Origin of the sequence: Micromonospora sp. NPDC047527, assembly GCF_040643015.1 — a bacterium.
Lineage (GTDB): Bacteria > Actinomycetota > Actinomycetes > Mycobacteriales > Micromonosporaceae > Micromonospora.
Window position 1 is genome coordinate 1 of the sequence record NZ_JBEYTK010000009.1, and the last position, 112901, is coordinate 112901.

At 72.0% G+C, this 112901-nt stretch carries 105 protein-coding genes, 2 tRNA genes, 4 pseudogenes and 1 riboswitch (1 of these 112 running past the window's edge); of the genes and pseudogenes, 63 read left to right on the forward strand and 48 right to left on the reverse strand.

Annotated features, from left to right (window positions below; genetic code table 11):
• Positions 1–302: 302 nt before the first annotated feature.
• Positions 303–2045, reverse strand: coding sequence for a family 20 glycosylhydrolase (locus tag ABZ808_RS26775; RefSeq protein ID WP_357011623.1), 1743 nt, complete (start codon positions 2043–2045; stop codon positions 303–305).
• A 311-nt stretch (positions 2046–2356) separates the two neighbouring features.
• Between ABZ808_RS26775 and ppdK the strand changes: the two genes are divergently transcribed.
• Entirely contained in the window at positions 2357–5065 is a 2709-nt protein-coding gene (gene ppdK, locus ABZ808_RS26780; RefSeq protein ID WP_357011625.1) for a pyruvate, phosphate dikinase, read from the forward strand.
• Between the two features lie 51 nt (positions 5066–5116).
• Here ppdK and ABZ808_RS26785 read toward each other — a convergent pair whose 3' ends face one another.
• Complete coding sequence (locus ABZ808_RS26785; protein ID WP_357011627.1) at positions 5117–5620, reverse strand: roadblock/LC7 domain-containing protein; 504 nt, start codon at positions 5618–5620, stop codon at positions 5117–5119.
• 242 nt (positions 5621–5862) lie between these two features.
• On the opposite strand from ABZ808_RS26785, the gene ABZ808_RS26790 reads away from it, so the two are divergent.
• From ABZ808_RS26790 to ABZ808_RS26800, 3 genes are all read left to right on the forward strand, one after another.
• Positions 5863–6216, forward strand: a complete 354-nt coding sequence (locus ABZ808_RS26790) for a VOC family protein (protein ID WP_357011629.1) — start codon at positions 5863–5865, stop codon at positions 6214–6216.
• A 63-nt stretch (positions 6217–6279) separates the two neighbouring features.
• Positions 6280–7536, forward strand: a complete 1257-nt coding sequence (locus ABZ808_RS26795; RefSeq protein WP_357012002.1) for a deoxyguanosinetriphosphate triphosphohydrolase — start codon at positions 6280–6282, stop codon at positions 7534–7536.
• Between the two features lie 14 nt (positions 7537–7550).
• On the forward strand, positions 7551–8381 hold the full coding sequence (locus ABZ808_RS26800) for a siderophore-interacting protein (protein ID WP_357011631.1): 831 nt from the start codon (positions 7551–7553) through the stop codon (positions 8379–8381).
• Between the two features lie 7 nt (positions 8382–8388).
• Here ABZ808_RS26800 and ABZ808_RS26805 read toward each other — a convergent pair whose 3' ends face one another.
• The gene (locus tag ABZ808_RS26805) at positions 8389–9597 is read right to left on the reverse strand and encodes a low temperature requirement protein A (RefSeq protein WP_357011633.1); all 1209 of its coding nucleotides are present in this window, start codon (positions 9595–9597) and stop codon (positions 8389–8391) included.
• 113 nt (positions 9598–9710) lie between these two features.
• Between ABZ808_RS26805 and dnaG the strand changes: the two are divergent.
• The 3 genes and pseudogenes from dnaG (at position 9711) to ABZ808_RS26820 (ending at position 13288) form a co-directional block, all read left to right on the forward strand.
• Positions 9711–11613: pseudogene (dnaG, locus tag ABZ808_RS26810) on the forward strand (DNA primase).
• Positions 11614–12150: a hypothetical protein gene (locus tag ABZ808_RS26815; RefSeq protein ID WP_357011635.1), complete on the forward strand. Its 537-nt coding sequence runs from the start codon at positions 11614–11616 to the stop codon at positions 12148–12150. It abuts the pseudogene before it with no gap.
• A gap of 205 nt (positions 12151–12355) precedes the next feature.
• Positions 12356–13288, forward strand: a complete 933-nt coding sequence (locus ABZ808_RS26820) for an ABC transporter ATP-binding protein (protein ID WP_357011637.1) — start codon at positions 12356–12358, stop codon at positions 13286–13288.
• Positions 13289–13367: 79 nt separating this feature from the next.
• Here the strand turns inward: ABZ808_RS26820 and ABZ808_RS26825 are convergent, their stop codons facing one another.
• Complete coding sequence (locus ABZ808_RS26825; protein ID WP_357011639.1) at positions 13368–13595, reverse strand: flavin reductase; 228 nt, start codon at positions 13593–13595, stop codon at positions 13368–13370.
• A gap of 432 nt (positions 13596–14027) precedes the next feature.
• Here ABZ808_RS26825 and ABZ808_RS26830 point away from each other — a divergent pair, with 432 nt between their 5' ends.
• The 22 genes from ABZ808_RS26830 (at position 14028) to ABZ808_RS26935 (ending at position 40732) form a co-directional block, all read left to right on the forward strand.
• Complete coding sequence (locus tag ABZ808_RS26830) at positions 14028–14816, forward strand: helix-turn-helix transcriptional regulator (protein WP_357011641.1); 789 nt, start codon at positions 14028–14030, stop codon at positions 14814–14816.
• Positions 14807–15001 carry a DUF397 domain-containing protein gene (locus ABZ808_RS26835; protein ID WP_357011643.1) on the forward strand — a complete coding sequence of 65 codons (195 nt, stop codon included), beginning with the start codon at positions 14807–14809 and terminating at the stop codon, positions 14999–15001. The genes ABZ808_RS26830 and ABZ808_RS26835 overlap by 10 nt, the downstream gene beginning before the upstream one ends.
• A gap of 227 nt (positions 15002–15228) precedes the next feature.
• A complete protein-coding gene (locus tag ABZ808_RS26840; RefSeq protein ID WP_357012004.1) occupies positions 15229–16029 on the forward strand; it encodes an ABC transporter permease in 801 nt (266 codons plus the stop codon).
• Positions 16030–16038: 9 nt separating this feature from the next.
• The gene (locus ABZ808_RS26845) at positions 16039–16848 is read left to right on the forward strand and encodes an ABC transporter permease (RefSeq protein ID WP_357011644.1); all 810 of its coding nucleotides are present in this window, start codon (positions 16039–16041) and stop codon (positions 16846–16848) included.
• Between the two features lie 63 nt (positions 16849–16911).
• Positions 16912–17937 (forward strand): YihY/virulence factor BrkB family protein, encoded by a 1026-nt coding sequence (locus ABZ808_RS26850; protein WP_357011646.1) that lies wholly within the window; start codon positions 16912–16914, stop codon positions 17935–17937.
• Between the two features lie 256 nt (positions 17938–18193).
• Positions 18194–19372 carry an ROK family protein gene (locus ABZ808_RS26855; RefSeq protein WP_357011648.1) on the forward strand — a complete coding sequence of 393 codons (1179 nt, stop codon included), beginning with the start codon at positions 18194–18196 and terminating at the stop codon, positions 19370–19372.
• A 193-nt stretch (positions 19373–19565) separates the two neighbouring features.
• Positions 19566–21074, forward strand: coding sequence for a sugar ABC transporter ATP-binding protein (locus ABZ808_RS26860; RefSeq protein ID WP_357012007.1), 1509 nt, complete (start codon positions 19566–19568; stop codon positions 21072–21074).
• Positions 21071–22198 (forward strand): ABC transporter permease, encoded by a 1128-nt coding sequence (locus tag ABZ808_RS26865; protein WP_357011650.1) that lies wholly within the window; start codon positions 21071–21073, stop codon positions 22196–22198. Before ABZ808_RS26860 ends, ABZ808_RS26865 begins: the two co-directional genes overlap by 4 nt.
• Before the next feature lie 98 nt (positions 22199–22296).
• Positions 22297–23349, forward strand: a complete 1053-nt coding sequence (locus ABZ808_RS26870) for a substrate-binding domain-containing protein (RefSeq protein WP_357011652.1) — start codon at positions 22297–22299, stop codon at positions 23347–23349.
• 21 nt (positions 23350–23370) lie between these two features.
• Positions 23371–24597 carry a Gfo/Idh/MocA family oxidoreductase gene (locus ABZ808_RS26875; protein ID WP_357011655.1) on the forward strand — a complete coding sequence of 409 codons (1227 nt, stop codon included), beginning with the start codon at positions 23371–23373 and terminating at the stop codon, positions 24595–24597.
• A gap of 536 nt (positions 24598–25133) precedes the next feature.
• Entirely contained in the window at positions 25134–26300 is a 1167-nt protein-coding gene (locus ABZ808_RS26880; protein WP_357011657.1) for an inositol-3-phosphate synthase, read from the forward strand.
• Positions 26284–27243: an SCO3242 family prenyltransferase gene (locus ABZ808_RS26885; protein WP_357011659.1), complete on the forward strand. Its 960-nt coding sequence runs from the start codon at positions 26284–26286 to the stop codon at positions 27241–27243. Before ABZ808_RS26880 ends, ABZ808_RS26885 begins: the two co-directional genes overlap by 17 nt.
• Positions 27240–28190, forward strand: coding sequence for a sugar phosphate isomerase/epimerase family protein (locus ABZ808_RS26890; RefSeq protein WP_357011661.1), 951 nt, complete (start codon positions 27240–27242; stop codon positions 28188–28190). The genes ABZ808_RS26885 and ABZ808_RS26890 overlap by 4 nt, the downstream gene beginning before the upstream one ends.
• 54 nt (positions 28191–28244) lie before the next feature.
• Complete coding sequence (locus ABZ808_RS26895; RefSeq protein WP_357011663.1) at positions 28245–28883, forward strand: EboA domain-containing protein; 639 nt, start codon at positions 28245–28247, stop codon at positions 28881–28883.
• Positions 28883–29740, forward strand: coding sequence for a TatD family hydrolase (locus tag ABZ808_RS26900; RefSeq protein ID WP_357011665.1), 858 nt, complete (start codon positions 28883–28885; stop codon positions 29738–29740). The genes ABZ808_RS26895 and ABZ808_RS26900 overlap by 1 nt, the downstream gene beginning before the upstream one ends.
• Positions 29740–30939, forward strand: a complete 1200-nt coding sequence (eboE, locus tag ABZ808_RS26905) for a metabolite traffic protein EboE (protein WP_357011667.1) — start codon at positions 29740–29742, stop codon at positions 30937–30939. The genes ABZ808_RS26900 and eboE overlap by 1 nt, the downstream gene beginning before the upstream one ends.
• A complete protein-coding gene (locus ABZ808_RS26910) occupies positions 30936–32357 on the forward strand; it encodes a nucleotide pyrophosphatase/phosphodiesterase family protein (RefSeq protein WP_357011669.1) in 1422 nt (473 codons plus the stop codon). Before eboE ends, ABZ808_RS26910 begins: the two co-directional genes overlap by 4 nt.
• Positions 32354–33421 (forward strand): polyprenyl synthetase family protein, encoded by a 1068-nt coding sequence (locus ABZ808_RS26915; RefSeq protein ID WP_357011671.1) that lies wholly within the window; start codon positions 32354–32356, stop codon positions 33419–33421. Before ABZ808_RS26910 ends, ABZ808_RS26915 begins: the two co-directional genes overlap by 4 nt.
• 220 nt (positions 33422–33641) lie before the next feature.
• Entirely contained in the window at positions 33642–36494 is a 2853-nt protein-coding gene (locus ABZ808_RS26920) for a PQQ-dependent sugar dehydrogenase (RefSeq protein WP_357011673.1), read from the forward strand.
• A complete protein-coding gene (locus ABZ808_RS26925; RefSeq protein WP_357011675.1) occupies positions 36491–38602 on the forward strand; it encodes a ThuA domain-containing protein in 2112 nt (703 codons plus the stop codon). The genes ABZ808_RS26920 and ABZ808_RS26925 overlap by 4 nt, the downstream gene beginning before the upstream one ends.
• A gap of 270 nt (positions 38603–38872) precedes the next feature.
• Positions 38873–39454, forward strand: coding sequence for an ATP-binding protein (locus tag ABZ808_RS26930; RefSeq protein WP_357011677.1), 582 nt, complete (start codon positions 38873–38875; stop codon positions 39452–39454).
• Positions 39455–39724: 270 nt separating this feature from the next.
• Complete coding sequence (locus tag ABZ808_RS26935) at positions 39725–40732, forward strand: sugar phosphate isomerase/epimerase family protein (protein WP_357011679.1); 1008 nt, start codon at positions 39725–39727, stop codon at positions 40730–40732.
• Positions 40733–40834: 102 nt separating this feature from the next.
• On the opposite strand, the gene ABZ808_RS26940 is transcribed toward ABZ808_RS26935, so the two are convergent.
• Entirely contained in the window at positions 40835–41254 is a 420-nt protein-coding gene (locus ABZ808_RS26940; RefSeq protein WP_357011681.1) for a hypothetical protein, read from the reverse strand.
• Between the two features lie 293 nt (positions 41255–41547).
• On the opposite strand from ABZ808_RS26940, the gene ABZ808_RS26945 reads away from it, so the two are divergent.
• From ABZ808_RS26945 to ABZ808_RS26970, 6 genes are all read left to right on the forward strand, one after another.
• Positions 41548–41620, forward strand: a tRNA-Asn gene (locus ABZ808_RS26945).
• Between the two features lie 175 nt (positions 41621–41795).
• On the forward strand, positions 41796–43919 hold the full coding sequence (locus tag ABZ808_RS26950; RefSeq protein ID WP_357011683.1) for an MMPL family transporter: 2124 nt from the start codon (positions 41796–41798) through the stop codon (positions 43917–43919).
• Positions 43909–45147 (forward strand): FAD-dependent oxidoreductase, encoded by a 1239-nt coding sequence (locus ABZ808_RS26955; RefSeq protein WP_357011685.1) that lies wholly within the window; start codon positions 43909–43911, stop codon positions 45145–45147. Before ABZ808_RS26950 ends, ABZ808_RS26955 begins: the two co-directional genes overlap by 11 nt.
• A gap of 66 nt (positions 45148–45213) precedes the next feature.
• Positions 45214–46161 (forward strand): hypothetical protein, encoded by a 948-nt coding sequence (locus ABZ808_RS26960; protein ID WP_357011687.1) that lies wholly within the window; start codon positions 45214–45216, stop codon positions 46159–46161.
• Positions 46158–47843, forward strand: a complete 1686-nt coding sequence (locus ABZ808_RS26965) for an insulinase family protein (protein ID WP_357011689.1) — start codon at positions 46158–46160, stop codon at positions 47841–47843. The genes ABZ808_RS26960 and ABZ808_RS26965 overlap by 4 nt, the downstream gene beginning before the upstream one ends.
• 63 nt (positions 47844–47906) lie before the next feature.
• Positions 47907–47980 (forward strand) — tRNA-Ile (locus tag ABZ808_RS26970).
• Between the two features lie 87 nt (positions 47981–48067).
• Here the strand turns inward: ABZ808_RS26970 and ABZ808_RS26975 are convergent.
• Positions 48068–48388 (reverse strand): tyrosine-type recombinase/integrase, encoded by a 321-nt coding sequence (locus tag ABZ808_RS26975; RefSeq protein WP_357011691.1) that lies wholly within the window; start codon positions 48386–48388, stop codon positions 48068–48070.
• 52 nt (positions 48389–48440) lie between these two features.
• On the opposite strand from ABZ808_RS26975, the gene ABZ808_RS26980 reads away from it, so the two are divergent.
• Positions 48441–48635, forward strand: a complete 195-nt coding sequence (locus ABZ808_RS26980) for a hypothetical protein (protein WP_357011694.1) — start codon at positions 48441–48443, stop codon at positions 48633–48635.
• Between the two features lie 161 nt (positions 48636–48796).
• Here ABZ808_RS26980 and ABZ808_RS26985 read toward each other — a convergent pair whose 3' ends face one another.
• The 4 genes from ABZ808_RS26985 to ABZ808_RS27000 form a co-directional block, all read right to left on the reverse strand.
• Positions 48797–49309 (reverse strand): FxLYD domain-containing protein, encoded by a 513-nt coding sequence (locus ABZ808_RS26985; protein ID WP_357011696.1) that lies wholly within the window; start codon positions 49307–49309, stop codon positions 48797–48799.
• Positions 49310–49552: 243 nt separating this feature from the next.
• Entirely contained in the window at positions 49553–49978 is a 426-nt protein-coding gene (locus ABZ808_RS26990; RefSeq protein ID WP_357011698.1) for a hypothetical protein, read from the reverse strand.
• A gap of 86 nt (positions 49979–50064) precedes the next feature.
• Positions 50065–50343 (reverse strand): hypothetical protein, encoded by a 279-nt coding sequence (locus ABZ808_RS26995; protein WP_357011700.1) that lies wholly within the window; start codon positions 50341–50343, stop codon positions 50065–50067.
• Positions 50340–50654, reverse strand: coding sequence for a hypothetical protein (locus tag ABZ808_RS27000; RefSeq protein ID WP_357011702.1), 315 nt, complete (start codon positions 50652–50654; stop codon positions 50340–50342). Before ABZ808_RS27000 ends, ABZ808_RS26995 begins: the two co-directional genes overlap by 4 nt.
• 232 nt (positions 50655–50886) lie before the next feature.
• On the opposite strand from ABZ808_RS27000, the gene ABZ808_RS27005 reads away from it, so the two are divergent.
• Complete coding sequence (locus ABZ808_RS27005; RefSeq protein WP_357011704.1) at positions 50887–51636, forward strand: GntR family transcriptional regulator; 750 nt, start codon at positions 50887–50889, stop codon at positions 51634–51636.
• Positions 51637–51927: 291 nt separating this feature from the next.
• A pseudogene (locus tag ABZ808_RS27010) lies at positions 51928–52436 on the forward strand (tyrosine-type recombinase/integrase); the annotation flags it as partial.
• 100 nt (positions 52437–52536) lie between these two features.
• Here ABZ808_RS27010 and ABZ808_RS27015 read toward each other — a convergent pair.
• The 3 genes and pseudogenes from ABZ808_RS27015 to ABZ808_RS27025 form a co-directional block, all read right to left on the reverse strand.
• Entirely contained in the window at positions 52537–52695 is a 159-nt protein-coding gene (locus ABZ808_RS27015) for a hypothetical protein (RefSeq protein WP_357011706.1), read from the reverse strand.
• Positions 52696–52967: 272 nt separating this feature from the next.
• Positions 52968–53192 (reverse strand): annotated as a pseudogene (locus ABZ808_RS27020) (IS5/IS1182 family transposase); the annotation flags it as partial.
• Between the two features lie 164 nt (positions 53193–53356).
• The gene (locus ABZ808_RS27025; RefSeq protein ID WP_357011708.1) at positions 53357–53761 is read right to left on the reverse strand and encodes a hypothetical protein; all 405 of its coding nucleotides are present in this window, start codon (positions 53759–53761) and stop codon (positions 53357–53359) included.
• 515 nt (positions 53762–54276) lie between these two features.
• On the opposite strand from ABZ808_RS27025, the pseudogene ABZ808_RS27030 reads away from it, so the two are divergent.
• From ABZ808_RS27030 to ABZ808_RS27040, 3 genes and pseudogenes are all read left to right on the forward strand, one after another.
• Positions 54277–54754, forward strand: a pseudogene (locus tag ABZ808_RS27030) (transposase family protein); the annotation flags it as partial.
• Between the two features lie 69 nt (positions 54755–54823).
• Positions 54824–55279 (forward strand): MarR family transcriptional regulator, encoded by a 456-nt coding sequence (locus ABZ808_RS27035; RefSeq protein WP_357011710.1) that lies wholly within the window; start codon positions 54824–54826, stop codon positions 55277–55279.
• Complete coding sequence (locus tag ABZ808_RS27040; RefSeq protein ID WP_357011712.1) at positions 55276–55647, forward strand: hypothetical protein; 372 nt, start codon at positions 55276–55278, stop codon at positions 55645–55647. The genes ABZ808_RS27035 and ABZ808_RS27040 overlap by 4 nt, the downstream gene beginning before the upstream one ends.
• A 196-nt stretch (positions 55648–55843) precedes the next feature.
• Here ABZ808_RS27040 and ABZ808_RS27045 read toward each other — a convergent pair whose 3' ends face one another.
• The 3 genes from ABZ808_RS27045 to ABZ808_RS27055 form a co-directional block, all read right to left on the reverse strand.
• A complete protein-coding gene (locus ABZ808_RS27045) occupies positions 55844–56266 on the reverse strand; it encodes a hypothetical protein (protein WP_357011714.1) in 423 nt (140 codons plus the stop codon).
• Positions 56263–57141 carry a hypothetical protein gene (locus ABZ808_RS27050; protein WP_357011716.1) on the reverse strand — a complete coding sequence of 293 codons (879 nt, stop codon included), beginning with the start codon at positions 57139–57141 and terminating at the stop codon, positions 56263–56265. The genes ABZ808_RS27045 and ABZ808_RS27050 overlap by 4 nt, the downstream gene beginning before the upstream one ends.
• 410 nt (positions 57142–57551) lie before the next feature.
• Complete coding sequence (locus ABZ808_RS27055) at positions 57552–58133, reverse strand: hypothetical protein (protein ID WP_357011718.1); 582 nt, start codon at positions 58131–58133, stop codon at positions 57552–57554.
• Between the two features lie 218 nt (positions 58134–58351).
• Here ABZ808_RS27055 and ABZ808_RS27060 point away from each other — a divergent pair, with 218 nt between their 5' ends.
• The gene (locus ABZ808_RS27060) at positions 58352–59074 is read left to right on the forward strand and encodes a hypothetical protein (protein WP_357011720.1); all 723 of its coding nucleotides are present in this window, start codon (positions 58352–58354) and stop codon (positions 59072–59074) included.
• 28 nt (positions 59075–59102) lie between these two features.
• Here the strand turns inward: ABZ808_RS27060 and ABZ808_RS27065 are convergent, their stop codons facing one another.
• The 5 genes from ABZ808_RS27065 to ABZ808_RS27085 are packed head-to-tail and all read right to left on the reverse strand — an operon-like array spanning position 59103 to position 63169.
• Positions 59103–59675, reverse strand: a complete 573-nt coding sequence (locus tag ABZ808_RS27065) for a hypothetical protein (protein ID WP_357011722.1) — start codon at positions 59673–59675, stop codon at positions 59103–59105.
• Positions 59672–61006: a hypothetical protein gene (locus ABZ808_RS27070; RefSeq protein WP_357011724.1), complete on the reverse strand. Its 1335-nt coding sequence runs from the start codon at positions 61004–61006 to the stop codon at positions 59672–59674. The genes ABZ808_RS27065 and ABZ808_RS27070 overlap by 4 nt, the downstream gene beginning before the upstream one ends.
• On the reverse strand, positions 61003–61803 hold the full coding sequence (locus ABZ808_RS27075) for an ATP-binding cassette domain-containing protein (protein WP_357011726.1): 801 nt from the start codon (positions 61801–61803) through the stop codon (positions 61003–61005). Before ABZ808_RS27075 ends, ABZ808_RS27070 begins: the two co-directional genes overlap by 4 nt.
• An 11-nt stretch (positions 61804–61814) precedes the next feature.
• The gene (locus ABZ808_RS27080; RefSeq protein ID WP_357011728.1) at positions 61815–62621 is read right to left on the reverse strand and encodes a hypothetical protein; all 807 of its coding nucleotides are present in this window, start codon (positions 62619–62621) and stop codon (positions 61815–61817) included.
• Positions 62618–63169, reverse strand: coding sequence for a sigma-70 family RNA polymerase sigma factor (locus ABZ808_RS27085; RefSeq protein ID WP_357011730.1), 552 nt, complete (start codon positions 63167–63169; stop codon positions 62618–62620). Before ABZ808_RS27085 ends, ABZ808_RS27080 begins: the two co-directional genes overlap by 4 nt.
• Before the next feature lie 220 nt (positions 63170–63389).
• On the opposite strand from ABZ808_RS27085, the gene ABZ808_RS27090 reads away from it, so the two are divergent.
• Together ABZ808_RS27090 and ABZ808_RS27095 are read left to right on the forward strand one after the other, a co-directional pair.
• The gene (locus ABZ808_RS27090) at positions 63390–63770 is read left to right on the forward strand and encodes a YciI family protein (RefSeq protein WP_357011733.1); all 381 of its coding nucleotides are present in this window, start codon (positions 63390–63392) and stop codon (positions 63768–63770) included.
• Positions 63767–65035 carry a DUF6596 domain-containing protein gene (locus tag ABZ808_RS27095; RefSeq protein WP_357011735.1) on the forward strand — a complete coding sequence of 423 codons (1269 nt, stop codon included), beginning with the start codon at positions 63767–63769 and terminating at the stop codon, positions 65033–65035. Before ABZ808_RS27090 ends, ABZ808_RS27095 begins: the two co-directional genes overlap by 4 nt.
• Here the strand turns inward: ABZ808_RS27095 and ABZ808_RS27100 are convergent.
• A complete protein-coding gene (locus ABZ808_RS27100) occupies positions 65004–65924 on the reverse strand; it encodes a helix-turn-helix transcriptional regulator (protein WP_357011737.1) in 921 nt (306 codons plus the stop codon). The genes ABZ808_RS27095 and ABZ808_RS27100 overlap by 32 nt on opposite strands.
• A 130-nt stretch (positions 65925–66054) precedes the next feature.
• Between ABZ808_RS27100 and ABZ808_RS27105 the strand changes: the two genes are divergently transcribed.
• On the forward strand, positions 66055–66960 hold the full coding sequence (locus ABZ808_RS27105) for an oxidoreductase (protein ID WP_357011739.1): 906 nt from the start codon (positions 66055–66057) through the stop codon (positions 66958–66960).
• A gap of 4 nt (positions 66961–66964) precedes the next feature.
• On the opposite strand, the gene ABZ808_RS27110 is transcribed toward ABZ808_RS27105, so the two are convergent.
• Positions 66965–67159, reverse strand: coding sequence for a hypothetical protein (locus ABZ808_RS27110; RefSeq protein ID WP_357011741.1), 195 nt, complete (start codon positions 67157–67159; stop codon positions 66965–66967).
• A 349-nt stretch (positions 67160–67508) separates the two neighbouring features.
• Between ABZ808_RS27110 and ABZ808_RS27115 the strand changes: the two genes are divergently transcribed.
• The 3 genes from ABZ808_RS27115 to ABZ808_RS27125 all read left to right on the forward strand — a co-directional run bounded on the left by ABZ808_RS27115 (position 67509) and on the right by ABZ808_RS27125 (position 69918).
• Complete coding sequence (locus tag ABZ808_RS27115; RefSeq protein WP_357011743.1) at positions 67509–67778, forward strand: hypothetical protein; 270 nt, start codon at positions 67509–67511, stop codon at positions 67776–67778.
• A complete protein-coding gene (locus ABZ808_RS27120) occupies positions 67778–68815 on the forward strand; it encodes a hypothetical protein (RefSeq protein ID WP_357011745.1) in 1038 nt (345 codons plus the stop codon). Before ABZ808_RS27115 ends, ABZ808_RS27120 begins: the two co-directional genes overlap by 1 nt.
• A gap of 173 nt (positions 68816–68988) precedes the next feature.
• Positions 68989–69918, forward strand: a complete 930-nt coding sequence (locus ABZ808_RS27125) for an LLM class F420-dependent oxidoreductase (protein ID WP_357011748.1) — start codon at positions 68989–68991, stop codon at positions 69916–69918.
• A 15-nt stretch (positions 69919–69933) separates the two neighbouring features.
• Here the strand turns inward: ABZ808_RS27125 and ABZ808_RS27130 are convergent, their stop codons facing one another.
• Positions 69934–70155, reverse strand: a complete 222-nt coding sequence (locus ABZ808_RS27130) for a hypothetical protein (protein WP_357011750.1) — start codon at positions 70153–70155, stop codon at positions 69934–69936.
• A gap of 119 nt (positions 70156–70274) precedes the next feature.
• On the opposite strand from ABZ808_RS27130, the gene ABZ808_RS27135 reads away from it, so the two are divergent.
• From ABZ808_RS27135 to ABZ808_RS27145, 3 genes are all read left to right on the forward strand, one after another.
• Entirely contained in the window at positions 70275–71027 is a 753-nt protein-coding gene (locus ABZ808_RS27135) for a hypothetical protein (protein WP_357011752.1), read from the forward strand.
• On the forward strand, positions 71024–72298 hold the full coding sequence (locus ABZ808_RS27140; protein WP_357011753.1) for an FAD-binding protein: 1275 nt from the start codon (positions 71024–71026) through the stop codon (positions 72296–72298). Before ABZ808_RS27135 ends, ABZ808_RS27140 begins: the two co-directional genes overlap by 4 nt.
• A gap of 126 nt (positions 72299–72424) precedes the next feature.
• Complete coding sequence (locus tag ABZ808_RS27145; protein WP_357011755.1) at positions 72425–73393, forward strand: alpha/beta hydrolase; 969 nt, start codon at positions 72425–72427, stop codon at positions 73391–73393.
• Between the two features lie 144 nt (positions 73394–73537).
• On the opposite strand, the gene ABZ808_RS27150 is transcribed toward ABZ808_RS27145, so the two are convergent.
• The 4 genes from ABZ808_RS27150 to ABZ808_RS27165 all read right to left on the reverse strand — a co-directional run bounded on the left by ABZ808_RS27150 (position 73538) and on the right by ABZ808_RS27165 (position 78330).
• Positions 73538–74677 carry a site-2 protease family protein gene (locus tag ABZ808_RS27150; protein WP_357011757.1) on the reverse strand — a complete coding sequence of 380 codons (1140 nt, stop codon included), beginning with the start codon at positions 74675–74677 and terminating at the stop codon, positions 73538–73540.
• Between the two features lie 121 nt (positions 74678–74798).
• Positions 74799–75680, reverse strand: a complete 882-nt coding sequence (locus tag ABZ808_RS27155) for an alpha/beta fold hydrolase (RefSeq protein ID WP_357011759.1) — start codon at positions 75678–75680, stop codon at positions 74799–74801.
• A 213-nt stretch (positions 75681–75893) separates the two neighbouring features.
• Complete coding sequence (locus ABZ808_RS27160) at positions 75894–76805, reverse strand: L,D-transpeptidase family protein (protein WP_357011761.1); 912 nt, start codon at positions 76803–76805, stop codon at positions 75894–75896.
• A gap of 79 nt (positions 76806–76884) precedes the next feature.
• Entirely contained in the window at positions 76885–78330 is a 1446-nt protein-coding gene (locus ABZ808_RS27165) for an alpha-amylase family protein (RefSeq protein WP_357011763.1), read from the reverse strand.
• Between the two features lie 276 nt (positions 78331–78606).
• Between ABZ808_RS27165 and ABZ808_RS27170 the strand changes: the two genes are divergently transcribed.
• From ABZ808_RS27170 to ABZ808_RS27185, 4 genes are read left to right on the forward strand one after another with little or no spacing between them, the layout of a single operon-like run.
• Positions 78607–80289 (forward strand): hypothetical protein, encoded by a 1683-nt coding sequence (locus ABZ808_RS27170; protein WP_357011765.1) that lies wholly within the window; start codon positions 78607–78609, stop codon positions 80287–80289.
• Entirely contained in the window at positions 80289–81752 is a 1464-nt protein-coding gene (locus ABZ808_RS27175; RefSeq protein WP_357011767.1) for an NADH-ubiquinone oxidoreductase-F iron-sulfur binding region domain-containing protein, read from the forward strand. Before ABZ808_RS27170 ends, ABZ808_RS27175 begins: the two co-directional genes overlap by 1 nt.
• Before the next feature lie 51 nt (positions 81753–81803).
• Positions 81804–82421, forward strand: coding sequence for a thioredoxin-like domain-containing protein (locus ABZ808_RS27180; protein WP_357011769.1), 618 nt, complete (start codon positions 81804–81806; stop codon positions 82419–82421).
• Positions 82418–83359 carry a cytochrome c biogenesis CcdA family protein gene (locus ABZ808_RS27185; RefSeq protein WP_357011771.1) on the forward strand — a complete coding sequence of 314 codons (942 nt, stop codon included), beginning with the start codon at positions 82418–82420 and terminating at the stop codon, positions 83357–83359. Before ABZ808_RS27180 ends, ABZ808_RS27185 begins: the two co-directional genes overlap by 4 nt.
• On the opposite strand, the gene serS is transcribed toward ABZ808_RS27185, so the two are convergent.
• The 5 genes from serS to ABZ808_RS27210 all read right to left on the reverse strand — a co-directional run bounded on the left by serS (position 83356) and on the right by ABZ808_RS27210 (position 88731).
• A complete protein-coding gene (gene serS / locus ABZ808_RS27190) occupies positions 83356–84645 on the reverse strand; it encodes a serine--tRNA ligase (protein ID WP_357012010.1) in 1290 nt (429 codons plus the stop codon). The two genes, ABZ808_RS27185 and serS, sit on opposite strands and share 4 nt — an antisense overlap.
• 92 nt (positions 84646–84737) lie before the next feature.
• Entirely contained in the window at positions 84738–85862 is a 1125-nt protein-coding gene (locus ABZ808_RS27195) for a MerR family transcriptional regulator (RefSeq protein ID WP_357011773.1), read from the reverse strand.
• 25 nt (positions 85863–85887) lie between these two features.
• Positions 85888–87102, reverse strand: a complete 1215-nt coding sequence (locus ABZ808_RS27200) for a saccharopine dehydrogenase NADP-binding domain-containing protein (protein ID WP_357011775.1) — start codon at positions 87100–87102, stop codon at positions 85888–85890.
• Between the two features lie 43 nt (positions 87103–87145).
• Positions 87146–88294 carry an alcohol dehydrogenase catalytic domain-containing protein gene (locus tag ABZ808_RS27205; protein ID WP_357011777.1) on the reverse strand — a complete coding sequence of 383 codons (1149 nt, stop codon included), beginning with the start codon at positions 88292–88294 and terminating at the stop codon, positions 87146–87148.
• The gene (locus tag ABZ808_RS27210) at positions 88291–88731 is read right to left on the reverse strand and encodes a hypothetical protein (RefSeq protein WP_357011779.1); all 441 of its coding nucleotides are present in this window, start codon (positions 88729–88731) and stop codon (positions 88291–88293) included. Before ABZ808_RS27210 ends, ABZ808_RS27205 begins: the two co-directional genes overlap by 4 nt.
• A gap of 146 nt (positions 88732–88877) precedes the next feature.
• Between ABZ808_RS27210 and ABZ808_RS27215 the strand changes: the two genes are divergently transcribed.
• A complete protein-coding gene (locus ABZ808_RS27215) occupies positions 88878–91724 on the forward strand; it encodes a LuxR C-terminal-related transcriptional regulator (protein ID WP_357011781.1) in 2847 nt (948 codons plus the stop codon).
• 22 nt (positions 91725–91746) lie between these two features.
• Here the strand turns inward: ABZ808_RS27215 and ABZ808_RS27220 are convergent, their stop codons facing one another.
• The 3 genes from ABZ808_RS27220 to ABZ808_RS27230 form a co-directional block, all read right to left on the reverse strand.
• Entirely contained in the window at positions 91747–92295 is a 549-nt protein-coding gene (locus ABZ808_RS27220; RefSeq protein ID WP_357011783.1) for a thioredoxin domain-containing protein, read from the reverse strand.
• Positions 92292–92789, reverse strand: a complete 498-nt coding sequence (locus tag ABZ808_RS27225; protein ID WP_357011785.1) for a redoxin domain-containing protein — start codon at positions 92787–92789, stop codon at positions 92292–92294. The genes ABZ808_RS27220 and ABZ808_RS27225 overlap by 4 nt, the downstream gene beginning before the upstream one ends.
• 66 nt (positions 92790–92855) lie before the next feature.
• On the reverse strand, positions 92856–93542 hold the full coding sequence (locus ABZ808_RS27230; RefSeq protein ID WP_357011787.1) for a BON domain-containing protein: 687 nt from the start codon (positions 93540–93542) through the stop codon (positions 92856–92858).
• A gap of 340 nt (positions 93543–93882) precedes the next feature.
• Here ABZ808_RS27230 and ABZ808_RS27235 point away from each other — a divergent pair, with 340 nt between their 5' ends.
• Positions 93883–96612, forward strand: coding sequence for a cellulose binding domain-containing protein (locus tag ABZ808_RS27235; protein ID WP_357011789.1), 2730 nt, complete (start codon positions 93883–93885; stop codon positions 96610–96612).
• Positions 96613–96766: 154 nt separating this feature from the next.
• On the opposite strand, the gene ABZ808_RS27240 is transcribed toward ABZ808_RS27235, so the two are convergent.
• Both ABZ808_RS27240 and ABZ808_RS27245 read right to left on the reverse strand, forming a co-directional pair.
• Positions 96767–97174, reverse strand: a complete 408-nt coding sequence (locus tag ABZ808_RS27240; protein ID WP_357011791.1) for a hypothetical protein — start codon at positions 97172–97174, stop codon at positions 96767–96769.
• 136 nt (positions 97175–97310) lie between these two features.
• Positions 97311–97445, reverse strand: coding sequence for a hypothetical protein (locus ABZ808_RS27245; protein WP_357011793.1), 135 nt, complete (start codon positions 97443–97445; stop codon positions 97311–97313).
• 389 nt (positions 97446–97834) lie between these two features.
• On the opposite strand from ABZ808_RS27245, the gene ABZ808_RS27250 reads away from it, so the two are divergent.
• Entirely contained in the window at positions 97835–98197 is a 363-nt protein-coding gene (locus tag ABZ808_RS27250) for an STAS domain-containing protein (protein ID WP_357011795.1), read from the forward strand.
• Positions 98198–98216: 19 nt separating this feature from the next.
• Here ABZ808_RS27250 and ABZ808_RS27255 read toward each other — a convergent pair whose 3' ends face one another.
• Both ABZ808_RS27255 and ABZ808_RS27260 read right to left on the reverse strand, forming a co-directional pair.
• Positions 98217–99044: a 5'/3'-nucleotidase SurE gene (locus ABZ808_RS27255; RefSeq protein ID WP_357011797.1), complete on the reverse strand. Its 828-nt coding sequence runs from the start codon at positions 99042–99044 to the stop codon at positions 98217–98219.
• Positions 99041–100018: a PfkB family carbohydrate kinase gene (locus ABZ808_RS27260; RefSeq protein ID WP_357011799.1), complete on the reverse strand. Its 978-nt coding sequence runs from the start codon at positions 100016–100018 to the stop codon at positions 99041–99043. The genes ABZ808_RS27255 and ABZ808_RS27260 overlap by 4 nt, the downstream gene beginning before the upstream one ends.
• 171 nt (positions 100019–100189) lie before the next feature.
• Between ABZ808_RS27260 and ABZ808_RS27265 the strand changes: the two genes are divergently transcribed.
• Complete coding sequence (locus ABZ808_RS27265; RefSeq protein ID WP_357011801.1) at positions 100190–100657, forward strand: SRPBCC family protein; 468 nt, start codon at positions 100190–100192, stop codon at positions 100655–100657.
• Between the two features lie 292 nt (positions 100658–100949).
• Here ABZ808_RS27265 and ABZ808_RS27270 read toward each other — a convergent pair whose 3' ends face one another.
• From ABZ808_RS27270 to ABZ808_RS27285, 4 genes are all read right to left on the reverse strand, one after another.
• Positions 100950–101969 (reverse strand): hypothetical protein, encoded by a 1020-nt coding sequence (locus ABZ808_RS27270; RefSeq protein ID WP_357012012.1) that lies wholly within the window; start codon positions 101967–101969, stop codon positions 100950–100952.
• A gap of 53 nt (positions 101970–102022) precedes the next feature.
• Positions 102023–102154: riboswitch (cyclic di-AMP (ydaO/yuaA leader) on the reverse strand.
• 140 nt (positions 102155–102294) lie between these two features.
• Positions 102295–103212: a cation diffusion facilitator family transporter gene (locus tag ABZ808_RS27275; protein ID WP_357011803.1), complete on the reverse strand. Its 918-nt coding sequence runs from the start codon at positions 103210–103212 to the stop codon at positions 102295–102297.
• A gap of 105 nt (positions 103213–103317) precedes the next feature.
• Complete coding sequence (locus ABZ808_RS27280) at positions 103318–105441, reverse strand: AAA family ATPase (protein WP_357011805.1); 2124 nt, start codon at positions 105439–105441, stop codon at positions 103318–103320.
• A gap of 107 nt (positions 105442–105548) precedes the next feature.
• Complete coding sequence (locus tag ABZ808_RS27285) at positions 105549–106493, reverse strand: alpha/beta hydrolase (protein WP_357011807.1); 945 nt, start codon at positions 106491–106493, stop codon at positions 105549–105551.
• 192 nt (positions 106494–106685) lie between these two features.
• Here ABZ808_RS27285 and ABZ808_RS27290 point away from each other — a divergent pair, with 192 nt between their 5' ends.
• Positions 106686–107297 carry a carbonic anhydrase gene (locus ABZ808_RS27290; protein WP_357011809.1) on the forward strand — a complete coding sequence of 204 codons (612 nt, stop codon included), beginning with the start codon at positions 106686–106688 and terminating at the stop codon, positions 107295–107297.
• A 98-nt stretch (positions 107298–107395) separates the two neighbouring features.
• Here the strand turns inward: ABZ808_RS27290 and ABZ808_RS27295 are convergent, their stop codons facing one another.
• A complete protein-coding gene (locus ABZ808_RS27295) occupies positions 107396–107725 on the reverse strand; it encodes a hypothetical protein (RefSeq protein ID WP_099856326.1) in 330 nt (109 codons plus the stop codon).
• 307 nt (positions 107726–108032) lie between these two features.
• Between ABZ808_RS27295 and ABZ808_RS27300 the strand changes: the two genes are divergently transcribed.
• The 3 genes from ABZ808_RS27300 to ABZ808_RS27310 all read left to right on the forward strand — a co-directional run bounded on the left by ABZ808_RS27300 (position 108033) and on the right by ABZ808_RS27310 (position 110681).
• Entirely contained in the window at positions 108033–108524 is a 492-nt protein-coding gene (locus tag ABZ808_RS27300; RefSeq protein ID WP_357011811.1) for a DUF3145 domain-containing protein, read from the forward strand.
• A gap of 85 nt (positions 108525–108609) precedes the next feature.
• Positions 108610–110343, forward strand: a complete 1734-nt coding sequence (locus ABZ808_RS27305; protein ID WP_357011813.1) for a glycoside hydrolase family 3 N-terminal domain-containing protein — start codon at positions 108610–108612, stop codon at positions 110341–110343.
• 119 nt (positions 110344–110462) lie between these two features.
• On the forward strand, positions 110463–110681 hold the full coding sequence (locus tag ABZ808_RS27310) for a hypothetical protein (protein ID WP_357011815.1): 219 nt from the start codon (positions 110463–110465) through the stop codon (positions 110679–110681).
• Positions 110682–110763: 82 nt separating this feature from the next.
• On the opposite strand, the gene fabF is transcribed toward ABZ808_RS27310, so the two are convergent.
• The 3 genes from fabF to ABZ808_RS27325 all read right to left on the reverse strand — a co-directional run.
• Positions 110764–111990: a beta-ketoacyl-ACP synthase II gene (fabF, locus tag ABZ808_RS27315; protein WP_357011817.1), complete on the reverse strand. Its 1227-nt coding sequence runs from the start codon at positions 111988–111990 to the stop codon at positions 110764–110766.
• 2 nt (positions 111991–111992) lie between these two features.
• Complete coding sequence (locus ABZ808_RS27320; RefSeq protein WP_030330276.1) at positions 111993–112232, reverse strand: acyl carrier protein; 240 nt, start codon at positions 112230–112232, stop codon at positions 111993–111995.
• An 84-nt stretch (positions 112233–112316) separates the two neighbouring features.
• Positions 112317–112901, reverse strand: the 3' portion of a protein-coding gene (locus tag ABZ808_RS27325; RefSeq protein ID WP_357011819.1) for a beta-ketoacyl-ACP synthase III. It continues 360 nt past the right edge of the window; the window shows 585 of its 945 coding nt (coding positions 361–945); the start codon falls outside the window, past its right edge; the stop codon is at positions 112317–112319.

Consider the following 112901-nt stretch of genomic DNA (forward strand, 5'->3'; position numbering starts at 1 on the left):
GGGATCTCACCGGCGGCCCGGGGGGCCTGCTCGGGTGGTCCAGGGGATGTAACCGTCGGGGCCGGCGACTCATTCCACCGCACTCCGGGGGATCTGCCCGGCCTGCCTGGGAGGCTGCTCGGGTGGTCCAGGGGGATGTAACCGGGCCGGTCGGGTGGATGTTCCCGGGCGGCCAACGCCGGTCGGGCCGGGGGCCGCGGCTGTCGTGGTTACCCCCTGTACAACCAGCCGGCCCGGCCCATCATTCCGCCGCCAGCGTGCCGCCGACCACGTTGCGAACGCGCTGAAACCGGATATTCACCTCATCGGGGGCTTGTCGGGTCAGATTGGGTCGCTTCGTGTTGACGGGGGATGGCTGGGACTGCCGGCCAGGGGATCTCGGGCGTGCGGTGGAAGGTGATGCCGGCGGTGGCCCAGCGTGGCCCGTGCCCGGCCAGGCGCTCACGGAACCCGGCCCAGTCGTGCGCCGCCCGGGGTGACCAGCCCAGCTCGGCGATGGCCGGGAGCCGGGGGAGCAGCAGGTACTCGATCTCGGCCAGCGAGGTGACCGATTCGGTCCAGAGCGGCGCCTCCACGCCGAGCACCGCCTCCGCGGGTACGCCGGTGAGGTGTGTGCCCGGATCCCAGTCGTAGGCGGTGCGTACGTCGATCAGGCCGGCCCAGTCGTGCCCGATCGGGGTGTCCGGCGCGTACTTCATGTCCAGGTAGGCGTGGTTGCCGGGGGAGAGGATCAGCCGGGCGCCGCGACGGACCGCGTCGCCGGTGGTGGGGTCTTCGGCGTTCGTGCCCCACCACTGGAGGACCCGCCCGTCGACGTGGGCGGCCGGTGCGAGCTGGTGCCAGCCGACGACGGTCTTGCCGAGGCCGGCGACGATGCGTTGGACCCGCTCCACGAAACCGGTGTAAACCTCGCCCTTGACCTTGAATGCCTCGTCACCGCCGATGTGCAGCCACGGCCCGGGGGTGAGGGCGGCGAGTTCTCCGAGCACGTCGGCGACGAAGTCGTACGTCCGCTCGTCGGCGGGGTCGACGTAGCTGAAGCCGACCTCGGTGCCGGTGTACTGCGGTGGCGCGACCTTGTCCGGTGCCAGTTCGGGGTACGCGACGAGCGCCGAGTTGGTGTGGCCGGGCAGGTCGATCTCCGGCACGACGGTGATGTGCCGGGTGGCGGCGTACTCGACGATCTTTTGGTAGTCGGTCTTCGTGTAGTGCCCGCCGGGGCCGCCGCCCACCTCGGTCGTCCCGCCCAGCGTGGTCAACTTCGGCCAGGAGCCGACGGCGATGCGCCAGCCCTGGTCGTCGGTGAGGTGCAGGTGCAGGTGGTTGAGCTTGTAGCGGGCCAGGTGGTCGATCACCCGCAGCACGTCCTCGACGGCGAAGAAGTGCCGTGCCACGTCGAGCATCGCGCCCCGGTAGGCGAAGCGTGGGCGGTCCACGATGCTGCCGCCGGGCAGCGCCCAGCGTGCGTCGACCGGCGTGGGGCTCTCCACGGCGGCGGGGAGGAGTTGGCGCAGGGTCTGCACGCCGTGGAACAGGCCGGCGGCGGTCTCGGCGGTGATGCGGACCTCGGTGGTGGTCACGTCGAGCCGGTAGCCCTCCGCCCCGAGAGTGGTGGCCGGAGCCGGAGCCGGGGCCGGGGCCGGGGCCGGGGTGGCGGGCGTGTGGGCCAGGGTGAGCGTCAGGTCGCCGGCGGACGCGACCTCGACGCTGTCGGCGACCGGCAGGGGGAACCCGGTCACGGGCCGGAGCAGTTCGGCGAGGTGTTCGGCGACCGCGCGAGCGCCCGGGTGGGCGGTGACCCGGATGGCCGTGTCCCCGGTGAGCAGGAAGGTCGTCGTCGGGTCGGCTTCGACCCGCTCGGGTGCCGGTACGACGGCGTCGAGGCGTACCGGCGGCGGGGTGAGCAGGTTGCTGGCCGCGCGTGTGGCGAGCATGGCCAGGTCGGCGGCGGCCGGCTCGTGCGTGGGCAGCACGGCGGGGTCGGCGGCGGCGGGGACCGTGGGGCTCGGCTCGGGGCCGGTGGCGGCGGATGAGGGGGACGGCACGACGACGCCTCCGGGGGTTATTCGCGTCGGATATGGCAAAAGTGAACTTCAACAGAACCAGTGCCGTCAAGAATACGAGGACCGGTGCGATGCGTGATCGTGCGCGTGGAAGCGTTCCCAATAACCCGTACGAACGCGGATAGTCGTGATGGCTGTGCCTATTGTCACCGAACGGTCCCAGGCCACCCGATGTTCGCTTAACCTTCGCCCACCGATTGACGTCGACGCCGGGATTACCGGCGGTCCGTCCCGGGGTATCAGAAAACTGAACCTTCGTTAAGTGTCCATTCCGGCGCGCGTGGGAGGCTCTGGTGGCAGCGCAAGAGAACGTCGATCACAAGTACGTCTACGACTTCTCCGAGGGAAACAAGGACCTCAAGGACCTGCTCGGCGGCAAGGGCGCCAACCTCGCCGAGATGACGAACCTCGGGCTGCCGGTGCCTCCCGGCTTCACCATCACGACCGAGGCATGTCAGGCGTACCTGGCGACCGGCCAGGAGCCGGACGGCCTCGCCGGGCAGATCGAGCGGCACCTGGAGTCGTTGGAGCGCGCGATGGGCAAGCGCCTCGGCGACCCGCAGGACCCGCTGCTGGTGTCCGTCCGCTCCGGCGCCAAGTTCTCCATGCCGGGCATGATGGAGACCGTCCTGAACGTCGGCCTCAACGACCAGAGCGTCGTCGGTCTCTCCGCCCAGGCGGGGGGCAACGACAGGTTCGCGTGGGACTCCTACCGGCGACTGATCCAGATGTTCGGCAAGACCGTCTGCGAGGTGCCGGGCGAGGAGTTCGAGCACGCGCTGGACGAGGCGAAGAACGCCAAGGGTACGCAGAACGACCTGGACCTGGACGCCGACGACCTGCGTGGGTTGGTCGACGCGTACAAGAAGATCTTCTTGAAGCACACCGGCCGGGACTTCCCGCAGCAGCCCCGCGAACAGCTCGACCTCGCCATCCGGGCGGTCTTCGAGTCGTGGAACGCCGAGCGCGCGGTGCTCTACCGTCGCCAGGAGCGCATCCCGGCCGACCTCGGCACCGCGGTCAACGTGGTGACCATGGTCTTCGGCAATCTCGGCCCCGACTCCGGCACCGGTGTCGCGTTCACCCGCGACCCCGGTAGCGGCGCGCAGGGCATCTACGGCGACTACCTGGCCAACGCCCAGGGCGAGGACGTCGTGGCCGGCATCCGCAACACCGTGCCGTTGCAGGAGTTGGAGCAGCTCGACAAGTCGTCCTACGACGAGCTGCTCTCGATCATGGCGCGGCTGGAGGAGCACTACAAGGACCTCTGCGATATCGAGTTCACCATCGAGCGCGGCAAGCTGTGGATGTTGCAGACCCGGGTCGGCAAGCGCACCGCCGCCGCCGCGTTCGTCATCGCCGGCCAACTCGTCGACGAGGGCCTGATCGACCTGGACGAGGCGCTGCACCGGGTCAACGGCGCGCAGCTCGCGCAGCTCATGTTCCCCCGCTTCCAGCTCGACCACGAGTTCGAGCCGGTCGCCAAGGGCATCGGCGCCTCACCCGGCGCGGCCTCTGGCAAGGTCGTCTTCACCTCCGCGCGGGCCGTCGAGCTGGCCGCCGAGGGGGTGTCGGTGATCCTGGTCCGTCGGGAGACCAACCCGGACGACCTGAACGGCATGATCGCCGCCAAGGGCATTCTCACCTCGCGCGGCGGCAAGACCAGCCACGCCGCCGTGGTGGCCCGGGGGATGGGCAAGACCTGCGTCTCCGGCGCCGACGAGATCGACGTGAACGTGCCCGCGAAGCGGTTCACCGTTGCCGGGCAGACCGTCAACGAGGGCGACGTCGTCTCCATCGACGGCACCACCGGCAAGGTGTACCTCGGCGAGGTGCCGGTCATGCCGTCGGAGGTGGTGCAGTACTTCGAGGGCAGCCTCGACCCCGAGCACATCGACAACGCGCTGGTCCGGGCCGTACACCGGATCATGACGCACGCCGACGGCAAGCGGCGGCTGGCGGTCCGCACGAACGCCGACACCGGCGCGGACGCCGCCCGTGCCCGGCGCTTCGGCGCCGAGGGCATCGGGTTGTGCCGCACCGAGCACATGTTCCTCGGCGACCGGCGGGAGCTGGTCGAGCGGCTGATCCTGGCCCGGGCCGAGGGCGAGCGGGAGGCGGCGCTGGCGGCGCTGCTGCCGTTGCAGCGGGCCGACTTCGAGGAGATCTTCCGCGAGATGGACGGCCTGCCGGTCACCGTCCGGCTGATCGACCCGCCGCTGCACGAGTTCCTGCCGCCGCTGGAGCAGCTCGCCGTGAACGTCGCGGTCGCGCAGGAGCGCGGCGAGGACGTCGCCAAGGAGGAGGCGCTGCTCGCCGCCGTCCGGCGGATGCACGAGGAGAACCCGATGCTCGGGCTGCGGGGCGTACGCCTGGGCCTGGTCATTCCCGGGCTCTTCGCGATGCAGGTCCGGGCCATCGCCGAGGCGGCCGTCACCTCCGCCCGGGAGGGCAGGGTCGCCAAGCCGGAGATCATGGTGCCGCTGGTCGGGGCCGTGCAGGAGCTGGAGACGGTCCGCGCCGAGGCCGAGAAGATCATCGCCGAGGTGGTCGGCGACAGCGGCGTCGAGGTGCTGATCGGCACGATGATCGAGGTGCCCCGGGCGGCGCTGACCGCCGGCCAGATCGCCGAGGCGGCCGAGTTCTTCTCCTTCGGCACCAACGACCTGACCCAAATGGCCTGGGGCTTCTCCCGCGACGACGTCGAGGGCGCGTTCTTCTGGCGCTACCTGGAGCTGGGCATCTTCGGCATCTCACCGTTCGAGTCGATCGACCGCGACGGCGTCGGCCGGTTGGTGCGGATCGCCGCCGAGGAGGGCCGGGCCGCCCGACCCGGGCTGAAGCTCGGCGTCTGCGGTGAGCACGGCGGCGACCCCGACTCGGTGCACTTCTTCCACGAGGTCGGTCTGGACTACGTGTCCTGCTCGCCGTTCCGGGTGCCGGTGGCGCGACTGGAAGCCGGCCGGGCGGTCGTGGAGACCGACGGCTCGGACAGCCGCTGACGCGAGGGCCGGCGGCCGACCCGGGGGACCGGGCCGCCGCCGGCCCGACACTCAGATCGGTGGGCGACGCCAGGTGGGTCGGGCCGAGCGGCGTAGTTGCGTGGGCAGGGTGGCCATCGGGGTACGTACGGCCAGCGGCGCGTGCGCGTCGGGCATCGGCGTGGCCCCGATCCCGCCGCCGCCACAGTTGTCGAGCACCCGGCCGGCCCGGTGGGCCACCGCCCGAGCCTCCTCGTGCAGCCCCCGGAGATCCTCCGCCGACGACACGGTGACCAGGGTCAGCAGGGCGGCGCGCCCGGCCGGATAGGTGACCACGCAACCGGCGGTGGTGCACACCACCGACTCGCGGAAGTCACCCCGCCGGACCGTGTCGGCGACCCGGTTCCCGAGCCCGAAGCTGGCCGCGGCGAGGGCTGCGAGGTGGGTGGCGTCGGTGCTGGGCAGGTCGCTGGAGATGAGCAGCCCGTCGGTGCCGGCCAGCACGGTCCCGGCGATGTCGGGCCGGCGCCGGCGTAGTCCGCGAAGTTCCGTCCCCACCACCGTGTCTGCGTCCACGAACGTCTCCCCTTACCGGTCGGGCTCTGGCTGGTCACGTTCCGCGCTGGGAACGCTACCGGTGGCGACTTCCGGCCGCGAGTGCGTAACCCAGGGCAATCGGGTCACAACTGTCAGCCAATCGGCCGTTGTGGACCTGCCGTCGCTGCGTCGTGGGCGCGTCGAGCGGCATCGGCGGGCGTAATCTTGGCTCGCTCACGCGCAGCCGATTGCGTGCGCCGCCGACGGGGAAAGGTGACTGCATGACCAGCGTCTGGGAGAGCCTGACCATCGATGCCCGCGATCCGGCCCGGCTGGCCCGCTGGTGGGCGGAGGCCCTCGGCTATCAGGTCGTCGCCGAGAAACCGGACGAGGTGGAGATCCGACAGGCCGCCGACCGTCTCCCCGGCCTGGTCTTCGTGCCGGACGCCGACGGCAAGCAACGCAAGAACCGGCTGCACCTCGACCTGCGCCCCGCCGACCGGGAGGCCGAGGTCGAGCGCCTGGTCGACATGGGCGCCCGGCACGTCGACATCGGCCAGGGCGATGTCGATTGGACGGTGCTGGCCGACCCGGAGGGCAACGAGTTCTGCGTCCTCCGCGAGCGCGAGGAGTGAGCCGGGTTTGCGAGCCCCGCAGTCGCGAGCATCAGCGAATCAGTGAGCGCGCGGAGTGACCGGTTGACCGCTCCGGCGGACGCTCGACTGGTCGAGGAGCCGCCCAAGGACACCGGTCACCGACGGTCGCCGTACGAGCGTGACCGTGCCCGGGTGCTGCACTCCGCGGCGTTCCGGCGTCTGGCCACCAAGACCCAGGTGCACACCGCCGGCACTGACGACTTCCTGCGTACCCGGTTGACCCATTCGCTGGAGGTGGCCCAGATCGCCCGGGAGATGGGTGCCCGGCTGGGCTGTGACCCGGACGTGGTGGATGTCGCCGGGCTGGCCCACGACCTCGGGCATCCGCCGTTCGGGCACAACGGTGAGGCGGCGCTGGACCTGCTCGCCACGCCCTGCGGTGGCTTCGAGGGCAACGCGCAGACGCTGCGGGTGCTGACCCGGTTGGAGGCGAAGGTGCTCGCCCCGGACGGCTCGTCCGCCGGGCTGAACCTGACCCGGGCGTCGCTCGACGCGATCGGCAAGTACCCCTGGCTGCGCCGTCCCGGGCAGCGCAAGTTCGGGGTGTACGCCGACGACGCGGTGGTCTTCGAGTGGCTCCGCCTCGGTGCTCCGGGCGACCGGCGTTGCCTGGAGGCGCAGGTGATGGACTGGGCCGACGACGTCGCGTACTCGGTGCACGACGTGGAGGACGGCATCCACGGCGGCTACGTCACGTTGCGCCCGCTGCTCGCCGATGCCGACGAGCGGGCCGCGCTCTGCGCCGACGTGGTCGCCGCCTATTCCGGGGAGTCGGCGGACGACCTGGCCGGGGTGCTGGTCGACCTGCTGGCTGACCCGCTGCTCGCCCCGCTCGCCGGGTATGACGGCAGTCATCGTGCACAGGTCGCGCTGAAGACCACCACCAGCGGTCTGACCGGCCGGTTCGTGTCCGCGGCGGTGACCGCCACCGAGGAGCGGTTCGGCCCCGGCCCGCATCGTCGCTACGCCGCCGATCTGGTGGTGCCGAGGCGTGTTCGCGCCCAGTGTGCACTGCTGAAGGGCATCGCGCTGCGCTACGTGATGCGTCGTAGCGGCTTCCGGGGCCGCTACGAGCGGCAGCGGACGATGCTGGCGGAGTTGGTGGCCGCGCTGGTCCGGCGGGCGCCGGACGGGCTCGACCCGGTCTTCGCCCCGCTGTGGCGGGCCGCCCCCGACGACGCCGCCCGGCTGCGCGTGGTGATCGACCAGGTCGCCTCGCTCACCGACCCGGCGGCGGTGACCTGGCACACCCGCCTGGTCGGCGATCGCATACCTCCGGTGGACACCACGGCGACTTAGGTTAGCCTAAGCACATGACGGAACGCCCCAGGAACGTCACCTCGGCCCGGGTACTGCGCACCGAGCGGCCCACCCCGCACCTGATCCGGCTCGTTCTCGGCGGGGAGGAGTTGGCTGGCCTTCCGGTCGGCGAGTTCACCGACCACTACGTCAAGCTGGTCATCCCGCAGCCCGGCGTGACGTACCCGCAGCCGCTGGACCTCGCCGCGATCCGCCGAGACCTGCCCCAGCAGCAGTGGCCCCGGCAGCGCGCGTACACCGTGCGGCGCTGGGACGCCCTCGCCGGGGAGATGACCATCGACGTGGTGCACCACGGCGACGTGGGGCTGGCGGGCCCGTGGGTCGCCGCGCTGCGACCGGGCGACCCGGTGCACTTCCTCGGCCCCGGCGGGGCGTACGCGCCGAGCCCGAGCGCGGACTGGCACCTTCTGGTCGGCGACGAGAGCGCGCTGCCGGCCATCGGCGCGGCGCTGGAGCGGCTGCCGCTGGGCGCCCCGGCGAAGGTCTTCGTCGAGATCGCCGACGCGGCCGACGAGCAGGAGCTGCTCAGCCCCGGCGCGGTCGAGCTGAGCTGGCTGCACCGGGGCGACCGCCCGGTGGGCGAGGCGCTGGTGGCGGCGGTGCGGGAGCTGGAGTTCCCCCCGGGTCAGGTGCACGCCTTCGTGCACGGCGAGGCCACCTTCGTCCGGGAGTTGCGTCGACTGCTGCGGGTCGAGCGCGGGGTGACCGCCGACCAGTTGTCCATCTCCGGCTACTGGCGGCGCGGCATGGACGACGAGGGCTGGCGCTCCACGAAGGCCGACTGGAACCGGCAGGTCGAGGCCGAGGAGCCGGCCGTCGCCTGAGGGCACGTCAGCCCTCGGCCACGTCCTGCGACTCCCGGCCAGCCCTGTTCAGGCGGCGGGTGAGCAGGACGGCGTACCCGACGATCGCCGCCGCGAGCAGGAACAGCAGCAGGCGTGGCTCGCGTACCGTCACGGCGATCAGGCTGACCGAGGCCACCCCGTAGCCGGTGATCGCCAGCCGGAGGGCGTTCGGAGGGCTCCACAGCCAGTACAGGGCCAGCCCGCAGAGCATCCAGACGACCACCGAACCAGCCATCAGCAGCCGTAACTCGGGCGGCACCCGACCCGCGTCGTCGTCGACGAGCCGGACCACCTGCCCGAGCGCCCAGCCGAGCACCAGCAGCGCCCCGTCGAGCGGGACGTGCAGGTAGCTGTACGCCTGCCCGCCCCGCAGTCGACTCGCCACCAGGTGGGTGGTGACGAACGTGGTGTAGATCCACCAGATCGCGGCCGGCACCAGGAAAGCGATTCCGGCGGTGAGGATCATGTGCGGCCGGGGGTGGTCCGGCACCGCGAAGAGCAGGCTCGCCAGCGCGCTGCCCAGCACGATGATGGTGAACTGCCCGATCCGCTCCGGAAGGTGCCGGTTGTCCACCGGCCACTTGTCGAGCCGACGCCTGCCGATCCACGGCGCGGCGAGTTCGATGATCATGGCGACGATCCACAGCGCGGGCCGGTGGCGGGCGGGCACCACCAGCGAGGCCGACCAGATCAGCCAGCCCGCCCCGAAGCCAGTCAGATAGACGGTGGTCACCGTGCGGGCCTGCGGGCTGGTCGGCCGCGCCCGAAGGTAGAGCACGAGCAGCACACCCCGGACGATCAGGTACCCGACGGGCAGGAGCACGCTCTCCGGCACCTCGTCCACGCCGAGCGTCATGGTGCCGGCACCGACCAGGGCGACCAGCACCAGCACCCGGTGCGGCGCGTCGTCCGGGTCGAAGCGGGTGTCGTAGTAGACCTGCCCCACCCACGCCCACTGGATGACCACGAAGAGTCCGCCGACGGCGGCCACCGCGCTCGGCGCCGGGGTCGGGTCGTTACCCAGCCGGGCCGTCACCGCCGCGAGCGCGTACACGAAGATGACGTCGAGGAAGAGTTCCAGCCAGGTGGCGTGCCGGTGGCCCGCCTCGTCCGACTGGGGTCCGATGTCGCGCAGGCCCAGCCGGCCGGCCACCCGTCCGGGCCGGAAGACGAGGTCGGTCCGTACCCTGCGCATCTGGTCATGGTCCCCGCGCGGGCCCGGCGGCGGGGTCGGAACCGGCGACCCGATGGCGGCCGCCGCCACACCGGCGTCCCCCGCCCGGCGCGTCGTCGGTCCCGCAGGGCAGGATGTACGCGGAGGGGGTGGCGAATGGCTGGGCGGATCCGGGACGAGGACATCGCACTGGTCCGGGAACGCACCTCGATCGGGGATGTGATCTCCGAGACCGTCACCCTGAAGTCCGCTGGCGGCGGCAACCTCAAGGGCCTGTGCCCGTTCCACGACGAGAAGAGCCCGTCGTTCAACGTGTCGCCGGCCCGCAACGTCTGGTACTGCTTCGGCTGCGGCGCGGGCGGCGACGCGATCAAGTTCCTGATGGACGCCGAGCACCTCAGCTTCGTCGAATCCGTCGAGCGGCTGGCCGGCCGCGCCGGCATCCAACTGCGCTACGTCCAGGACGACGGGAACACGCCGCGCCCCCGCCCCCAGCAGGGTCAGCGTCAGCGTCTGGTCGCCGCGCACGCCGCCGCGGTCGAGTTCTACCGGGCGCAGCTCAGCACCGCCGGTGCCCGGCCGGCGCGGGAGTTCCTGGCCCAACGGGGCTTCGACCGGGCCGCCGCCGAGCGCTACGGCTGCGGCTTCGCGCCCGAGGGCTGGGACCTGCTCACCAAGCACCTGCGTCAGCAGGGCTTCACGCACCAGGAGTTGGTCACCGCCGGGCTGTCCCGCGAGTCGCGCTCCGGCACGCTTATCGACCGGTTCCGCCGCCGGCTGCTCTGGCCGATCCGTGACCTCGCCGGCGACGTGATCGGCTTTGGCGCGCGCAAGCTCTTCGACGACGACGACGGCCCGAAATACCTCAACACCCCCGAGACGCCGATCTACAAGAAGTCGCACGTGCTCTACGGCATCGACCAGGCCAAGCGGGAGATCGCCAAGCAGGGCCGGGCGGTGATCGTCGAGGGCTACACCGACGTGATGGCCTGCCACCTCGCCGGGGTGACCACGGCCGTCGCGACCTGCGGCACCGCTTTCGCCGCGGACCACATCTCTGTTCTGCGTCGGCTCCTGTTCGACAGCGACGAGGTGGCCGGGGAGATCATCTTCACCTTCGACGGTGATGCCGCCGGCCAGAAGGCCGCGCTGCGCGCCTTCGAAGATGACCAGCGCTTCGTCGGGCGCACGTTCATCGCGGTCAGCCCCGACAACATGGACCCGTGCGATCTGCGGCTGGCCAAGGGCGACCTGGCCGTGCGGGACCTGGTCGCCCGCCGCGAGCCGCTCGTCGACTTCGCGCTGCGCCACGTGATCAGCCGCTTCGACCTGGACACCGTCGATGGCCGGGTCGAGGCGATGCGCCACGCCGCGCCGCTGGTCGCGCAACTCAAGGACCGGGAGAAACGCCCGGAGTACGTCCGCAAGCTCGCCATGGACCTCGGCATGGAGATCGAGCCGGTGCAGCGGGCGGTGCTGGCCGCCGCCAACGCCCCGCAGCCCGGTGCCCGGGACTCGGCGCCTCCGGCCCGCCCCGCACAGGGCCGCCCCGAGCCGGCGATGGACAGCCCGCAGTCGATGGTCGAGCGGGAGGCGTTGAAGCTCGCCCTCCAGCAGCCCGTGCTGGCCGGGCCGATGTTCGACGCGGTCGAGGCGACCGAATACCGGCACCCGGTGCACGTCGCCGTGCGGACGGCCATCGCGGCGGCCGGTGGGGTCGTGTCGGCGACCGGCGGCGCGGTCTGGATCGAGTCGGTCCGCGACGCGTGCGACGACCTGGCGTCGGCGGCGCTGGTCGGCGAGTTGGCGGTGGAGCCGCTGCGGATCGACGGCGAGCCCGACCCCCGCTACGTGTCGATCACCATGGCCCGGGTGCAGTTCGGGTCGGTCACGGCCCGGATCCGGGACCTCAAGTCACGGATCCAGCGGATCAACCCGGTCAACAACAAGGACGAGTACTTCGCCGCTTTCGGCGAACTGCTGTCGCTCGAGCAACACGCCCGGGCGCTGCGCGAGCAGGCCGCGGGAGGGCTGTAGATGGGACTGTTCAGCCGCAAACCCAAGCTGCCTCCGGCCGACCGGCCGCCCCTGGCCCGCGACGAGCGGGTGCTCGCGTGGGCGGCGGCGGGCAACGGCGAGGGCGACGGAGTGGTGGTGGCCAGCAACCTCGGGTTGTGGCTGCCCGGTCGGGGGCACCGCCTCGGCTGGCACGACATCCTCAAGGCGGTCTGGTCCGGCCGACAGTTGACCGTCACGCCCGCCGAGCCGGTCGTCGAGCGCGACGGCTACACGGTGGTCGTCGACGGCCCGGCCGAGACGTACCTGCTGCTCGACCCGGGTGACCTGCCGCATCAGGTGCGGGCCCGGGTGACCCGGTCGGTCGCGTACACCGAGCACCACCCGGCGCCCGGCGGCGCGGTCCGGGTCGCGGCCCGGCGCACGGCCGGCGTGGACGGTCTGACCTGGACAGTCCGCCTCGACCCGGGCACCCCACCCGACGACGCGGCCCTGCACGCCGAGACGGACCGCCTGGTCACCGCAGCCCGCGCGGCGACAGCGCCAACCGACGCGTAGCCCTCCGCGCCCCCGCGCCCTCGCGCCCCCCGCGCCCCCGCCCCCGCCCGCCCCGCGATCTTGCACTTCCTGTCTCGACATAAGGGAAAATTCGGCACGAATCAGCGACCAAAAGTGCAAGATCGGCGGGGCTTGGGGGCGGGGCTTGGGGCGGGGGCCTGGAATTTGCGTGGAGGGTGTCGGAGCTCGGCGTTAGGGTCGGGCGGTGACTTCGGGGCGATCGCTGATTCAGGCTCGGGGGCTGGTGAAGCGGTTCGGCGACTTCACCGCCGTGGACGGCATCGACGTCGACGTGCGCTCGGGTGAGGCGTTCGGCTTCCTCGGGCCCAACGGCGCCGGCAAGTCCTCCACCATGCGGATGATCGGCTGCACCTCCCCGCCGAGCGGCGGTGACCTGCGCATCCTCGACCTGGATCCGGTCCGCGACGGGCCGGCGATCCGGGCGCGGCTCGGCGTGTGCCCACAGATGGACAATCTCGACCCGGAGCTGACGGTCCGGGAAAACCTCACCGTCTACGCCCGCTACTTCGGCATCTCGCGCCGGGCGGCCCGGGAGCGGGCCGCCGAGCTGCTCGATTTCGTCCAGCTCACCGAGCGGGCCGACAGCAAGGTCGAGCCGCTCTCCGGCGGGATGAAACGCCGGCTCACCATCGCCCGCGCCCTGGTGAACGACCCGGCGATCGTGCTGCTCGACGAGCCGACCACCGGGCTCGACCCACAGGCCCGGCACCTGGTGTGGGAGCGGCTGTTCCGGCTCAAGCAGCAGGGCGTCACGCTGGTGCTCACCACGCACTACATGGACGAGGCCGAGCAGCTCTGCGACCGACTGGTCGTGATGGACGGCGGGCGGATCGTCGCCGAGGGCTCACCCCGGGCGTTGATCGAGCAGCACTCCACCCGTGAGGTGGTCGAGTTGCGCTTCGCCGCCGAGTCGCAGGAGCCGTTCGCGGGCAAGCTCGCCGGGCTGGGGGAGCGGGTCGAGGTGCTGCCCGACCGGGTTCTGCTCTACGTGCCCGACGGCGACGCGGCGGTCACCGAGGTCTCCGCGTTGGGGCTCAACCCGGCCAACGTGTTGGTGCGCCGCAGCGGCCTGGAAGACGTCTTCCTGCACCTGACCGGCCGCACCCTGGTCGACTGACGGGCTGCCCGCCGATCGTCGGCAGCCCAGCAGGAGTCCTCGCGACGTCTCGTCCTGCTGAGCTGCCAACGACCATGATTCAGCGGGCTCTGGCCCAGGTGAGGAAGCGGTCGGTCAGCCGGTCCTGTCCCGCGAGGTCGCCGGTCGCCTCGTTGAGCAGCGTGGCGAGGTAGATGAGCAGGCCGGTCCGGTTCTCGCGATACTCGCCGAGCAGCGCCAGACGAGCGGGCGAGCAGGGCCATGCGGCGCCGCAGACCCGGCACCGCCAGGACGGGCGTGCCGCCACGTGCGGCTCGTAGCGAGGCATCAGTGCGCGTCCCGACCCGGAGTCGACCCACGACCTCCGTTCGCCCGCCACTGCTGCGCCCGGGTCAGCCGGCCCGGGCGACCCGGCCCGTCGAGCGGGAAGACCTCGGTCGGGGCGGTCGCCCAGCTCGGAAGCTCTGTGGGCGTACGTCGGGGAAGCGCGGCGGGTGGGGACGGGCGGTGGCATCGCCAGAACCGGAGTCGCACGAGGGAACCTCCATCGGATGAGTGGGAGCGCCCCGGACCATGTGGTCACGGGACGCTCCCGGCCTGGTTCCGCCCGCCGTCCGATCCCGTGAGCGGTTCCGCTGCGTGACAGTCTGGTGAGGACCCGACTACGGTGGGAGGTTCCGCACGCCGACGACCAGCGCGTACGACGATCGGCCCGGCGCGGTACGAGGATGTACGGAGGCTGTCCGTGGAGAGTTCGTCCATGCTGGAGCACTTCGCGGAGGAGTTGCGGCTGGCGCGGGCCGCAGGTGGCATGTCACAGGCGGCGCTGGCCGAGGCGTTGAGCTATTCGGGTGCGTTGGTCGCCAAGGTGGAGACGTCCGAGCGCCGGCCGAGTCTGGACTTCGCGCGTCGGTGTGACGTCGTGTTCGCCACCGACGGCCGGTTCGAGCGCATCCAGCGGCGGATCAGCCGGGAGGCCGTGGTGCCCTGGTTCCGCGACTGGGCCGGCATCGAGCAGGAAACGACGGCCCTGCGCTCGTTCGAGCCGCTGTGTGTGCCAGGTCTGTTGCAGACCGAGGGGTACGCTCGCGCACTACTGACCGGTGGCGGGTTGTTCGCGCCGGACGAAGTCGAGCAACAGGTGGCAACCCGACTGGACCGTCAGGGACTGCTCACCCGCGACCGGCCTCCGCTGCTCACTGCCGTAATCGACGAGTACGTGCTGCGCCGCACTGTCGGCGGGCCGGGGGTCATGCGCGAGCAAATTCAGCACCTCGTAAAACTCGCCTCGGCGTTCCCCCGGGTTCGAATCCAGGTAGTGCCAACCCCTGCCGGTGCTTACGCTGGCCTCGGGGGACCATTTGTGATCGCTAGCTCGTCGCAGGGGGATGATCTTGTCTACCTCGCTGGCCAGCGCCACGGACAGGTCATTGACCGTGCCGAGTACGTCCGTCAGATGGTCGAGGTGTGGGAGTCCATCCGCGGTGAGGCACTATCGCACAGGCAGTCCCTCGATCTAATGGCGGAAGTGGCGGAGACATGGATTTGACCGGCGCCAGGTGGCGCAAGAGCATCCGTAGCGGCCCGGATGGCGGCAACTGTGTGGAGGTGGCCGACAACCTCCCGGGCGTGGTGGCCGTCCGCGACTCGAAGGACCCGGGTGGCCCGGCGCTGGTCTTCACGCCCGACGCCTGGCGCGCGTTCGTCGGGTCTGCCGCCGTCCGCGCGGCCTGATCGACTCCAGGTCGCCGACACGGGGGTGTCCGGGCGGCGGGATGGCGCCACATCGCCGATGTGGAGTGGATCATCGCGCTGACCCGCCGCGAGCACGTGGTGCCGCCACCCGAAACCCGAGCGACACGCCGCCGGGGTCGTCGTAGGGTGACCGGCGGTCTGTCGTACCCCGGAGGTAGACAGATCGTGGCGGTCGGCATGGCGGGGGCGGGGTGGTCGTGGTGGGCGTGGCGGGATCGACGCGGGAGCGCGTTCGGCCGGGGTTGCCACGGGTGGCGGCGTTCGCCGTGTTCGAGCACTACCTGGTGGGTCTGCGACGCACCTGGCGGGCGGGGGTGTTCTCCTCGTTCCTGCTGCCGGTGCTCACCGTGCTCGGGTTCGGGCTCGGCGTCGGCGCCTACATCGACCAGGGCGTCGGTGGGGTGCGTTACCTCGACTGGCTGGTCCCCGGGCTGATCGCCTCGACCGCGTTGCAGGGGACCGTCGGCGACTCGACATGGCCGGTGTTCAGCAACTTCCAGTGGGTCAAGACCTATTTCGCGCAGAGCGCCTCGCCGCTGCGGGTGGGCGACATCCTGGCCGGGCACCTGGCCTTCGTGCTGTTCCGGGTGCTCACCACGATCGTGGCGTTTCTGCTGGTCACCGGGTTGTTCGGGGCGTTGCGGTCGCCGTGGGCGGTGGTGACCCTGCCGGTGGTGGCGCTGCTCGCGCTGGCCGTGGCCGGGCCGACCTTCGCGTTCACCGCGTCGGTGTCCACCGACAGTTGGCTGGCGATGCTGTTCCGGTTCGCGGTCATCCCGATGACGCTCTTCGCCGGGGTGTTCTTCCCGGTCGAGTCGCTGCCCGACGCGCTGCGCTGGCTGGCGTACGTGACGCCGCTGTGGCACGCCGTCGACCTGTGCCGCGCGGCCACGCTCGGCGTCGCCCCACAGTGGTCGGTCGTCGGGCACCTGCTCTACCTGGGGGCGTGGTCGCTCGCCGGTTGGCTGCTGGCGCTGCGGGCGTTCCGCCGCAAGCTCGTCGTCTAGGGAGGCTTCGTGATCACGCTGGTTCTGCCCCGGCTGGTCGACGTCTCGGCCGCGTCCCGGCGGTCGGGCTCAGTGGTCGAGCGCAATGTGGCGGCGCTGAAGTCGGTCTACTGGCTGCTGCTGCTCTCGGGCTTTCTGGAGCCGCTGCTCTACCTGCTCTCCATCGGGGTGGGTGTCGGGTCACTGGTCGGCGACCTGCCGTTGCCCGACGGGCGGCTGGTGTCGTACGCCGAGTTCGTGGCGCCGGCGATGCTGGCCGCCTCCGCGATGACCGGGGCGCTCGCGGAGACCACCTTCAATTTCTTCGGCAAGATGAAGTACATGAAGCTGTACGACGGGATGATCGCCACCCCGGTACGGCCGTTCGAGATCGCCCTGGGTGAGCTGAGCTGGGCGATGTTGCGGGGCAGCGCCTACTCGGCGGCGTTCCTCGCGGTGATGGTCGCGCTGGATCTGACCACCGTCGCCCGTGCGCTGACCGCCCTTCCGGCCGCGGTGCTGGTCGGGTTCGCGTTCGGCGGGCTCGGCATGGCGCTGTCCACGTTCATGCGCAGCTGGCAGGATTTCGACCTGATGGCCTCGGGCCAGTTCACGCTGTTTCTCTTCTCGGGCACGTTCGTGCCGGCGCAGGCGTACCCGACCCTGCTGCACTGGCTGATCGAGATCACGCCGCTGTACCGGGCGGTGCACCTGATCCGCGGTGTCACGCTCGGCGTCGGCGGCTGGTCCTGGCTGCTCGACGTGCTCTACCTGCTGGTGATGCTGGCGATCGGCCTGCTGGTGGCCTCGCGCCGGATGGGCAGGTTCCTCTACCGGTAGGGGTTATCCGCCGCCGTCCACGGGGCATGTCGGAGGCGACACCACCGACGATGAGGAGGGGCGATGGCCTCGGACGAGTCTTCCGCCCACCGGGAGCAGGAGCGTGATTCCGGCAGCGGGCCGGTCGGCCCTGACGCGGGCCCGGACAGCCCCACCGACCTGCCCGGCAGCGGCTGGAAGGCGGCACTGCGCCGGACGGTCAGCGAGTTCCAGGACGACAGCCTGACCGACTGGGCGGCGGCGCTGACCTACTACGGCGTGCTGTCCATCTTCCCGGGGCTGCTGGTGCTGATCTCCCTCCTCGGTCTGCTCGGCGAAAGTGCCACCGACGGCGTCCGGGACACCGTCGACCAGGCGGTGCCGAACGACAGCATCCAGAAGATCATCAACGACGCGATCGGCACCGCGCAGGACAACGGCGGCCTGGCCAGCCTCGCGGCGATCATCGGTCTGGTGGCCGCGTTCTGGTCCGCGTCCGGTTACATCGGCGCGTTCATGCGCGCCTCGAACACCATTTACGACGTGCCCGAGGGGCGGCCGATCTGGAAGACGCTGCCGATCCGGCTGGGCGTGACCGCGGTGATCGGGGTGCTGCTGCTGGCCAGCGCGGTGATCGTGGTCTTCACCGGCCGTCTCGCCGAGGCGGTCGGGGATGTGGTCGGCCTCGGCTCGACAGCGGTCACGGTGTGGGACATCGCCAAGTGGCCGGTGCTGCTGATCCTGGTCAGCCTGATATTCGCGATCCTCTACTGGGCCTCGCCGAACGCCCGGCACGGCGGGTTCCGCTGGGTCAGCCCGGGTGGCGTGCTGGCCGTGGTGATCTGGCTGGTGATCTCCGGGCTGTTCGCGCTCTATGTGAGCAACTTCGGCTCGTACAACAAGACGTACGGGGCGCTGGCCGGCGTGATCATCTTTTTGGTCTGGCTCTGGCTGAGCAACATCGCGATCCTGCTGGGCGCCGAGTTCGATGCCGAGTTGGAGCGTGGTCGGGCCATCGAGGCGGGCCACCCCGCCGACGACGAGCCGTACGTCGAGCTGCGCGACGACCGCAAGCTTCGCAAGAAGCGGAACGCGGCCGGCAGTCACTGACCTGCCCGCTATCGCCCCACCACCCGCAGATCGGGTGGTGGGGCGGTTTTCTGCCCGGCGCCGGGTGCGGACCGCGAGCGGACAAGAACTTTCGGTCATCCTTTCCTTGATCGACTAGTAGCTTTTGTTCCTTCGGACAGAAGTTGGGGACCAGATCGGCCGAAGCTCTGGACACGCGGTACGGAACGCTCCTACTGTGTCGGACACAACACCTCGACGTTGCGTCGATGTGAACGAGGTCGAAGAGGTGAGTCCGGTGCGGACCGTCGAGCCCCTGCACGTCCGACTGTTGCGGTTGCTCCGCGACGAGGGGGCCGTGTCCCGCGCCGAGTTGGGCGACCGGCTCCAGATGCCCCGCCCCCGGCTCCTGGCCGAGTTGGATCGCCTGGTGGCCCTGGGTTACGTCGCCGAGGCCGGCCTCGCCGCGTCGCGCGGCGGGCGTCGATCCACCCTGGTCGAGCTGAACCCGAAGCTGCGCTTCGCGGGCGTCGACCTGGGCGCCAGCTCGATCGACATCGAGGTGGTCAACGGCCGCCTCGAACCGGTGGCCCACTACGCCGAGGCGGCCGACATCCGCAACGGACCCAAGGTGACCCTGCAACGGGTCAACGAGCTGCTGCACAAGGCCCGGGTCGACGGCGCGTACGAGCGGCTGGACGCGGTGGGCATCGGGGTGCCGGGGCCGGTCAGCTTCCGCGACGGCGTACCGGTCTCGCCGCCCATCATGCCCGGCTGGGACCGCTTCCCGGTGCGCGAGTTGCTCAGCCGGGAGCACGGCTGCCCGGCGGTGGTCGACAACGACGTCAACATCATGGCGATCGGCGAGCGTCACGGCGGGGTGGCCCACTCGGTGGACGACTTCCTCTTCGTGAAGATCGGCACCGGCATCGGGTGCGGCATCTACCTCACCGGCGAGGTCTACCGGGGCACCGACGGCTGCGCCGGGGACATCGGCCACATCCAGGTCGACGCCCACGGGCCGATGTGCTCCTGCGGCAACGTCGGTTGCCTGGAAGCCCTGTTCAGCGGTGCCGCGCTGGCCAAGGACGCCGCCGCCGCCGCACGCAGCGGGGCGTCGCCGGCGCTGGCCGAGCGTCTGGGTCTGCGGGGTGCGGTGACCGCACTGGACGTCGCCGAGGGCGCCGTCGAGGGGGACACGACCTGCATCCAACTGATCCGTGACGGCGGGCGGCGGGTCGGCGGAGTGCTCGCCGGCCTGGTCAGCTTCACCAACCCGTCGATGATCGTCATCGGCGGCGGGTTGGCCCAGCTCGGGCACATCCTGCTCGCCGAGATCCGCAGCGTGGTCTACCGCCGGTCGCTGCCCCTGGCCACCGGCAACCTGCCCGTCGTGCTGTCCGAGCTTGGCGGCCGGGCGGGTGTCGCCGGCGCGGCCGTGCTCGCCAGCGATGTCGCATTCGGGGAAGCATCGTGAGCGCGAGGAGCGAGCCGGGTTTGCGAGCCCCGCAGTCGCGAGCAGCAGCGGATCAGCGAGCGCGAGGAGCGAGCCGGTGAGCGAGGAGGAGCCTGTGGTCCATCCTGATGAGTCCGTCGCCGGCACCGGGTCGGCGGACGCCGACGCCGAGGCGCCGCTGGTGGAGGCACCCGCCGACACCGTCGTGGGCGAGGTGGTCCTGCGCCTCACCGATGTGGTCAAGACCTTCCCGGGGGTACGCGCCCTGGACGGCGTGCAGTTGGAGGTGCGGGCCGGCGAGGTGCACTGCCTGCTCGGCCAGAACGGCGCCGGCAAGTCCACTCTCATCAAGGTTCTCTCCGGAGTCCATCGACCGGATTCGGGGTTGGTCGAATGGCGCGGTGAGCCGGCGACGTTCGCCAACCCGCAGGCCGCGATGCGCGCCGGCATCGCCACCATCTATCAGGAGCTCGACCTGGTCGAGGATCTGTCGGTGGCGGAGAACGCCTTCCTCGGCCACGAGCACCGCAGCTTCGGCTTCGTGCGGCGCGGCCGGATGGCCCGGCACACCCGGCAGATTCTCGGTCGGCTCGGCCACGGCGAGATCCCGCCGGGGCGGATGGTCCGGTCGTTGCCGGCCGCCGGCAAGCAGATCGTCAGCATGGCGCGGGCGCTGTCGCACGAGGCTCGACTGATCATCATGGACGAGCCGAGCGCGGTGCTGGCCCATGACGAGGTCGGCAACCTGTTCCGGATCATCCGCGAGCTGACCGCGCAGGGCATCGCGGTCATCTACATCTCCCACCGGCTGGAGGAGATCCGCGAGATCGGCGACCGGGTCACCGTACTCAAGGATGGTCGGACCACGGCGGCGAACCTGCCGGCGCGCGACACACCGACCCGCGATCTGGTGAGCCGGATGACCGGCCGCACCATCGAGTACGTCTTCCCGGACCGGCCGACGGACGACACGCTCGGCGCGGAGTTGCTCCAGGTGGAGGGCCTGACCCGTCCCGGTGAGTTCGCCGACGTCTCGCTGACCGTGCGTGCGGGCGAGATCGTCGGCGTCGCCGGCCTGGTGGGTTCGGGTCGTTCGGAGCTGTTGGAGACGATCTACGGTGCCCGCCTCGCGGAGGCCGGCACGGTGCGGATGGAGGGGCGGGCGCTGCGTCCCGGTGTCGGCGCGGCGGTCCGGGCCGGCATGGGAATGGCCCCGGAGGAGCGCAAGAGCCAGGCACTGCTGCTCGGCGAACCGATCTTCCGCAACGTCACGCTGGCCACCTTCAGCCGGTACGCGCGGCTCGGCTTCACCGACGCCAGCAGGGAACGCGCCGAGGCCAATCGGATCGCCGAGAGCCTGGAACTGCGGCCCCGGGACGTCAACCGGCCGGTGCGGACGCTCTCCGGCGGCAACCAGCAGAAGGTGGTGGTCGGGCGCTGGCTGCTCGGCGGCACCAAGCTGCTGCTGCTCGACGAGCCCACCCGGGGCGTGGACGTGGGCGCACGGGCGGAGCTCTACCAGGTCATCCGGGCGTTGGCGGCGCAGGGCGTCGGGGTGTTGCTGGTCTCCAGTGAGGTGCCCGAGGTGCTCGGTCTGGCCGACCGGGTGCTGGTTATGCGGGAGGGGCGGGTCGTCCGCGAGGCCCCGGCCGGCGAACTCGACGAGAACACTGTGCTCGACCTCGTGATGGCGGGGTCCCTGATGGAAGGCGCACCGGCATGAGCGACGCGACTCCCACTCCCACCGCGACACCGGAGCGCCCGCAGCTTCCGGCGCAGTCGCCGCCGGTGGACCCGGCGGAGACGGCGGTGGCCAGCGACAAGGCAGGATCCGCGGGTCGGCTCTCCTGGTGGCGGGGGGACGGCGGCGACGGCGCCAAGCGCAACCTCGGTCTGATCGGGGTGCTGGCCGCGCTCATCGTGGTCGGTGTGGTCACCAAGCCGGACCTGTACGGCGATCCGACCTGGGTCTGGAACAACATCCTGGCCATCCTCCAGCTCGCCTCGGTCGTCGGCGTGGTGACGGTCGGCATGACCTTCGTGATCATCGGTGGAGGGATCGACCTGTCGGTCGGTGCGATCGTCGCGCTGGCCGGCGTCTGGTGCACCACGGTCGCCACCCAGAGCTACGGCGCCGGCGGCATGATCTTCACCGCCATCGTGGTCGGCATCTGCGTCGGCCTGGTCAACGGCGTGCTCATCTCGTACGGGCGGTTGGTGCCCTTCATCGCGACGCTCGCGATGCTGGTCGCCGCACGTGGGCTCGCGGCGTCGATCTCCAACAAGCAGACCCAGGTGTCGAGCAGCACGTTCATCAACGACATCGCGGCGCGCAAGGTGCTCGGCATCCCGATCCTCGTCTACATCCTCGGCGCGGTGGTGCTGGCCGGGTGGATCCTGCTCAACCGGACGACCTTCGGCCGGCGGACCATCGCCGTCGGCGGCAACCCGGAGGCGGCCCGGCTCGCCGGCATCAACGTCCGCCGCCACACCATGCTGCTCTACGCGCTCTCCGGTCTCTGCTGCGGCATCGCCGCCATCATGCTCACCTCCCAGGCCACCTCGGCCCAGGCGGCGATGGCCAACCTCTACGAGCTGGACGCGATCGCCGCCGCGATCATCGGCGGCACGCTGCTCAGCGGTGGCCGGGGCACGATCGTCGGCTCGCTGCTCGGCGTCATCATCTTCGCCACGATCACGAATCTCTTCGCCATCAACGGCCTCTCCATCGAGGCGCAGAACATGGTCAAGGGCGGCATCATCGTCGCGGCCGTCCTGGTCCAGCAGTTCCAGTACAAGTCCTTCACTCGGCTCCTCGCGCGGAACAGGGTCACCACCGCAACCTGACGCACCGCACCGTTTGTCCCGGGCGACGTCGATCCATTTCGACAGTGGCCGGGCCCCGCACACCCTTCACCACTCAAAACCGCTCCCAGGAGGTCGTCATGACCCAGCACAGCCGCGACCTGTCGCGCCGCCGGCTGCTCTTCGGTGGGGCCGCCGTCGGCGCCGCCACACTGCTCACCGCCTGCACCAGCAACGAGACCCCGGCGGCCAGCACCCAGACCAAGGCCGCCGGTGACGGCGCCGGCAACAACGCCCCGGGCAAGAAGGTCGTCATCGGCTTCTCGGCTCCCGCCGCCGACCACGGTTGGATGGGCGCGATCCACGCCAACGCCAAGGCTCAGGCCGCGGCCTACTCGGACGTGGAGTTCAAGGAGGTCGACGGTGGGTCGAACTCCGAGGCCCAGCGCTCCACGCTCGGCACGCTGATCGCCCAGAAGCCGGACATCATCGTCGTGCTGCCGCACGACGGCAAGGAGGTCAACGCCGTTGCCCTCCAGGCGATGCAGGCGGGCATCCCGATCGTGAACCTCGACCGGGCCTTCCCCGACGCGCTGGCCTCGCGGCTGGTGATCAAGGGCGACAACTACGGCATGGGCGTCTCGGCCGGGCACTTCATCGGCAAGCAGCTCAAGGACAAGGGCGTCGCCAACCCGATCATCGGTGAGATCGCCGGTCTGGAGATCCCGCTGACCGTCGAGCGCAGCGAGGGCTTCAAGGCGGCCCTGGCGACCTACGGGTTCAAGGTGAGCAACCGGCGCTCGGCCGAGTTCACCTCGGACAGCGGTCAGCGCGAGGCGTCCCAGCTGCTCCAGGCGCTGCCGAAGATCGACGCGATCTGGAACCACGACGACGACCAGGGCATCGGTGTGCTCGCCGCCATCAAGCAGGCCAACCGCTCCGAGTTTTTCATGGTCGGCGGCGCTGGCTCCAAGCTTGCGATCGACGCCATCAAGGCCGACAACACCGTGCTCAAGGCCACTGTCACCTACAACCCGTCGATGGCTTCGTCGGCGATCTCCCTGGCGCGGCTCATCGCGCAGGGCCGGGGTATGGGCGACCTGACGGAGCTGCAGGTTCCCAAGGACGTGACCCTCGCCTCCGAGACGATCACCAAGGAGAACGCGAGCAGCTACGACAAGCTCGGGTTCTGACATACCGGGGGGAGACCCACCTTGTCCACGACAGACAAAGAACTGCGGGTCGGCATGGTCGGCTACGCGTTCATGGGCGCCGCGCACTCACAGGCGTGGCGCACCGTGAACCGCGTGTACGACCTGCCGGCGCGGGCCAGGATGGCGCTGATCTGCGGCCGGGACTCCGGGCAGGTGGCGGATGCCGCCAACCGGCTCGGCTGGGACGCGTACACGACAGACTGGCGTGACCTGATCAACCGGGACGACATCGACGTGGTCGATATCTGCACCCCGGGCGACAGCCATGCCGAGATCGCCCTCGCCGCGTTGGCTGCCGGCAAGCACGTCCTGTGCGAGAAGCCGTTGGCCAACACGGTGGCCGAGGCACGGGCGATGACCGCTGCGGCGGCCACAGCCCGGGCCGCGGGGGCGAGGTCGATGTGCGGGTTCAACTACCGTCGGGTGCCGGCGGTCACGATGATGCGTCAGATGGTCGCCGACGGACGACTCGGGGTGATTCGGCACGTCCGAGCGACGTACCTGCAGGACTGGATCGTGGACCCGCAGTTCCCGCTGGTCTGGCGGTTGCAGAAGGACCGTGCGGGCTCCGGCGCGCTCGGTGACATCGGTGCGCACATCATCGACCTGACGCAGTTCGTCACCGGCCAGCGGATCACCGGCGTCAGCGCGGTCACCGAGACCTTCATCAAGGAGCGACCGCTGCCGGCCGCGTCGAGTGGGTTGGCGGCCACAGTGGACGGCAGCGGATCGGCCGACGCCAACGGCTCGCCCACCGGGCCGGTCACCGTCGACGACGCCGCGATCTTCGTGGCCCGGCTCGACGGTGGCGCCCTGGCGACGTACGAGGCGAGCCGGTTCGCCACCGGTCGGAAAAACGCGCTGCGTGTCGAGATCAACGGCTCGCTGGGCAGTGTGGTCTTCGACCTGGAACGGCTCAACGAGTTGGAGTACTACGACGCCACCCGGCCCGCCCTGGAGCAGGGCTTCAGCCGGATTCTGGTGACCGAGGGCGAGCACCCGTACATGTCGGCGTGGTGGCCGCCCGGCCACATCATCGGCTACGAGCACTCCTTCACCCACCAGATGCGCGACTTCATCGAGGCGATCGCCACGGGCGCCGACCCGGCTCCGTCCTTCGCCGACGCGTTGCAGGTTCAGCTGGTGCTGGACGCGGTGACACGTTCGGCGGAGGTTGGATCCACCTGGACAGAGGTGGAGCCGGCGCTGACCGCGGCGGCCGTCTGACCCCTGACCATCCGCGACGGCGGTGTTCGCGCCGCCGTCGCCCTACCGGCTTTCCGGAGCCGACCGGCGAGGGACCGGCCGCGGTTTGCGCCCCGCGGCCGGGACGAGGTCGACACCGGAGAGTGTGCGGCCGGGCCTGACGGCCCGGTGGCGCACGAGCAGGACGGTTGTCTGGTGTGGCCGGACCGGGATTCCCCGGCCACACCGGAGGACCGCCACCACACCGGCGAGCCGGAGAACGGCTTCGTCGGCCTGAGACGTCCGGTCGGGGCGCGCCAACGCCCCGGCCGGCCGGATGCGGGGGAGGCAGGGTCGAGACGCCGACCCGACCCTGCCTGCCAGCCCCGTCTGCCCGTACCTGTGTCGGGAGCCGGTCCGTCGTCGTCGCCGCCGACGCCGACGCCGGAATCCGGCGTCGTTTCCGGTGCGGGACGGGTGGGCGGGGCCCATCCATCAAGCCGTATCTTTTCCAAAAATATTCTGATATTCCTATATTTGATTGCACCGACGGTTCCTCCTGGACGGGAAGGAGCACCATGCGAACAGGTGTCTGGCTGGTAGGAGCGCGCGGTTCGGTCGCGACCACCAGCATCGTCGGAGGGCTCGCGCTGCGGGCCGGCCTGGCCGGGCCCACCGGCTGCGTCACCGAGCTGCCGGAGCTGCGCGGCCCCGCCCTGCCGTCCTTCGCCGACCTGGTCTTCGGCGGGCACGACCTGGCGACCACGCCGCTGTGCAAGCGCGCCGAGGCGCTGGCCGAGAGCGGCGTGATACCGGGTCGGTTGGTCGCGGCGCTCGGCGACGAGATGGCCGCCGTCGAGCAGGAGCTGCGCCCGGCCCCGACCGGCGTCACCCAGGCAGACCGGGTCGCCGCCGTGGTCCGTGACCTCACCGACTTCCGCGCGCGGCACCGGCTGGACCGGGTGGTGATGGTCAACGTCTCGGCCACCGAGCCGGCACCCCCACCGCACCCCGGGCACGCCGACCCGGCCGCGCTGAGCGCCGCCGTCGCCGGCCCGGACGACGTGCTGCCACCCAGTTCCCTCTACGGGTACGCAGCGCTGCTGGCCGGCTGCCCGTACGTCGACTTCACCCCGTCGACCGGGCTGCGGCTGCCGGCGCTGACCGCGCTGGCCGAGCAGGCCCGGCTGCCGTACGCCGGGCACGACGGCAAGACCGGGGAGACGCTTGTCAAGTCGGTGCTCGCGCCGATGTTCGCGATGCGAAACCTGGCGGTGCGCTCCTGGTCTGGGATGAATCTGCTGGGTGGTGGCGACGGCGCCACCCTCGCCGACCCGGCCGCCAACGCGGCCAAGGTGCAGAGCAAGCAGCGGGTGCTCGGCGAGACGCTGGGCTACCTGCCGCAGGGCGGCACCCGGATCGAGTACGTCGAGGAGTTGGGCGACTTCAAGACCGCCTGGGATCTGATCACGTTCGCCGGTTTCCTCGGCACCGGGATGCGGATGGAGTTCACCTGGCACGGCTGTGACTCCGCGCTGGCCGCGCCGCTGGTGCTCGACCTGGCCCGGCTCACCGCGGCCGCGCACGCCGCCGGGCACGTCGGGCCGCTGGCCGATCTGGGCTTCTTCTTCAAGGATCCGCTCGGTGCGCCCACCCACTCGCTGGCCGAGCAGTGGGCCCGGCTGACCGACTTCACGCAGCGACTGCACGCCGGCCTGGACGGTTCCCATGACCACGCTCGCTGATCTGGCCGAACTGGTCCGGGCGCCGGCCGCGCTCTCGGTTCCCGGGGATGTGGTCGCCGGAGCGGCGGCGGCCGGCGCGTTGAGCCCGCGTACCCCGGCCCTGGCCGGCGCGTCGGTGCTGCTCTACTGGGCCGGCATGGCCGCCAACGACTGGGCGGACCGGCGGCTGGACGCCGTCGAACGGCCCGAGCGGCCGATCCCCAGTGGCCGCGTCACCCCGGCCGCCGCGGTCGGTCTCGCCGCCGGCCTCACCGCCGCCGGGGTGGGCCTGGCCGCCGCCGTGGGCGGTCGCCGCGCCGCCGCGCTCGCCGTGCCGCTGGCCGCCACCATCTGGGGGTACGACCTGCTGGCCAAGAACACGGCCGCCGGCCCCGCCGTGATGGCCGCCTGCCGAGGGCTGGACGTGCTGCTCGGCGCGTCCGGCGGCCGGGTGACCCGGGCGTTGCCGGCGGCGGCGACCGTCGCCGCGCACACCTGGACGGTCACCGCGCTGTCCCGCCGGGAGGTCACCGGCGCCGACGCCGCCCTTCCGATGCGTACGCTGGCCGGCACCGCCCTGGTCGCCGCCAGCGCCGCCGTCGCCGGTCCCGGCATCCGGCGCGCAGCCACCCGAACCGCCGACCGGGCCCGAACCCCCGACCAGGACCGGACCGCCGACCAGGCCGGTTTGCGCGCGAGCCGGACCGGGTTGCCCGGGATCGCGGCCGTGCTGCCCGCCGTGCTGGCCGGGTGGTACGCGGCCCGCTACGGCGCGGCCCAGGTCGAGGTGGTCCGGGACCCGTCGGCCGGGAAGGTCCGCGCCGCCGTTGGCGCCGGGATCACCGGCCTGCCCGCCCTACAGGGAGCGCTCACCGCACGCGGCGGTGCCGGTCTGCTCGGGTTGGCCGTCGCGGCGGCGGCGCCGCTGGGTCGCCGGTTGGCCCGGAAGGTGTCCCCGACATGACCGTTCCCCAGGCCCGACCCGCTCCACCGAGCGACGCGACGACCCTGCGCCTCGGGTACGGCACGAACGGCTTCGCCAACCACCGGCTCGACGACGCGCTCGCCGTCATCGCCGACCTCGGGTACGACGGGGTGGCGCTCACCCTGGACCACGACCACCTCGACCCGTTCGCGCCGGGGCTGACCCGCCGCGTCGCCGCGCTCGGCCGGAGGCTGAGCGCGCTCGGCCTCGGGCTGGTGATCGAGACCGGTGCCCGTTACCTGCTCGACCCGTGGCACAAGCACGCCCCGACGCTGCTGCACGACGACCCGACCCAGCGGATCGAGTTCCTGCGGCGGGCCGTCCGGATCGGTGCCGATCTCGGCGCGGAGGCGGTCTCCTTCTGGGCCGGCGTACGCCCCGAGGCGGTGTCGCAGCAGTGCGCCTGGGACCGGCTGGTCGCCGGGTGCGCCACCGTCGTCGACGCCGCCGACGCCGCCGGCATCACCCTGGGTTTCGAACCGGAGCCCGGAATGCTGGTGCAGGACATCGCGGACTGGCGTCGCCTCCGCGCCGCGCTCGGCTCACCGGCCCGCTTCGGCATCACCCTCGACATCGGACACTGCCGCTGCCTGGAGCCGTGGCCGGTGCCGCAGTGCGTCGCCGAGGTGGCCGAGCACCTGGTCAACGTGCAGATCGACGATATGCGCCGGGGCGTGCACGAGCACCTGGAGTTCGGCACCGGTGAGATCGACTTCCCGCCGGTGCTGGCCGCCCTGGCGCAGGCCGGCTACGGCGGGCTGGTGGCCGTGGAGCTACCCCGGGACTCGCACGCCGCGCCGGCCGTGGCCGCCCGGTCCATCGAATTCCTGCGCGCCGCCGCCGCTACCGATTGCGACCCTGCCCGCACCCTTTGCTCTGCACCCGCCAAGGCGACACCCGCCAAAGAGGCCCCGGTGCAGATATAGGTGCAGAGCAAAGGCTGGCGGGGCACCGGGAGCAGCACAAGGGGAGGAGACGGGATGACACCGGATTCATTACGGGCCGCGCTGCGGGGCGTACCCGATCCCGAATGGCTGGAGGCGGCGCTGCGCCGGGTCGCGGCCGAGCCCACGGCGATCAGCCGGCTCTTCCCGGCTGCCGGCCGGCGTTGCGGCCGGGCCGACCTGCCCGACGCCCCCGGCTGGACCGCCGACGACGCGGCCCGGGTGCTGCTGCTCACCGCCCTGCCCGGCGAGCACGCGGCCTACGCCGACGCCCTCTACCAGCACGGCGACGCGGCCGAGCGGCGGGCCGTGCTGCGGGCCCTGCCACTGCTGCCGATCGGCGCTGAGGGGGTGCCGCTGCTGCACGACGCGATCCGCACCAACGACACCCGGCTGGTCGCCGCGGCCCTCGGCCCGTACGCCCGGCACCTCGACCCGGCTGCCTGGCGGCAGGCGGTGCTCAAGTGCGTGTTCAGCGGGGTGCCGCTGGCCGTCGTCGCCGACCTGGACAGCCGCGCCGACGGGGAACTCGCCGCGATGCTTGCCGCGCTCGCCGCCGAGCGGCACGCCGCCGGCCGGGAGTTGCCCGCCGACGCCACCGCCCTGCTCGACCGGCTCACCGCGCACAGCGGCGGGACCGGCACCGTCGACCGGCCCACCCCCACGGAGGCGTGATGCGTATCTTCGACCCCCACATCCACATGACCTCGCGTACCACGGACGACTACGAACGGATGGCCGCCGCCGGCGTCCGCGCGGTGGTGGAGCCGGCGTTCTGGATGGGTCAACCGCGCACCAGTGCCGCCTCGTTCGTCGACTACTTCGACTCGCTGATCGGTTGGGAGCCGTTCCGGGCCGGGCAGTTCGGGGTGCGGCACCACGCCACCATCGCGTTGAACCCCAAGGAGGCCAACGACCCGCGCTGCCGGCCGGTGCTCGATCTACTGCCCCGCTACCTGGACAAGGACGCGGTGGTGGCGGTCGGGGAGATCGGGTACGACTCGATGACGCCGGAGGAGGACGAGGCGTTCACCGCGCAACTCGCCCTCGCTGTGGCGCACGACCTGCCGGCGCTGGTGCACACCCCGCACCGGGACAAGGCGCGCGGCGTCGAGCGGACCCTCGCCGTGGTCGCCGAATCCGGCATCGACCCGGGTCGGGTGGTCGTCGACCACCTCAACGAGGTGACCGTCAAGCTGGTCCGGGACACCGGCTGCTGGCTGGGCTTCTCGATCTACCCGGACACCAAGATGACCCCGCTGCGGATGGTCGAGCTGCTGCGGGAGTACGGCACGGAACGGATGCTGGTCAACTCGGCGGCCGACTGGGGGCGCTCGGATCCGCTGCTGACCCGGGCGACCGGCGAGGCGATGCTGGCCGCCGGGTTCGGCGACGACGACGTCGACCGGGTGCTGTGGCGCAACCCGGTGGAGTTCTACGGGCAGTCCGGTCGGCTCGACCTGACCGACCTGGAGGACCCCGCTGCCGTGGACCCGCAGACCGGCAACTCGATCCTGCGTGGTGGTAGCTGATGCGGCTGCGACACACCGGCGGCGACACCGTCCACCTCGGCTACTGCACCAACGTGCACCCCGCCGAGGATCTCGCCGGCATCCTCGGTCAACTGGACACCTACGCCGTGCCGGTCCGCGCGGCGCTCGGCAGCGACCTGCTCGGGCTCGGCCTGTGGCTGGCCGCCCCGGTCGCCGCCGAGTTGGCCGCCGACCCGGCGCTGCGCCGCCGGCTGCGCGCGGAACTGGACGCGCGTGGGCTGGAGGTGGTCACCCTCAACGGCTTCCCGTACGCGGCCTTCCAGGCGCCGGTGGTCAAACACGACGTGTACTACCCCGACTGGACCACCGAGCAGCGGCTGACGTACACCCTGAATCTGGCCCGGGTGCTCGCCGACCTGCTGCCCGACGACGCCGCCCGGGGCTCGATCTCCACCCTGCCGCTGGCCTGGCGGCAGCCCTGGGGCACCGAACGGGCCGACGCCGCGCGACGCCGGCTGGACCAACTCGCCGCCGGACTGGCCGCCGTGCAGCGGGACACCGGCCGCGAGGTGCGGGTCGGCTTCGAGCCCGAACCGGGCTGTGTGGTGGAGAGCACCGGCCAGGCCGCCGCGCTACTGTCCGGTATGGACACTGAGCGGTTGGGCGTCTGCCTGGACCTCGCCCACCTCGCCTGCGCGTGGGAGGAGCCGGCGGCGGCGCTGGACCGGCTGCGCTCGGCAGGTCTGCCCGTGGTGAAGGTGCAGGTCTCCGCCGCCGTCGAGGCCGCCGACCCGGCCGGCGACGCGGAGGCGCTGCGCCGCTGGGTGGAGCCCCGCTTCCTGCACCAGACCCGGGGCGCCGGCTGCGTGGGCGCGGCCGACCCGGCCGACCCGACGTACGCCGCCGACGACCTCGACGCGGCACTGGACGCGGCGCTGCCCGGCCCGTGGCGGGTGCACTACCACGTACCCCTGCACGCCCCACCCGAGGAACCGCTCGGCTCCACCCTGCCGGTGCTGCGCGCGGCCCTGAGAGCGCTCTTCGACGGCCCGACCGCCGGCTGCGACCACCTCGACGTCGAGACGTACACCTGGGGGGTGCTGCCGGCGGCCCGGCGGCCCGGCACCGACGCGGAGCTGGCCGTCGGCATCGCCGCGGAACTGGCCTTCGCCCGGGACGAACTGGTCGGCCTCGGCCTGACCGCAGAGCGATCCGCGAGCATGGGAGTGACGCGATGAGCCGGCGACTGGTGGTCCTCGACGTGGTGGGGTTGACGCCCCGACTACTGGCCCACATGCCTCGACTGCGGGGTGTCGCCGACGGTGGTTTCCGGGCCGAGCTGGGCACCGTGCTGCCCGCCGTGACCTGCTCGGTGCAGTCCACCTTCCTCACCGGTGAACCGCCCAGCGGGCACGGCATCGTCGGCAACGGGTGGTATTTCCGGGAGCTGGGCGAGGTGCTGCTGTGGCGGCAGCACAACGCGCTGGTCGGCGGGGACAAGCTCTGGCAGGCGGCCCGCCGGGCCGAGCCGGGCTACACCGTGGCCAACGTCTGCTGGTGGTACGCGATGGGCGCGGACGTCGACTGGACGGTCACCCCACGCCCCGTCTACTACGCCGACGGCCGCAAGGAACCGGACTGCTACACCGACCCGCCGGAGCTGCACGACGCGCTGACCGGGCGGCTGGGCACCTTCCCGCTGTTCACCTACTGGGGGCCGACGGCCGGGCTGCCCTCGTCGCGGTGGATCTGCCAGGCGGCCGAGCAGATCCTCGCCGACGTGTCACCCGACCTCACCCTGGTCTACGTCCCGCACCTGGACTACGACCTGCAACGCTTCGGCCCGTCGTCGGTCCAGGCCGCCGCCGCGGCGGCCGAGCTGGACACCGTGCTCGGGCCACTGCTGGACGCCGCCCGCGACCGCGACGCCACGGTGGTGGTGCTGTCGGAGTACGGCATCACCGATGTGTCCCGGCCGGTCGACGTCAACCGGCTGCTGCGCGCCGAGGGGCTGCTGCGGGTGCACACCCAGGCCGATATGGAGTACCTCGACCCGTGGACGTCGCGGGCGTTCGCGGTCGCCGACCACCAGGTCGCGCACGTCTACGTCCGGGACCCGGCCGACGTGCCCACGGTGGCGAAGCTCTGCGCCGGGCTGCCCGGTGTGGCCGAGGTGCTCGACGCCGACGGCAAGGCCGCGCACGGGCTGGACCATCCGCGCGCCGGTGAGCTGGTGCTGGTGGCCGAGCCGGACTCCTGGTTCACCTACTACTACTGGCTCGACGACGCTCGTGCGCCGGACTTCGCCCGGCTGGTCGAGATCCACCGCAAACCCGGGTACGACCCGGCGGAGCTGTTCTTCGACCCGGCCGCGCCGCTCGCGGCCAAGCGTCGGGCCGGGGTGGCCCTGGCCCGTAAGAAGCTCGGCATGCGCTACCTGATGAGCGCCGTCGGCCTGGACGCCGGCGCGCGGGCGGTACGCGGCTCACACGGCCGACTGCCCACCGACCCGGCGGACGCCCCGGTGCTGCTCTGCTCCGACCCGGCGCCCGCCCGGGACCGGATCGAGGCCACGGAGGTCAAGGCGCTGCTGTTGGAACTCGCCGGGCTGAGCGCCGGCGACGGGGCAGCGGAGCGGCCGGGGGAGGGGTCGTGACGGTAACCGTGACCCCGACCGACGCGAGTGGGCTGCGGGCGCGCTTCGACGCGGAGTTGGCCGCGTTTCTCGACCGGCAGGGCCTGGAATGGCCGGACGGCGCACCGCGTGGGGTGTTCACCGCGCTGCAACGGTTCGTGCTGGCCGGCGGGAAACGGCTGCGCCCGCTCTTCTGCTACTGGGGTTGGCGTGGCGCGGGGGCGGCCGACGGCACCCCGATCGTGGTGGCCGCGGCGGCGCTGGAGCTGTTCCACGCGTTCGCGCTGATCCACGACGACATCCTGGACGGCAGTGACCGTCGCCGGGGGGAGCCGTCGGTGCACCGTCTCTTCGCGGACCTGCACGCCCGCTCGTCGTGGCGCGGCGACCCCGAGGCGTACGGGCGCAACACCGCGCTGCTCTGCGGAGATCTCTGCGCGGCGTGGTCGGATCAGATGTTCCACGAGTGCGGCCTGAACACCGAGCAGGTGCACCAGGGGTACGGCGTGTTCGCGTTGATGCGGACCGAGGTGATCGCGGGGGAGTACCTGGATCTGGTGTCCGGGGTGGGCGACGGCTCGGTGGCCAGCGCGCTCACCGTGATCCGGATGAAGGCGGCCCGGTACACGGTGACCCGGCCGCTGCAGATCGGCGCGGCCCTGGCCGGTGCGGGGTCGGAGCTGATCGCCGCGCTGGGCGAGTTCGGCGACCCGTTGGGTGACGCGTTCCAGTTGCGCGACGACGTGCTCGGTGTCTTCGGTGACCCGGCGGTCACCGGCAAGTCGGTCCTGGACGACCTGCGTGAGGGCAAGCCGACGGTGATGATGGCGTTGGCGCGCAGCGCCGCCGACCGGTCGCAGACCGCCCGACTGCGGGAGTTGTTCGGTAACCCCTCCCTGGACGCCGACGGCGCGGCTGAGCTGCGCGAGATCATCGAGGCCACGGGTGCGCGGGAGCGGATCGAGCAGATGATCCGGGTCCGGACGGCGGCGGCGCTGGCCGCGTTGCGCAGCGCGGTGCTGACCGAGGAGGCCCGGGTCGCGCTTGTCGCGCTGGCCGGGCAGGCGATCGATCGCCGGGCCTGACCAGTCAACTTTTGATCAGATCGACGAAAGTTGATGGTGGATCGCCGGAAGCTATGGACACATTGACACTTGCAACTTAGTGTCGTGCCCAACACGGCATTGTTTCGTCGAGGTGAACCGGCGGCGCGGTAACCCACGACCCCCACCACCACCGCTACGGCATCCGGCGCGACGGCGCGCGCCCGGCCTGGCAGTCACTCGTCAGGAAGGGACGGCACAGATGTCTATGAAGAACGCTCGCACACATCGGTCCCGACGATGGTTCTCCGCCGGATCGGCACTGCTCCTGGTGGCCGCGGCCGGCACCGTCGCGCTCGGCGGCCCCACCCCGGCCCAGGCGCACACGATCAACGCCACCGACTTCCAGCAGGTCGAGCTGGCCCGCGGTGTCGCCGAAATGGGCGAGCCGATGTCGCTGGCCGTGCTGCCGGACCGCTCCGTCCTGCACACCGCGCGCAACGGCACACTGCGCCGCACCGACGCGGGCGGCACCACCACCGTGATCGGGACCCTGTCGGTCTACACCCACGACGAGGAGGGGTTGCAGGGCGTCGGGGTCGACCCGGGCTTCGCCAGCAACCGGCAGATCTTCCTCTACTACGCCCCGCCGCTGTCCACCCCCACCGGCGACGCGCCCGCCACCGGCACCAACTGGTCGGCCTGGCAGGGGGTGAACCGCCTCTCCCGGTTCACCCTCAACGCCGACTTCACACTCAACCAGGCCAGCAAGGTCGACGTGCTCGACGTGCCGGCCGATCGCGGCCTGTGCTGCCACGTCGGCGGTGACATCGACTTCGACGCCAGCGGCAACCTCTACCTGTCCACCGGCGACGACACCAACCCGTTCGAGTCCGCCGGCTACTCGCCGCTGGACGAGCGGACCAACCGCAATCCGGGGTACGACGCCCAGCGCAGCGCCGGCAACACCAACGACCTGCGCGGCAAGATCCTGCGGATCAAGGTGAACGCGAACGGGACGTACTCCATCCCGTCGGGCAACCTGTTCGCGCCCGGCACGGCCAGGACCCGGCCGGAGATCTACGCCATGGGGTTCCGCAACCCGTTCCGGATCAGCGTCGACAAGGCCACCGGCGTCGTCTACGTCGGTGACTACGGGCCGGACGCCGGCTCCACCAGCTCCACCCGTGGGCCGTCCGGTCAGGTGGAGTTCAACCGGGTCGCCGCGCCGGGCAACTACGGCTGGCCGTACTGCACCGGCACCAACACCACCACCGAGACGTACAACGAGTGGGACTTCGCCAGCAACAGCACCGGGGCGAAGTTCAACTGCACCGGCGGGCCGACCAACAACTCGTTCCGCAACACCGGCCTGGCCACCCTGCCGCCCGCACAACCGGCCTGGATCCGGTACGCCGGCGACGCCGGCACCCCCACCGAGTTCGGCGGCGGCTCCGAGTCGCCGATGGGTGGCCCGGTCTACCGCTACAACGCCTCGTCGACCTCCACCACGAAGTTCCCGCAGTCGTTCGACGGGCAGTTCTTCGCCACCGAGTTCGGCCGGGGCTGGATCAAGCCGATCCACGTCAACGCCGACGGCTCCCGGGGCACCATCGACACCTTCCCGTGGGTCGGCAAGCAGGTGATGGACTCGGCGTTCGGCCCGGACGGCGCGTACTACGTGCTCGACTACGGCACCGGCTACTTCAACGGTGACGCCAACTCGGCGCTCTACCGCTTCGACTACGTAGGCGGTGGCAACCGGGCGCCCACCGCCTCGGCCAGCGCGAACAGGACCTCCGGCGCGGCGCCGCTGACGGTGGTGTTCTCCTCGGCCGGCTCGTCCGACCCCGAGGGTGGGGCGCTGACCTACTCGTGGGCCTTCGGCGACGGCACCACCTCCACGGCGGCCAACCCGACGAAGACCTACAACACCAACGGCACCTACACCGCCACCCTGACGGTACGGGACCCGCAGGGTGCCACCGGCAGCAGCAGCGTGCAGATCAGCGTGGGCAACACCGCGCCCACGGTGACCATCAACAACCCCGGCAACGGTCAGCTGTTCAGCTTCGGAGACACGGTGCCCTACAGCATCACGGTCACCGACCCGGAGGACGGCACGATCGACTGCACGAAGGTCAAGATGACCTACGTGCTCGGGCACGACCAGCACGGGCACCAGATCACCTCGGCGACCGGCTGCTCCGGCACGATCACGATCCCGGTCGACGGTGAGCACGACGACGCGGCGAACATCTTCGCGATCTTCGACGCCGAGTACACCGACGCCGGTGGTCTGACCACGCACACCCAGCACACGCTGCCGCCGCGACACCGGCAGGCCGAGTTCTTCGGCACCTCGTCCGGCGTCAACGTGTTCAGCAAGACCCCGGCCGAGGGTGGCAAGACCGTCGGCGACATCAACAACGGCGACTGGATCGCGTTCCAGCCGTACCGGTTGGGCAACGTGACCTCGTTCAGCGCCCGGGTCTCCTCGGCGGGCGCCGGCGGCACCCTCCAGGTCCGGGCAGGCTCGGCCACGGGAACGGTCCTCGGCTCGGCCACCGTTCCGGTGACCGGCGGCTGGGAAACCTTCACCACGGTCACCGGGGCGATCACCAACCCGCCGACCGCCACCACCACGCTCTACCTGACGTTCGCGGGGACGGGCACCGGGGCGCTCTACGACGTGGACGCGTTCACTCTCACCACCGGGACGCCGTCCACCGGCGGGGTCGGCCCGGTCAAGGGTCTGGCCGGCAAGTGCCTGGACGTGCGCAACGCGGCGACCGCCGACGGCACTCAGGTCCAGCTCTACACCTGCAACGGCAGTGCGGCGCAGACCTGGACGGTGACGCCGAACTCGACGATCAAGGCGTTGGGCAAGTGCCTCGACGTCTCCGGTGCCGCCACCGCCGACGGCACCAAGATCCAGCTCTGGACCTGCAACGGCACGGGCGCGCAGAACTGGGCCGCCCAGGCCGACGGCACGGTACGCAACCCGGCGTCCGGCAAGTGCCTCGACGTCTCCGGCAACAACTCCGCGGACAGCACCCCCGTGCACCTGTGGACCTGCAACGCCGCCGCCAACCAGAAGTGGACCCTGCCATGAGACTCCTGCGACCCGTCCTCGGCGCGGCCACCGCCGTCCTCGCCGTCATCGCCTGCACCACCCCGGCCAGCCCGGCCAGCGCCGCCGACGCCCCGTACGACGTGCTGGTGTTCTCCAAGACCGCCGGCTTCCGCCACGACGCGATCCCGGTCGGCATCCAGACCATCCGTGACCTGGGCGCGGCGAACAACTTCACCGTCACCGCCACCGAGGACGCCGCCGCGTTCACCACCGGCAACCTCGCCCAGTACGAGGCGGTCGTCTTCCTCAACACCACCGGCGACGTGCTCAACGCCAGCCAGCAGACGGCTTTCGAGTCGTACATCGGCTCCGGCCGTGGGTACGTGGGTGTGCACGCCGCCGCCGACACCGAGTACGACTGGCCGTTCTACGGCAACCTGGTCGGCGCGTGGTTCGCCTCGCACCCGGCCATCCAGCAGGCCAACGTCAAGGTGGAGGATCGCGGGCACGCGGCGACGGGCCACCTGCCGCAGACCTGGACCCGCACCGACGAGTGGTACAACTACCGGACCAACGCCCGGTCCACCGCCCACGTGCTGGCCACCCTGGACGAGTCGTCGTACTCCGGTGGCGGGATGGGCGCCGACCACCCGCACTCCTGGTGCAAGAGCTACAGCGGCGGCCGGTCCTTCTACACCGGCGGTGGGCACACCCAGGCGTCGTACGCCGAGCCCGCGTTCCGCAACCACCTGCTCGGCGGCATCCGGTACGCGGCCGGTCGGAGCAAGGCCGACTGCCGGCCCGAGACCGGCTACACCCCGCTCTACAACGGCTCGACGACCGGCTGGTCGCAGGCCGGCCCGGGTAACTTCACCAACTCCGACGCCACCCTCACCTCGGTGGGCGGCATGGGGCTGTACTGGTACAACGCCAAGCAGTTCACCAACTACTCGTTGAAGCTGGACTGGAAGCTCGCCGGCGACGACAACTCTGGCGTGTTCATCGGCTTCCCGCCGTCGGGTGACCCGTGGTCGGCGGTGGACAACGGTTACGAGATCCAGATCGACGCCACCGACGCGGCCGACCGCACCACCGGATCGGTCTACACCTTCAAGTCCGCGGACATCGCGGCCCGCGACGCGGCGCTCAACGCGCCGGGGGAGTGGAACACCTACGAGCTGCTGGTCGAGGGCGAACGGCTCCAGATCTTCCTCAACGGGGTGAAGATCAATGACTTCACCAACACCAATCCGGTACGGTCGCTGGCCGGCCACATCGGCATCCAAAACCACGGCACCGGCGACGACGCCTCGTTCCGCAACATTCGGATCAAGGAGTTGGGCACCACGCCGACGCCCGGGAACGTCACCGTCCAGGCCGAGGCGTTCAGCTCCGCCAACGGGGTCTCCGCGTTCACCAAGGCGGGCGCCAACGGCGGTCAGACCATCGGCTACATCGACCCGGGCGACTGGGCCGCGTACAACGGCGTCGACCTGACCGGCGTCACCTCGTTCACGTCCCGGGTCGTGTCCGGCGGCGCGGGCGGCACCATCCAGGTGCGTACCGGCTCGGCCACCGGCCCGGTACTTGGCTCGGTCGCGGTGCCGAACACCGGCAGTTGGACGACGTTCGCCAACGTCAGCACGGCGCTGTCCGGCGTGCCGTCCGGCACCCAGAACCTCTATCTCACGTTCGGCGGCAGCGGCACGGGGCTCTTCGACGTGGACGACTTCACCCTCGTCAAGGGCGGTGGCAGCGGCACCCCCGGCGTCGGCCCGATCAAGGGTCTGGCCGGCAAGTGCCTGGACGTGCGCAACGCGGCGACCGCCGACGGCACGCAGATCCAGCTCTACACCTGCAACGGCAGTACGGCGCAGAGCTGGACGGTGACGCCGAACTCGACGATCAAGGCGTTGGGTAAGTGCCTCGACGTCTCCGGCGGCGCCTCGGCCGATGGCACCAAGATCCAGCTCTGGACCTGCAACGGCACGGGCGCGCAGAACTGGGCCGCCCAGACCAACGGCAGTCTCCGCAACCCCACGTCGGGCAAGTGCCTCGACGTCTCCGGCAACAACTCGGCGGACAGCACCGTCGTGCACCTCTGGACCTGCAACGGCGCGGCCAACCAGAGGTGGACCCTGCCCTGACCGCCTGACCCGGCCAACTGAGCCAGGAGGGGCCGTCGGCCACGGGCGACGGCCCCTCCTGCTCGTGCCCCGCCCTGGCAGGCGTCGCGGTATTCCGTGGGTCGCGCTACGTCTTCCCCCACCCGCGTGCCTCCTGACCGAGACGGTGCGACGACCACCTGGAATTAGCCGATATACCTGTGAGTCATATCTATGACTCACAGGTATATCCCTCGCAACCATCCCCGCCGGGGCGCCGGGCTCACAGTTGGCTGCCGTACCTTGACCGGCATGGGGCGTTTCGCGCGGTGGCGCCGGACGGTGCGGGCGCAGGGGCACCGGCTGCGCGGAGCGCTGCGCCCGGGCGACAAGCCCGACCCGTTGACTGAGCCCTCCGAGCTGACTGAGCCCTCCGAGCTGACGGGGTCTGACGAGTTGGCTGGGCCGGCGCCGAGCCTGAACCGCCTCGACGCGTTGGTGGAGGGCTTCGCCGCCGGCCAGCCGGTGCGTTGGAGCCTGGCCGGGCCGCCCCGGCCGTTGTCCGGGGCGGTCGACGCGGCGGCGTACCGGATCATCGAGGAGTCGCTGACCAACGCGCGCCGGCACGCGCCGGGCGCGCGGGTCGCGGTCCGCCTGCGCTACGACGTCGAGGGCATCACCATCGAGGTACGCGACGAGGGCGCCGAGCCAGAGCAACCCGCACCTGTGGGGGAGACCGGGCCTGTGGGGGAGACCGGGCCTGCCGGACGTGGCCTGCTCGCCGTACGCCGGCGTGCCGAGCGGGTCGGCGGCACCTTCTCCGCTGGCCCGCGCCCGGACGGTGGCTTCGCCGTTCGGGTGTTCCTGCCCGCGCCCGAAGAGTTGGCCGAGTGATCTGACCCCGATTGTCACCACAGGGGGTGCGATCGGCGCTCTGCCGATGGTCCCGGCCGACAGTGGGGCTTCCGCGATGGGTGCGGCGGAAATAGGCTGTAGGCGGCGACCGTGACGGTGGCCGGTGACCCGGTGGGAGGCGCAACCCGCCGGGCTCAGGTGCGCTCGGCACCCACCGGCGTTCCGCCTCGGTGCCGCGTACCGGTCTGACCGGTCACCCTCGCCTCGGTCCGCACGACGGAATCCCCATCACAACAGGGGAGAAGGACAATGGCGCGACCCATCACGCTCTTCACCGGCCAGTGGGCCGACCTTCCGTTCGAGGAGGTCTGCCGGCTCGCCTCCGAGTGGGGCTACGACGGTCTGGAGATCGCCTGCTGGGGCGACCACTTCGAGGTCGACAAGGCGCTCGCCGACGACTCGTACGTCGATCGCAAGCGGGAGACGCTCGCGAAGCACAACCTTCAGGTCTTCACGATCTCCAACCACCTGGTCGGTCAGGCGGTCTGTGACCACCCGATCGACGAGCGGCACCAGGACATCCTGCCCGGCCGGATCTGGGGCGACGGTGAGCCGGAGGGGGTCCGCCAGCGGGCCGCCGAGGAGATCAAGGACACCGCGCGGGCGGCGGCGAAGCTCGGCGTCAAGACGGTCGTCGGCTTCACCGGGTCGTCGATCTGGCACACCCTGGCGATGTTCCCGCCGGTGCCGCCGTCGATGATCGAGCGCGGCTATCAGGACTTCGCCGACCGGTGGAACCCGATCCTCGACGTGTTCGACGAGGTCGGGGTGCGGTTCGCGCACGAGGTGCACCCCAGCGAGATCGCGTACGACTACTGGACGACGAAGCGGACGTTGGAGGCGATCGGCAACCGGCCCGCGTTCGGGCTGAACTGGGACCCGTCGCACTTCGTCTGGCAGGAGCTGGACCCGGTGAACTTCATCTTCGACTTCGCCGACCGGATCTACCACGTCGACTGCAAGGACGCGAAGGTGCGTACCGGCGATGGTCGGCGCGGCCGGCTCGCCTCCCACCTGCCCTGGGCGGATCTGCGCCGTGGCTGGGACTTCGTCTCCACCGGGCACGGCGACGTGCCCTGGGAGGACTGCTTCCGGGCGTTGAACGCGATCGGCTACACCGGCCCGATCTCCGTCGAGTGGGAGGACGCCGGGATGGACCGCCTGGTGGGTGCTCCGGAGGCGTTGCAGTTCGTCCGCCGGCTCGCCTTCGACGCACCGAGCGCGGCCTTCGACGCGGCGTTCAGCAGCAAGGACTGACCGGCGGGAAGGGCTGATCCGCGCCGACGCGCGGTCAGCCGTACCCCGGACAGACCACGGGCCGGTCGCCCTGCGGCGACCGGCCCGTCGACGTGCTGATGGTCAGAGCGTGCTGCCGTTGGTGCCCGAGCCGGACGGCTTGGAGCGGGGGGTCGTGGCCGACGGCGACCCGGAGGTCGTGCCGACCGTGCTGCTGGTGCCCGACGAGCCGGAGCCCGCCTTGGCGCCCACCGTGGCGGGCGTGCCGGCGAACGCGTCGTCGGCGGCGGTCAGCCCCTGGCTGCCGTTGCCGTTGCCGGTGCCCAGCTTCTCGCCCAGCTTGGTCTGGCCGAGCTTGTCCTTGCCCTCGCTGTAGAGCTTGTTGGCCTGAGCCTGCGCCACCCCGGCCGCCTCCTGGACGGTCGGGTGGTCGAGCACCTTGCGGCCCCGGACCACGAGCTCTTCGTACTTCTCCCGGCCGGCACGGGCGCCCAGGACGAATCCCGCAGCCAGCCCGCCAAGAAACATGATCTTTCCGCGCATGGCGGCTCCTTCCGTACCTGACGCGCCGTCGCCCCGGCGGGTTGCCCTGTCGGGAGCGACCAGTTCGCGCCTGCGTCCTCTGTCCGCAGCTAACTACCCATCCTGCTCCCCGCTCACGCATACTTGTGTCGGGATGGCGATTTGCCCTGATTGTGAAAGAGCCGTGTCGCGTGACCTGCCGGATCTGATCATGGCGAGCGCGGGTGCAACCCACTGGACCATCACCGGGGGATGTCCTGTACTCTTGTCCCGTCGCACGGCACCGGCGAGATCCGGGTCCGGGCGGTGCACGATCCCCTGTAGCTCAATTGGCAGAGCAGCCGGCTGTTAACCGGCAGGTTATTGGTTCGAGTCCAATCGGGGGAGCTTCGCTTCACCCAACGCCCGTCGGCCCGGTGCCGACGGGCGTTTCTGCGTCCGTCGAAGGTCCGGTATGGGTGGTTTGCCCCTCCCCGGGCATGCTTGGCCGGCAGGATGGTCGATGTCGACCCAGGCTTCTCGCTGCGTCGATTGACGCGTCGAATTCTTGGGATGGGTGCGGATGTCCGGACGAGGAGGCTTCGGCCGGGCCACGCTGATCGCGGTGGCCGTCGTGCTGGCCTGGCTGGTGGTCGGTGGCGTGGCCGGGCCGTACGCCGGGCGATTGAGCGAGGTCTCCACCAACGACAACGCCGCCTTCCTGCCCACCGACGCCGAGGCGACCCGCGCCCAGGACCTCGCGGCCGGCTTCGTCGACCGCGAGACCGTCCCGGCGCTTGTCGTCTACGAGCGAACCTCGGGCATCACCGACGCGGACCGGCAGCGGGTGAGCGCCGACGTCGCCCGGTTCGCCCAGGTGCCCGGCGTGGTCAGCCCGTTGCCCCCGCCGATCCCCAGCGAGGATGGGCAGGCACTCCAGGTCGTCGTGCCGGTGGACGACGCCGAGGGCGAGGAGATCGGCACGGTCGTCGAGCGGTTACGCGACATCGCCGGCGGCGACCGGGACGGGCTCAGCGTGGACGTCGCCGGCCCGGCCGGGCTGCTCGCCGACCTGATCGAGGTCTTCTCCGCCATCGACGGGCCACTGCTGCTGGTCACCCTCGTGGTGGTGCTGATCATCCTGCTGGTCGTCTACCGCAGCCCGGTGCTCTGGATCTTTCCGCTGCTGGCCGCCGGCATGTCGTACGCCCTCGCCTCGGTCTTCGTCTACCTGCTCGCCGACGCCGACATCGTCAAGCTCAACGGGCAGGCGCAGGGCATCCTCACCGTGCTGGTCTTCGGCGCCGGCACCGACTACGCGCTGCTGCTGATCGCCCGCTACCGCGAGGAGCTGCACCGCCACGACAGCCCCTGGGACGCCATGCGGGCGGCGTGGAAGGGTGCCGCCCCGGCCATCATCGCCTCCGGCGGCACGGTCATCGTCAGCCTGCTCTGCCTGCTGCTGTCCAGCCTCAACTCCAACCGTGCACTCGGCCCGGTCGCCGCCATCGGCATCGCCGCCACCCTGCTGGTGATGCTCACTTTCCTGCCCGCGCTGCTGGTGCTCGGCGGCCGTTGGGCGTTCTGGCCCCGCCGGCCAGAGGAGGACCAGGCCGATCCGCGCGCCGAGCACGGCATCTGGAGCCGCATCGCCGGCTTCGTGGCCCGGCACGCCCGACCGATCTGGCTGAGCACCGCCGTCGTGCTGGCCCTCCTCACGCTCGGCCTCACACAGCTCGGCGCCACCACCCTCGGCCAGTCCGACCTGTTCACCCAGCGCACCGACTCAGTGGACGGCCAGGGGGTCATCTCCCGGCACTACCCGGCCGGCACCGGCAGCCCGGCCACCATCTTCACCACCGAGCAGACCGCCCAGCGGGTGGCCCAGGTGGCGCAGAGTGTGCCGGGCGTCGCGGCGGTCCGCCCCCTCACCAGTGGCCCGCAGACCGGCATGCCCAACCCGAACGCGACACCGAAGGTCGTCGACGGGCGGGTGCAGTTGGAGGCGACGCTGGCCGACGAGCCGGACAGCGACGGCGCCGAGCGGACCATCCGCGACCTGCGGGTGGCCGTACACCAGGTGCCCGACGCGGACGCGGTGGTCGGCGGCTTCACCGCGATCAACGTGGACACCTCGGACGCCGCCAAACGCGACCAGAGCGTCATCATCCCCGTGGTGCTGGTGGTCATCGCGGTCATCCTGGCCCTGCTGCTCCGCGCCCTGCTCGCCCCGCTGCTGCTGATCGCCACCGTCCTGCTCAGCTTCGGGGCGACCCTCGGCCTCTGCGCGCTGCTGTTCCGCCACGTCTTCGACTTTCCCGGCGTCGACTCGTCGTTCCCGCTGTTCGCGTTCGTCTTCCTGGTCGCCCTCGGCATCGACTACAACATCTTCCTGATGAGCCGGGTCCGCGAGGAGTCGGTCAAGCGCGGCACCCGGGCCGGTGTGCTCGCCGGTCTCGCCGTCACCGGCGGTGTGATCACCTCCGCCGGCATCGTGCTCGCCGCGACGTTCTCCGCCCTGGCCGTCCTGCCACTGGTGGTGCTGGTCGAGTTGGGCACCGCGGTCGCGGTCGGCGTACTCATCGACACGATCGTGGTCCGGTCGCTGCTGGTGCCCGCGCTCGCGTACGACATCGGGCCGAAAGTCTGGTGGCCGGGCCGGTTGTCCCGGGCGAACGGTGAGCGGGAGGCGCGCGATGCTGGCTGAGACCGATGTGGTCATCGTCGGCGGCGGCCTGGCCGGCCTCGCCGCCGCCCGCCGACTGCACCGTGCCGGCGTGCCCTGGCGGCTGCTGGAGGCCGGGAGCCGGCTCGGCGGCCGGGTCGCCACCGACCTCGTCGACGGATACCTGATCGACCGGGGTTTCCAGGTGCTCAACACCGCCTACCCCCGGCTCGGCACGCTGCTCGACACCGAGCGGCTGAACCTCGGCTACTTCACCTCCGGGGTGCTGGTGCGCAAGGGCGACGACCTGCTGCGGCTGGTCAACCCGGTGCGGGAACCGACCGGCGGGCCACGCACCGCGCTGGCCGGCGTCGGCTCGCTGGTCGACCGGCTGCGCTTCGCCGCGCTCGCCACCGGCTGCGCCACGCTGCCCGTGGCCCGGCTGCTCACCGCGCCCGAGACCAGCGCCGAGACGGCCCTGCGCCGGGCCGGCCTCTCCGACGCCATCATCGAGGAGCTGCTACGGCCGTTCCTGTCCGGTGTGTTCATCGAGCGGGAGCTGGCGACGTCCAGCCACGTGCTGGCGATGGTGCTGCGCTCGTTCGCCCGCGGCCGGATCGGCCTGCCCGCCGAGGGGATGGCCGCGCTGCCCCGGGCCGTCGCCGACCCGCTGCCCGCCGACCTGCTCGACCTGGACACCCCGGTCGCGCAGGTCGCGCCCCGCCTGGTCCGCACACAGGCCGGCGAGATCCGCTGCCGGGCCGTCGTGGTCGCCGTCGACCCGCCCGCCGCGGCCGCGCTGCTGCCGGCCCTGGCGAGGGTACGCATGCACAGCTACACCACGTACTACCACAGCACGCCCGAGCCGCCGCTGGCCGAACCGATCCTGCTCGTCGACGGCGACCGACGGGAGATCGTCGCCAACACGGTGGTGCTCAGCAACGCGGCCCCGACGTACGCGCCGGACGGCCGGCACCTGGTGGCCACCTCGGTCGTCGGCCCGACGGCCCCGCCCGAGCCGACCGTACGGGCCGAGCTGACCCGGCTGTACGGCCGATCCACCGCCGACTGGACCCACCTCACCACCGTGGCCGTCCCGGACGCGCTGCCCGCCGCGCCGCCACCGCAGGGGCGGCTGCGTAAACCGGTCGCGCTGGGGGAGGGGCTGTTCGTGGCCGGCGACCACCGCGACAGCCCGTCCATCCAGGGTGCGCTCGCCAGCGGATGGCGCGCCGCCGGGGCTGTTCTGGAGGAGTTGCGCGCGGCGTAGCCCGGCGCTGGAGGACCAGAAAAAGCGGGACATCGCCGCCGTAGTTGATCACCTATGCTTCCCGCCATGCCCGCACCTCTCCCGGCTCCGAACTTCGATGCCGGTGCCGCGTACCCCGAGGTAAACGACCTGCGTAAGGCGCTCCGCGCCGCCGATTGGCCCGCCGTTCGCGCGTTCGTCGCCGACCGGGATCCGGACGCCCGAACGATGCTGGTCGGGGCCGTCGCGGACTGGGCGGGGATCGAGGCGTTCCTCCAGCGGGCGTACGACGACAACCCCGAGGATCCGCACGCCGGCACCCTGCTCGGCGCGTATCTGATCCGGGCCGGCTGGCGGATCCGCAGCTCCTACCGGGCCGAGCACGTCAGCCGCGAACAGTTCGCCAAGTTCCACGACCACCTGCGTCGCTCCGAGCGGGTGCTCATCGACGTCACCGCCCGACACCCGGACGACGCGACCGCCTGGACCCACCGGATCACCAACAACCGCGGCCTCCAACTGGGACAGGCCGAAGCGCGTCGCCGCTACGACCGCCTCGCCCAGCACCACCCCCACCACGTTCCCGCCCAGTCGAGCCTGCTCCAACAGTTCTGCCCGAAGTGGAGCGGAGACTGGGACCGCGCTTTCGGCTTCGCCCGGGAGTGCGCCGAGGCCGCGCCGCCCGGCGCACCGAACGCCGTCCTCATCGCCGAGGCGCACCTCGAACGCTGGCTGGAGTTCGACACCGACCGGGAGCGCATCACGTACCTGCGCAGCAGCGCGGTGGTGGACGAGATCATGCGGGCCGGCCAGCGGTCCGTGCTGCACCCCGACTTCGTCGACCGGCCCGGCTGGGTCTCGGTCCGCTCGGCGTTCGCGCTGATATTCAGCCTCACCGAGCAGTGGGGTCCCGCCGCCAGCCAGTTCACCGCCCTCGGCGGTCTGGGCACCGACTACCCCTGGGACTACGTCGACGGGCCCCCCGGCTTCACGAAGTACCGCGCCAAGGCGTACGCGAAGGGTGGACAGTCGTGATCCAGCACCTGGACGTGGACGGAGTGCCCACGCTGCTCGCCGCCACCGGCGGGCCCATGCACGCCGGGCTCACCTTCCGGGTCGGCACCGCCGACGAGACGCTCAGCCGGTCCGGCATCACCCACCTGATCGAGCACCTCGCGCTCGCGCCACTCGGCCTGGCCGACTACCACGTCAACGGCGCGACCGCCCAGGCGTTCACCACGTTCCACACCCAGGGCTCCGAGACGGACATCGCGGCCTTCCTCACCGCCGTCTCCGGGCACCTGCGGGAACTGCCGGTGGCGAGACTCGACGTCGAGAAGGAGATCCTGCGAACCGAGTGGAGCAGTCGGGGCGCCGCCGCGGTCGACGACATCCCGCTGTGGCGCCACGGTGCCCGGGACTACGGGCTGACCAGCTACCCGGAGTGGGGCCTCGGCGCGCTCACCGCCGACGACCTGCGCGAGTGGGCCGCCCGCTGGTTCACCCGGGAGAACGCCGTGCTCTGGATCGCCGGTGACCGGGTGCCCGCCGGACTGCGGCTGCCCCTGCCCACCGGGACCCGCCAGCCCGTGCCGGTTGCCTCGTCGGCGCTGCCGCAGATGCCCGCGTACTTCGTCAACGGCTCCCGGGCCGTCGTGCTCGACTCGGTGGTGCGACGCCGCGTCGCCGCCACCGTCTTCGCCGGTGTGCTGGAGCGGGAGATGTACCGCTCCCTACGCCAGGACACCGGCCTGTCCTACACCACCACCACGGGGTACGAGCCGCGCGGCGACGGGTACGCCACGCTGCGGGCACTCGCCGACGCGCTGCCGGAGAAGCAGGACGCCGTGCTGGGCGGGTTCATCGACGTACTGGCAAAAATGCGGGTCGGGCGCATCGAACAGGCGGACCTGGACGCCACCATCGCCAAGCGGGAAGACTTCCTCGGCATCGCCGAGGTGGACGCGGCGCGGCTGTCGTCGTACGCGCTCAACGTCCTCACCGGGGAGCCGAACCTCAGCGTCGACGAGCACCGGGCCGAACTGAAGGCCGTCGACCTCGACGACCTGCACGAGGTGACCGAGGAGGTGATGGCGTCGGCGCTGCTCATGGTGCCCGGCGGTCTCAGCGCCGACTGGGCCGGCTTCGTCGCGGCGCCCACCCGCTCGACCGAGATCCTCCAGGGCACCACGTACCAGTCGAAGGAAGGCAACGCCGCGCTCCGGGTCGGCGTCGACGGAGTGACCCTCCTGCAGAGCGACAACCCGCTGACCGTCCGGTACGACGACTGCTCCGCCATGCTGGTCTGGCCAGACGGCGCGCGGCAGCTCATCGGCTCGGACGCCATCGTGCTGCACATCGAACCCACCCTGTTCGACCTGCACCCGGCTGTGCTCCCGGCCATCGACGCCAAAGTGCCGGACGACCGGCAGGTCGCCATGCCGACCCGCGCGCCAGACGCGATCCCACAACCTGCTGCCGTACGACAGCCCGCACAACCCGCCACCAGCACGTGGTGGGAGATCCCGGCGTTGGTGCTCAGCGGGATGGGCATCGCGTTGGTGGGCGGGCTGAGCGTGCTGCTGACCCTCGCCATGCTTCTCACCGAGACCGAGCCCGGCGAGGAACAGCTCTGGGGCGCCGTCGTGGCGCTCTGGCTGCTCACTGTTATTCTCGCGTTGCCCATCGTGAAGCTGTGGCGACGGCGGCGTCGATGAGGTGGGGCCGGATCGCTGCTGGCCCGTGATCCACCGGGCGGGATAAGATCCGGCGCGGTGTCAGGGGCGGTAGCTCAGCCGGTTAGAGCAGGGGACTCATAATCCCTCGGTCGCGGGTTCGAGTCCCGCCCGCCCCACCCGAGATAAACATGCGGCCCCACCTGCGGAAACACTCGCGGGTGGGGCCTCGTTCTCGTTGCTCGATCAAAGATCGAGGGTGTACTTCAGGGTGTACTCGGCCTCCGGAGCAGCGCCGCACCCATACGGTTCGTAGCCTTCTTCGCCAACTCCGACGCCACGTGCACGTAGCCGCGGGTCACCTGAATCGCCGAGTGTCGCAGCACCTCCTGCACCACCTCGATCGGCACGCCCTGAGCGATCATCAGCGACGCCGCGGTGTGCCGGGCATCGTGCACCCGGACAGTCGACACCCCGGCGGCCTTGCACAGGGCCTTCCACTCTGCCCAGTCCCGCGCCGGGTCGATAGGTGAGCCGTCGAGGTCGGCGAACACCAGGTCGTGCGCGGCGTACGCGCCCTCGGCCATGACCTTGTACGTACTCCTGCACCACCCATCGACCGTACCCAGGGAGGTACACATGTTCGAGTCCCGCTCCGCGCCGGCGTCGTCCCGGCCGATCGAGTCCAAGGTGAAGGCGGCGACGGTCGGCGCCGGCGGTAGCGCCGCGATCATCACTCCGGCCGTGCTGTGGGTCGTCGACGAGTTGTGGTTCAACGGCCGGCCGCGCCGGACGTGCCGCTGCCGCTCGTCGGCCTCGTTGGCCTGGTCGTGACGGGCGTGTGCGCTTTCGTCGCCGGCTACTGGGCGAAGCACACCAACCGGCCGGACCTGCGCCAGGCCTGACTATCTCGGCTACACAACTGCGGCCCCCCTCCTCCGCGTGGGGGGCCGCAGTTGTGCTGTCCAGGGACGGCGGATCGCTGCGTCGTCCGGTCAGGACACCCCGACGACCTTGCACGTGATCGTCGAGGACGTGGCATTCAGGATGGTCGACTCCTCGCCCCGGACGGTGTCGCCGGCGGGCACGCTGCCCACGTAGGCGGTATCGGTGTCGAGGCGGGCGCCGGTCGCGTCCCGGTACTCCAGTTTGAGGGTGACGCGTCGCGCCTGGCTGCCGTTGTTCGTCACCGTATAGCCGACTTTCGCGACCGAGCCGGTGCCGCCGCAGGAGGTGAGCTGGACGTCGATTTGCTTCGCGGCGTTGCTGTCGCTGATGCGGCCGACCAGGACGAGCCCGCCGCAGATCACCCCGAGGATCGCGATCGAGCCGAAGATGATGAGCAGGATCCCGACGGATGATCCCCAGAAGCTCCCCTTCTTCGGGGGCGGGGTGGGCGGTGGGTAGTAGCCGCCGGGAGCGGGCGGGTAGTGCGGCGGGTATTGGTCGGGCGGTCGGTGCTGCGGCTGTTGCGGGTACCCGGGCGGCTGGTTCGCGGGAAGGGTCATGCCGGCACCGTACGTGCCGTGGCCAACGACTCACGTCGTCTGATCGGGCCATCTGGCCTGGACTGTCCAGACCGGTTGGAAACGCCTCCGCACACGAGGTGAGCGGAGGCGTTTCGCTGTGCGGTCGGGTGGCTCATACTGGCCGCATGACTGGTGGCTGGAGATTGAATCCCCCGGAGCCGGTGCTGGCGCTCAGCTGGTGGCAGCGGCTCCGCCTGGCCTGGTCGCGGGTGGCGCGTCAGCTCACCGCTGGGTCGTAAGGCTGCACTGGACCTGCCCGGCCGCGCGCTCGCGGACCCGGTGCTCCCCGTCGGTGATCTCGCACCTGAAGATGTCCGAGCGGTGGCCGGTCACGGTGATGGTGATTTCGATGCGGAGCCCGGACGTGTAGTCCAGGGTTTGCCGGTAGGTGCCGCCGGCGCGCTTGTCGCGGGTGTGGTCGCCCTGGGCCTGGCCGGCCTTCGCGGCGCGTACCCACACGTCGTAGGGCCCGGTGGCCTCGGTGACCTCGATCGTGACGACCCGCTCGGCGCGGGGGTCGACCTGCCGGTCGGCGGCGGGTCGGTCGCTCTTCACGCCGCCCTCGCCCTCGCAGGCGAGCGCCGCGACCAGGGCGATGCCGCACGCGAAGACCTTGACGCCGTGGCGTGTTCGGTGAGGATGGTGCATGGGTCAGACCTCCAGTGTCTGATCAAGGCCCCGGGCTGGCGCTTCCATCGCCGTGTCCGGGGCCGTCCAAATGTGGGGGTGGCGGTTCAGGTGCGCGTGCGCGCCCGGGCCGCCGGCCGGGCCGGCCCGGGGACGGTGGCGCGGGGCGGCGCGATGACGCGTAGGCCGGTGTGCCGGACGTACAGCTCCCGCCGGGCGATCGCGTCGCCGGTCGGGCCGAGGACGTAGCCGGTGATCCAGATCCATCCGGGGTAGGTGGGCCGGTCGTCGACGCTGACGACGCGCACGCGCAGGTGCCGGCCGCCGCTGAACTGCACGCTGCACTCGGGCCCGATGTGCACGACGTCGCCGGGCCGGGGTGTCATCGGATCCAGCCGACGATCCGGTCGTACAGCTCGGCCTTGTCGTCGTCGGGCCGCTCCTGAACGGCGACGTAGTAGAGCGCGCCGACGTGCATCGACAGTCCGACCCGGTCGCGGCGGTACAGCTCGGCCAGGCGCACCTGTGCCGGCGGGCACGGCCAGGAGGTGCCGGGCTCGCAGGTGCGGCACTCCCACTCGGGGCGGCGCGGCACGTGCTCGTCGGCCAGTCGTGCCTCCAGAGCGGCGATCTCCCGGAGTGCCGTCTCGTGCCGGTCGGCCTGGGCCGCCTGCACGGTGGTGGGCTCTTCGCTCATCGACATCCCTTCCGGATGGATGGGGCCGCGGCGGGGCGGGGTGTTGTCGGTGACGCGGCGTCTGAGACTTCCCGCTACCGCCGGCGTTGGTTGCTGACCGGAGCCTGGCGGTAGCGGGGAGCCACCCCCGAAAGCTAGTACACTAGGTTCGGTCGGGCAAGGGTGACGCCGAAACTTGGCACACCAGGTTGTCTGTGATCGACTGGGTGGGCTGACCGGAGGTTGTTCCCATATGGCTAAGACGCCCGCCTATTTGGCGATCGCCGCCGAGCTGCGCGCCCAGATCCAATCGGGTACGCTGCCCGCCGGCGCGAAGCTGCCCAGCGAGACCAAGCTCATGCAGCAGTACGGCGTGAGTCGCACCGTCGCGAAGTGGGCGATCAGCGTCCTGAAGGCCGAGCAACTCGTCGACGGCAGAGCCGGGTCCGGCGTCTACGTCCGGTCGACCCGCCATCTGGTCCGCCAGGCCCACGGCCGCGATCTGCGCGCCGCGCCTGGACCGACGTCGCCGTTCGCCCGGGACGCAGCCCGCGCGGGTCAGCGGGGGACGTGGGAGCACGACAGCCGCCACGACGTGGCCGACGAGCAGATCGCCGTCCGGCTCGGTATCGAGCCCGGTGAGCCGGTCATGCAGACGAGCTACCGGTTCCTGTCCGACGGCGAGCCGATCCAGCTGTCGACGTCGTACGAGCCGCTGAGCATCACCGGCGGCACGCCGGTGGAGTGGCCGGAAGCTGGGGCGGCGGTCGGCGTGGTGGCCCGGATGGACACGATCGGCGTACGTATCGACGAGTTCGTGGAGCGCGTCACCTCGCGGCCGGCGCTGGACGCCGAGGCTGAGGCGCTGGAGCTGCCGGGCCGCCCGGCGGACGTGTACGAGATCGAACGGACGTACTACGCGGACGGGGTGCCGGTCGAGACGGCGACCATCGTGCTGCCGCGCGGGCGGTATGAGCTGGTCTATCGAGTCCCGGTGCTCTGAGGGCTGGCGGTAGTCAGCGGGGTGTGGCCGCCGGGGTGGCCCGCAGTCGGTCCATCTCGCGTGGCCTATCGGTCACGCTGAGCGGCCGTTCGGCGTGGGGCGCTACTCCGATCGTGACGGGTTGACTGTTAACTAAGCAACTTTCATGATCTGCCACATGCGACTGACCGTTGCCTCACCATGGGTCCCACTCATGAGACTCCCACGATGGTAAATACGTGGGGACCTCAAAGCTCTGATTCACCAACGGCGCACTGAGTACGGCTTTCTGATCCTCGGCGTGGTGGCCTATGGTCCGCCGTCGACCTGGACGGGGCCGTACTAACGCTGCGGAGCGCCTTGTACGTGGACGACGCGGGGAAGTTGCGGGAGAAGGACACCAAGACGCACCAGCAGCGGCGCGTCGCCCTGGACGCGGAGACGGTAGAAGTGCTGCGCGACCAGTTGGCGCGCTGTGAGGAACGCGCGTCGGCCCTCGGGTTGTCGCTGCCCGATGGTGGCTATGTGTTCTCGCCGGACCCGGACAGCAGCATGCCCTTGGTGCCGGACACCGCTACCCAGCGATGCAGCCGGATGGCTGCGCGACTCGGCATCGTCACTAACCTCCACGCCCTGCGGCACTACTCCGCCACACAACTGATAGCGGCGGGCGTCGACGTTCGTACAGTCGCCGGCCGGCTCGGTCACGGTGGGGAGGCGCGACGACCCTTCGTGTCTACGCTGCTTGGCTTGCGGAGTCAGATCAGCGCGCAGCCGTGAGCCTAACTGCGCGCATGCCGAAGCGCCCGGATCGAAGCTGAAGGAGCATTCAGTTCCTCGCCGACTCTTCAGGGCTGGGCGCAGACGTCCGCAGATATAGAGAAGTATGATTTTGCGTCATGGGTCGAGGGTTAGGAGAGTCTAGCGTTGGATGGATTCGATATTGCATGACTTACCGACCTTGACTTCGCGGCCGTTTGCAAGGACGTCTTCCAAGGGTCGTTGGCGTTGGATCTTGAGTTGTTTGCGCCCGGCAAGGACGACGGAATAGGCCTGCGCGGATTTGTTGGCGATGGTCAAAGTGTGATCATCCAGTGTAAGCATTGGATCCGCTCATCACGCCAGTCGCTGATTAAATGCATGGAACGGGTTGAAGCACCGAAAGTCGCCAAGCTTGCGCCAGCGCGATATCTGTTTGCAACTTCTGCAGACCTTGCGCCGGAGTCGAAGCGAAAGTTGCGGCTTGCGCTCGCGCCGCATATTCGCTCTGAGCAGGATATCTACGGACTGCGCGAAATCGAAAGCGAGTTGCGAAAGCGACCCCACATTGTTCGTAGGCATCTCAGGCTATGGTACGCGTACCCCGTCGACCTGCTGATCGTGTTGTCGCTGGCGAGTTGCGAGATGCGGGTGCCGTCGATCAGCCAGCGGATCACCAGGACAGCCTGTTTGAAGCAGCCCAACGACCGGGTCCCGGCGCGGGTGCCGAGCCGTTGCCGTTCGGCGTGTAGGAGGCCGGACAGAAACGACACGGCCACCTCGCGTACGGGCAGGATGGCGGCATACGTGACACTCATAGCGACGCAGAACCTCGATGACGGTGATCCCGGGAAGGGCCACCTTCATGCCGGGGCTCTGCGTCTTCTCGTTGCACCGCAACTGATCCGGGCGCGTCCGGACCGCCGATCGAGCCAGCTACTCCGAGTCATTTACCCCTTGCTCGGAAAGGCTCAGCGGAGGATCAGCAGGGGGTCAGCTGCCAAGTCACCTTCGTCACGTTGACCGGTATATACAGGTCGCCCCCGGTCCCGCCGGCAGGAGCGCAGTTCTTGAAGGGGATCGACGAGCCGAAAGTGAAACCGGATATTACGGCATCGCGGCCTGTGCCATTGTAGAAGTTGAATCCCTGGATGCTGCCGGTCCACTCGCTGTTGGTCGTCAGAGACGGCGTCTCCACGGGACCCTGCGGCGGGTGATTCCAGTTGGGCCAGATGCAGAGCATGCCCTGCGGGCAGTTCCCGGACCCCCAGCCTTGTATCGACACTCCGGGTGCTGCCGCCGAGGCGGCGGGGGCGGTGGCCAGCACGCCTGCGACGGACGCGGCGATGGCGATGGCGATGGCGATGGCGATGGATTTCAACTGCACGGTTCACCTGCTCTTAGATAGACGCTTGTAGTTGCGAATTTAAACTACCGGCGGAAAATTGACAGGTCAAGCACCTGAAACGATGTAGTCCGGGCGGGTCACTCGGGAGCTGGCGTCCACCTGAGTCTGATGACGATTGAGGTAGTTTCAGGGTGGTATCTGTCGGATGGCACCACGGCCTGCCAGCATCCGATCACCGCCCACGGTGGAGCCGACCGTGCTCTCACCCGACGGCGCCACTGTGGAAACGACGGCCGACACCGTCCGGGCCGGCCGGCGACCTCGGAGCAGACGCACGGGTCGAGGTCGTGAGGCACGACCTGCGCTCACCCCTGCGGCACCACCAGGACCGGCCGTCGGGAGGGCGGCCCCGCGGCCGATCCTGGTGGCGACATCCACCCGGCGAACGAGGCCGAGGCGGTCGGGCCTCAGGCGGACGGCGACCCGCGACACCGTCACTTACCAGCAACTGACTACGGCCATGACCCGGATCCGTCGGCTGGCCTACGCGACCCCTCGACGGCGCCCTGGTCCCGATCGACCGCGTCGCCGATCAGAAGCCGTACCACTCCGGAAACATAAGCGGCACGGCGTCGACGTGCAGGTCATCGCCGACCCCGCCGGACGCCTGGTCTGGGCCTCACCGGCCCTGCCCGGCGCCGTCCACGACCTGACCGCCGCCCGCACCCACGACATCGTCAACGCACTGACCAGCGCGCAAGTGCTGCGTTCGCCGACCGCGGCTACCAAGGCGCCGGCGGCACTATCCGGACACCCTTCCAACGGCACCGCCGCCGCCAGCGACTCTCACGTCGGGAGAGAGCGGTGGACCGGTCCCACGCCCGCATCCGCGCACTCGGCGAACGCGCCATCGCCACCCTCACGACCTGGCGGCTGCTGAGCAGACTGCGCTGCTGCCCACGCCGCGCCACCGCGATCGTGCAGGCCATCCTGGCCCTGAATCACATCGAGAACCCCGTCCAGGGCAGGTGAAAGCGCTTCCTGAAGCGACAGCCTGGGCCGGTTGACGCCCCACCTCATTTTTGGTAAGACCTTAACATTATGGATGTCGCCGCACTCTCGGCACAACGCCTCGTACTCACGCTTCACCGCGCCACCACGCTCGTCGACCGCGTCGCTGACACGCACCTGCGGAACATGCACGACGTGACCCTTTCGATGTTCGCCGCGCTGGTGACGATCCACGAAATCGGCCCTGCGCGACAGAGCAAGATCGCCCAAGCCCTCGACGTGTCCAGAGCGGCTGTGACGCAGCGCCTGGTCGAGCTCGTCGCGCGCGGGCTCGTCGAGGTCACTCCGGATGCCACCGACCAGCGCGCGAATCGCGTCGCCGTCACGAGAAAGGGTCGGGAACTCCTCGACGCGGCGTGGAAAGGGCTCGCGGAGAGCGACGACGGCATCGAGGACGGTATCGATCTCGAAGCGCTGCAGAGCGCGCTGGACACGCTTGTCGCCAACGCCGCACGCTATCTCGCCGGTCAGGAGGTGACGGCATGAGCGTCGCCGCCATCGTGGCCACCCTCGTACTCGCCGCACTCGCTGTGCTCCAGGTGCTCGTCGCGGCCGGCCGGCCGTACGGGCGGCTGGTATGGGGTGGGCAGCACGAGACACTGCCGCGGCGATTCCGAGTCGGCAGCGCAGTGTCGGTCGTCGTCTACGCCGCCATAGCCTGGGTGCTGCTCGCGCGCGCCGAAATCTTCGGGCCTTCCAGGCCGTTCGTCGGCATCGCGACGTGGGTGCTCTTCGGGTACTTCGCAATCGGGATCGCGCTCAACGCAATCTCGCGAAGCCGCGCCGAACGCCTGGTGATGACGCCAACGTGCGTGGTCTTGGCGGCGTGCTCGCTCACCGTCGCGCTCAGCTGAACCCGAGCCCCTTGACCAGCGGCTAGGAGTTGCGCGCCGCCGGGATGAGTTGGCTACCGAACCGATTGGTGGGGTGTGGGCGAGCGACCATTTCGGGGTGCTCGCGGACCTGCGCCTTCCGCCGCACCCGCCGGGTACCTGGGGAGATTCGCTAGCGGTCCGCGTTCAGTGACAGACTCGGGGCGGCCGGGTGCGCCTAGAGTTCGATCACCCGGCCGCTCTGCAGGAATTCCTGGACGACGAGGGCGGGGCTCTTCAGGTCCTTGAACGGGCTAGTTTTGGCGAGGTCAGTGATCGTGCCGAGGAGGTCGGACACCTGGGCAGCGGCGTCCTCCCGATCTGAGGCCAGAGCTCTGTCCAACTGATCGAAAAGCCGCCGGAAGTTTTCCCGCCGCTCGTCGAAGGTCTTGTCCAGGGCGGTGAGAAGGAAGTCCCGCTGGACCTGGATGATCTCGAGCTGGGTTTCTTTCCACGCGAGGGTCTCCGCGCGCCGGGTCTCCTCCTGCGCCGTTACCGTATGCCACTCCTGGGCCGAGGCCATGACGAGCCGGAAGGCGTCAACGACCATGGCCGGGCTCGGCTTGGGGATCAGCGTGGCGACCTTGCTGGACGCGCTCATGCGTACTTCTCCATGATCTTGATCGAGGCCTCGGTGAGTTCCCCGGACTGGGGGTCGAGGACCGGTGTGTTCAGGATTTCCTTGACCGCGGTGACCAGCTGAAGCGCCCGCAGGAACTTGGCCGCGTGGACTTCCGGGTCGAAATTGACCGCTTCGAGCGCTTCAAGCGTGTGAGTCGCCCGCTCGGTCATGCGGCTGAGCAGGTCGCGGAGTTCATCGATGCGCCGCTCGACGGCGTGGAGCAACTCGTGGGTGAGGAACAGTTGCTTGATCTCGACGTCAACCGTGGCGGCGAAGCCTTCCAGCTTGGTCCTGGTGCGAGCGCCCACGATGCCCACGGTCAGGCCGCCGATGAGGAGACCGGGGACGACCGTCACGGCGCCGAGGACGACGCTTCCGGCCGCCACCCCGCCGCCGCCGGTCGCCAGTGAACCGCCGCCGAGCCAGGCCAGCACCGCGTTCTGGGCGGCAGCGCCGGACAGCGAGGAGATCGCCGTGCCGGTGCTCGCGGACGCGAACGTGGAAACGCCCCACAGCGCCGCAGCCTGGGCCGAGGCGCCGGCGCCGACCGCACCGATCAGGCCGCTGATCCCGGTGGTGACGTCCTCGACGCCGGCCGCGTAGGTCGGAGCGCTCGGGACTTCGATGCGTACGCCGTCGATCCTCTTGAAGTTGATGCGTTTGACCAGGTGCTCGTTCCGTTCGAGCCAGTCGGCCAGGCGGGCGACCGTCTCTTTGTGAACACGAATCTGAAATTCGCCGTACTCGCGACAAACTCGTTGAGTGTTCATCCTGGTCGCCTCACATTCGGCGACCGCAGCCTCGTGGCGCTTCAGGGCGTCGTTCCGGGTGTTGTTTCCCTTGACCAGGTCCACAGCACCTTTCACCCCCGCTCCAACAGCGAGGGCAGTGCCCGCGCCGAGCGGAATCAGCAATTTCCACCCAGCCTGGGTGATTTTAGGGATCACCTAGTCTTCAGCCTCCTCGGCGTGACGCTATCCCTGATAGGGAGGGTGGCAGGAAGCGTAGCGAAGATCCTTCAAGACTTGTATCAGGAGTACGTCGGCGACGGGCGATTCCGTACATAAGAGAAGGAATTCCCCAATTGCTGACGCGGTGCCGATGTCAAATATAGTTATCTGCGGCTCTCACTCCGGAAAGCGTGCTTTTGTCCGACCGAGGGGATCTCCAGGTAGTCGCCGTTGAGGGCGGTGAGCCCGCCTCGCTGACCGAAACCTGTGCCCGTTACTCGCGACCGTGCCGTCACCTCAGGGCGTCGGCCTCGTCACATCGCCTCAACCGCGGCCTGGACCTTCTTCGCCAGCGACGGCTTCACCTTTCCCGACACCCGCACCAACACCCGACCACCATCAGCGCGGTAGTGGTACTCGGTGCCCAGGATTGGCAGGCTCTTCAGCGACTCTTGGATGTACTTGGACCGGCGGTCCCCATCCTCAACGCTGGGGAAGACCTCGATGACAAGCCCTCGGTCGATGCCGTACTTGTCTGCGTCTTTGTCCCCGCCGGGCAGGTCAGCGGACGCCCGCGACAGGTATCCGTTGGGCCGCCCGAGCAGGTCGTTGGGGTCGGTGTCCTCATCTTGGGCAGCACCAGCGGTGAGGCCGAGTTTCGCCGCAGTCAGGTTCGCGAGCACCTGCTCAGCGGTGAGCGGCGCGGCTGCCGCCGTGACCGGTGCTGCGGCGGGTGTAACCGGGGCGGGCGGCGGCACGCTGCCCGGGTTGTTGGTGGTGTCGGTGCCGCACCCGCCGACGAGGATTGCTGCGGCGGTGAGGATGACTGCTCCGTGGCGAAGACGCATCGGATGATCATGGTGCAGCAGGCGCGCTGGCGTCGCCCCCTGACCCACCGGCGGCCTGTCCGGTAGGCGACACCGCCACGTCCTACCGCCAGGTCGCCCCAACTGCTGTTCCAAGGCTTCCGCCGTCGGCCACGCTGAGTTTCGCGGCAGCCTCCTGGGAGGCCTTCACCAGCAGCATCACACTGCCCCACTGACCTGGCGCGGTGCGCGGCCACACGATCGGCTCGCCGAAGTCGTACCTGGACGCTGTCGTTCACCATGACGGCATGGGTAGATGGCAGCGTCCGTACTCACTCGATGCCGCGACCGGGTTCGCGATGCTGGGGCTGGTCGGGGTGGTTGGTTTCGCCACGTTCCTCGCGATCGTGTACGTGCGCGAGCGCCCGGTTCCCGCGCCGGTTGTGATCCTTTTCGGGGCGTGGTTGGTCGTCTGTGCCGCCGTCGCCCTACGGCAGGCGATGCTCGGTGTCTACGTCAGCGCGTGCGGCATCCGGTCCCGAACCCTTCTCCACACGACCACGGTGCCCTGGGAATCGGTGGCGGCCGTCCAGAGCGGCATCGCCACCATCGCGGGTCTGGACATGGGCCGCTCCGCGATCATCATCGAGCGCACAGACGGGGCCCCGGTCCAGACCGCGCTCCAGCGCGGTGACCTGCTCCGGCCGTTCACGTTCCGGCCGGAACTGGGCCGGCTGGCCACCTGGCCGGAGCACTACGACGAGATCCTGGCGACACTGCGGGCACACCACCGCGACGCGCAGCCCCGGTACACCGGCCAGACCGGTGGGCCAGCGCGGCCCGGCACCGGCGGTGCCGGGACGACGCGCCCATCCGCCGGAGTCGGCCGAACGGGCGTCACCCGTGGTGGCCCAACCGCTGACCAGCGGCGGGACCTCCACGCGCTGACCCGGCAGCACCAGCGTGGCGCGCTCACCGACGCCGAGTTCGCCGCGGCGCTGGCGAAGATCCAGAGCACAAGGGAGGGTTAGCCCTTCCGTAGCGCGGCCAGCGTCGAGGTCACTCGCGCCGGGCGGCTCCGATGATGGCGTACGTCAGCAGGCCCGTGACCGCCAGGACGGCGGCGACCACCGCCGCGGGCCGGCTGGTGTGGGGTTGGCCCTGCCACGTGGCGAGGGCGCCCCACGTGCCCGATTGCGGGAACATGGCGGCGACGACCGTCCAGCCCAGCGGGAGGAACCAGGCGCGGGTCGCGCCGACGACGCTCGCGCACAGGGCGGTCAGGCCCAGCACGCCGGCGGCGTCGCGGAGCACCAGCGCCGCCGGGCCGAACCGGGCGTCGGTGGGCAGGGTGGCGAGGAGCACGACGAGGACGAGCGCCAGCGCGGCCAGCAGGTGCAGGGCCCGGCGCCAGGGCCAGCGCAGTGAGGCAGTGCGTTCCAGGTCCTCGTCCGGGGCGGCCAGTGTGGTCGACAGGACCGACACCATCAGCACGATCGTCAGCACGACGACGAGGACGATGGCGTCGCGGTCCTCGGAGAAGGCCAGCCACAGGGCCCAGATCAGGGCTGCGGCGCCGACCGACGCGGCCAGGGCCATGGGTACGCGTCTCGCGCGCAGGTGGAGGGTCATCGCGACAGCACTCCGGTGCTGTCCCGGCAGGCCACGATCGCGTCGCGCACCGCCGCCACGCGGGACAGCGCTTCCGCCGGGGGCAGCTCCCGCAGGCCCTGCCACAGCGTGACCGCCTCGGCGTTGAACTCCGGCTCCTCGGAGATCATGTCGGGGACCACACCGACGTCGGAGACCGGCTCGCGGTCGAGCAGGTAGTAGGCGGCGGCCCGTTCGACCGGGCCGTTGCGCGGACAGACCATGGTGCCGGTGTTGGCGCCCAGCCCGAAGACGATCGCGGGAACCACTGCGGCGGGATGGGCCAGGCCGCCGCGGTCGTCGATTCGCACGTCGATCGTGACGATGTCCCTGTCGGGTGGGGCCGCCTCCGTGGAGAAGCCCGAGGAGAAGAACAACCGGGCGTCCTCGTGGACCTGCGTGGGGGCGTCCGGCAGTTTCGCGAGAACGGCGAGCCCTTCGCGGGCGAGGGGGGTCAGCGTGTCCAGCACGTTGGCGTTGACCCGGGTGACGCAGACCTTCGGCGCGTCGTCGGTGCAGACGAGTTCGCGGGCGACCGGGTCGATCGGCGCGATGAGGGCGGCCTCGTCGCGGGGGACGATCGCCGCCGCGGCGCCGAAGCCGAGCAGCACCGGCAGCACGGCCGCGACTCGGGCGCGTGGACTGCGGGTGACCAGCAGCAGCACGCCGGTCACGGCGAGCGCGCCCATCCAGATCGCGAGCGCGCCGGTGACGCGGGAGTCGATGGTCTGGAACGGATAGAAGGAGTTGCTGCCGTAGGCGGGGGACAGCGTCGCGCTCATCCAGTCCGGCCGCATGATCGCGGTGAAGAACACCAGCAGGACGCCGGCCACGGCGAGCGCGGGAGCGGTCACCAGGGCGGGCAGCAGCCGTCCGATGCCCAGGCCGAGCCAGGCCGCCGCGACCAGGGAGAGCGCGCCGACCAGCACGATGGCGACGACGTCCGGCGGGAAGTAGGCGGCGGTCGAGGCGATCCGTACGGCGCCCGCGACGACCACGAGCAGGTAGGCGAGCCCGAGCGTGGCCCCCATCGCGACGAGGACCGGCAGCATCCGGCGAGCGGGTGAGCGGGGTGTGGTGTCGAACAGTTCGCCGACCTTGGCCCGGTGCTCGCGGCGGCCCTGCCAGGCCCCGGCGGCCAGGGCGAGCGGCCACAGCAGGAGCATGTATTCCTTCGTGCTCAGCGCGAGGGACATCCAGCCGTCCGACCAGCGTCCCGGGGCCAGGTAGAGGGCGGCGACGCCGACCGCCAACGTGAGCAGGGCGGCGCCGGCCGCGGCGGAGCGGCGCAGTTCGATCCGGAGGATGCTCATCGGGCGGCCTCCGCCCGGTGACGGCGCAGCAGGGCCGAGTAGCCGCGTTCGGCGGGGCTGTCGCCCGCGTGGCCGTCGTCGCCGTGCGCGGCCAACGAGTCGGGCGTGCCCTGCCACACCAGCCGGCCCTCGTTAAGCAGCACCACCTCGGTGCAGGCGGCGACCACGTCCTCGACCAGGTGGGTGGAGACCAGGACGCAGGCGTCCGTACCCAGGTCGCGCAGCAACTCGCGCAGGTCGAGGCGCTGCTCGGGGTCGAGGCCGACGGTCGGCTCGTCCATCAGCAGCACCTGCGGGTCGTTCACGATGGCCTGGGCGACACCGGCTCGGCGCAGCATGCCGCCGGAGAGCGTCCGGAGTCGGGCGTCGGCCTTGGCGGCGAGCCCCACGCGGTCGATCGCGCGCTGCGTGGCCGCCGGGATGTCGGCCTTCGGCATCTCCTTCAACCAGGCCATGTACGCCACGAACTCGCGCACCGTGAACCGCGGGTAGTAGCCGAAGTGCTGCGGCAGGTAGCCCAGCGCTCGCCGGGCCGGCCGCAGGTCGGCGCGGCCGTCGACCGGGCGTCCGAGCAGGGTCAGCCGGCCGCCGGACGGCTTGACCACCGTCGCGAGGGCGCGCATCAGCGTCGTCTTGCCCGCGCCGTTGGGCCCCAGCAGGCCGTGGACGCCGGTGGTCAGGCTCAGGTCGAGCCCGTCGACGGCCAGGTGGCGTCCGGCGCGCACCTTCAGCGCTTCGGCGTGAATGGCCCAGGGGTGTGTGGTGGTGGCCGTCTCGGCCGTGCTCACCGCTCGCATGGGGATTCCTCTCAGAACGAGGTCAGGCGCCGGAAACTGCCGGCGCGCAGGAGGGTCAGGGCGGCCAGCACGGCCGTGAGGATGGCCCACGCGCCGGCGGCGGCGGGCTCGAGCAGCACGGGCAGCTCGGCGGTGGCGAGGCTCGGGGCGACCACGACGGCGGCCCAGGCCGCCATCAGGCCGATCGCGGCACGGCGGACGCCGACGAGCGAGCCGAGCAGCAGCGTGGCGGCGGTGAAGGCGAGGCACGGCAGCAGCATCAGCGCGGGGTTCGCCCGGCTCGCGCCGGAGGCGGCGAACACGGCGAGCACCGGGATGACGAGGACCAGCACCACGGCGGTGCGCCGCAGCAGCATCGTCAGACCGGCCGAGGGTGTGCCGGCGATCAGCTCCCAGGCCGGGTCGGCGTGCCTGCTCCAGGCGACCGCGACCCCGGGCAGCGGCGCCAGGGGCGCGAGCAGCAACACGATCGACGGCAGCTCGGGCACGAGGTGGGTGAGCAGGGCCGCGGTGCCGAGGACGGCGGCGGTCATGGCGACCCAGGGCAGCAGCGCCGCCACGAACCAGCGTTGCCGCAGCGGCGTACGGAAGAGGGCTTTGGATCTTGGTTTGGGGCCGGCGGCGATCTCGCGGTCGACGGCTGCCGCGACCTCGGCGATCAGGGCGCGCGACGCGGCCGTGGTGCTGCCGGCCAGGCGGGCGCGGCAGTCGGCGCAGCTCTCCAGGTGCACCTCGATCGACCAGACGGTCGCCTCGTCCAGACCGGGTTCGCCAGCGGCGTAGCGGTCGATCTCGCTGAGGGTGGGATGGGTGGTCATGACAGGGCCTCCCGCAGGGCGATCCGGGCGCGGCGGACCCGGGACTTGACGGTGTTCTCGGGTACGCCGAGCAGCACGGACGTCTCGCGGACGGAGAAACCGTCGAGGACGGTGGCGCGCAGCACCGCGCGGACCTCGGGCGGCAGGACGGCGAGGGCCTGTTCGAGCTCCTGCCCGACCCGGCCGGCCAGCACCTCGTCCTCTGCGGCGGGCACGACGGTGTCGGTCGGGTGCACCTGCGGAATCTGGGCCTGCCGGGCGCGGCGTCGGAACGCGTCGACCAGGCGGTGCGCGGCGATGGTCCACAACCAACCGGCGGCGCTGCCCTTGACGTGGTCGCCGGCGAAGCTGCCGGCCGCTCGCCAGACCGCCAGATAGGTCTCCTGGAGCACGTCGGCGACCACGTCCGGGTCGGCGCACCGGCGGCGCAGCCGCACCTCCAACCACGGCGCCGTACGCCGGTACAGCTCGTCGAAGGCCCGCCGGTCGCCGTGGGCCACGCGGCGCACGAGTTCCTGCTCGTCGGCCGCATCCAAACTTCGTCTCACATGGGGTAAGACGACGACTCCCGCGTGATCGGGTCTCGCGATGATGTGATCGCCGCCACATTCGTCCTTTCCTCGGCTGCTACGCCGGGGCGCCTTGAAGAGGAGTTTCCGGGATGGTGTCGTATCGAGGCGCAGCCGCTCGTGGAACCAGTGTGCGGCCGGCTGGGCCGCACACGAGAAGTCGGGGCGGCCCCGTCGCGGGGGCTGAGAGGAGACGGCCATGACGGAATACCTGATCGCGTTCAACGATGAGTGGGTGCCCGAGCACACGGCGGAGCAGATCCGCGAGAAGTCCACGGCGGCTCATGCCGTGATCGCGGAGATGCAGGCCGAGGGTGTGTTGATCTTCAGCAACGGTGGGCTCGACCGGTCCACCGCGGTGTGCGGTGTCGTGTCGGTGGACGGCAAGCCCGTCTTCACCGACGGCCCGTACGTCGAGACCAAGGAACACCTCGGCGGCTTCGCCGTCGTGGACGTGCCCGACGACGAGGCGGCACGATACTGGGCTGGCCGGCTCGCGACCGTGCTCGACTGGCCGCAGGAGGTGCACCGGTTCCGAGGCCCCGGGAAGGCCCGGGGTGACGGCTCCGGGGAGCGGTGAGCGCCCAGGCCGACGGCCTGGAGCCCGCGACCACCGTCGAGCAGACGATCACCCGTGTCCACCACGACGAGTGGGCGCGGGTGGTCGCCGGCCTCGCGCGCCGTTTCGGCGACCTTGACGTGGCCGAGGAAGCGACGGCCGAGGCGTTCGCGGCGGCTGCGGAGCGGTGGCCGCGCGAGGGCGTACCGGCCAATCCCGGCGGTTGGCTCGCCACCACCGCGGCCCGCAAGGCGATCGACCGGCTCCGCCGCGAGTCGCAGCGCGACGCCAAGCACCAGGCGGCCCGGATCGTGTACGACGACACCCCTCCCGAGCCGACCGGCCCGGTCGAGGACGACCGGCTCCGACTGATCTTCACCTGCTGCCACCCGGCGCTCGCGATGGAGGCCCGGGTGGCGCTCACCCTGCGCCTGCTCGGCGGCCTCACCGTCGGAGAGATCGCCCGCGCCTTCCTGGTGCCGGAGACGACGATGGCGCGCCGGATCACCCGCGCCAAGGCGAAGATCAAGGGGGCACGCATCCCCTACCGGGTGCCCTCGGCCGACGACATCCGCGAGCGGCTCGCTGGCGTGCTCGCGGTCGTCTACCTCGTCTTCAACGAGGGCTATCTGGCCAGCGAGGGGGTCGACCCGGTGCGCGTCGACCTCACCGACGAGGCGATCCGCCTCGGCCGCCTGCTCCGAACGCTCCTCCCGGACGACGGCGAGGTGGCCGGCCTACTCGCCCTGATGCTCCTCACCGACGCCCGGCGGTCGGCCCGCGTGTCCCGTACCGGGGAGCTGGTGACCCTCGACGAGCAGGACCGCGGCGCCTGGGACCGCACCCTCATCGCCGAGGGCGCCGCCCTGCTTCGCGAGCGGATCAGGGCGGTGGCGGCCGGCGGTGACCCACCCGGGCGCTACCAGCTGCAGGCCGCGATCAACTCGGTCCACACGGATGCCCCGTCGGCCCGGGACACCGACTGGTCCACCATCGTCGCCCTCTACGGTCGCCTGACGCTGCTCGACCCCTCACCGATCGTGCGGCTCAACCGGGCGGTCGCCGTCGCCGAGATCGACGGCCCCGGGGTCGGGCTCGCCGAGGTCGACCGGCTCGCCGGGACCCTGGACGGCTACCACGCCCTCCACGCCGTGCGCGCCGACCTGCTGCGGCGACTCGGGCGCAGCGGCGAGTCGCGGGCGGCGTACAACCGGGCCATCGGTCTTGCCGGTAACCCGGCGGAACAGGCCTACCTCACCCGCCGCCGCGACCAGCTCGCCGGTTGACGACACGTGGCGCCGGCCCGTTCCACGAGTGATCACCGGTGGGGCGGGTCGCGTGCAACGAGGCCAGCAGTTGCAGTCGGTCGGCGTCGGCGCTGCCCGGCTCGGCGGTGAAGACCAGCATGACCGGGCCGGGGTTGCCGGGCAGCGGGTAGGTGTCCCAGTCCAGGACGATGTCGCCGACCTCGGGAACCCGGAAGGTCTTGGTGCCGCTGACCGACTCGCGGACGTCGTACCGGGCCCACAGCTGTCGGAACTCGGCGCTGCGGATGCTCAGCTCCCCGACGATCGCGGTGGCCCGCGGGTGGGTGGGGTCGGTGGCGACGGCGGCCCGCATCATGCCGATGTAGTCCAGGGCCTGCCGCTCCCAGTCCGGGCAGCTCCGTTCGCCGGTCATCGCGTCGTCGAACATCAGGAGGAGCATGTTGAGGCGGTCGGGCGGGTAGGCGTCCGGGTTGCCGAGCAGCGCCTCCGCCATCGGATTCCAGGCGAGCAGGTCGAGGTGCCGGCCGAGCACGACTGCCGGGGTGTCCATCACCCGCAGGAGTCGACGGGTGCTGTCCGGTACGCGTTCCGGGCCGTGATCCACCGTGCGGGGCATGGGCCGGCGGGCGGCGTGGGCAAGGGTGACCAGGTGTCGGCGTTCCTCGTCGTCGAGGCCGAGCGCGCCGGCGAGCGCGTCCAGGACGTCGTCGGACGGGCGGACCTCCCGGCCCTGCTCCATCCGCTGGTAGTAGTCGGTGCTCAGCCCGGCCAGCAGGGCCAGCTCCTCGCGTCGCAGCCCGGTGACCTTGCGTCGGCCGCCCGGCACCAGGCCGACGTCCTGTGGACGCAGCCGGCTGCGCCGGGCGCGCAGGAAATCGCCGAGCTCTCGGGCGTACGGATGGGTCATACGGCAAGTGTGCCGCCTCGCCGGACGCCCAGGGTAGTTCCCCCAGTCCTAGGCAACCGGGTACGACCGAACCGGCGCGGATCACTCCTAGCGTCGTCGGTCCACGCACCGACAGCCCCAGGAGCAGCAGATGACCGGATGGACCGCCGACCGCATCCCCGACCAGCACGGCCGGATCGCCGTCGTGACCGGCGCGAACTCGGGCCTCGGCCTGGTCACCGCCACCGAGCTGGCCCGCCACGGCGCCCACATCGTGCTCGCCGTCCGCAACACCGCCGCCGGCGAGGAGGCCGCCCGCCGGATCGGCGGCGACATCGAGGTCCGCGAGCTGGACCTGGCGTCCCTCGCCTCGGTACGCGCGTTCGCCGCGAAGCTGGCCGCCGATCACCCGGCGATCGACCTGCTGGTCAACAACGCCGGCGTGTCCCTGCTCGGCCCGCGCCGCACCTCAGCCGACGGATTCGAGCTGCAACTCGCCACCAACATGCTGGGCCACTTCGCGCTCACCGGCCTGCTGCTCGGCAACCTGGCCGCGGCGCGGGAAGCCCGCGTGGTCAGTCTCAGCTCGATCACCCACAAGAACGCGCACCTGGACTTCGATGACCTGATGTTCGCGCGTGACTACCGGGCGGCCGCCGCCTACGGCCGGTCCAAGCTCGCCACCACGATCTTCGGCGTCGAGCTGGACCGTCGCCTGCGCGCCGCCGGAGCGCCGATCGTCAGCGCGCTGGCCCACCCCGGCCTCACCCGCACCAACCTGACTCCGCGTGCCTGGGAGCACCGCGGCCGGTTCGGGCGGCTGATGGCGTGGGCCGGGCTGCTGGCAACCCAGCCGGTGGAGCAGGGCGCGCTGCCGCAGTTGCGCGCCGCGACCGACCCCGCCGTGCGCGGCGGCCAGTTCTTCGGCCCGTCCGGACTCTGGGAGACGCGGGGCAGGGTCACCGAGGCCCGGCTCAGCCGGGACGCCGCCGACCCGGCCATCGGTAAGCGGCTCTGGGCGGTCGCCGAAGAGCTGACCGGCATCAGCTATCTCTGAGCCATCACGGCGCGGGCCGCTGCGGCGCTTTGCGCAGCCACAGGGACACCCCCGCGCAAAGGCAGACGACACCCCCGAAGACGACCGCCGTCTCGGCCACCTCGTTGAGGTCATCCAGGAACGGGAACGTGTGCGAGAGCACCAACGCCGCGAACGCGATCAGCAGCAGGAGCACGGCCAGAGTCCGCTGTAGAACCATTGCCGCATCGAACCACATCGAGTCGAGCGTCCTCCCGCGCCGACGACGTGACAGCCGCGCGAGCAGCCATGTCGCAAACCGGACAAGACGGTAAAGCCCCTGGTAGAGCACGCTTGGGGCAGGTGGGGAGACGGACGGGTGTCGGGCCACATCCCGTTCCCCCGGCCCGTTGCGGACAGCACCGTCCGCGCCGGTGCCGCCCTCACCCAGACCGGCCCCGCCGCGGCGGGCACGGCACAGCCGCCGGCCCGACCACTCTCGGCATGGCCGTTCGCACCGTGGATCCCGCCCGCTCCGGCGTCGCTCACCCGCGCGTCGGCGCTGGCGGCCGAAACAGAGAGGGCCCGACATGGCCGCTCCCACCGCGACCGCAGCCCTGAACGCATCCGTCTTCGCACCGGGTGACCAGATGCTGCTGACCGTCACGTACTCCGACGCCGACACCAAACCGCTGACCGTCACCATCGTGATCACCGACGCGCAGGGCAACAGCAGCGCGCCGGTCAAGGTCAGCGCCGTCATCGACCCGCTCACCGTGACCGTCACCGACAACTCCGGGCGTACCTGGACCCGGGTCTCCGACAACGGCTCGGTGGCCGTGTACCGGGCGGTGGCGTGATGCCCCGGGTCACCGTCCAGGTGCGCGACGCCGCCGGACACACCGCGACGGCCACCGCGGACTACAACCTGAGCCAGCCGGTGCTCGGTGGCTACTACCTGTCCGGAGGCGCGGACCCGACCGCCGACATGGCCGGCGGCAACTTCCGCTCACTCACCCAGTACCGCAGCTTCGCCGACGGACACATCTTCCCCGGCTACAACCGGCCCTGGCTGACCAACCTCGGCAAGGCCGGGGTGCAGATGAACATGGTGCTGGAGCTGAAGCACTACGGCGCCCCGGACACCGGGCCGCAGACCCTCACCGTCGACGGCACCGCCTACACCGTGCCGGCGCCGTCGATGACCATCCAGCAACGCCCCGGCACCACCTGGCCGAAGGCGTACGGGTACACGCAGGTCGTCACCGGCCAGTGCGACGGGCTGCTGCACCGCGCCCTCGCGCAGTACCGGACACTCGGCTTCGGGGTGAACATCCAGCTCGCCTCCGAGTTGGACACCGACCACGAGTTCGGCACCACCGAGAACGGTAAGGCGTACACCTGGGCCGAGTCGGACGCCCGCGCGGTGCAGGCGATCAACTACATCCTCACCTGGTTCAAGGCGCGGACGCTGCCCGCCGGCACGACCTTCTCGGTCGGTCTCGGCGGCTTCGACCGGGCCTGCTTCCAGCGCACCCACCCGGAGTCGCTGATGGCCCGGCTGGACTTCCTCCAGTGGAACGCGTACGCCACCAACGCCAACGACACCGCCCTGGCCCGGTTCCGCCGTACGAAGGACTGGGTGGTGGCGGACCTCGGCCCGGTGGCGCTGTCCCGGCCCGTGATCATCGCGGAGTGGGGGGTGCGGGCGGCCGAGATCCCGAACCAGCCCGCCTGGATCGCCAGCGTCCCGGCAGCCGTGGCGAAGCTCAACGCCGAGCGTGGGCCGCAGATCGCCCGGACCAACTACTTCAACTCCGGGTGGGGCACCCTGTCGCCGAGAGCGGCCGGGCTGGCCGCGTTGCGCGAGGCGTACGCCAAGCGGCCGTACGTCTGACCGAGCCGCCCCGACGTCGAGGTCGGCCCGTCCAGCGTGGACGGCGTCACGCGGGACGGTAGGGGCGTCGGCGCCGGATGACCCGGCCGCGATGACGGCCCGGTCGGGGGAGGTGCCCGGACGTTGCCGCCCGTCCGGGCACGGCCCGCCGATCGGCTACCTATGCTCGGATCATGGAACTGAGGATCTTCACCGAGCCGCAGCAGGGCGCCACCTACGACCAACTACTCGCGGTGGCCCGCTGTGCCGAGGACGCCGGCTACGGCGCGTTCTTCCGGTCCGACCACTACCTCAAGATGGGTGGGGTGAGCGGCGACCCCGGCCCCACCGACGCGTGGACGACGCTCGCCGGCCTGGCCCGGGACACCAGCCGCATCCGGCTCGGCACCCTGATGACCGCCGCCACCTTCCGGCTGCCCGGCCCGCTGGCGATCACCGTGGCGCAGGTCGACCAGATGAGCGGCGGTCGGGTGGAGTTGGGCATCGGCGCCGGCTGGTACGCCGAGGAGCACACCGCGTACGGCATTCCGTTCCCGGCGCTGGGGGAGCGGTTCGACCGCCTGGAGGAGCAGCTCGCGGTCATCACGGGTCTCTGGGCCACGCCGGCCGGGGAGCGGTTCCGGTACGACGGCCGCTACTACCCGGTCAGCGACTCGCCCGCCCTGCCCAAGCCGGTGCAGCAGCCCCGCCCGCCGATCCTGCTGGGCGGCATGGGCCCGAAGCGGACGCCCCGGCTGGCCGCCCGCTACGCCGACGAGTTCAACCTGCCGTTCGCCTCGGTGGCGGACACGGCGGAGCAGTTCGAGCGGGTCCGTGCCGCGTGCGCCGAGATCGGTCGCGACCCGGCCGGCATGGTCTGGTCCAACGCCCTGGTGCTCTGCTGCGGGCGCAACGACGCAGAGGTGGCCCGGCGTGCCGCCGCCATCGGCCGCGACCCGGACGAGCTGCGGGCCAACGGCCTGGCCGGCACGCCCGACGAGGTCCTGGACACCATCGGTCGGTACGCCAAGATCGGCAGCCAGCGGCTCTACCTCCAGGTGCTGGACCTGGCCGACCTGGACCACCTCGAACTGGTCGCCGCCGAGGTGATGGCCAACCTCTGAGCGCTGGCCGGTAGATCAGGCGGCGGGCTCGCGCGGCGGCGGCCCGGGCGCTGGTACGGGCGTCGGGGCGGGCGCGGGCGCGGGTGTCGGACGGGGGCCGGGCGTGGGCGACGGGTGGCTCGCCCACCGGGCGTCCGGTGGGGCGCTGGCCGGCTCGACCGCGCTGCCGGTCGGGTCCAGCTCCTCCTCGGACGGGAACACGTCGCCCCGTGGGGCAGGGTCACGGTAGCTGCTCATGGGCGTAGGGTTCCCCGACGATGGCGAGAACAACCGTGTCCGATCGTCCGGTGTCCGTGGCGCCCGGTCTGTCGGAGGATGCTGGGAGCGACGCCACGGTCAGAAACGGGGGTCCGAGCGTGGAGCTGCGCCGGAGCCGGGGGTCCCGGCTGCTCGCCCTGGTATGCGTACTCGGCGGGGTGGTGCTGTTGGCCCTGCCCAGCGACGGCGCCCTGCTCCGGACGATCATCGCGGTCGGTGCGGTCGCGCTCGGTGTCGTGGCGCTGGTCAGCGCCCTGCGGCCGTTCCGGTTCACGATCAACGCGGACGGGCTGACCATCCGGCGCCCGGGCCTGCGCCGGTCGATCGCCTGGGCCGAGGTCGACGCGCTGGTCCTCGACGAGCCACCCCGGCGGGACGGTCGTCCGGACCCGCCGCGCCTGCTGCTGGTGCCCCCGCCGGGCGTGTCGGTCGAGCCGGTGACCGCCCGCCACCCGATCGACGGTCGGCCCGCGATCGAGCTGCTCGTCCTCGACCAGATCCGGGAGCAGCCCGAGCAGGTGGCCGCCGCGCTCGCCCGCTACGCCGGCGGCCGTTTCGTGGACCTGCCCGCGCAGCGCCGTGCCGCATTCGCCGACCCGGACCTGCCCGTCGGCCTGCGCGGCTACCAGATGAACCGGGTCGACGACCTGATCCGACGCGGCCAGGACGCGCTGCTGTCCGGTGACGCGCAGGCCCGGCAGGCCGCCCGCGACGAGATCGAACACGCCCGCGCGGCCGGCCTGCCGATCGCCCAGCGGGGGTACGGCGGGCTCCAGGCCGACACGGCACTTGACGCCCTCGCTGCGGCGCTCGCCGACCACCCGACCACCGACCGGAGGACCACGCAGTGACCGCCCTCGGACAGGGCGGCCCGCTGGCCGCCGCCGACGTGCCGCGCCGCAACTGGGCCGGCAACGTGCGCTACGCCGCGCGGGAGTTCCACCGACCCGCCACGACCGACGAACTGCGCCGGCTCGTCGCCGGCAGCAGCCGGATTCGCGCGGTCGGCACCGGGCACTCCTTCAACCGCCTCGGCGACACCGACGGCGACCTGGTCACCCTCGCCGGCCTGCCCCCGACGATCGAGATCGACCGGGAGCGCGGGCAGGTCACCGTCGCCGGCGCGCTGCGCTACGGCGACGTCGCCCAACACCTGCACACCAAGGGGTACGCCCTGGCGAACCTCGCCTCGCTGCCGCACATCTCGGTGGCCGGCGCGGTGGCCACCGCCACCCACGGCTCCGGCCAGACCCACGGCAACCTCGCCACCTCGGTCGCCGCACTGGAAATGGTCACCGCCGACGGCGACCTGCTGCACGTGGACCGCGACGACGACACGTTCGCCGGCATGGTGGTCGGGCTCGGCGCGCTCGGCCTGGTCACCCGGGTCACCCTGGACCTGGTGCCGACCTACGACCTGCGCCAGTACGTGCGCCTCGACCTGGCCCCCGAGGCGTTGGACGAGGCGCTCGGCTCGGCGTACAGCGTGAGCGTGTTCACCGACTGGCGTACGCCGCGCCTGCGGGAGGTGTGGCGTAAGCAGGTGGCGGACCAGCCGCCGCCCCCGGCGGACTGGCTCGGCACCACGGCCGCCGACGAGCCACGGCACCCGGTGCTCGGGATGCCGGCGGAGAACTGCACCCCCCAGCTCGGCGTGCCCGGCCCGTGGCACGAGCGGCTGCCGCACTTCAAGCTCGGCTTCACCCCGAGCAGCGGCGACGAACTCCAGTCCGAGTACCACCTGCCCCGCGCGGCGGCGATGGAGGCGCTCGCCGCACTGGGGGACGTGGCGCACCTGATCGCGCCGGTGCTCCAGGTGTGCGAGCTGCGTACGGTCGCGGCGGACGAGCTGTGGCTCAGCCCGAACCACCGACGCGACAGCCTCGCGGTGCACTTCACCTGGGTCGACGACGCCGCCGCGGTGCTGCCGGTGCTGGTCGAGGTGGAGGAGCGGCTGGCCCCGTTCGCGCCCCGTCCGCACTGGGGCAAGGTCTTCGTCACCGACCCGGCCGAGTTGGCCGCCCGCTACCCGAGGTACGCCGACTTCACCGCCCTGCTGACCCGCCTGGACCCGAAGGGCAAGTTCCGCACCGACCTGATGGACAGGTACTTCCCGGCATAACCCTCCGGCCGGGGGGTGGTTGGGATTGGGGCGCTCCCCGACAGCGCCAGACAATCGCTACTGTCGATGGATTTCCTCGACCGGCCCCGTCTCGGGGTCGTCGGCTCCTTCCCCCCGGAGCGAGACATGCAGCCCTTGCCCGCCATCACCCCCGTTCCGTCCGCCCTCCCTCGCCCTCGCCCTCGCCCCCGCCGCTTCCGCCCCGTCCTACGGTGGGCGCTCACGCTGGCCGTGGTCGGAGCCGGCCTCGGTGCCGCGCCGGCCGCTCACGCGGTGGGCGCCGGCCTCGGCGCCGCGCCGGCCGCTCACGCCGCCAGCCCGTACCAGCGCGGCCCCGCCCCCACTGTGGCCAGCATCGAGGCCACCCGGGGCGCGTTCGCCATCGCCCAGAGCACCGTCACCGCCAGTAGCGTCACCGGCTTTGGCGGCGGCACGGTCTACTACCCGACCAGCACCGCCGAGGGCACCTTCGGCGCGGTGGCGATCTCACCCGGCTACACCGCCGCCCAATCCAGCGTGGCGTGGCTCGGGCCGCGTCTCGCCTCGCAGGGCTTCGTGGTGATCACCATCGACACCCTGTCCCGGTACGACCAGCCGGGCAGCCGGGGCACCCAACTGCTCGCCGCCCTGGACTATCTGACCAACACCAGCAGCGTGCGTACCCGGATCGACCGTAACCGGCTCGCCGTGATGGGCCACTCGATGGGTGGCGGCGGCAGCCTCTCGGCGGCGAACACACGGCCGCAGTTGCAGGCCGCCATCCCGTTGACCGGCTGGCACACCGTCAAGAGCTGGTCGGGGGTACGGGTCCCGACGCTGGTCATCGGCGCGGAGAACGATTCGGTGGCACCGGTCACCTCACACTCGGAGCCCTTCTACACCAGCCTGCCGTCCACGCTCGACAAGGCGTACCTGGAACTCAACAACGCCAGCCACTCCGCGCCCACGTCGTCGAACGTCACGGTCGCCAAGTACAGCATCTCCTGGCTGAAGCGCTTCGTGGACGACGACACCCGCTACGAGCAGTTCCTCTGCCCCGCCCCCCAACCCTCAACAACCATCCAGGAATACCGCAACACCTGCCCCCACTCCTAACCCGCCTCCCACCCTGCCCCCTCCTGGCCCCCGCCCTGCCCCGCCTCGCCCCGTTGATCATGAAGTTAGCGACGCCGGTGTCGGCGTGTCGCGCCGCTAACTTCATGATCAACGCCGTGGCGGGCGGGGTGTGGGTGGGTGGGGTTACTGGGCGGCGGCTGAGGTGCGGAGGGTGCCTCGTTGGACGGCTCGGCTGATGTCGCTGGGGGAGATGATGCCGGTGAGGCGGCCGTCGTCGGTCACCACCAGAGCCCGGCCGTCGGCGCACTCGCTGAGCCGGGGGAGCAGGTCGTTGAGTTGTTCCCCCGGCTGGGCGAGGACCAGTTGGTCGGCCCGGCAGGCCACCTCGGCCAGCGTGGTCGACGCCCGCCGGTCGGCCGGTACGCCCCGCACCCGGTCCAGAGTGACCAGCCCGGTCGGGCGGCCCTCCTCGGTCAGAGGCAGCGCCGAATGCCGGTACGCGAACAGGTAGTGGTCGACGAAATCGGCGACCGTCATGTCCGCCGAGGCGGTCTGCGGCTGTGGGGTCATCACGTCGGCGACCCGGATTCCGCGCAGCGCGCTGCCGGTGCGGGCCTGCCGCTCCTCCATCCCGGCGGCGCCGATCAGGAACCAGCCGATCAGCGCCAGCCACAGCCCACCGAACCCGACGCCGGACAGGAACCGCCACAGGCCGAGACCGATCAGCAGCGCGCCGAGCACCCAGCCGGCCCGGGCGGCGACCACCGAGGCCCGGGTCCGGTCGCCGGTGGCCTTCCAGACGGCGGCGCGCAGCAGCCGGCCGCCGTCCAAGGGTGCGGCGGGCAGCACGTTGAAGATCGCCAGCAGTACGTTGATGCCGGCCAGCCACGCCACCGCCCCGAGCAGCAGCCCGCCCTGCCCGGCCAGCGCGAGCAGCGCCGCGATGGCACCGAAGAACGCCCCGAGCAGCAGGCTGACCAGCGGGCCCACGCCCGCGATCCGCAGCTCCGCGCCCGGGTCGCGCGGCTCGCCCCTCAGCTCGGCCACCCCGCCGAACAGCCAGAGCGTGATGCCCTCGACCGTCAGGCCGTTGCGTTTGGCCACCACGGCGTGCGACACCTCGTGGGCGAGCAGGCCGACGAAGAAGACCACCGCCGCGGCCAGCCCTGCGATGGCGTACGCCACCGGGGAGCGGTCAGGATACGAGCGGGGGAACTGGTTGGCGGCCAACGCCCAAGCGATCAACGCGAAGATGACCAGAACGCTCCAGTTGACACCGACCGGCACACCCGCGATCCGACCAAGTCGGAAGCTCGCCCTCATCCCCGGCTCATACCCGCAGATGGCGCTCTCATGCCGACGGGTGTGATCGGGCAGCCCTGCCGGGTGAACATCTGATGGAACCCCGCCCGGCCGAGGGAGAAGTCGCCGTCGTATCGCCGGCTCAGCGGCGCGGGGTCTCGCTGGCGATTGTCGCTTCCCGGGGCAGTGCCGCCGCGCGCAGCGCCCAGTCCAGCGCGTAGTCGGCGATCCGCTCCCAGCCGTCCTGCCCGACGGTGAAGTGTGACCGGTCGGGGAACTCCTCGTACGCGGTCAGCGCTCGGGACTTCTGGTAGAGCGCCGCGTTGGACTGCACCACGCTCGCCGGCGCCACGTGGTCCTGTCCGCCGGCCATCAACAGCAGCGGCGCGCGGTCGTTGCGCCCGTTGTCGATACGGGCGGGCGAGCGCGGGTCGAGGTTGGCGAACACGCTCTCGAAGAGCACCCGCCCGGCTCCCGGTACGGCGTAGCGCTGCCACGCCCGGTCGGAGTCGGCGCGGCTCATGGTGTTGCCGAAGGTGTAGGCGAAATCGTCCTGGGTGAAGGGGACGGCCCGGTGCCGGTTGGCCGGACTGCGCAGGATCGGGAACGCGGAGCGCAGCTGGCTCAGCGGCACCTTGAGCACCCCCTTCGGCGGTGCGGGGTGCACGCCCACCCCGGCAGCGCCGAGGCCCCGGTCGACCAGGATCTGGGTGAACAGCCCACCGAAGGAGTGCCCCATGATGATCGGCGGTCGCGGCAGCGCCCGGATGATCCGGTCGTAGTGCGCGACGATCGTGGCGATGCTCTGCTGGGCGATCGGCGTGGGATCGTCGCGCAACTGCTCGACCGACTGGTCCATGCCGGGCCAGGCCGGGGCGAGGACGTGCATGCCCCGCGCCGTGTACCGGTCGATCCACCCCTCCCAGCTGCGCGGGGTCATCCAGAGTCCGTGGATCAGTACGACCGTGTCGACTCGGCCCTGCGGCGTGGCGCCCATCGTGTCTTCCCCCCGGTGTCGTGGCATTCGATCCGGCGGTTACCCGCTGCCGTGCGCGGAATTCCTCCGCCGGCCGCCAGGGCTGCTCGCAGCCCCGGCACCGGGGCGCTGCGGTCCGCTGGTGCCGCTCCCGGCGGACGTCACGCTCCGTATCGCACCGGCCTGCCGGCCCGCCGGCCGGCGTCCATGCCGAGCGGAACGGCTGGCTGCATGGCGACTGAGGCTCTGTGCCTCCGCCGCTCAGGCGGTCGGCGGCGGCGTGGGTAGCTGCTCGACCACGACCAGGCTGCTGCCGGGGCGGACCTCGGCGAGCAGCTCACGCTGGCCGCTGCGGGTGACCCGGATGCAGCCGTTGGTGGTGTTCTCGCCCAGGTCGTCGTCGTTGTGCCAGGTGTGCAGGCCGATGTGGGCGCCGCGCAGGCTGGCCGGCACCGCCTCGGGGTCGTCGGGCACCGAGCCGAGGGCGTAGATGTCCACCCCGCCGTAGACCCGCTCGGGCGGTTCGGTACGGCCCAGGATGAACGTTCGCCCGAGGGGGGTCTCCTGCCCGGCCTGGCCGAGGCTGGTCTGCCAGGACCGCATCGCCTTGCCGGCCCGGTACCAGGTGAGCCGGTGCACCTTGCGCTCCACCACGATCTGGTCGCGCAGCGGCACGGTGTCGAACCCGCCGGGTGGCAGCCACGCGAGGCGTCGGTTCGCCGACGGCAGCAGGACGGCCGTCCAGCCGACCCGCCGCTCGGCGATCGGCACGGTCAGCTCCACACCGGCGAGTGTCGGTTCGAGGAAGGCCAGCGGACGTCCGCCCGGCGCGTCGTACGCGGCGATCCGCCGGGTCGGGTGCACGCCCTCGGTCAGTGGCGTGGTGTCCATGGTGGCCGGATCGGCCGGGAACCCCTTCGGCGCCGGGTCGTAGTCGACCACCGGCAGCCCGTCCGGGGCGGGAGCCGCCGCCGGCACCGACTCCTCGGGGCTCTGCTCGATGCTGCTCGGCGTCGGGTCGGGCGCCGCCGCGACCGGCCGGTCGCGGTTCGGCGAGCGCGGGGTGAGGGCCTGGCCGACCAGCAACGCGACGGTCAGCAGCGCGGCCACGGCGATGGCGGCGACCACCCAGACACCCCGACGACGGTACGGAGCCATTCGGTCAAACTGCACCAAAGCACTGTATCGGACCTGGGCCGTAAGGAAGGGGCCCGTGCCGCACAAAAGGCGACAAGGGCCCCTTCCCGCCTTCTCAGACCCGCGCGCCGATGTGGATGGCCACCGCGTCGTGGGCAGGAACGTTGGCGGCGAACCAGCCGCTACCGTCCACGGTGATCACCGGCCCGCTGCAGATGCCGCCCGCGTACGTGCCGTGGATGACGTCGCAGTACCGGCCGGCGGGCAGTCCGGTGTAGTACGAGCGGCCGTTCACCGCCGAGTCCTCGTCGTTGACGGTGATGTAGCCCTTGCCGCTGCGGCTGAACGCGATGTGGTTGTTGCCGTTGTCGTACCAGTTGGCCACTCCCGCGCCCTCGGTGGCGTTGCGGAACCCGACCATGTTGGCGATCACCGGCCAGCGGTGCTCGCACTCCCAACCCGAGTAGCAGGTGGTGTTGAGCGTCTTGTTGGCGCCGTCCGAGGGTGGGCCGGCGTCCCGGTTGCTGAAGGTGTAGCTGGACATGACGGTCGGCGAGCCGTACGGCCAGGCCAGCATGAACGCGTTCGCCAGCGCGTAGATGCCCCGGTCCCGGTAGGTGAGCACGCCGCCGACGTCGCGCTGGGTGTCGTGGTTGTCGACGAACACCGAGGCGACTCCGGTGGGCAGGTGCCCCCAGCCCTCACCGAAGTTGCGCAGGTAGGCCAGCCGCTCCGAACGGAACACCCGGGCCAGGTCCTTGCCGTAGCGGAACTCGTGCACGTCGCCGTTGCCGGTGTACTCGGTCGGCTGGATCGGCTCACCGGCGCCGTAGATGACCTCCTGCACGATGTACGCGGAGCGGGAGAGCTTGCCCCTGATCGCGGCGATGTCGGCGGCCGGCATGTGCTTGCTGGCGTCGAGCCGGAAGCCGTCCACGCCGAGTGAGAGCAGGTCGTTGAGGTACGACGCGATCTTCGTGCGGACGTAGTCCGACTCGGTCTTCAGGTCCGACAGGTTGACCAGTTCGCAGTTCTGCACTTCGTACCGGTCGTTGTAGTTGACGATGTCGTCGCTGCCGTTGCGCCCACAGTGGTGGAAGTCCTGGGTTTGGTAGATGCCCGGGTAGTCGTAGTGCGAGTAGGGCGAGCCGGCCCAGCCGGTGCCGCCGTTGGCCTGCCCGGACATGTGGTTGATGACCGCGTCGACGAGCACCTTGACCCCGGCGGAGTGGCAGGTGTTCACCATCGACTGGAACTGGGCGCGGGTGCCCTTGCGGGACTCGATGCGGTAGCTGACCGGCTGGTACGCCAGCCACCACTGGTTGCCCCGTACGTGCTCCTGCGGGGGCGAGACCTGGACGTAGCCGTAGCCCTTCGGGCCGAGCGTGCTCTGGCACTCGCTGGCCACCGAGGGCCAGTTCCACTCGAAGAGCTGGACGATGACCTTCTTGTTGCCCGCCGGGGCGGCGGCGGCCGGGGGTGCCGTCACGGTGAGGGGGACGAGCAGGCTGGCGATCAGGCCGAGGGCGAGGATCGCCGAGCCGCGTCGACGACGGTGCATCGAGGACTCCTGACGGGAGCGGGGGTGGGGTGGTGCTGCGGGGGAACACCGGGATTGCTTGAATCTTGCAACCCATGCTGAAAATTGCCGAAAGATTACAAGCACGTTGCAACGGCTGTCAATGCATGGGCGTCAATCGGTGTCCGTCCCGTCACGAGGGGTTCGGCTACTACGCGCGCCGCCGCCGGTTGGTTCGATCCGGCCCAGAAATTTCCATCCCCAGGTGATCCGCACGCCCCGTCCGTCCGTACTGGATGGGGGAGCAGGGGTCGGCCGGTGGTGCGCCGCCGCGAGACGATCGAGGAGCAGATGGCCCGGGCAAAGCAGAACGAGAAGGCCACCACGGTCCGGACCAGCGCCAGCAGCCGTGGGGTACGAACTCGGTCGCGGTCGGCGACCATGCTGCTGATCGCATCGGTGGTCGCCGCGCTCTGGGCGGCGACGATGCTGACCGGCGCGGGACAGACGGCGTACGCGTACGGCTTCTTCTTCACCGAGTTCTTCGCCGGGGTGATCGCCCTGGTGTCGCTGAGCATCACCGTGATGCTCGGCCTGCTCGCCACCGACCGGCTGGTGCTGAGCATCCCGCACCGGGTGTTGATGCAGTCGGCGCACCGGGCAACCGGCGTCCTGGGCGTGGCCGGGCTGGGCTTCCACGTGCTTACCAAGATCGCCACCGGGCGGGCGGCGGCGACCGACTCGCTGATCCCGTTCGTCGGCGGCCGAGGGCTCTACGTCGGCCTCGGCACCGTGGCCGCCCTGCTGATGGTCAGCGTGATCTGGACCGGCATCATCCGGGCCCGCTTCGCCGGCGTCGGCCCGAAGTGGCTGTGGCGCGCCCTGCACTCCACCGCGTACCTGGCCTGGCCGTTCGCGGTGCTGCACGGCCTCAACGCCGGCCGGGCCGCGAACTCCTGGGTGGTGCTCAGCTACCTCGCCTGCATCCTGCTGGTCGTGTTGGCGCTGCTGGTGCGGCTCTCGGTCACCATCGGCCGGCGCAGCCGCGAGCAGCACCAGGCCGCCGTGCGCAACGCGGTGATGGCCGGCCGGGGCAGCGTGGAGAGCCGCGGACGGTCGCTGCTGGCCGGCCTGACTCGACGCCGCGACACCAGCGAGGACAAGCGTCCCGCCTGGGCGGAGGCCACCACCGCCAGTTGGACCGCACCACCCGCCAGCTCAAGGCGGCGCGACCCCGAGCGGTTCACCGTCCCGGTGGTGCCCGAGCCCGGCTCACTCGCCGAGCCGGCCCGGCCCAGCCGACGGCGGCGGGACGAGGAGCCGGCCGCCCGGCAGGACGTCGACCGGCCGACGCGCGGGCGCCGCGACGAGGCGGAACCCCGCCGGTCCGCCCGCCGCAGCGCGCAGGAGATTCCCACCCGTCCGCGCGACGAGGAGGAGTTGGAGCCCGTGGCCCGCCGGCGCGGTGAGCGCAGCCGGACCCGGACCCGGGACGAGGCGGCCACCACCGGCCGGCGACGCGGCACCGCGCCGGTCGAGGAACCGGTCGCCGAACGGCCCAGCCGCCGCTCCCGTACCGAGGACGAGGGCAGCCGGTACTCGGCGCCGCCACGACGGACGCTCGACGAGGCCGAGGAGCCGTGGGACAGCCCGCGCCGCTGGCAGGCCGCCGAGCCGATCTCCGCCGAGCCGATCTCGGCCGGCCCGATCTCCGGCAGCCCGATCTCCGCCGGCCCGATTTCGGCGGCGCCGCGCAGCGGCAGCGGCCGGCACAGCGCCGAGGACGACCTGCCGGAGGAGCCGGACTACTGGCGTCCGCCGGCCCGGTACGTCCCCGAGGAGGTGCCGCCGCCCGTCGACGACACCCCGACCCTGGTCGACCTGGCGTCGCGGCGAGCCCGTCGGGCCGCCGGCGAGGGCCGCTCCGCCAAGCGCCGCAAGGCCAGCGCGGACGCCGTGGACGGCGCGTACTGGGCCGGACTGCGGGGTGAGGCCAAGTGATGCGGACGACCGTGCCCCCGGTCGCCTGCGTGGGCGAGCCCCGACTGACCGCCGGCTTCGCCGAGTTCGGCCGGCTCGACCTGGCCGCGCACGAGGAGGTGCACGGGCCGATCGGCCCGATGGAGCCGGCCCAACTGCTCCGGCTCGCCGAGGGCATGCAGCTCAAGGGCAAGGGCGGGGCCGGCTTCCCGTTCGCCCGCAAACTGCGCGCCGTGCTGGAGTCCTGTGAGCGGCAGGACCTCGCCGCCGTGGTCGTGGTCAACGCTACCGAGGGTGAGCCGGCCAGTTGGAAGGACAAGGTGCTGCTCACCCGCGCGCCGCACCTGATCCTCGACGGCGCGGCGTTGGCCGCGTACGCCCTGGACGCCGAGGAGATCGTGATCGGTGTGGCTGACGACGGGGTCGGCCGGGAGTCGCTGATGGAGGCGCTGAGCGAGCGCCGGATGCCGGTGCCGGCCACCATCGTCACCGTGCCGCACCGGTTCATCTCCGGCGAGGGCGGCGCGCTGGTCAACGGGATCAACGGGTTGCCGCACATCCCGCCGGGCACCAAGAAGCGCTCCAGCGACTCCGGTGTCGGTGGACTGCCCACGCTGCTGTCCAACGCCGAGACGTACGCCCAGCTCGCCGTCGGGGCGCGACTCGGCCCGTACGAGTACGCGGCGCTCGGCACCGACGACGAGCCCGGCACCGTGCTGCTCACCGTGACCGGCGCGGCGGGCCGACCGGCCGTGGTGGAGTGCACCGCGGGCATGCCGCTGCGCGACGTCCTCGACCTGTGCGAGGTCCCGGACGTGCAGGGCATCCTGATGGGCGGCTACCACGGCAAGTGGATCACCCCTGAGGCGGCGGAGAAGGCCGAGGTCTCCCGCAAGGGCCTGGCCGCCGTCGGCGGCACCCTGGGCGCGGGCATCATCGTCCCGCTCGGTGTCGACACGTGTCCGCTCGGTGAGGCCGCGCAGGTGGTGCGCTACCTGGCCGGCGAGTCCGCCGGCCAGTGCGGCCCCTGCAAGATGGGCCTGCCGGACCTGGCCCGCGCCGTCGACCTGGCCGTCGCCGGCAGCCAACCGGCCGACGTGGTACGCGCCGCCGCCGGCGAGGTGAAGGGCCGGGGCGCGTGCAGCCACCCGGACGGCACCGCCCGGTTCGCCCTCTCCGCGATCGAGGTCTTCGCCGACGACCTGCGGATGCACAGCACCGGCGACGGCTGCGGCCGGCGGGTCAAGGGCGTGATGGGGCTGCCGGGCGCGCCCGATACCAACCCGCAGAAGCTCACCCTGGACTGGTCGCGCTGCGACGGTCACGGGCTCTGCGCGCACGTGGTGCCGGACTTCATCCGGCTCGACGGCAACGGATATCCGGCCTTCCCGGCCACGCCGGTGCCGACCTGGCTGCGCGAGGGCGCGCTGAAGGCGGTCAAGGTCTGCCCGGAACTCGCCCTGCGCCTGGCCAAGGCCGAGTAGGGACGCCTGCGCAACGCCGGTGTTCCGTCCTGACGACGAACGGAGAAGCGGATGCCGATGGGGATCGGGCGAACAACGGTCGGGTTTCTGCCCCGCGCCGCCACCGTCGGGGCGCTCGTCGCCGCCCTGCTCGCCACGGCGTCCTGCACCGGCACGGTGCCGCCCGACGCTGCTGCCGCCGGGGCCGCGCCGGCCCCGACCAGCGCCCCGGCCGCGCCGACCGGCACACCGGCCGACTCGCCGTCGGCCGCGCCCGCCCCGATCCCGGACACGCTGCGCTTCGCCGGCACCACCCTCACCGGCGGCGCGTTCGACGCGACGCGGCTCGCCGGCCGACCCGTGGTGCTCTGGTTCTGGGCGCCGTGGTGCGCCACCTGCGCCAGTCAGGCGTGGACGGTGGCTGAGATCGCGCCGCGTTACCGGGACACCGTGCCGATCGTCGGCGTCGCCGGGCTCGGCGAACAGAAGGCCATGAAGGACTTCGTCACCGAGTTCGACCTGGACGGCACCACGCAGATCGACGACCGTAAGGGGACGCTCTGGCGTCGGTTCAAGGTGACCGAACAGAGCATCTTCGTGATCATCGACCGGGACGGCAAGGTGGTCCACCAGGGCTTCCTGGACGGTGAGGCGCTCACCGCCAAGGTCGCCGCGCTGGCCGGGGCGTGACCGCCCCGCTGCTGCTCGCGCTGACCGCCGGCATGCTCGGCGCGGTCAACCCGTGCGGCTTCGCGCTGCTGCCCGCGTACCTCTCGCTGTTGGTCGCCGGGCCGTCGGACACCCGGGGGGCGGTCGGCCGCGCGCTCACCGCGGCGGCCGGGCTGACCCTGGGGTACGTGCTGGTCTTCGGCGCGTTCGGCCTGGCGGTCGCGCCGCTCGCCGGTTGGCTGCGGCCCCGGCTGCCGTGGCTGACCATGACGCTCGGCGTGCTGCTGGTGGTGGCCGGCTGTTGGCTGCTCGCCGGCCGGCGACTGCCCGCCCCCGGCTGGTCCGCGCGGGCACCCCGACTGACCCGCTCCTGGCCGTCGATGGCGCTGTTCGGCGCGGCGTACGCGCTGGCCTCGCTCGGCTGCGCCATCGCGCCGTTCCTGGCCATCGTGGTGACCAGCCTCCAGGCCGGCTCGACCGGCGAAGGGCTGGCGCTGTTCGGCGCGTACGCCCTCGGGATGGGTCTGGTGGTCGCGGTCGCAGCGCTCGGTGTGGCGCTGTTGCGCGACGGCCTGGTGGCCCGGCTGCGGGTTGCCGGCGCCCTGGTGCCCCGGCTCAGCGGCCTGGTGCTGCTGATCACCGGCGGGTACGTCGCCTGGTACGGCTGGTACGAGTTGCGGCTGTTCGACGGCCGCCGAGAAGCCCTACACGACCCGGTGATCCGCGCAGCCGCCCACGTCCAACAAACCCTGGCCGCCGCCCTGGACAAACTAGGCCCAGCACTCCTCCTAGCGGCCCTGACAGCCCTACTGCTCCTAAAAGCCCGCTCCCGCCCCCGCCCTCACTCCCGCGATCTTGCAGTTTCTGCCGCGACAAAAGCCGCAGAGCACCCTATTTCGGGGACCGAAACTGCAAGATCGACGGGAGGGGCGGAGGCTCGGGGTGGGCGGGGCAGTTAGCGCGGGGTGGGGGTTAGGCGGTCGGTGCCTAGGCGGTCTTGGAGGACCTTCGGGATCAGCACGCTGCCGTCGGTTTGCTGGAACTGCTCCAGGATGGCCGGGAAGAGCCTGCTCGTGGCCAGCGCCGACCCGTTGAGCGTGTGCACGAACCGGGTCTGCTTGCCGCCCGGCTCGCGGTAGCGGATGGCCGCCCGGCGTGCCTGGTAGTCGCCGCCCCAGGAGACCGACGACACCTCCTTGTACTTGTCCATGCTCGGCATCCACACCTCGATGTCGAGGGTCTTGCGCATGGACGCGCTGGCGTCGCCGGCCGACAGCAGGCTGCGCTGGTAGTGCAGCCCCAGCTTCTCGACCAGGCTCTCGGCGTGGGTGACCATCTCCTCCAGCGCCGCGTCCGCCTGCTCGGGCAGCGTGAACTGGAAGATCTCCACCTTGTTGAACTGGTGGCCCCGCACGGTGCCGCGCTCGTCCGAGTGTGAGCCGGCCGCCTCCCGGCGGTAGCACGGCGTGTACGCGAACCGCTTCAGCGGCAGCTTCGGCGTCTCCAGGATCTCGTCCTGGTACGCCCCGAGGATCGCCGTCTCCGAGGTGGGCAGCAGGAACTGCCCGCGCGGGGCGGACTCCCGGTCCAGGTGGTAGACGTCGTCGTAGAACTTCGGGAACTGCCCGGCGGCGAAACCGGCCGTGTCGAGCAGCAGGTGCGGCGGCAGCAGGAACTCGTAGCCGGCCTTGATGTTCTCGTCGATGAGGAAGTTCAGCAGCGCCCACTCCAGGCGGGCGCCCATCCCCGTGTACATCCAGAAGCCGGAGCCGCCGAGCTTCACGCCCCGCTCGTGGTCGACCAGACCGAGCATCCGCGACAGCTCCACGTGATCGCGGACCTTCTCGATCACCGGGGCCTCACCGAAGGTCTTGACGACCCGGTTGGCCTCCTTGCCGCCGGGGAGGACGTCGTCGGCGGGCAGGTTGGGCAGCTCGCTCATCGCGGTGCGCAGCCGGGCCTGCACCTCGTCCAGCTCGGACTCCAGCTCGGAGAGCTGCCGGCGGCCGGCATCGGGCGCGGCGGCCTCCGGCTCGCGGCCGGCGCGCTTCGCCTCCGCGTACGCCCGCGCCTCCGCCTTGCGGCGCTGCCGATCGGCGTCGATCTCCGTGATGAGTGCGCGTCGTTCCTGGTCGAGCCGCTGGATCTCGTCCAGGGCACGGGTGACCTCGGCGGGATCCAGACGCTTCGCCAGCGCGGTCGCCACCGCCTCGCGATCCTTCCGGATCAACTCCATGTCGAGCATGCTGCTCCGTACGCCTCCGTCCGGGGTCAGGTGGACCACCAGATGCTACCGTCGCGCCCCTTTCGACCCGGGACGGGGAGTGACGGCCCGGTTCAGAGCCGGATCGGCATCAGCACGGAGAAGGTGTCCGCGTCGTCCGGACGGCGTACGGCCAGCGGGGCGATCGGCCCGTCCAGCTCCAGCACCAACTGCGGCCCGCCGGCCGCGTCCAGCGCGTCGAGCAGGTAGTCACCGTTCACCCCGATGCGCAGCCCGCCGGCCCGGTGCGGCTCGCGGCCCGTGCCGGCCGGGTGGGGCTCGGGCAGGTCGGTGGGGTCCAGCAGGCGCAGGTCACCCCGGTCGTCGAGGCCGAGGACGCTGACCGCCAGCGGCCTGCCGGCGTGCTCACGGACCACCGTGGGGGCGGCCGGGTCGGTCAGCGCGGCACGCAGCGCCGCCACGTCCACCGGGATGCGGTACGTGGCGGGCCGCTCGCCGACCGCCTCGCGCAGCAGCCGACGGTAATCCGGGAAGTCGTAGGGCAGGGCCGTGCCGGTCAGCGTCCGGCCGCTCACCACCGCCCGCAGGTCGGTGCCGGCCACGGTCAGCCGTACCGGCTCGGCGTCGGCGTTGTCGAGCAGCCGGCGGAGCCGGTCGACGAGGTCCACCGGCAGGAGCATCCGCGCTGGCGGACCGTCGACGTCCGCCGCCGCTCGGGCCAGCGCGAGTCGGTGCCGGTCGGTGGCGACAAGCCGAACAGCGTCCGGCTCCACGTCGAGCAGCACCCCGCAGAGCACCGGCAGCTCCGGGTCGACGCCGACGGCGAAGCGCACCGCGTCCAGCGCGGCGGCCAACCCGGCGGGGGAGAGCAGCAGCGTCGTGGCCGTGGCCGGCGTCGGGTCGACCAGGGCGCGGAGCCGGACGATCTCGCGGCGGGCGTCGGCGAGCCCATCGGCCAGCCGGCGCAGGTGCGCGTCGAGCAGGCGGTGCACCTCGGCGGGCTTCGCGCGGACCGCGGCGGCGATCTCCGGCACCGGCATGCCGACCCGGCGTAGCCCGGCCACCAGCCGGGCCGGGCCGATCTGCTCGTCGGTGTACCAGCGGTAGCCGGTCACCGGGTCGACCAGGGCCGGCTCCAGCACCCCCGCCGAGTCGTAGAAGCGCAGGGCGCTCACGGTCAGGCCACTGACCCGGGCCAGCTCGCCGATGCTGTGCAGGTCGCTCACCACATCCGGCATCCTGCCCCCTCGACCTGGTCGAGGGTCAAGCCGCCGACCCGGTCCCACGCTCCGCCGGGCTCTCGCCCCGCTCCAGCACCCGGAAGGTGAGCCCGGCCCGGATCAGCCGGTCGAGCAGCGCGTCACCCATCGCGCTGACCGGGGTGAGCTGACCGGCGGTCGGCGGCAGGTCGTCGAGTGCCAGGCAGAGCGCCGACTCGGCGAGCATCTTCGCCGTCTCGTCGTAGCCCGGGTCGCCGCCGGCGACCTCGGTGACCACCCGTTGACCGCCGCCGGTGCCGACGAACCGGACCCGGAACCAGGACGCCGCTCGCTGCTGCGGCGTCGGCCCCTGCCCGGACGCGAGCCGACCGAGCAGCCAGCGTCGGGTGGGTGGCAGCTTCACCAGGCCGACCAGCGCGCCGAGCCCCACCGCGCTGACCAGCACCGTCGGCAGCCGCTTCAGGGCGGCGAAGTGCCGGTAGCGGAAGTCCGGGCCGTACTCGGGGCGGGCCGCCGCCGACCGGCGGATCACCTGCGGGTCGATGGTGGGCAGCGGCACGGTCCAGATGCCCAGCTCCGCCGAGCGGGCCAGCCGGCCGGGCACCGCCCGGACCCGGCGGTCGGTGGGGCGCGGCTCGACGGCCCGGCGGGCGCGGGCGGCCCGGCTCGCCTCCCCGGTCCGGGAGAACGCGGTGAGCGCGGAATGGTACGTGCCGGCGGAGAATCGGCCACCCGCGCGCACGTGGCCGTCCACGCAGATTGGACCGTCGGCGGGCAGCTGCTTGACGGTGAACCAGACGCCCAGGTCGTGCGGGATGGAGTCGAACCCGCAGGCGTGCACCAGCCGCGCGCCGGTGCGGGTCGCCTCGGCGTGGTGCCGGACGTACATCAGGTCGACGAACTCCGGCTCGCCGGTGATGTCCAGGTAGTCGGTGCCGGCCTCGGCGCAGGCGGCGACGAGCGGCTCCCCGTGGTGGATGTACGGGCCGACGGTGCTGGCGACCACCCGGGCGCTCCGCGCCACCGCGCGTAGCGAGTCGGCGTCGGTCACGTCGGCGGTGAGCAGCGCCAGGTCGGCCAGCGCCGGGTCGATCGCGGTGAGCCGGGCGCGTACGGCGTCGAGGCGATCCCGGTTACGCCCGGCCAGCGCCCAGCGCAACCCGGGTGGCGCGTGCCGGGCCAGGTATTCAGCGGTCAATCCGCCGGTGAACCCGGTCGCGCCGAACAGCACCACGTCGTACGTCCGCTCCCCAGCCATCCCCGGAGTCTGCCACCCATCGACCTCGATCGCCGAGGGCGGTTCACGGCGTGAACACGGCTCGGACGCACCCGTCGGCGCGATCCCGGAACAGCGCGTACCCGTGCGGGCCGTCCTCCAACGGCAACTGGTGGGTGGCCAGGTGCTCGGTGCGCAGCTCGTCGCGGGCCATCCGGTGCAGCAGCATCGGCACGTCCCGCAGGTCCGGTCGGCGGGCCCCGCGCAGCGTGAGCCGCTTGTCGGTCACCGCGCCCAGCGGGAACGCGTCGACGAACGCGTCCGCACCGCCGAGCACCACCACCACGCCGTCCTTGCGGCAGGCGTGCACCGCCTCGTGCAGCGCGTCCGGGCGGTCGGCGCCCCGGCCGGCGAGACGTTCGGCGAGGGACCGCGCGGGCGGTGCGCCGACGGCCAGCACGCACACGTCCGCGCCGCGTCCACCGCTGCGGTCCCGCAGCTCCGACCCGACATCGGTACGGCGGTAGTCGAGCGGCTCCGCGCCGGCGTGCCGTTCGGCCATCCGCAGCCGTTCCTCGTGCCGGTCCACGACGAGCACCCGGGCGGCACCGCGCAGCATCGCCGCGCGGGCCGTCAACTGGCCCACCGCACCGGCACCCCACACCGCCACCACGTCGCCGGGCCGCACCTCGCCCAGCTCGGCCGCCAGCCAGCCGGTCGGCGCCGCGTCGGCGGCGAACAGCGCCCGGTCGTCGCCGACCGCGTCCGGCACCCGGAACGCGCCCACGTCGGCGTATGGCACCCGGACGTACTCGGCGTGACCGCCGGCGAAGCCGCCCGCCGCCCGGGGCCGGCCGAAGCAGCCGGCGTCCGGGTGACCCCAGCCAAGATCGGCGGTCGCCGGGTCGGTGCTGCCGTTGTCGCAGCAGGAGTGCCGGCCCTGACGGCAGTACCAGCATCCACCGCAGGCGACGCTCGCGCCGACCACCACCCGGTCCCCGATCCGGTGTCGCCGGACCGCCGGACCGGCCTCGACCACCTCGCCCAGGAACTCGGTGCCGAGGACGTCACCGGCACGCACGAGCGGGTCCCGACCGGCCAGCAGCGGCAGGTCGGCACCATTGGTGGCGCTGCGCCGGACGCGGACGATGGCGTCCCGCTCGTTGCGCAGCTCGGGGTCGGGCACCTCGCGTACCGCCAACTCGTCGGCGGCCACCCAGCACAGCGCCCTCACCCGCGGGCCTCGTGGCGGTCCAGCGCGGAGCGGTCCGCGCGCAGCACCTCACCGGCCTCGACGTGCTGCTTGACCTGGCGCAGCGTTCGGCGGACCAGCAGCCGCGGGTCGTCACCGACCAGGTGCGCGGCCAGGCCGACCGTCGGTGCGGCGCTGGCCCGCGGGCGGGCGGCCAGCTCGGTGCCCCGGTCGCCGGGGGCCGGGCGCACCCGCACCTCGACCGCGCCGTCCAGGCGGCGCAGCGGCTCGGGCCACCGGCCGCCCGGAAGCACCTGCTCCGGGGGGCGATCCACCGTCACCACCTCCCACCGGGCCGTCGCGGCCGGGTCGCCGTCCGCGCCGGGCCGGCCCCGCCACCGGGGTACGCGCAGCAGCCGCACCGCCCCGGTCAGCGCAGCGCCGCCCAGGGCGGATCCCGCGCGCCTCAGCCGTCCCATCGGTCCCACCCGTCCTGCCAGGTCCACGTCCCCCGATCGTCGGTCGGGGCCGGGTGAAGCGGGCTCGCCCGGAAGGGGTGAACCGGCCCTGGTCGGGTAACCGCTCGCCGACCGGGGGGTGGGACGTCGGCGGGGGGTGGGGCCGGGTGACGGAACAGCGTGATCGCGTGCGGGTGGGTACGGCGGCGGGGCTCCCCGGGGAGCCGCCGCTGCTGGCATCCCGGCTGACCCCGGCCGTGCCGCCCGAGCCCGTGGTGGCCCGGCCCCGCCTGCTGCGTCGGCTCGACGAGGGCAGCGCCGGGCCGGTCACCCTGGTCACCGCGCCCGCCGGTTGGGGCAAGACCACGCTCCTCGCCACCTGGGTGCGGCTGGCCGGCACCGCACCCGAGGCCGACGCCGGGCCGCTGGTGCCCGACTCCGGGCCGCTGGTGGTGCCCGAGGTCGGGCCGGAGCCGGCGTGGGTGTCGGTGGAGGCCGGCGACGACGGCGACCGGCTGTGGGCGTACCTGGCGGCGGCGCTGCGGACCGCGACCGGGGCGGCGGACGACAACCCGCTGGCCCCGCTGCCCGCCGGGCCGCCGCGCCCCGACCAACTGGAACTGCTCGCGGCCGGGCTGGCCGCCCTGGAACGTCCGGTGCTGCTGGTCCTGGACGACCTGCACCGGGTCACCGACCCGGCGGCGCTGACCGGGCTGGAGTTCCTGCTGCGCCACTGCGAGCAGCGGCTGCACCTGGTCGTCGGCGCGCGGGCCGGGCTGCCGCTGGCCCTGCACCGGCTGCGCCTCGCCGGTGAGCTGACCGAGATCGGCCCGGACGAGTTGGCCTTCACCGACGACGAGGTGGCCGACCTGCTCACCGCGCACGGCGCGGCGCTGCCCGCGACCGCGGTACGCCGACTGCGGGAGCGCACCGGGGGCTGGCCGGCCGCGCTGCGGATCGCCGTACTGGCGCTGCGCGGGCAGCCCGACCCGGAGCGCTGGGTGGGGCAGTTCGGCGGCGACCAACCGGAGATCGCCGGTTACCTGCACGAGGAGGTGTTGGCGGCGATCGACCCGGCCGACCGGGACCTGCTGCGCCGCACCGCCCTCGCCGAGACCATCTGCGCCGATCTGGCCGAGGCGCTGACCGGCCGCGCCGACGCCGGGCAGGCGCTGGCCGACCTGGCCGGGGCCGGTGGCCTCCTGCGCCGGGAGGACAGCCGCCCACCCTGGTACCGCTGCGACCCACTCCTCGCCGACCTGCTCCGGGCCGAGCTGGCCCGGCTGCCCAGCGACGAGCTGCGTGAGCTGCACGTACGGGCGGCCGACTGGTACGCCGGGGACGGTCGTCCGGCCGACGGGCTGCGGCATGCCCTGGCGGCCGGCCGGTGGGATCTGGCCGGGGACCTGTTCGTCGCGCACTGGCCGGAGCTGACCCGGTACGACGACGAACCGGTCCGCGGCCCGGCACCCCCGTCCCCGCCGCCGGACGTGGTCCGCGCCGATCCGGAGGTGGCCCTGGCCTGCGCCGCCGAGCGGGCGTACGTCGGCGACCTGCCGGCCGCCACCGGTCACCTGCGTACCGCCGTCGGATATGCGAACACCCTTCCGGTGCCGCGCCGGGACCGGTTCCAGCGGATGGCGACCGCCCTGGAGCTGACCATGGCCCGGCTCGCCGGTGACCGGACCGAGGTCCGTGCCGCCGCCGCCCGGCTACTGCGCACCCGTCCGGTCGACACCCCGCCGACCGGGCCGGCCAGCGCACATCCGGCACCCGGTTCCGCGTCGAGCGCCGACGACGCCGACCTGCGCGCCTTCACGGGCACCGCGCTCGGGCTCGTCGAGCTGGCCGGCGGCGGGCTGCCCACCGCACGGTTCATCCGGGCGCGGGTGGCGGCCCGGGATGCGGGCCGGCCCCGCACCGAGCTGGTCTGTGCCAGTCGCTCCGCCCTGCTGCTCGCGGTGCGCGGCGAGCTGCGCGCGGCGGAGCGGGCGGCCCGCGACGCCCTGGGCATGCCGCCGTGCCGGGGGTGGTCCTGCCGGCTCGACTGCGCCTACGCGTACCTGGCGTTGGCCGTCGTGGCGCTGCACCGTGACCAGCCCGAGGAAGCTGCCGCGAACCTCGCGCTCGCCGTGCCGGCGACCGGCCCGGTCGGCGTCGTCGAGGCGGGTACCGGGCACGACTGGTCCAGCTCGGGAGGCGACCCGGTGGCGACGGCCCTGGCCGCGTGGTGCGGGGCGCAGCTGCACCGTGACGCCGGAGACCCGGCGGCTGGCCAGCGGATGCTCGTCCGGGCCCGCGAGTCACTGCCCGACGAGTCGGCCGCCGCCGAGCTGTCGGGTCTGCTGCGGGCCGTCGAGGCCGAGATCCGCGCCGAGAGGGGCGACCAGGACGGCGCCCGAGCCCTGCTCGCCGACGTCAGCGGCGACCCGGACAGCCCGGCGCTCGCCGTGGCCCTGGCCCGGCTGGAGCTGCGAGCCGGTGACCTCTCCGCCGCCGGGCGGGCCCTGCCGGAGTGGCAGGCGCCGCCCGCCGCGACCTGGCCCCTGCCGGTACGCCTGGACGCCGGCCTGCTGGAGGCGGTGCTGGCCGACCGGGGCGGGGACGCGCGCCGGGTCGGCCGGACCCTGGAGCAGGTGTTGGACCTGGCCGGCGCGCAGGGCTGCCGGCGGGTCTTCACGCGCGCCGACCCGTCGGTGCGGGACCTGCTGGCCGCGCACCTGGACGCGGGCACCGCGCACTTCCCGCTGGTCAGCGACCTGGTGCGGGGGGCCGAGCAGAGCACGGCCCGACCCGGCGGCGAGCCAGCGGAAGCGCTCGACGAGCCGCTCACCGAACGGGAGCTGACCATCCTGCGTTACCTGCAGAGCATCCTGTCCAATGTGGAGATCGCCGCCGAGCTGTCACTCTCGGTCAACACGGTGAAGACCCACGTCCGCAACATCTACCGCAAACTCGGCGCGACCCGCCGGCGCGAGGCGGTCCGGCGGGCGCGCGAGCTGCGCCTGATCTGAGCGGCCGATCAGCCGTGCCGGGTCAGGCGTCGGCCGCCGCGTCCACGGCGGCCAGCAGGTCGGGCAGGTCGTACCCGCCGTCGTGCCGGACGTCGTTGATGAACAGGGTCGGCGTGCCGTTCACCCCGCTGCGGATCCCGCCCACGAAGTCCCGGCGCACCCGGTCGGCGTACGCCCCGCGCTCCACCTCGCCGTTCACCTCGTCCGGCGGCAGTCCGAGCTGCTCGACGCCGAGCGAGAGGTGCACCGGGTCCAACTGGTCCTGGTGCTCGTACAGCCAGTCGTGCATCTCCCAGAACCGGCCCCGACTGGCGGCGGCCTCGGCGGCCTCGGCCGCACGCTCGGCGTACGGGTGCACGTTGGCGATCGGGAAGTAGCGGTAGACCAGCCGTACCGTGTCGGCGCGCTGGCGCAGCAACTCGTGCAGGTTCGGGTACGCGGCACCGCAGAACCGGCACTGGAAGTCGCCGTACTCGATGATGGTGACCGCCGCGTTCGACGGCCCGCGGACGTGGTCCTCGACGGTTATCGGCTCCCGCAGCCGGGCGGTCACCTGAAGTGGCGTGGTCATCCGGCCATCACCTTCCGATCGGCGGCGATCCGCTCCAGCGCGTCGAAGATCCCGTCGGCGCCCGGGTTGACCTCCGGCGAGGACAGGTAGCTCCAGGCCACCGTGCCGGACGGGTCCAGCACCACGAGCGCCCGTGCCGTCACGCCCTGCGCGGTGTACGCGCCGTACCGGCGGGCCACCTCGCCCTTGGGCTCGAAGTCGGCGAGCAGCGGAAACTCGATGCCCTGGCTCTGCGCGAACGCCCGGTGCGACCAGATGCTGTCCACCGAGATGCCGAGCACCACCGCCTGGTACTGGTCGAACACCGGTGCCGCCGCCTGGTAGAGCGACATCTGGTCACCGCAGACAGGGCTCCAGTCGGCGGGGTAGAAGGCCAGGACGACCGGTCGACCCCGGAACTGCTCGGGCCCGGTCTGGCGCCCGTCCGGAGTGCTCGCCAGGGTGAAACCGGGCGCGGGGCGTCCCGGCTGGATCAGCCCGTTCGGATCACTCATGGCCCCAGCCTGCACCTGGGGCGGGTGAGGTGGGCTCACCCGCCCCGGGTGGTTCCGCGCTCGCGGTCAGCGCAGGACCGGGGCGACCGCGATGTGGTTCTGGACCTCCCGGATGCCCGGCGCGGACCAGGCCACCTGCTCCACCTCGGCACGTTCGGGCATGGAGTGCACCAGCCCGGCGAGCACGGCCGTGTCACCGTGCACCCGGACACTGATCCGCTCGGCCTCGGTGGCCCCGGCGCGGGCGAGGGCGTCGACGATCCGTTCGGCCAGGTTGACACCGTCCGGCGGGGCGGCCGGTCGCACGGTGACGCCGTTGCTGACCCCGCGTACGCCGGTCAGCCGGCAGACGGCCCGCTCGGCGGCCCGGCGCTGGTACTCCCACTCGACCTCGCCGTGCAGCGTCACCCAGCCGGCCGACACGGTGACCTGGAGCTTCTCGATGGGCACGAACGCGTCCCACTCCAGCGCGTGGCCGGCCGCGGCGGCCAGGTCGGGGTCGGTGCGCTCGGCGCTGCCCGGCAGTCGCACGGCCAGGTCGTTGGCGACCGCCCGGACCTGGACCACGCGGTGCGCGGCCCGTTCGGCAGCCCATTTCTTGGCGTAGCTGTCCACCCGCCCGGTCAGCGTGACGACGCCCTCGGCGACTGTCACGCCGATCTCGTGCGGCTGCACCCGGGGTTCCCAGGTCAACTCGTCGAGTACGGCGGACTGGATGTCCTGGTCGGTGCGGCTGATCGTCGCGATGGCCATCGGTCCCTCCTCCGCTGTGTGACTGGCGGACCGGGTGACGGCCGCGGCCGAAGGCCCGCCCGGGATCCGATCCTGCCGCCGGCCGGGGTGACCCGTCCTCATCCGGTGCGGGTGACGGGTCCGGCCCGGGCACGAACATCGATGGGAGCGCTTCCAAAGCGGCTGCGGATCGGTTAGGGTAAGCGCGTTCCTCGATAGCGGAGAGCCGTCGCGTCGGGTGGTTGGAGCCAGGGCAGCTCCGGCCCGTCCCCAGCGTCGCGTGCCCGTCCCCCGGGCCACGGCGTCACCACCCGCCGCTCCCGTCCCCCGGGCGTGCCTCCCGAGAGGAACCGCGCATTTGTTGAAGAGTCTCGCCGGTGCCGCCGTGTCCGCGCTGGTCGTCGCCACGGCCGTCGTGGTGACCCCGTTCACCGCCGCCGGCTCGGCGTCGGCGCTGGCCGCCGCCGACGCGTACACCTGGCGCAACGTCCAGGTCGGCGGCGGCGGCTTCGTACCCGGCATCGTCTTCAACCCCACCGAGAAAAACCTGATCTACGCCCGCACCGACATCGGCGGGGCGTACCGCTGGGAGCAGGCCAGCCAGTCGTGGACGCCGTTGCTCGACTGGGTCGGTGCCGACCGGTGGGGCTACAACGGGGTGGTCAGCATCGCCACCGACCCGGTGCAGACCAACCGGGTGTACGCGGCGGTCGGCATGTACACCAACGGGTGGGACCCGAACAACGGCGCGATCCTGCGCTCGGCCGACAAGGGCGCCACCTGGCAGATCACCGAGTTGCCGTTCAAGAACGGCGGCAACATGCCGGGCCGGGGGATGGGTGAGCGGCTCGCCGTCGACCCCAACCGGAACAACATCGTCTACTACGGCGCCGAGGGCGGCAACGGGCTGTGGCGCAGCACCGACCACGGGGCGACGTGGGCCCGGGTCACCGCCTTCCCGAACGCCGGCAACTACCGGGCCGACCCCAGCGACCCGAACGGCTACAACGGGCAGAACCAGGGTCTGACCTGGGTGAGTTTCGACAAGAGCACCGGCACCGCCGGCTCCACCACGCAGACCATCTACGTGGGTGTGGCGGACAAGGACAACCCGGTCTACCGCAGCACCGACGGGGGCGTCAGCTGGGCGCGCATCCCCGGCCAGCCCACCGGCTACCTCGCCCACAAGGGCGTCGTCGACCCGGTCGGCGGTCACCTCTACATCGCCACCAGCGACACCGGCGGCCCGTACGACGGTGGCAAGGGCGACGTCTGGAAGTTCACCCGGTCGACCGGCGCCTGGACGCGGATCAGCCCGGTGCCGTCCACCAGCGCGGACGCCTACTTCGGCTACAGCGGTCTGACCATCGACCGGCAGCGCCCGAACACTCTGCTGGTCGCCACCCAGGTCTCCTGGTGGCCGGACGCGATCTTCTTCCGCAGCACCGACGGCGGGGCGAGCTGGACCCGGATCTGGGAGTTCAGCAACTACCCGGAGAAGACCCGTCGCTACACGATGGACGTCAGTTCGGTGCCCTGGCTGACCTTCGGCGTCAACCCGGCACCGCCGGAGGAAGCACCCAAGCTCGGCTGGATGAACGAGTCGGTGGAGATCGACCCACACGACTCCAACCGGATGATGTACGGCACCGGCGCCACCATCTACGGCACCACCGACCTGACCAGGTGGGACACCGGCGGCCAGTTCACCATCAAGCCGATGGTGCGCGGCCTGGAGGAGACCGCCGTCCTCGACCTGATCAGCCCGCCCAGCGGCGCGCCGCTGATCAGCGCGCTCGGCGACATCGGCGGCTTCCGGCACAACGACCTGGACACCATCCCGTCCATGCTGTTCACCCAGCCGGTCTTCACCAGCACCACCAGCCTGGACTACGCCGAGAGCAAGCCGGCCGTGCTCGTCCGCTCCGGCAACTTCACCGACGCCGACCGGCCCGGCGACAGTCACGTCGCCTTCTCCACCGACGGCGGGGCCACCTGGTTCCAGGGGACCGAGCCGTCCGGGGTCAACACCGGTGGCACGGTCGCCGCCGCGGCCGACGGCAGCCGGTTCGTCTGGGCGCCCGGCGACGCCGGTCAACAGGTGGTCTACTCGGTCGGCTTCGGCAACTCCTGGGCGGCGTCCACCGGCATCCCGGCCAACGCGACGATCGAGTCCGACCGGGTGGACCCCAACCGGTTCTACGGCTTCAGCGGCGGGCGGGTCTACCTCAGCACCAACGGCGGGGCGAGCTTCACCGCCACGGCGGCGACCGGGCTGCCCACCTCCGACGTCCGGTTCAAGGCCCTGCCCGGTCGGTCGGGCGAGCTGTGGCTGGCCGGGCCGGGCGGGCTGTGGCGCTCCACCGACTCGGGCGCCAGCTTCGCCAAGCTGAGCGGCGTCAGCGCCTCGGGCAACGTCGGCTTCGGCAAGGCGGCGCCCGGGCGCACCAACCCCGCGGTCTTCCTCTACGGCACCGTGGACGGCCAGCCCGGCGTGCACCGCTCCGACGACGCCGGGACGACCTGGGTACGCGTCAACGACGACCGCCACCAGTACGGCAACCCGACCGAGGCGCTGACCGGCGACCCCCGTGTCTACGGCCGGGTCTACCTCGGCACCAACGGCAGGGGCATCCTGGTCGGCGAGCGCACCGGCGGTCCCACCACGCCGCCCCCGACTACCCCGCCCCCGACTACCCCGCCTCCCACGACGCCCCCTCCGACCACCCCGCCGCCGACCACGCCCCCTCCGACGACGACGCCTCCGACCACGCCGCCTCCGGGTGCCGGGTGCGCGGCGACGTACCGGGTCACCGGCTCCTGGTCGGGGGGTTTCCAGGCCGAACTGGTAGTCAGCAATTCCGGCAGCGCGCCCATCGCCGGTTGGACGCTGGGCTGGACCTTCCCGAACGGGCAGCGGATCAGCCAACTCTGGGGCGGCACGTACACCCAGAGCGGGGCCGTCGTCTCGGTCCGGGACAGCGGCTGGAACGGCGCGCTCGGCGCCGGAGCCAGCACCACCGTCGGGTTCCTCGGCTCGTGGACCGGCAGCAACTCACCCCCGGCCACCGTCACCTGCACGAGTCGCTGACCTGGGTGGTCCGGGGGTGCGCCCGGACCACCCTCCGTTACACCGGCCCGCCGGGGCTGCCTGAGGGGTCCGGCACCCCGGCGGACCGGCCCGAAATGTGAAAGCGAGCGGGCCCCGCCGACCCGGAGGTCGAGCGGGGCCCGTGGGTGGGTGGTCAGTCGTCCAGGCCGACGGGGGAGTTGGGGCGGTCGACGTCGACGAACTCGACGTCGTCCACCGCGCGGTCATCCCGACTGCCGGCGGCACGGGCGGCGGAGCCGACGGCCCAGCCGACCGCCGCGCCGACCAGCGCGGCGCCGATCAGCAGCGTCCAGGGCAGCGCCGGCTGGCGGCCGGCGAGCGCGTCGAAGGCACGCGAAGCTCGCCGCCGCGCCTCCTCGGCCGCCGAACCCACCAGGTCACCCGCGCCGTCGGCGAGGTCGCCGCTGCTGCGGCGGGCCGAGCGGGCGGTGTCCCGGACGCTGTCGCCCGCGGAGCTGACGGCGGAGACCAGGTGCTCCCACGCCTGGTCCGCGATCCGCTCCGGCTTGCTGCGGCGGTCCAGCAGGTTGGTTCCGAACATCGTGGTTACCTCCTCGGGTGCCGAAGCCGCCAACCACTTCGGACTTCGGCGTCTGTCCAGCCGTCACGGCTCGCTCACCCCGCAGTGCCCCGCGCCGACCGCGCGCAAACCCGGCCGGCACGGCTCACCGGCCGGTTCAGCGCACCGTCACCACGGCAGCCCTCCGGGCGAAGTCGTCGTCATCGTCGTCCCCGCCACCACCGAACCCGCAGGCCAGCACGAGGGCGAGCAGTACGCCGACGCCGGCCAGCCCAGCCAGTCTCTTGATCATCGAAGGTCCTCTCCGTCACGGTGGGTGTCCCGGGTCGATGCTAGGCGGCGTCGACAACCATGGGCCTGGATCTGCTGCCGGTGGGCAGGCGCGACACGCCGGTACCACTCGGGGCTGAGGCGCGGGTCAGGTCGGTTGTCGGGCGCGTCGGGCTGGGACCGCTACCCTTGTCCGCGGCACGTTGGTTCCGACCGATTGTCGACTGAGCAGATGACGAAAAGTATTGAGTGATCAGATACCGAAAAGTAGGGATATGGGCGGCTTTGTGAGCCCGGATCCGTGAATTGCTCATCCCGAGGGGTGGCGACCGAGGCCGTCGGAGGAATACTCTCGGTCGCGGCCCGCGTACTGATGAGGCGCCCGGGGGACGGGCGGGTGGAGGTGCTCGCGTGAGCCTGTCGATCGTGCAATCAGTTCTGTCCGGTGGAGTCGTGGAGATCGCCCCACGAGGCGAGATCGACGTCGACACAGCGTACGAGGTGCGAGAAGCGATCGCGGAGGTGCTGGCCAAGGGCCGTCCGCTCCGCATCGAGCTCAACATGAGGCTGGTCACCTTCATCGACTCCGTCGGCATCAGCGCCATGGTCGCCGGCTTCCAGACAGCCGAGGTCAGCGGCGTCAAGCTGGTGGTCACCGAGCCGAGCCGGTTCGTGCACCGGCAGCTCTGGGTAACCGGCCTGCTCGGCCTCTTCGGCGCTCCGGAGCCCTACTTCGCCGGCGCCGCCACACCCGAGGTGCTTCCCGGCGCCTGAGCGTCGACCATCCTGCCCGTCAGGGCTGCTCATCCAGGCCGGTCAGGTCCACGTCGGCCACCTCGGTGACCGCCCGGATGGCGGTCACCGAGGCGTACCCGCCGGCCAGCAACGCCACGTCCGTGCCGGGCTGCGCGGCCTGCCCCGGCTCCTCCAACGAGGTACGCACGAAGCCGTGCCCCGACTCGGCCACCGTCATCTGCACCTGACCGAAGCTGGCCAGCGAACCACGGCGCACCCCGCGCAGCCGGCCGTGCGGCAGGTCGGGGGCGTTGACGTTGAGCACGCTCTCCAGCGGCCCGGCGGTCAGCCGGGGCAGCAGGTCCAGGGCGACCCGCGCGGCGGTGCTCCAGTGCCGCTCGGCGTCGCGTACCCGGGCTGCGGCGTCCACCGCCGCGCCACCGCTGGCGGCCGTCGCCTCACCCGCCGACAGCACGTCCAGCGACACCGCCATCGCCCGACAGCCGTTCGTGGCGGCGGTGAACGCGGCACCAACCGTGCCGGAGTGCAGCACGGCGCGGCCGGCGTTCGCGCCCCGGTTGATGCCGGACAGCACCACCGACGGCGGTGGGCCGAACGCGCCGTGCAGCGCGATAAGCGTGATGAACCCGGGCGAGCCACCGACCCCGTACGCCGGCACACCCGGCAGGTCCGGGAGCGGATGGTCGTGCACCACCACCCGGCCGTCCCGTTCCACCGCGCTCATCGCGGCGCTGGTGCCGCTCGCCTCCTCCAGCGGCGCCGCGACCACCACGTCCAGGCCCCGCTGCGCCGCGGCCCAGGCCAGCGCCTGGATGCCCGGCGCGGCGATCCCGTCGTCGTTGGTGACCAGCACCCGCAGGGTCATCTCTCGACCGCCCGGTCGGCCAGCTCGTCGGGGGTGGTCCGCTCCTGCGGCCGGCTGTCCGCCGGGACCAGCCGGACGCGTTCCACCAGCCCAGTTATCGAGTCCAACCGGCCGGTGCCCAGGCCGTGCCGGGTCACGTTCAGCGCCCCGGCTGCGGCACCGGTGCGGATGGCGGTCCGGATGTCCCCGCCGCGAGCGACAACGGCGGCAACCCCGGCGGTCATCGAGTCGCCAGCGCCGCGCGGGTCGGCGGCCTCCAACCGGGGCATCTCCACCTCGAAGAGCTCCCCGTCGATCAGCGCCAACGCCGGCTGGTCGGCCCGGCTCACCACCACCGTCTCGGCGCCGGCGGCGTGCAGGTCGTACATCGCCCGGGTCAGCTCCGCGCTGTCGTCGCTGCTGGCGCGGCCGTCGCGGATCAGCTCCTCATGGCTCACCTTGAGGAAGAACACCCCGCCCTCCAGTGCCGCGCCAAGATGATCACCGGAGAGGTCGACCACCACCCGGCTGCCGTTGGCGCCGAGATCGGCGGCGAAGCGCCGGTACACGTCGGCCGGGACCAGCCACGGCGCGTTGGGCCCACTGAGGACGCTCACCTCGGCGCGGAGGCCCTCGCCGAGCGCCAGGTTGTACAACTCGTCGAGCTCGTGCCGGCTCAGCGGCTGCCCCGGCACGTCGGCGACTTCCTGCCGGGAGCCGTCCCGACGGTCGTGCACGTACCCGCCGCTACCGGAGTCACGGACCACCACCTTGAGGTCCACGCCCTCGCTGACCAGCAGTGGCTCCAGCACCTGGCCGATCTCGCCGCCGAGTGCGGCGCAGAGCACCACGTCGACCCCGAGCGACAGCACCATGCGGGCCTGCCAGACACCCTGCCCGCCGGGGTGCAGGTGCAGCTCGGGATGGTCGTTCGGCTGGTCCACCGTCACCGTCAGCTGCGGAGTGGGCGCGAAGACCATCACGTGCCCGCTCACCGAGCATCGCCGTTCATGTCTCCGCCCTCCGTCACGACCGGTGATATCCCCACAGCCGACGGTAGTGATAACGCACCGCGAATGCCGGGGCAACGGCCGGCGTCCGTCCGGGCGTTGCCAGCCTGACCGGGGTACGGGACGATCGTGCGACCATCGACGGCAGGAGACGGTGTGTTCAGCAGCGATACGTTCAGCTACACCGTCCAGGCCCGCTGCTCCCTCGCCGACGCGGCGGCGTTGCTGAGCGACCTGACCCGCCAGGGCGAGCTGCATCCGCTGATCATCCGGGTTCGCCGGGTCCCGCCCCGGCCTGGCGCCCGGGCCAGCTACACGATCAACGACCGGCTGGCCGCCGGCCCGCTGCGCTTCAAAACCACCTACCAGGCGGACGTGCTCGTCTGCGAGGACGACGAGATCGTCACGGTGGCCCGCCAGTGGCCGGCCACCACGGTGCGCAACCACACCCGGCTACGCACCGAGCCGGACGGCCTGGTCCGGATCGACGTCGAGATCACCCTGCGGGCGCCAGCGCCCCTTTTCCGGTACGCGTTTCGCCAGGCCAGAGCCGCCCACCTGGCCCTGGCGACCCGACTCGGCGCGGCCCTCGACCGCACCGACAACCCCCCAAATCCCGCCTGACCACACCCGCGCCCACGCCGCCCCGCCACGCCGCGAGCCGCCCTGCCCTCGCGCGCCGCGCCCCGTCCCGCCGCGAGCCGCGCCCGGCGCGCGGCGACCTCGCCATGATCGTGCTCGATCCAGGATGTAGTGGCCTCCGGCCGCTTGCGAGGCCACTACATCCTGGTTGCAGCGCGATCATGGCTGGCGTTGCCGGGCAATCGGGGTGCGGCAGGTGCCAGACCAGCCTGCTCAGCGGCCTGAGGGCCGACGGCCGGCGCCCCACATCGGAGAGGCGCCGGCCGGGTCGGGGTCAGTACACGGACAGGTGCACGTGGTTGGTGTGATCGCTGGACGGGTCGCCGCCCGCTCCGCTGTAGGACTTCCACCCGCTGCTGGGTAGCCAGATCTGCCTGTACCAGATCACGTACAGCACGGCGAGCCGGTCGGCGTTGCGGATGAAGTACGCGGCCAGGTTGTTGCCGTACGTCTTGTCGCCGCCGGTGGCGTCTCCGCCGAAGCCGTTCTTCTGCGCGGCGAAGTCGCAGGCCCGGCCCTTGGGGTGCTCGCCGGAGCCGCCGGAGCGGTGGCAGGAGACGTACCGGGTGAAGCCGGCGGCTTTGGCCTGGTTGAGGGCGTGCAGGGTGCGGGGGGTGATGCAGCCGTTGGCCGGGGTGGGGTCGTTGACGCTGCACGACTCGGACGGCCAGGAGCCGTCGGAGTTGCGCGGCGCGGCCTTGGCGTTGGCGCTGGAGGTGCCCCGGTTGGAGTTGGTGTCGGCGGTGGTGGTCTGCGGCTTGGTGGTGGCCACGGTCAGGGCTCGCTCGGCCTGTTCCTTGCGCTTGGCCATCACCTCGACCTGCTTGCGCTGCTCGCGGATCTCGCCGTCGAGGGCGACGCGGGTGCGGTTGGCCTCGTCCTTGGTGGCGAGGAGGTCGCGCAGTGCCCGGTCCTCGTTGGCGGCGACCACGTCCAGCGCGGCGGCCCGATCCATGAAGCCTTCGGGGGTGTTGGTGCTGAGCAGCGCCGAGACGGTGCTGAGCCGGCCGGTGCGGTACGCGACGCCGGCGATCTGACCGACCTTGCCGTTGCGCTCGTTCATCTCGGCTTCGGTGGTCTTCAGTTTGGTGGCGAGTTGCTGCTGCCGTTGTACGGAGGTGTCCAGGGCGCGCTTCGCGTCGAGGTAGCCCTTGCTGGCCGCTTCGAGCTGGGCCCGCAGGGCCGGGGTGCCACCCTCTTCGTCGTCGCTGGGTGCCGCGGCGGCCCGCTGGGCGGCCGGGGGAGCGGCCGAGGCTGCGCCGGCCGGGATCGCGACGCCGAGGGTGAACATCATGACGATCAGCGCCGCCAGTCGGGCGGCGGGGGGTCGTGCTGGTGCCACTATTCGTGTCCTTCCGTTAGCCGCCGACCGGGTTAGCTGACGGGTTCGGGACGGAAGATCCCTACCGCTGACGCGGATGCACCCCAGGAACGTGGTTCCCCGGTTCGCCCTCTCGGGCGATTAGGCGGCGGCCCCCACCGGCGCCGGGAGGGCGCCGCCGGGTGGTGGCCGAGACAGAGCCTACCGGTGCCGCTGGGGCAGGTGCAGCGAATGTGACGGACGGTGCGTACGTCGTCACCGTGAATGTCGACTAATGCGATGAAATCTCGGCAAATTGTCACCAGGTGACGGCACCGCAGGCACCGGGTGCGGCCCCGGGCTCGATCTGGAGCGTGGCGTGCTCGATCCGGAAGTCTTCCTGGAGGGCGGCACGCGCGGCGGTGAGCACGGCGCCGACCTCCGCGCCGGGGGCCATGGTCAGGTGTGCGGAGGCTACCTCCATGCCCGAGGTGAGCGTCCAGACGTGCAGGTCGTGCACCTCGACGACGCCGGGCACGGCGGCCAGCCGGTCGTGTACGGCGGTGACCTGGAGGTGTTCCGGGGCGGCCTGCACCAGGATGCGGACTGCGGCGCGGCCGAGCCGCCAGGTGCGCGGCAGGATGAACACGCCGATGGCGACCGCCACCAGTGGGTCGGCCCACCACCAGTCGGTGACCGTGATGAGCAGTGCCGCCCCGATCACGCCGACCGAGCCGAGCAGGTCGCCGAGCACCTCCAGGTAGGCGCCCTGGAGGTTGATGCTCTCCCGGGCCCCGGTGCGGAGCAGGGCGAACGCGACCACGTTCGCGAGCAGGCCGAGGACGGCCACCGCGAGCATCGGGCCGGCCACCACCTCGTGCGGGTCGCCGAACCGGCGGATCGCCTCGACCACCACGTAGATCGCCACGCCGGAGAGCAGGACGGCGTTGGCCAGGGCGGCGAGCACCTCGAGGCGGTAGAGCCCGAAGGTGCGCTGCGGGTCGCCGGTGGCCCGTTGGGTGGCGGTGATCGCGGCGAGCGCCATCCCGATGCCGAGCACGTCGGTGAACATGTGCCCGGCGTCGGAGAGCAGGGCCAGCGAGCCGGTGTGCAGGGCGGCCACCGCCTCGACCACCATCAGGGTGGCGAGCAGCCCGAATGCCGCCCAGAGTCGGCCCCGGTGCTGGTGCGCGGCATTGGCGACCGAGGCGTGGTGGTGGTCATGACCTGCACCCACGACACCCACCCTCCGTTGCCGTCCGGGACCGGGTCAAATGTATGCTCACATCGCTATGTATGCAACTGTCCGCCAGTGCCGACTCCGGGCCGCGCCGATTCGGATTCAGCCGATCGGGTCGATGGTGGTGAGCCGCTGGGTGGCACGGGACAGCGCGACGTAGAGCGTGCGTACGCCCGCCCCCGGATCCGCCCGGATCTCGCTCGGTGCGACAAGCACCACGCCGTCGTACTCCATGCCCTTGGCCTCCAGGCTGGTCACCACCTGCAACCGCGACGCGCCGAGCGCGCCGAGCCAACCGGCGACCTCGTCCCGGCGGGGGACCGGCGTGATCACCCCCACCGTGCCGTCCACCTCGGCCAGCAGGCCGGCGGCCGCCTCCACGACCGCGGTCTCCAACCCGGCTGCCGGCACCACCAGCTCCACCGGGTCGACCCCGGTGGAGCGGACGGCCCTCGGCAGCGGCAGGTCCGGATAGAGCCGGCGGATCTCGGCCGCCGCCACCGCGAAGATCTCCGCCGAGTTGCGGTAGTTGGTGGTCAGCGTGAAGTCGTGCCGCTTGCGGCGGCCCAACGCCTGGTCCCGGGCTCGGGCCAGCTCCTCCGGGTCGCCGGTCCACGCGGTCTGCGCCGGGTCGCCCACCACGGTCCACGAGGCCAGCCGGCCGCGCCGGCCGATCATCCGCCACTGCATCGGCGAAACGTCCTGCGCCTCGTCCACCACCACGTGCGCGTAGTCCCGGTAGTCCGCCGGGCGCTCCCGCGCCGCCGCGCGGGCCGCCCGCTGGCGGTCGCCGAGGGTGGTCAGCTCCCGGACCCCACCGGCGAGCTGGAACGGGTCGCGCCGGGCCCGCGCCGGCTGCGCCGGCTTGCCGAGCAGCGCGTCCAACTCGTCCAGCAGCGCGATGTCGGCGATGGTGAGGCCGTCGGTGTCCAGGCTCCGGTACGCCGCCTCGAGCATCCGGATCTCCGCGCCGGAGAGGATCCCGCTGGCGTACCGACGCAGCCGGTCCGGACGGGCCAGCCAACCGAGTACGTGCCGGGGGTGCAGCCGGGGCCACCACGCCTTGAGGAACTCGCGGAACTCCGGCCGCTCGGCGATCTCGCCCTCGAAGGACCGCTGCTCCGGCAGCCGGCCGGTGCCGGTGTTCAGACGACGGGCCTGCGCCCAGAGCGCGGCGAAGATCCCGTCGAAGCCGGCCCGGCGGGCCTCGTTGCGTCGGGCGCCCCGGTGCAGCGCGCGGTCCCGGATCGCGTCCAACTCGGCGCGGTCCAGCCGCAGCAACCCGCCCCGGTAGAGCAGCCGCAGCTCACTTGGCCCGCCCGGCACCGCGTCCCGGGCGGCCTGCTCCAGCACCCGACGCATCCGCAGCGAGCCCTTCACCGCCGCCACCTCCGGCGGATCGGTGCGGGTGGCCGTCATCCCCGGGAAGAGCGTGCCCAGCGAGTGCAGGGTCGCTGTGTCCTCGCCGAGCGAGGGCAGCACCGAGGCGATGTACTCGACGAAGACGGTGGACGGGCCGACCACCATGATGCCGCCACCGGCGTACCGGCTGCGGTCGGAGTACAGCAGGAAGGCCGCCCGGTGCAGGGCGACGGCGGTCTTGCCGGTGCCCGGTCCGCCGGCGACGATCGTCACCCCGGAACCGGGCGACCGGATCGCCTCGTCCTGCTCCCGCTGGATCGTCGCCACGATGTCCCGCATGCCCCGGCCGGTGGCCTGGGACAGGGTAGCCAGCAGCGCGCCGTCGCCGACCACCGTCATCCCCTCCGGCGTGGCGGTGGGGTCGAGCAGGTCGTCCTCGATGCGGGTGACCCGCTCCCGCCGGGACTGGATGGTCCGGCGCCGCACCACGCCCAGCGGCTGCGCCGGGGTGGCCTGGTAGAACGCGGCGGCGGCCGGCGCACGCCAGTCGACGACCAGCGTGGTGGCGTCCTCGTCGCGGATGCCGAGCCGCCCGACGTGCAGCACCTGACGGTCCCGCAGGTCCAGCCGGCCGAAGACCAGTCCCTCGTGTTCGGCGTCGAGGGTGTGCCGACGCTGCGCGGCGTGGAAGACCATCGCGTCCCGTTCGACGAGCGCGCCGAACGTGCCCACCCGGGCCATCCGGTAGCCGTCGCGCTCGGCGCGGACCGCGGACTGGCGCAGCTCGGCCAGTCGGGCGTACACCCGGTCGAGGTGCCGTTGTTCGACGGCGATCTCCTGCTCCAGGGCGGTCTGGTCGGTCAACGCACGCTCCTTCGATGTCGCCGGCGAGCGGCGCGAACCGCGCGGGCCAACCGCAGAAGGGTACGGCCCTCGCTCCGGTCCGGCGCGCCCGAGGTGCGGGAACGTGGTCAGGCACCCGTCCTGACGGCGCTCGCGTCGCTGGCCCGCGGCGGCGGTTCGGCGAGCACCCGACGCAGGACGCCGGTCAGCGCGGCGTTCACCTCGTCCGGACGCTCCATCATCAGCATGTGCCCGGCGCCGGAGCAGATGGTCAGCTCGGTGGCCGGCAGCGCCGCGGCGATCGACTCGGCGCACGGCGGCGGGGTGAGCCGGTCCCGGTCGCCGACCAGGGCGGCGGCGGGCAGGTGCGCGAGCGTGGCGAGGGTGTCCAGCCGGCGCTGGGCGCCGATCGAGGCGCGGAACCCACCGATCGAGCGCAGCGAGGCGTGGGCCACCGCCGAGGTCACCAGCCGGATGTCGGCCGGGTCGCAGCGGTCGCCGAAGAGCATCCAGCGGATGCTCGGTTGTAGCGCGCGCAGCAGCGGCCGGGGCGGTCGCCACGAGCCGCACCGGGCCAGTACGCCGGCCCCGGTCGTCTCGGCGAGCCGGATCAGCCGGGTGATCCGCGGCGAGAGTCCGTAGGCGGTGTGCGTGTGCCCCTCGGCGGTGGTCGAGACGAAGACCAGGCCGGCCGTGCGGGCGGCGAAGTGGGCGGGATGGCGGTGCGCGTACTCCATGATCGTCATGCCGCCCAGCGAGTGGCCGACCAGGACCACCCGACCGGCCGGCGCCACCGCGTCGATGACCGCCGCGAGGTCGTCCCCGAGCTGAGCCAGGGTGGCTGTGGGCAACGCCATGCAGCTGGACCGTCCGTGGCCCCGGGCGTCAAAGGTGACCACCCGCACCGCGCCGTCCGGCATCCCGGTGAGCGCGTCGAGTTGCCGGTGCCAGGCGCGCCCGTCCAGCGTCCAGCCGTGCAGCAGGACGGCGGTGACCGGGGCGTCCGCCGGCCCCGTGGTCTCGACGTGCAGCCGCACGCCGTCGGGCAGACCGACCTCGAACCGCTCCGGCATCGCCACCTCCCAGGGCCGCCAGGAACCACCAGCACCGGGATACCCGGCGGTAACACCGGCTACCCGCCATGACACCACGCCAATCGCGCCGAGGCGAACATTCCCGACCTGGCCCCCGCCCGTCGTCGGCGGGCCAAGCTGGACGGCATGGGGTCGGCGCAGGCAACGCCCGGACCGCCGGTGGGCGGACCGGTGGCTCAGGGAAGACAGGCCGGCGGTACGCCCCGGGCCGCGCTGGCCGAGCTGCTCGCCGGCAACCGGCGCTTCGTCAGCGGCCAGCCGGTGCACGGGCACGACGTGACGGCTGCGGCGGCCGCCTCCGGTGACCAGCAGCCGTACGCGGTGGTGCTCGGCTGCATCGACTCGCGGGTGCCGCTGGAGGCGATCTTCGACCAGACCTTCGGCGCGATCTGCGTGATCCGCACTGGCGGGCACGTGCTCGACCGCGCGGTGTGTGGCTCCATCGAGTTCGTGGTCGGCCAGCTCGGCGTACCGCTGGTCATGGTGCTCGGCCACGAGCGGTGCGGGGCGGTGGGGGCCGCGGTGGACGCGCTGCGCAGCGGCCAGCGGCCCGGCGGGTCGCTGGCCCACCTGGTCGACGAGATCGCCCCGGCGGTCATCGAGGCAGGGCTCGACGATCCGGCGGTGCATCCGTTGGCGATCCGCCGGCACGTCCTACGTACGGTGCACACGCTGCGCCACGACGCCGTGCTGGGCGGGCCGGTCGCCGCCGGCCGGGTGGCCGTGGTCGGCAGTCTCTACGACCTGGCCACCGGCGAGGTCGCCCTGCTCGACCCGCCCTGAACCCCGCCCGACTCGACGGCCGTCGCGCGGGGCTGCGGACGCGAAACCGCCCGCCGGGAAGTCCCGACGGGCGGTTCGTTGATGCGGTGGGGGAGGGCTCAGCCCTCGAAGACACCGGCCGCGACCAGGCGCTTCTCGGTGGCCTCCCAGCCGTCACCCGGGTGGGTGGCGGCCAGGTTGTTGATCTCCGCCCGGATCTTGGTGGCGTGGCCGGCGGCGGCCAGCACGCGGATCTCCTCGACGAAGGCGTCGGAGTCGGTGCGCAGGTGCGCGGTCTTGCCGTTGGTCAGGTTGCGCACGTAGGCGTGCTTGCCGCCGTTGAGCGGGATGAGGTACTTGAACTCGCCCAGCACGCTGAGGGCGCCACCCTGGCCAGCCTGGCCGGCCCGGACGGACGCGCGCGCGGTCTTAGAGGTGTTGCTCGCCACGGAGGTACTCCTTGCAAGACGTACGGGAGGACTGGACGTCCGGGGGCTGTGTGCGGGCGACACTGGGTCGACCCGCGAAGGTGTAACGCGGCAGAAGCCGCCGATGGAACTGTACAGGACCACGACATCAGGCTGGTCGTCGCGGTGTCCTCAGGGCTAACCGAGACCACCCGTCCGGCTATTCCGGCCAGCGAATTTTCCGATTCCCTGGCGCACCATCCGCCACACGAGTCATCATGTGTTGCAGTAACCACCTGGGTGGCCGAGGTCGTAGGGGAAGACGCACCTCGCTCTCCGGGAGGTCACCGTGCCAACGCGTGGCGTCGTATACGTCCACTCGACCCCGCTCGCCGTGTGCTCGCACGTCGAGTGGGCGATCGCGCGCGTCCTAGCCGCGCCGGTCAACCTGCAGTGGACGGCTCAGCCCGTCGATCCCGGCGCACGCCGGGCCGAGTGCGGGTGGACCGGGCGTCCCGGGACGGGCGCCGAGCTGGCTGCTGCCCTTCGGCAGTGGCCCATGATCCGTTTCGAGGTCACCGAGGAGCCGAGTCCCGGCGCCGACGGTGAGCGCTACATGTACGTGCCGGCCCGTGGCCTGTTCCGGGCCACCGTCGGCGCGGCCGGTGACATCCAGCTCGGCGAGGACCGGCTGCGGGCGCTGATGGCCTCCGCGCGGGCCCCGGAGGCGCTGTCGCACGCCCTCGACAAGGCGCTGGGCACCGCCTGGGACGATGACCTGGAGCCCTACCGGTACGCCGGTGACGGCGCGCCGGTGACGTTGCTCACCCGAGTCGGCTGACCGGGCCGCCATCCAGGCGCTCACCCTGGTCGTGTCGCGCCGACCGGTAAGGTCAAGTTGCCCCGATAAGGGGGAAGCTGGTGGGATGGGCGGCGTGCAGATTCGCCCGCGACGCGCCGGCATCGCCGTCGCCGCCCTGACTGCCCTGCTCGTCTCCGGCTGCTCGGGTGCCCCGGAGCGCCCCGACCCGACGCCCAGCCCGGCGGGCACCTCGGCCGCCCCGAGCACCCCTGCCGCTACGACGGGCACCGACCCGGCCGCCCGCGCTGCCGCGCTGGTCGCCACGCTCTCGGACGAGGATCTCGTCGGTCAGGTGCTGATGCCGTACGCCTACGGCGACTCGGCGACGAAGGTCTCACCCGGCTCGGCGGCCGGCAACCAGGCACTGGCCGGCGTCGACACCCCCGCCCAGATGATCGCCAAGTACCGGCTCGGCGGGCTGATCCTGGTCGGCTTCAGCGCCGACGACCCGACCAAGGGCAACCAGGAGACCACAAACGTCGACAACCCCAAGCAGGTGCACGAGCTGACCGGCGGGCTGCGCGACGCCGCGGGCCGGCTGGCCGCCGGCCCGGCGCCCTTCCTGGTCGGCACCGACCAGGAGTACGGCGTGGTGACCCGCGTCACCGACGGCGTCACGCTGCTGCCCAGCGCCCTCGCGGCCGGGGCGGCCGGCAACCCGACGCTGACCGAGAACGCCTGGCGGGCCGCCGGCACCGAGCTCGCCGCGATGGGGATCAACGTCGACTTCGCCCCGGTCGCCGACGTGCTGGCGACCCGCAGCACGGTCATCGGCTCCCGCTCGTACGGCGCCGACCCGAAGGTCGCCGCCGCGCAGGTCGGCGGCGCCGTCCGGGGTCTGCAGGCCGGTGGCGTCGCGGCCACCCTGAAGCACTTCCCGGGGCACGGCCACAGCGCCGACGACTCGCACCAGGACCTGCCCGTGCTCACCCAGTCCGCCGAGGCGCTGCACAGCGGCGCGTGGCCGCCGTTCACCGCCGGGATCGAGGCCGGCGCCATGGCCGTGATGTCCGGCCACCTGGACGTGCGGGCCATCGACCCGGGCACCCCGGCGACGTTCTCGCACAAGCTGCTCACCGACGTGCTGCGGGGTCAGCTCGGCTTCAAGGGTGTGGTGATCACCGACGGGATGAACATGCCGCCGGCGAAGCGCTGGGCCCCCGGCGAGGCCGCCGTCCGGGCGCTGAACGCGGGCAACGACCTGATCCTGATGACCCCGAACGTCGGCCAGGCGTACGACGGGTTGCTCGCCGCGCTGCGCGGTGGGTCGCTGCCCCGGACCCGCCTGGTCGAGGCGGTCACCCGGGTGCTGACCATGAAGTTCCGGCTCGCCGACGCCCCGGCCGCGCAGATGTCCACGCTCAACTCTCCCGCGCACCGGGCGGCGGCGGACGCGCTGGCCGCCGGTGCCGTCACCGTGCTGCGCGGCGCCTGCGGCAAGGCGGTACCCGGTCCGGTGACCGTCACCTCCTCCGGCGGCCGGGACGGCACCCGGGCGGCGCTGACCGCCGCGCTGACCGCTGCCGGCGTGACCGTGAAGGCGAGCGGCGGCACGGTGGTGCACCTGGTCGGCTACGGCGACGGCGCAGGCGACCTGCGCGCCGACGCGGCGGTCACCGTCGCCATGGACACCCCGTACGTGCTGGCCGGTGCGGCGTCGCCGACGCTGCTGGCGACGTACTCCTCCAGCAAGGCGTCGATGACCGCGCTGGCGGCCGTGCTGGCCGGCAAGGCCCGCCCCGGCGGCCGGTCCCCGGTTGCCGTGCCCGGCCTGCCCGCCACCACCTGCGGCACCTGACAGCCCGCCGCCCGCGGCATCTGGTCGGCCGCCGGCGGGCGGTCCCGGCCCGGCTGTCGCCGTCGTGTGTCGGGGAAATCGCCTCGCGCCGGGCCGTCCCGGCCTGGCAACCTCGGGCCATGGCAACGGCAGAAGGCTTCCGGTACGACCAGCGTGCCGACGGCACGGTGGTGATCACGCATCACGGCCGGGTGGCGGGCACACTGCGCGGCGGCCGGGCGGCGGAGTTCCTCGCCGAGGTCGACGACGACCCGCAGTTGGTGATGGCCCGCTGGACCGGCAACTACCGCCGGGGCAACGAGCGCACCGCCAAGCAGCACCCCCGCAACCGGTCCTGAACGGCAAAAGGGCCCCTTCGAGAAGGGGCCCTTTCTGACGTGCGCGCCGCGGTCCGGCGGAGGTGGCTCCGCGGCGGTGGCCTCAGGCTCGCGTGAAGACGAGAGCCACGTTGTGGCCGCCGAAGCCGAACGCGTTGTTCAACGCGGCCGGGATCTCCATGTGGCGGGCCTTCTGGGTGGCCACGTCCAGGGTGAGGCCGTCGTCCGGGTCGTCCAGGTTGATCGTCGGCGGGACGACACCGTCGCGGATGGCGAGGATCGTGGCGATCGACTCCAGCGCGCCGGCCGCACCGAGCAGGTGGCCGGTCATCGACTTGGTCGCCGCCAGCACCGGGTGATCGCCGAGCGCCTTGTGCAGCGCGCCGATCTCCAGCATGTCGCCGACGGGGGTCGACGTGGCATGCGCGTTGACGTGCACGATGTCCTGCCTGGCGACGTCCGCGTCCGCGATCGCTTTGGCGATGGCACGGATGGCGCCCTCACCCTCGGCGTGCGGCTGCACGATGTCGTACGCGTCGGAGGTGATGCCCGAGCCGGCGAGGCGCGCGTACACCCGGGCGCCCCGGGCGGCGGCGTGCTCCGCCCGTTCCAGCACCACGACGCCAGCGCCCTCGCCGAGGACGAAGCCGTCACGGCCCTTGTCCCACGGGCGGGAGGCCCGCTCCGGGTCGTCGTTGCGGGTCGACATGGCCCGCATCGAGCTGAATCCGGCGATCGGCAGCGGGTGGATGACCGCCTCGGTGCCGCCCGCCACCACCACGTCGGCCCGGCCGGAGCGGATGATGTCCAGCCCCAGCGCGATCGCCTCGGCACCCGTGGCGCAGGCGCTGGCCACTGTGTGCACGCCGGCCTTGGCGCCCAGCTCCAGCCCGACCCAGGCGGCCGGGCCGTTCGGCATCAGCATCGGGATGGTGTGCGGGGAGACCCGCCGCGGCCCGGATGCCTCCAGGATGTCGTCCTGGGCGAGCAGGGTGGTGGCGCCGCCGATGCCGGAGCCGATGCTGACGGCGAGCCGCTCCCCGTCGAGGCCGGAGTCGGCCAGGCCGGCGTCCGCCCACGCCTGCTGCGCGGCGATGATGGCGATCGCCTCGGAGCGGTCCAGCCGGCGCAGCCGGACGCGGTCCAGGACCTCCGACGGATCCACGGCCAGCTGCGCGGCGATCCGGACGGGCAGTTGCGCGGCCCACTCCTGGGTGAGGGCACTCACCCCGGAGCGGCCGGCAAGCATGGCGTCCCAGGTCGACGCGACGTCCCCGCCGAGCGGGGTCGTCGCGCCGAGCCCGGTGACGACGACGTCAGGACGACTCATGATCAGGACTGCGCCGCGATGTAGCTGACGGCGTCCCCGACGGTCTTGAGGTTCTGCACCTCGTTGTCCGGGATCTTGACGCCGAACTTCTCCTCGGCCGCCACCACGACCTCCACCATGGAGAGCGAGTCGACATCGAGGTCGTCGGTGAAGGACTTCCCCTCGGCCACGTCGTCCGGGTTCACCCCGGCAACCTCTTCGAGGATCTCGGCGAGGCCGGTGGTGATCTCGTCACGGGTCATTGCGGTTGGTTCCTCTCATAGGGGATCTCCGGCGGCCGGCGTCGCCGACCGCCGCTCCTCGACGCGTACGCGCCCGAGGGGGTTTCAGGGGCAGCGGACGACCTGACCGGCGTAGGTCAGACCGCCGCCGAAGCCGAACAGCAGCACCGGGGCACCCGAGGGCACCTCCCGCCGCTCGACCAGCTTGGACAGGGCCAGCGGCACGCTCGCCGCCGAGGTGTTGCCCGACTCCACCATGTCCTTCGCGATGATCGCGTTCGGGATGTTGAGTCGCTTGGCGATGCCGTCGATGATCCGGCCATTGGCCTGGTGCGGCACGAACGCGGCCAGCTCCGACGGGTCGACCCCGGCGCGCTCGCACGCCTGCAGGGCCAGCGGCGCCAGCGCGGTGGTGGCCCAGCGGAACACCGACTGCCCCTCCTGCTGGATGTACGGGCGCCAGCCCTCGATGCGGACCGCGTCGCCCTTCTCCGGCACCGAACCCCAGACCACCGGGCCGATGCCGGCGGGCTCGTCGTCGGCCGTGGCGGTGACCACCGCGGCACCGGCGCCGTCGCCGAAGATGATGCAGGTGGAGCGGTCGGTCCAGTCGGTGAAGTCGGAGAGCTTCTCCGCGCCGATGACGATGGCGTTGCGGGACGCCCCGGCCCGGATGGCGTGGTCAACGGT

What these genes read in the sequence shown, in the direction of transcription:
- ABZ808_RS26790 (WP_357011629.1), top strand. Translation starts at nt 5,863, where the DNA reads ATGACCAGCGTCTGGGAGAGCCTGACCATCGATGCCCGCGATCCGGCC.
- ABZ808_RS26800 (WP_357011631.1), top strand. Translation starts at nt 7,551, where the DNA reads ATGACGGAACGCCCCAGGAACGTCACCTCGGCCCGGGTACTGCGCACC.
- ABZ808_RS26805 (WP_357011633.1), bottom strand. Translation starts at nt 9,597, where the DNA reads ATGCGCAGGGTACGGACCGACCTCGTCTTCCGGCCCGGACGGGTGGCC.
- ABZ808_RS26815 (WP_357011635.1), top strand. Translation starts at nt 11,614, where the DNA reads ATGGGACTGTTCAGCCGCAAACCCAAGCTGCCTCCGGCCGACCGGCCG.
- ABZ808_RS26825 (WP_357011639.1), bottom strand. Translation starts at nt 13,595, where the DNA reads ATGCCTCGCTACGAGCCGCACGTGGCGGCACGCCCGTCCTGGCGGTGC.
- ABZ808_RS26830 (WP_357011641.1), top strand. Translation starts at nt 14,028, where the DNA reads ATGCTGGAGCACTTCGCGGAGGAGTTGCGGCTGGCGCGGGCCGCAGGT.
- ABZ808_RS26835 (WP_357011643.1), top strand. Translation starts at nt 14,807, where the DNA reads ATGGATTTGACCGGCGCCAGGTGGCGCAAGAGCATCCGTAGCGGCCCG.
- ABZ808_RS26850 (WP_357011646.1), top strand. Translation starts at nt 16,912, where the DNA reads ATGGCCTCGGACGAGTCTTCCGCCCACCGGGAGCAGGAGCGTGATTCC.
- ABZ808_RS26865 (WP_357011650.1), top strand. Translation starts at nt 21,071, where the DNA reads ATGAGCGACGCGACTCCCACTCCCACCGCGACACCGGAGCGCCCGCAG.
- ABZ808_RS26870 (WP_357011652.1), top strand. Translation starts at nt 22,297, where the DNA reads ATGACCCAGCACAGCCGCGACCTGTCGCGCCGCCGGCTGCTCTTCGGT.
- ABZ808_RS26880 (WP_357011657.1), top strand. Translation starts at nt 25,134, where the DNA reads ATGCGAACAGGTGTCTGGCTGGTAGGAGCGCGCGGTTCGGTCGCGACC.
- ABZ808_RS26885 (WP_357011659.1), top strand. Translation starts at nt 26,284, where the DNA reads ATGACCACGCTCGCTGATCTGGCCGAACTGGTCCGGGCGCCGGCCGCG.
- ABZ808_RS26890 (WP_357011661.1), top strand. Translation starts at nt 27,240, where the DNA reads ATGACCGTTCCCCAGGCCCGACCCGCTCCACCGAGCGACGCGACGACC.
- ABZ808_RS26895 (WP_357011663.1), top strand. Translation starts at nt 28,245, where the DNA reads ATGACACCGGATTCATTACGGGCCGCGCTGCGGGGCGTACCCGATCCC.
- ABZ808_RS26900 (WP_357011665.1), top strand. Translation starts at nt 28,883, where the DNA reads ATGCGTATCTTCGACCCCCACATCCACATGACCTCGCGTACCACGGAC.
- eboE (WP_357011667.1), top strand. Translation starts at nt 29,740, where the DNA reads ATGCGGCTGCGACACACCGGCGGCGACACCGTCCACCTCGGCTACTGC.
- ABZ808_RS26910 (WP_357011669.1), top strand. Translation starts at nt 30,936, where the DNA reads ATGAGCCGGCGACTGGTGGTCCTCGACGTGGTGGGGTTGACGCCCCGA.
- ABZ808_RS26920 (WP_357011673.1), top strand. Translation starts at nt 33,642, where the DNA reads ATGTCTATGAAGAACGCTCGCACACATCGGTCCCGACGATGGTTCTCC.
- ABZ808_RS26925 (WP_357011675.1), top strand. Translation starts at nt 36,491, where the DNA reads ATGAGACTCCTGCGACCCGTCCTCGGCGCGGCCACCGCCGTCCTCGCC.
- ABZ808_RS26930 (WP_357011677.1), top strand. Translation starts at nt 38,873, where the DNA reads ATGGGGCGTTTCGCGCGGTGGCGCCGGACGGTGCGGGCGCAGGGGCAC.
- ABZ808_RS26935 (WP_357011679.1), top strand. Translation starts at nt 39,725, where the DNA reads ATGGCGCGACCCATCACGCTCTTCACCGGCCAGTGGGCCGACCTTCCG.
- ABZ808_RS26940 (WP_357011681.1), bottom strand. Translation starts at nt 41,254, where the DNA reads ATGCGCGGAAAGATCATGTTTCTTGGCGGGCTGGCTGCGGGATTCGTC.
- ABZ808_RS26950 (WP_357011683.1), top strand. Translation starts at nt 41,796, where the DNA reads ATGTCCGGACGAGGAGGCTTCGGCCGGGCCACGCTGATCGCGGTGGCC.
- ABZ808_RS26955 (WP_357011685.1), top strand. Translation starts at nt 43,909, where the DNA reads ATGCTGGCTGAGACCGATGTGGTCATCGTCGGCGGCGGCCTGGCCGGC.
- ABZ808_RS26960 (WP_357011687.1), top strand. Translation starts at nt 45,214, where the DNA reads ATGCCCGCACCTCTCCCGGCTCCGAACTTCGATGCCGGTGCCGCGTAC.
- ABZ808_RS26975 (WP_357011691.1), bottom strand. Translation starts at nt 48,388, where the DNA reads ATGGCCGAGGGCGCGTACGCCGCGCACGACCTGGTGTTCGCCGACCTC.
- ABZ808_RS26980 (WP_357011694.1), top strand. Translation starts at nt 48,441, where the DNA reads ATGTTCGAGTCCCGCTCCGCGCCGGCGTCGTCCCGGCCGATCGAGTCC.
- ABZ808_RS26985 (WP_357011696.1), bottom strand. Translation starts at nt 49,309, where the DNA reads ATGACCCTTCCCGCGAACCAGCCGCCCGGGTACCCGCAACAGCCGCAG.
- ABZ808_RS26990 (WP_357011698.1), bottom strand. Translation starts at nt 49,978, where the DNA reads ATGCACCATCCTCACCGAACACGCCACGGCGTCAAGGTCTTCGCGTGC.
- ABZ808_RS26995 (WP_357011700.1), bottom strand. Translation starts at nt 50,343, where the DNA reads ATGACACCCCGGCCCGGCGACGTCGTGCACATCGGGCCCGAGTGCAGC.
- ABZ808_RS27000 (WP_357011702.1), bottom strand. Translation starts at nt 50,654, where the DNA reads ATGAGCGAAGAGCCCACCACCGTGCAGGCGGCCCAGGCCGACCGGCAC.
- ABZ808_RS27005 (WP_357011704.1), top strand. Translation starts at nt 50,887, where the DNA reads ATGGCTAAGACGCCCGCCTATTTGGCGATCGCCGCCGAGCTGCGCGCC.
- ABZ808_RS27035 (WP_357011710.1), top strand. Translation starts at nt 54,824, where the DNA reads ATGGATGTCGCCGCACTCTCGGCACAACGCCTCGTACTCACGCTTCAC.
- ABZ808_RS27040 (WP_357011712.1), top strand. Translation starts at nt 55,276, where the DNA reads ATGAGCGTCGCCGCCATCGTGGCCACCCTCGTACTCGCCGCACTCGCT.
- ABZ808_RS27045 (WP_357011714.1), bottom strand. Translation starts at nt 56,266, where the DNA reads ATGAGCGCGTCCAGCAAGGTCGCCACGCTGATCCCCAAGCCGAGCCCG.
- ABZ808_RS27060 (WP_357011720.1), top strand. Translation starts at nt 58,352, where the DNA reads ATGGGTAGATGGCAGCGTCCGTACTCACTCGATGCCGCGACCGGGTTC.
- ABZ808_RS27065 (WP_357011722.1), bottom strand. Translation starts at nt 59,675, where the DNA reads ATGACCCTCCACCTGCGCGCGAGACGCGTACCCATGGCCCTGGCCGCG.
- ABZ808_RS27070 (WP_357011724.1), bottom strand. Translation starts at nt 61,006, where the DNA reads ATGAGCATCCTCCGGATCGAACTGCGCCGCTCCGCCGCGGCCGGCGCC.
- ABZ808_RS27075 (WP_357011726.1), bottom strand. Translation starts at nt 61,803, where the DNA reads ATGCGAGCGGTGAGCACGGCCGAGACGGCCACCACCACACACCCCTGG.
- ABZ808_RS27080 (WP_357011728.1), bottom strand. Translation starts at nt 62,621, where the DNA reads ATGACCACCCATCCCACCCTCAGCGAGATCGACCGCTACGCCGCTGGC.
- ABZ808_RS27090 (WP_357011733.1), top strand. Translation starts at nt 63,390, where the DNA reads ATGACGGAATACCTGATCGCGTTCAACGATGAGTGGGTGCCCGAGCAC.
- ABZ808_RS27100 (WP_357011737.1), bottom strand. Translation starts at nt 65,924, where the DNA reads ATGACCCATCCGTACGCCCGAGAGCTCGGCGATTTCCTGCGCGCCCGG.
- ABZ808_RS27105 (WP_357011739.1), top strand. Translation starts at nt 66,055, where the DNA reads ATGACCGGATGGACCGCCGACCGCATCCCCGACCAGCACGGCCGGATC.
- ABZ808_RS27110 (WP_357011741.1), bottom strand. Translation starts at nt 67,159, where the DNA reads ATGGTTCTACAGCGGACTCTGGCCGTGCTCCTGCTGCTGATCGCGTTC.
- ABZ808_RS27115 (WP_357011743.1), top strand. Translation starts at nt 67,509, where the DNA reads ATGGCCGCTCCCACCGCGACCGCAGCCCTGAACGCATCCGTCTTCGCA.
- ABZ808_RS27120 (WP_357011745.1), top strand. Translation starts at nt 67,778, where the DNA reads ATGCCCCGGGTCACCGTCCAGGTGCGCGACGCCGCCGGACACACCGCG.
- ABZ808_RS27125 (WP_357011748.1), top strand. Translation starts at nt 68,989, where the DNA reads ATGGAACTGAGGATCTTCACCGAGCCGCAGCAGGGCGCCACCTACGAC.
- ABZ808_RS27130 (WP_357011750.1), bottom strand. Translation starts at nt 70,155, where the DNA reads ATGAGCAGCTACCGTGACCCTGCCCCACGGGGCGACGTGTTCCCGTCC.
- ABZ808_RS27145 (WP_357011755.1), top strand. Translation starts at nt 72,425, where the DNA reads ATGCAGCCCTTGCCCGCCATCACCCCCGTTCCGTCCGCCCTCCCTCGC.
- ABZ808_RS27150 (WP_357011757.1), bottom strand. Translation starts at nt 74,677, where the DNA reads ATGAGGGCGAGCTTCCGACTTGGTCGGATCGCGGGTGTGCCGGTCGGT.
- ABZ808_RS27155 (WP_357011759.1), bottom strand. Translation starts at nt 75,680, where the DNA reads ATGCCACGACACCGGGGGGAAGACACGATGGGCGCCACGCCGCAGGGC.
- ABZ808_RS27165 (WP_357011763.1), bottom strand. Translation starts at nt 78,330, where the DNA reads ATGCACCGTCGTCGACGCGGCTCGGCGATCCTCGCCCTCGGCCTGATC.
- ABZ808_RS27175 (WP_357011767.1), top strand. Translation starts at nt 80,289, where the DNA reads ATGCGGACGACCGTGCCCCCGGTCGCCTGCGTGGGCGAGCCCCGACTG.
- ABZ808_RS27180 (WP_357011769.1), top strand. Translation starts at nt 81,804, where the DNA reads ATGCCGATGGGGATCGGGCGAACAACGGTCGGGTTTCTGCCCCGCGCC.
- serS (WP_357012010.1), bottom strand. Translation starts at nt 84,645, where the DNA reads ATGCTCGACATGGAGTTGATCCGGAAGGATCGCGAGGCGGTGGCGACC.
- ABZ808_RS27195 (WP_357011773.1), bottom strand. Translation starts at nt 85,862, where the DNA reads ATGCCGGATGTGGTGAGCGACCTGCACAGCATCGGCGAGCTGGCCCGG.
- ABZ808_RS27200 (WP_357011775.1), bottom strand. Translation starts at nt 87,102, where the DNA reads ATGGCTGGGGAGCGGACGTACGACGTGGTGCTGTTCGGCGCGACCGGG.
- ABZ808_RS27210 (WP_357011779.1), bottom strand. Translation starts at nt 88,731, where the DNA reads ATGGGACGGCTGAGGCGCGCGGGATCCGCCCTGGGCGGCGCTGCGCTG.
- ABZ808_RS27220 (WP_357011783.1), bottom strand. Translation starts at nt 92,295, where the DNA reads ATGACCACGCCACTTCAGGTGACCGCCCGGCTGCGGGAGCCGATAACC.
- ABZ808_RS27225 (WP_357011785.1), bottom strand. Translation starts at nt 92,789, where the DNA reads ATGAGTGATCCGAACGGGCTGATCCAGCCGGGACGCCCCGCGCCCGGT.
- ABZ808_RS27230 (WP_357011787.1), bottom strand. Translation starts at nt 93,542, where the DNA reads ATGGCCATCGCGACGATCAGCCGCACCGACCAGGACATCCAGTCCGCC.
- ABZ808_RS27240 (WP_357011791.1), bottom strand. Translation starts at nt 97,174, where the DNA reads ATGTTCGGAACCAACCTGCTGGACCGCCGCAGCAAGCCGGAGCGGATC.
- ABZ808_RS27245 (WP_357011793.1), bottom strand. Translation starts at nt 97,445, where the DNA reads ATGATCAAGAGACTGGCTGGGCTGGCCGGCGTCGGCGTACTGCTCGCC.
- ABZ808_RS27255 (WP_357011797.1), bottom strand. Translation starts at nt 99,044, where the DNA reads ATGACCCTGCGGGTGCTGGTCACCAACGACGACGGGATCGCCGCGCCG.
- ABZ808_RS27270 (WP_357012012.1), bottom strand. Translation starts at nt 101,969, where the DNA reads ATGATGTTCACCCTCGGCGTCGCGATCCCGGCCGGCGCAGCCTCGGCC.
- ABZ808_RS27285 (WP_357011807.1), bottom strand. Translation starts at nt 106,493, where the DNA reads ATGCCGGAGCGGTTCGAGGTCGGTCTGCCCGACGGCGTGCGGCTGCAC.
- ABZ808_RS27305 (WP_357011813.1), top strand. Translation starts at nt 108,610, where the DNA reads ATGGGCGGCGTGCAGATTCGCCCGCGACGCGCCGGCATCGCCGTCGCC.
- ABZ808_RS27310 (WP_357011815.1), top strand. Translation starts at nt 110,463, where the DNA reads ATGGCAACGGCAGAAGGCTTCCGGTACGACCAGCGTGCCGACGGCACG.
- fabF (WP_357011817.1), bottom strand. Translation starts at nt 111,990, where the DNA reads ATGAGTCGTCCTGACGTCGTCGTCACCGGGCTCGGCGCGACGACCCCG.
- ABZ808_RS27320 (WP_030330276.1), bottom strand. Translation starts at nt 112,232, where the DNA reads ATGACCCGTGACGAGATCACCACCGGCCTCGCCGAGATCCTCGAAGAG.